The following is a 109,882-nucleotide window of genomic DNA, read 5'->3' as shown; positions in this document are numbered from 1 at the left end:
AATAAGCCGATATGGCCAGAAAACCCGCCTCAATCGGCCAAAATCCCACCGCACGACAGCCAGTCTGTAAAAAAATCAGACCCACAGCAAGCAACTGCGCCAACGCAGAGCGAATTTCAGCAGCCTGCTAAAGCGCGAGAAGCGAATCGAAAGATTCGCAACGCGCTTTAAACGCGTCAAATGCTTTTCTTTCGCACTTGCGAATGACTGGAAAATTATCTTTTATCGGGCTACTACTGCTGCCGGGCGATCCTTCGTCCGGCAGTATTGCTAAAAAATGCGGCAGCGCGGGGGCGAATGCCGTGCGGGGGTTTGGAGATGAATGCGGTGTTGAAGAATATTGGTATTATCGGTGCCGGCCAGATGGGCTGCGGCATCGCGCATGTTTCGGCCGCCGCAGGTTACAGGGTTCACATTTACGATCTCTCCCAGGATCGCATCGAATCCGGCCTTGCCACCGTCAACGGCAACCTTGCCCGCCTGGTGACGAACGGCAAGATGACCGAAGAGGAACGCAAGTCGACTTTGTCGCTCATCACAGGCTCGTCCGATGTCAATGATCTCGCCCCGTCCGATCTCGTCATCGAGGCCGCCACCGAGGATGAAACGGTCAAGCGCAAGATCTATGCGCAGGTTTGTCCGGTCCTGAAGCCCGAGGCGCTGCTTGCCACCAACACCTCTTCCCTTTCCATCACCCGGCTAGCTGCCGCCACTGACCGCCCCGAACGCTTCATGGGCATACATTTCATGAACCCGGTGCCGGTGATGAAGCTGGTCGAACTGGTGCGCGGCATCGCGACCGATGAAAAGACCTTCTCGGCCGCCAGGGAATTCGTCGGCACGCTGGAAAAGACCATCACCGTGGCCGAGGATTTCCCGGCCTTCATCGTCAACCGCATCCTGCTGCCGATGATCAACGAGGCGATCTATACGCTCTATGAAGGCGTCGGCACGGTCGATGCCATCGATACGGCGATGAAGCTCGGCGCCAACCATCCGATGGGGCCGCTGCAGCTTGCCGATTTCATCGGCCTCGACACCTGCCTTTCGATCATGCAGGTGCTGCACGACGGCCTGGCGGACTCGAAATACCGTCCCTGCCCGCTGCTGGTGAAATATGTCGAGGCGGGCTGGCTCGGACGCAAGTCCGGACGCGGCTTCTATGACTATCGGGGTGAAGTGCCGGTCCCGACGCGCTAGAGCTTGAAGCCGAAAAGTGTGAGCGGTTTACTTATGACATCATGCTCTAGCTCTTTAATGTAGAACGATGATTTTAGGCCGACCGGGCCTAAAATCATCCTGTTCTAAGCGGGTGTCGCCCGAAAGGGCGAATGGACGGCCCGCCCGCGAAATGCTTTCTTGCCGTGAACGGGAGGGAACGCCATGTCGACTGAAACACCAATGTTCCTGCTGCAATGCTGCGTGCTCATCGGGCTTGCGGGTGTCTTCCTCATTAAAGGAGACGGAGACTCCTGACGGGCTCCTTAATGCATGCCGCCCGGAAGTGTAAGCGATTCGCAACGACATGCATCAAAACAAAGAGCTAAAGCGCGCCGCATGAATCAAATTTGATGCGACGCGCTTTAGGATCCGATCGCGCCCTTGATCAGCGTCTTGGCATCTTCGCTGTCCCAGGCAGCCGGGCCGTTCATCGCTGAAATCAGGCAGCCCTTGTCGTCGAGCAGCAGCGTCACCGGCAGGCCGAAAGCGAGACCTTCCTTCTTTAAGCTATTGAAGACGCCGATCGTATTGTCGCGGTAAAGCTGCAGCGCATCGACGCCGATCTCGCTCAGGAAGGCCTTCGGCTTCTCGTCGTCACCGGTATCGATATTGACCGGTACGACCTGGAACTTGTCGCTCCCCATACCCTTTTCCAGCGCGTTCAGCGCCGGCATCTCCTCGCGGCAGGGCACGCACCACGTGGCCCACAGATTGAGAAGCACAGTCTTGCCAGTAAAATGATCGAGCGTCATCGCCTTGCCGTCAGGGCCGTTGAATGTAACCGCAGTCAGCTTGCGCGGTTCGTTGGCGGCGACCATGGCGGCGACCTGCCCCTTCATCAGCGGCGTCAGATTGGCAGCGCGTTCCCTAGCCAGCGCGCATTCGGCCGAAGCGGTATTGCCGATGCCATTGCCAATCCCCGTCTCCTTCACGTATACCGCTGCCGCACCGGCAACAACGCCTGCAACGGCGGCGATTGCGATCAATTTTACGGACGGCAGGCCGAAGGGTTTTCTCGTCGTCATTTCATTCTCCAGGACGGGCATCTTCCATGGCCGAGAGCAAAACCGAAACCAAATCCTCCAACCAGATGTGGGGCGGGCGCTTCGCTTCCGGCCCGGACGCGATCATGGAGGAGATAAATGCCTCGATCGGTTTCGACAAGAAGCTATTCGCGCAGGATATCCGCGGCTCGATCGCCCACGCGACCATGCTCGCCCATCAGGGGATCATTTCCGCTGACGATAAGGACAAGATCGTTCACGGGCTAAACACGATCCTGTCAGAAATCGAAAGCGGCAATTTCGAATTCTCGCGACAGCTCGAAGACATTCATATGAATGTCGAAGCGCGCCTGGCGACGCTGATCGGACCGGCAGCCGGCCGGCTGCACACCGCCCGCTCGCGCAACGATCAGGTAGCGCTCGACTTCCGCCTCTGGGTGAAGGAAGAGCTTGAGAAAACTGAACGGATGCTGACCGGCCTGATCGCCGCCTTCCTCGACCGCGCCGAGGAACATGCCGAAAGCGTCATGCCGGGCTTCACCCATCTGCAGACCGCCCAGCCCGTGACCTTCGGCCATCACTGCATGGCCTATGTCGAAATGTTCGGCCGTGACCGCTCGCGCGTGCGCCACGCCATCGAGCACCTGGACGAAAGCCCGATCGGCGCGGCAGCCCTTGCCGGCACCGGTTATCCGATCGACCGCCATATGACTGCCAAGGCGCTCGGTTTCCGCGAGCCGACCCGCAACTCCATCGATACGGTCTCCGACCGCGACTTCGCCATCGAGTTCCTGTCGATCGCCGCAATTGCTGGTATGCACCTTTCGCGTCTGGCGGAAGAGATCGTCATCTGGTCGACCCCGCAATTCGGTTTCGTCCGTCTCTCCGACGCCTTCTCGACCGGCTCCTCGATCATGCCGCAGAAGAAGAATCCGGATGCCGCCGAACTGGTGCGCGCCAAGACCGGCCGCATCAACGGCTCGCTGGTGGCCCTTCTGACGATCATGAAGGGCCTGCCTCTCGCCTATTCCAAGGACATGCAGGAAGACAAGGAACAGGTGTTCGACGCGGCCGAGAGTCTGGAACTGGCGATTGCCGCCATGACCGGTATGGTGCGCGACATGACCGTCAACACCGCGCGCATGAAGGCGGCGGCCGGTTCCGGCTACTCGACGGCGACCGATCTTGCCGACTGGCTGGTGCGCGAAGCGGGCCTCCCCTTCCGTGATGCCCATCACGTCACCGGCCGCGCCGTCGCACTTGCCGAAAGCAAGAGCTGCGACCTTGCCGAACTTCCGCTCTCCGACCTGCAGGCGATCCATCCCGACATCACCGACAAGGTCTACGACGTGCTGACCGTCGAGGCCTCGGTCGCCAGCCGCAAGAGCTTCGGCGGCACGGCGCCGTCCGAGGTACGCAGGCAGATCGCCTTCTGGCGCGCCCGTAACTGAAATGTCAGGCGGCGAAAGCCGCCGCGATCTTGCCGTCTACGCGGGAAGACCGTCCAACAATCAGGGTGCACAAGGCGGATAAACTTCGCTATGAAGATCTCCATCATCCGCCATGAATGATGCCATCAAATGCCGCCGAAGAGGATATCCATGCAGAAGAGCTTGCCGCACCTCATCCGCCTGACGGCGGTTCTCGCCGTCATCGGCCTTGCCGTTGCCGGATGCGGGCGCAAGGGCGACCTCGATCCGCCGAGTGCTGCGGCAACCAAGGAAGGTGACGTTTCCAAGCCGACGAAAAAGCCGGGAACCGTCGACAAGCCCTTCCTTCTCGATCCCCTTCTTTAAGGCACAAGCCCGTGAACCATTTCGAGTACCGAGACGGCGTCCTGCATTCCGAGAACGTCCCCGTTCCCGAGATCGCCAAGGCGGTCGGCACACCTTTTTATGTCTATTCCACCGCAACGCTAGAGCGCCATTACCGCGTCTTTTCGGAAGCATTCGCGGACATGGACTCGATGGTTTGTTATGCGATGAAGGCGAACTCTAACCAGGCGGTGCTGAAGACACTCGGCCGCCTCGGCGCCGGTATCGACGTCGTCTCCGAGGGCGAGCTGCGCCGCGCGCTCGCTGCCGACACTCCCGCCAGCCGCATCATGTTTTCGGGTGTCGGCAAGACGCCGCAGGAGATGGATTTCGCTCTCGAGGCAGGCATCTACTGTTTCAACGTCGAATCCGAGCCCGAGCTCGAAATCCTCAATCAGCGCGCCATCAAGGCCGGGACGAAAGCGCCGGTCTCCTTCCGCATCAACCCTGACGTCGATGCAAAAACCCATTCCAAGATCTCGACCGGCAAGAAGGAAAACAAATTCGGCATCTCCTGGGAGCGTGCCCGCGCCATCTATGCCCATGCCGCCAAGCTGCCGGGCATCGAGGTCACCGGCATCGACATGCATATCGGCAGCCAGATCACCGAATTGCAGCCCTTCGACGACGCCTTCAGGCTGTTGCACGATCTTGTCGCGACGCTGCGCGCCGACGGCCACACCATCGATCACGTCGATATCGGCGGCGGTCTCGGCATCCCCTATAAGGACGACAACAATCCGCCGCCGCTGCCGGATGCCTATGCGGCCATAGTCAAGAACCAGTTGCGCGGCCTCAACTGCAAGATCATCACCGAACCCGGCCGCCTGATCGTCGGCAATGCCGGTATCCTGGTGACCGAGGTTCTCTATGTGAAGGATGGCGGCGAAAAGACCTTCGTCATCGTCGATGGCGCGATGAACGATCTCATCCGCCCGACGCTCTACGAGGCCTATCACGAGATCCGCCCGGTGACGATTTCGGCGGCGAACGCCCCGCGCATCCGCGCCGACGTCGTTGGCCCCGTCTGCGAGACCGGCGATTATTTGGCACTCGACCGCGAGATGGCGATGCCGAAGCCCGGCGACTTGATGGCCGTCAGCACTGCCGGCGCTTACGGCGCGGTCCAGGCCGGCACTTATAATAGCCGGCTGCTGGTGCCCGAAGTTCTGGTCAGAGGCAGCGATTTCCATACGATTCGCCCGCGCAGAACCTATGCCGAACTGATCAGCCTCGACTCCGTTCCGGCCTGGCTCGATTAAAGCATGATGCCGAAAAGTGTATACGGTTTTCTCATGACATCGTGCTCTAACTATTTAATTTAGAACAGGATCCAGATTTTAGGCCGAGTGGGCCTATCATCACCCTGTTCTAAAGCATGTCGCGCAAGAGTGTGCAGCGCACGACTGCGTAAAACAAAGACTTAAAGCGTGGGGAGCAATCTGAAAGATCGCGACGCGCTTTAACCAGCCATCACTTTTTGGCGAATTAACGTGAAAAGCCGGTATGGCCGGCCGCTCGCCCTCGCCTTCGCCACAAAGAGTGTTATCCTTGTCAGTCATGAGCGTATTGCCCTGCAATCGCCGGAAGCGCCCTCTGTTTCAGAACGCCAGATCGCGGAGACCGGACCGATGACAAGCCCCTCAAGGCAGAGGAAAGGTGCATTTGCGCTCCGCCCCTCGCTTGCCCGGCTGGTGACGACAAAACGCCTGCTGGCGCGTGTTGTGCTGTTTTTCGAGCAGTTACTGCCACCTTTGATGCCGGTTCTGGCAGTGATCGCCTTCTATCTCTCCGTCTCCTGGTTCGGCATCTTTCGCAGCGTGCCTGACTGGCTGCGCATCCTGCTGCTGATTGCCTTTGCCGCTGCTTTTGTCGTCTCGCTCCTGCCCTTCCGCACTCTGCGCTGGCCGAAGGTCGCCGAAGCCGACCGCATGCTGGAAGAGCGCAACGGCCTGCCGCACCAGCCGGTCACCGTCCAGGAAGACGAGCCGGCCTTCGATACGCCCTTCGCCCGGGCGCTCTGGCGCGAGCACCAGACGCGCATGGCCGAAAAGATCGCTGCACTCGATGCCGGACTGCCGCGGCCTGATATCGCCGTGCATGACCGTTTCGCGCTGCGCGCCGTGCCGGCGCTGCTGCTGGTCACCGCCTTTGCCTATTCACTGTCGATCAACGGCGGCTCGATCGGTGACGCGTTGCAGGCAGCATCCGAGCACGTCACCGTCGATCCGGCCGTGCGCATCGACGCCTGGGTGACGCCGCCCTCCTACACCGGCCGCGCCCCGGTCTATCTGACCGCTGACGGCAGCGAGCAGGGGTCGATCGGCATTCCGCAGTTTTCCGGCCTCACTGTGCGCGTCAGCGGCGGCAAGACAGCCGAAAAGGTCGTATTCCGCAAGGCAAACGGCGAGGCGCAGGATATCGCCGTGCAGGCGGATACCAAGCCGCAGCAGGCGGCGGCATCCGGCAGTCAACAGCCGAATACGGTCCCAACCGGCCAGGTCCCGGCCAACCAGGCTCCCGTCGCCCAGACCCATGTGATGAAGCTCGAGGAGAATGGCGCCCTCGAAGTCAACGGTCGCCGCTGGAGCTTCGAGGTTCTCCCCGACAAGGCGCCGGAAATTGCTTTCGACGGCATGCCGAAACCCAGCGTCAACGGCGCGCTTGAAATCGGCTTTACCGTCAAGGACGACTACGGCGTCCAGGAGGCGCATGCGGAGATCGTTCCCGTCGAAACCGATCCGACGGCGACGCCGCTCTATCCCTTGCCGGAATACCGGCTGGATATTCCCCGCCGTAACGCCCGTGACGCCAAGGGCGTGACCAGCCGCAACCTGACCGAACATCCGCTTGCCGGAAAGCGCGTGCGCGTGACGCTCGTCGCCAAGGATGGCGCCGGCCAGACCGGCCGCAGCCCGCCGTATGAGATGACCTTGCCGTCGCGGCCCTTCAACGAGCCGCTTGCCGCCGCCGTCGCCGAGGAACGGCAGGTTTTCGCGCTCGACACCCGCAAGATGCCGCAGGCGATCGCACTGAACGAGGGGCTGACCATCCGTCCCGAGGAGACCATCCCCAAGCTCACCAACTATCTCCTGCTGGAATCCGCTTTGACGCGCATGAAGCTCGCAAAGGGTGAGGATGCACTCAAGGATACGGCCCAATATCTCTGGGAGATTGCACTCGGCATGGAGGACGGCGATCTTTCGCTTGCCGAGCGCAAGCTGCGCGAAGCCCAGCAGAAGCTTGCCGACGCATTGGACCGCAACGCCCCCGACGCCGAGATCAAGAAGCTGATGGATGAGCTGCGCAAGGCGATGCAGGACTATATGACCGAGCTTGCCCAACGCATGCAGAACGCGCCGATGCAGCCGAACCAGAATGCGCAGAACATCCTGCGCCAGCAGGATCTGGAACGGATGATGGACCAGATCGAGAATCTCGCCCGCTCCGGCAATCGTGACGCCGCCCAGCAGATGCTGTCGGAATTGCAGCGGATGATGAACAATCTGCAGGCCGGCCGCCCGCAGCGCGGCCAACAGAGCCAGGAAAACAGCGAGGCCCGAAAGCAGATCGACAAGCTCGGCGAGATTCTGCGCGACCAGCAGAAGTTGATGGATCAGACCTTCCGCCTCGATCAGCAGCTCAGGGACCGCATGCAACGCGGCGAACCCGATATGGGTGAAAACGATCCGCTGCTCGACGAGATGAACCCCGGAGAAAACGGCGAACCGCAGGATCAGCAGCAGGGCCAGCAAGGCAAAGACGGCCAGCAGCCCTCCGACCAGATGACCGCCGAGCAGTTGCGCGAGGCATTGAAGCAGCTGCGCGCTCAGCAGGATGCGCTCGGCAGGCAGCTCGGCGAATTGCAGAAGGGCCTCGGCGAGATGGGCATGAAGCCTGGCCCGGGCTTCGGACAGGCGCAACGCGAGATGGAAGGCGCCGGTCGCGAACTCGGCCAGGGGCATGGCCAGCCGGCCATCGAAGGCCAGGGCCGCGCGCTCGAAGCACTTCGCCAGGGCGCCCGCGACATGATGAACCAGATGATGCAGGCGCAACAGGGCCAGCAAGGGCAGGGTCCGAACGGCCAGATGAGCCAGGGCGGCGACCAAAATGGCCGCGACCCGCTCGGCCGGCCACGCCCCCCGGGACCGGATTTCGGCGACAACAGCGTGAAGGTTCCCGACGAGATCGACGTTCAGCGCGCCCGAGAAATCCTCGACGCGATCCGCGAGAAGCTCGGCAACAATCCGCCGCAGGAAATGGAACGGCGGTATCTCGAACGGTTGCTGGACATCCAGTAAGCTGACGCCACCGTGACATGACACGCGCACCGGCGCAGGGATTTTAGGCCGGATCGGCATAAAATTTGAATCCGGATCTCATCAAGAAAACGAGCGGAATACCGTCCAAAAACCGTACTCAGTTTTCACCGTCATGCTCTGATACATGTCATCACGACGTGTGCAGCTGTTCCGGGATGACGACATGCATGAAAATAGAGAGCTTTAAGCGACCAGCGCTCGGGCGACCGCTTTGCGGATATCGGGAAGCGCGAATGGTTTGGCGACGACGTCGATAATCTTTTCGGCAAGATCGTCGGCCCGTTCGCGCTGCTCGGCATAGCCGGTCATCAGCAGGATCTTCAGGCCGGGAAAGGCGTCTTTTGCCTGATGGGCGAGTTCGATGCCGTCCATCACGGGCATGCGGATATCTGAAAGCAGCAGATCGTAGACCCCTTCCCTGAGCTTCTCCAGGCCCTCGGCCCCGTCGGCCGCCTCATCGGTCTCGTGGCCATCAAGCCGCAGGGCTCGGGCTACGAAGGACCGCAGGGAGTCCTCGTCTTCCGTGATCAGAATTCTTGCCATATGTGCATTGCTCCGTGGTCAGCCCCGCGACGGAAATCACCAGGATTTCCTTTTCGATCGGTAAAGATCAGGAAGCGATGGACGAGATGGTTAACAACCCGTCTCGGGCGGCAAGGCAGCGGCGGACGTCTTTCGAACCACTTTGAAGTCGCTCAGGCGTCCCCGGTAACCACGCCGACGAAGGGCAGTTCGCGAAAGGCATAGGCGACATCCATGCCGTAACCGACGACAAAATAGTCAGGGCATTCGAAGCCGACATAATCGGCCTCCAGCTTTTCCTTGCGCTTGACGCGCTTATCGAGCAGCACGGCGATCGTGACGTTGCGCGCGCCGCGCTCGAACAGCAATTCCTTGGCAAACAGCAGCGTCCGGCCGGATTCGAGGATATCGTCGATCAACAGGACGTCGCGGCCATGGACGTCGCTGTCGATATCCTTGACGATGCGCACGCCCTGCGAGACCGTGCCGATGCCATAACTCGACAGCGTGATGAACTCGACCTCCGGTGCAAGCCCGCTATCGTGCAGGGCGCGGATCAGGTCGGCGGCGAAGATGAACGAACCCTTGAGCACGGCGATGACAAGCAGGTCCTGGGTCGGGCCATTGGCGATCTCCCGGGCCATCGAATGATTGCGCTCGGCGATCTGCTCGGCAGTAAAGAGCGGCTCGATATTTTTTCCGCGCACGACAGGCATAAGGGCTTGCTCCATGAAAAGAAGGGTAAGCCGTTAGCACATATGCGAGCGTGAAACAGCCTCACCCGCCATGAAATTAACCAGATTGGCGCGCGTTGCGGCGGGAAAATCACCCAATCCACGTTCGAGCGCTCTCTATGGCAGGAACGACAGCCGGACCTCCGGCAGTTTTCCGCCGGCATGCTGGACACGGGCCGAGAAACCCCGGCTCTGGCCGCCATAAATGACATCGGCCGGCGGATTGATGATGATGCTTGCGGTCAGTCGCTCGTCGGTCACGAGATCGGCACGGATCGGACGCACCGTCTGCGTCGTGCCGCTGTCATTTTCGAGGATGCCGTTGATGACCAGCACGCGCATGCCGTTCGCGTCGCGCGGCGCCACCGTCACATGGGTGAAATGCAGCGGCGCTCCGGAATAGGCCCGCTCGGCGGCAAGGCCGGAAAAGCCGCCCGCAAGCCCGAAGACCAGCACGGCGAGCGCCAGCACCAGCCCCGCGAAGCTCCGCATCGACGCGCGCTGCAGGAAGGCTTCCACGTCCCGCAGAACAGTTGCAGTCACTGGCGTCAGCGGCGGCTGTGCTGCGTGTGCGCCAGCAGCGCGCTTGCGGTTGTCGTTATAGGTTCTTGCGGTAAATTCCTTCGGTCGGACTTTGCCGAGCGTCACGAATTCGGCGTCGGAAATATCGGCAGGACGCGCCGCACGGTACTGGCGGGCGGCGGGTTCCGGCGGCAGGAAATCATAGGCCTGGCCCGGTGTCCGGCGACTGAAGGAGGATGCTTCCATGGTGGCTGCCTCGCAGATGTCCACATGGTTTCGCTGCCAGGGGAAATCTTGGCATTGAAACGAATCCCGCTCAGTCGTAAATTTTAATGGTTAATGCTTCGCAAAGATCGCCATCAAACGGGCGTCTTTCCGGCAAAATTTACCGGCTGTTAACGGTGTTGGTTAACAAGTCACGCGGTGAAACCCACAACAGACTGAGCTGCACGTTGATCCATTTCGAGAATGTCGGTTTGCGCTATGGCATGGGCCCGGAAATCCTCCGGGACCTGACCTTCGACATTCCGAAGAAATCCTTTCAGTTCCTGACAGGCCCATCGGGCGCAGGCAAGACGTCGCTGCTGCGGCTGCTGTTCATGTCGCTGCAGCCGACGCGCGGCCTGATCCGCATGTTCGGGCGCGACATTTCCGAAATCCCCCGCCCGGAACTGCCGTTGCTGCGCCGCCGCGTCGGCATCGTCTTCCAGGATTTCCGCCTCCTCGATCATCTGACAACCTATGAGAATGTCGCTTTGCCCTTACGCGTGCGCGGTAAGGATGAGAGCTCCTACAAGACCGACGTCCTGGAACTGTTGAAATGGGTCGGCCTCGGCGAACGCATCAACGTGCTGCCGCCCGTGCTCTCGGGCGGCGAGAAGCAGCGCGCCGCGATCGCCAGGGCGCTGATGGACCGGCCGGAGGTGCTGCTTGCCGACGAACCCACCGGCAATGTCGACCCGCCGATGGCCAAGCGCTTGCTCAATCTTTTCCTCGAGCTGAACCGCCTCGGCACCGCAGTTGTGATCGCCACGCATGACCTGGCGCTGATGGAACAGGTGGAAGCTCGCCGCATGATCCTCTCGGGGGGGCATCTCGATATCTATGACTGAGCTCCCATCCAGAAACCCGGACAAGGCGCCTGGTAAGGCTGAGCAGAAACGACCGGAAATGCGCGTGCGTCCGACCGCGCCGATCCTGCCGCCATCCAACATCCAGGGCAGCGCGTTGATGGTGGTCATCGCAATCATGGCCTTTCTCGCCTGCCTGACGCTCGGCGGCGTCAGCATGGTGCGCTCGACGGCAGCAAGCTGGGAGAGCCAGATCTCCCGAGAGATCACCATCCAGATCAAGCCGGACGACAATCTCGACATGGAAAAGGCGCTGACCCAGGCACGCGACCTGGCGCTGACCTTCGTCGGCACCAAGAGCGGCCAGATCGTCGACGAGGCGGCGACCGCCCGCCTGCTCGAACCCTGGCTCGGCCCCGGTCTCGATCTCAAGGATCTGCCCGTTCCCCGCCTCGTCATCATCACCATCGACGAGAGCAATCCACCGGATTTCGATTCGATGCGGGCGTTGCTGAAAGACAGCATCCCGCAGGCAAGCCTCGACGATCACCGCACCTGGGTCGACCGGCTGGTGTCCATGGCGCACACGACCGTCATGATCGGCACAGGCATCCTGCTGCTGGTTTTCACGGCGATGGTGCTCACCGTCGTCTTCGCCACGCGCGGCGCGCTGTCGGGCAATCGTCACGTCGTCGAAGTGCTGCATTTCGTCGGCGCCGAAAGCTCCTTCGTCGCCACCGAATTCCAGAAGCATTTCCTGAAGATCAGCCTCAAGGGCTCGGCAATCGGCAGCGCCCTTGCCGCCCTCTTCTTCGCCACCGCCGGTTTCTGGCAGAGCCGCACGCTCGCCACCCCGGAAACGGACCAGGCGACGGCGCTCTTCGGCACCTTCTCCGTCGGCGTGCTCGGTTATGCCGGCATCTTCGCAACGATGATCGTCATTGCGCTCCTGACCACTATCACCGCGCGACTGACCGTCATGCAGACGATCTACGAAATCGATACATTACGCTCGGACCCGACACGCACCGACGGCATCGCGAGTTGATCGTGACCATGCCGTTTTGCCATGAAAGCGTCTGTTCCGTGCCGCAATCAGCGTATAGTCACGATTCATGACCATGGGAGATACGACACCCAACCCGATTCATCAGGACCCCGAGCTTGACCGCCCGGCGGGTTTGCCGCCGCGGCGCGGGCTGATCCGCCGCCTGCTGCGTTGGGGCGGCTTTGCCTGCGTGGTGGCGATCGCCCTGTTGTTCGGCGGTTTCCTGCGTTTCGCCGATTCCGTGACGACGCTTAAGCCTCCGGCCGAGCCGAAGGCAGATGCGATCGTCGTGCTGACAGGGGGTTACCAGCGCATCGATCAGGCCGTGGAGCTGCTGCAGAAAGGTGCCGGCAAGCGTTTGCTCATTTCCGGCGTCCACCCGACGACCACCCCGGCGCAGATCCGCAAGATGACGCAGGGCTCGGCCGATCTCTTCTCCTGCTGTGTCGATATCGGCCACGATGCGATCGACACGATCGGCAATGCCGAGGAAGCTTCGAACTGGATCCACGCCAAGGGATACCGCAGCGTCTTGATCGTCACCAACAACTACCACATGCCGCGAAGCCTCGCGGAGCTCTCCTATGTCGATCCCGATATCGAGTTCATCGCTTATCCCGTGGTCAATTCGGATTTGAAGAGCCGCAACTGGTTCACCGACCCGAATGCGATGCGTGTCATGCTTGCCGAATATGTAAAAGTGCTGCTGACCGGCGCCCGCAACATCACCGGCTTCGGTCGCCACACCGGGCTGCGCTCGGCAAGCGCGTCGAGCGAGAACTGACGCTTTTGCTAGAGCATGATGCCGAAAAGTGTGAGCGGTTTTCTCACGACATCATGTTCCAACTCTTTAATTTAGAGCAGGATTCAGATTTTAGGCCCGGCCTAAAATCTGAATCCTGTTCTGGGACGTCATCAAACGCTTTTTATGCCGAGCAATATCGTGTAGGCCGGTCGCGTGAGCATGCCTCGGGAAAGTTTCATGATCGCCCTGCGTTCCGTCCTCTTCAACACGATCTTCTACGCCAACCTCATCATCCGGATGATCGTTCTCTCGCCATACTATTTCCTGGCGCCGCGCCTGACCGCCTATGCGATCCCGAAGAATTGGGCACGCTCCAACCACTGGCTGATGCGGGTGATCGTCGGCACCACCTTCGAGATCGAAGGCCTGGAGAACCTCCCGGACGGCAGCTACATCCTGGCGCCGAAGCACCAGTCCTTCTGGGATACCTATGCGCTGCTGCCCTGGCTGAAGGACCCGGTCTACATCCTGAAGCGCGAGCTGATGTGGATTCCGCTGTTCGGCTGGTATGCGAAGAAGCAGCGGGTGATCCCGGTTGATCGCGGCGCCCGTGGCAAGGTGATGGTGGAGGTGTTGAAGCGCACGAAACAGGAGCTTTCGACCGGCCGCCAGCTGATCATCTATCCTGAGGGCACCCGTCGCCCGCCGGGCGCCGAGCCGGTCTATAAGTATGGCATCGCCCGCATGTACCGTGATCTCGCCATCCCCGTAGTGCCGATCGTCATGCATCCCGGTCTCTTCTGGCCGCGGCGCAGCATTCGTCGTTATCCCGGCCATTTCAAGGTGAGGATCCTGCCGCCGATCATGCCGGGAATGGATCCGGACGCGTTTTTCGCCCATCTGATCGAGGTGTCGGAGCGGGCAAGCGACACGCTTCTGCTCGAAACTGTCGAGGCAAATCCGCATCTGCCGCTGCCGCCGACGGCGGTCGAAAGGCTGGCCGAGCTGCGCAGGCTCAAGACGGCGACCGCCTGAAGCATGTCGCGCAAACTGCGCAACGGTTTTTGCGATAATAATCGCGACGCGCGTGAGGATCAAGCGGCGCGCAGCCGCTCCACTTCGTCGACGACCTGCTCCAGCCAATGGTCGCGAATGCCCATCTGCTTCAGATGCATCGCGGTGTTGAAGACATAGGCATCATTCGGGCCTGACTGACCCTTGGCCTGGCTCACCACCCTCGCCGCCTCAAATGCGTCGAGCGTACCGGCATATTGCTCATGGTCGCGATCAGCAATGTAGGTGACCGCCTCCACCCTGCAGCCTCCCGCAAGCTGCAGCCGCACTCGGCGCTCCAGGTAGACATTGGTAACCAGTTCGCGGGCGCGGAGATAATCGATCACCTCATCCCATTTTTCCGGGGAAATGCGGAAAGCCATGCCGCGGCAGGCGCCGCCTCTGTCGAGGCCGAGAACCAGGCCCGGACTGTCGCGCGTACCGCGATGGACAAAGGAACGGACGCAGAGCGAACGCCTGTAGCCGTAGATCAGAGCCTCTGCCCGCTCCATGAACTCGAAGCCCGGATTCCACATCAGCGAACCGTAGCCAAATACCCAAATTTCGTCCATATCGCACGCCAGACCGGAATCACATTTGCGATTCACCATTGGAGAACATCATGGCAGCGTCAAGCCAATCCGGTAGCAGCCAATCCAGCAGCAGCAAGAAATTCTGGTTGCTGGGTGGCGGCGTCCTCCTGGTGATCGCGCTTTATACCGGCGGCTGGTTCTATGCGGCATCGACGCTGAAGACCACGGTGCTGAAGGCGATCGCGCCGCGCGACCAGGCAGGCGTCAGCGCCGAATGCTCCGATATCGAATTCCGCGGCTATCCTTTCCGTATCGGCCTGTTCTGCTCCAAGATCGATGTCGACGACCATGTCAACGGCGTCTCGGCCACCTTCGGCGCGTTGCGTTCGGCAGCGCAGGTCTACGCGCCCGGCAATATCGTCTGGGAGCTCGATTCGCCGGCCGCCATCCGCACCAGCAATGGCCTTTCGATCTCGGCCCAATGGGCAAACCTGCAAGCGAGCCTGGCGACGAGGTTGCGGGGCATTAACCGCAGCTCAACGGTCATCGAGGGCCTGAAGGCGACGGCGGTTTCCTCCTACACCGGCCAGACCATCAGCTTCGATGCCGCTCGCACCGAAATTCATCTGCGCCAGAACGGTGCCGATCTCGACGGCGCGATCTCCGTGCAGGATGCCAACACCGCGATCAAGGACTGGCCGCAAATCTTCCCGAAGCTGTCGGCCAGTATCGATCTGACCGTCGCCGGTAAAGCCGGCCTGATCGACGGCAGTGATCCGAGCGGCCTCAACGGTGCCGCCGGTGAGCTGCGCCGCATCGTCGCCGACATCGGCGACGGCAAAGTGATGACGCTGACCGGCCCCTTTTCCTTCGACGAGCAGGGTCTGCTCTCCGGAAAATTCAAGCTGGAAATCGAACAGCTCGGCCCCTGGGGCGACAGCCTGAAACAGGCCTTTCCGGATATCGCCTCGACCGTCAAAACGGCGACCAAGCTCTTGAAATCGCTTGCCGGCGGCAAAGACAAAGTCTCCGTCGATCTTGTCGTCGATCACGGCAACGCCACCGTCAGCGGCTTCATCCCGCTCGGCCGGATACCGCCGATCTGACCTATGGCGCCTCTCAGCTTATCCGCTTGACGAAGAAGACCTCCGCCACCGACTGCAACCCAGGCAGCTCGATCGCGCCGGTTTCGGTAAATCCGTTGCGGCGATGCCAGTCCTGAGGTCGGCTTTCGTCGCATTCGCTCGAGGTCATCAGCACGCGGGCGCCGTCGCCGCGCATCGCCCCTTCCCAGGCAACAAACAGCGCCGTTCCGACGCCTGAACGGCGGTGGCCGGGAAGGACGCGGATCATCTCCATGTAGGGAATTCTGCCCCAGAAGCGGGAGAAGCGCAGGAAACCGACGATCTCGCCGACTTTCCTGGCAACGAGATATTCGCCAAGCGCCACGCATCGCGACACCCAGGCTTCACCAGCGCTGGCATCCTCGCGAACGAGCCAATCGATATCCGCCTGGCTGGCGCGCGCCACCTCAACCATCGCGGATGGCTACTTCTTGTTATCCAGCGCGTGGCGGCCGAAATCAGGCGCGTCGACATCCTGGCCGGCCTGGACGATCGAGCGGCGGATGGCGCGCGTGCGGGTGAAAAGTTCGAAGATCTTGTCGCCCTCGCCCCAGCGGATCGCGCGCTGCAGAGAGGCGAGGTCCTCCGAGAAGCGCGCCAGCATTTCGAGGATCGCATCACGATTGTGCAGGCAGACGTCGCGCCACATCGTCGGGTCGGAAGCCGCAAGTCGGGTGAAATCGCGAAAGCCCGAGGCGGAGTATTTGATGACTTCCGACTCGGTCACCGTCTCCAGATCGTCGGCGGTGCCGACGATGTTGTAGGCGATGATATGCGGCAGGTGCGAGACGATCGCCAGCACCTTGTCGTGATGCTCCGCATCCATTTCGTCGACCTTCGAACCAAGCGTTTCCCAGAAGCTGCGCAGACGCTTCAGCGCCGTCTCGTCGGTACCGGCGACCGGCGTGAAGATGCACCAACGGCCTTCGAAGAGGCCCGGGAAACCGGCATCGGGGCCGGATTTTTCGGTGCCGGCCAGTGGATGGCCGGGGATGAAATGCACATTATCAGGCATATGCGGCAGCATCTGCGCGATGACCGAGGCCTTGGTGGAGCCGACATCGGTGACAACAGCCCCGGACTTCAGGCTAGCCGCTATCTCCTTCGCCACGCTTTCCGAAGCGCCGACCGGCACCGAGACGATTACCAGATCGGCATCCCTGACGGCATCGGCCGAAGACGTCGTGTAGCGGTCGCCGAGACCGAGCTCCTCGGCACGCTTCAGCGTATCGGCGCTACGCGTCGCGACGACGATCTCCCGTGCAAGACCAAGCCGCCTGATGTCGTAGGCGAGTGAAGAGCCGATCAGGCCGATACCGATCAGCGCGATACGATCGAACTGGACGTTCATGCCTTGCGTCCCATGAATTCGGTGAGCGCGGCGATGACGCCACGGTTGGCCTCTTCGGGGCCGATGCTCATCCGGAGCGCATTGGCAAAGCCATAGCTGCGCACGGCGCGCAGGATGTAGCCGCGGCTCGTCAGGAGATCGTCGGCATCGGCGGCGCGCTTGCCGTCGATCTCGGGGAAATGAATGAGGACGAAATTGGCGACGGACGGCGTCACCTTCAGGCCGATCGCTTCGAGCGCCTGGGTCAGCGTCTCCACCCACATCTGGTTGAAGGAGACGGCCTGCTGGATGAAGGCCTGGTCGCGGATCGCCGCGGCACCGGCGGCGATTGCCGGCGCGTTCAAATTGAAAGGCCCGCGCACGCGGTTCACAGCGTCGACGATCTCGGCCGGCGCATACATCCAGCCGACCCGCAGCGCCGCCAGTCCGTAGGCCTTCGAGAAGGTGCGGGTCATCACCACGTTGGCATTGGAAGACACGACCTCGATGCCGGCTTCATAATCGTTGCGGCGCACATATTCGGCATAGGCGGCATCGAGCACCAGCACGACATGCTTCGGTAGCCCGGCCTGCAGGCGGCGGATCTCGCTGACTGGGACATAAGTGCCGGTTGGATTGCCGGGATTGGCGATGAAAACGATCTTGGTCTTTTCCGTCACCGCGGCAAGGATCGCATCGACATCGACGGTGTGATCTTTTTCCCTGACGACGACAGGCGTGGCGCCGGCGCCCTGGATCTGGATCTTGTAGACCAGGAAGCCGTGCTCGGTGATGATGCCCTCGTCGCCGGCGCCGAGATAGACATGGCAGAGCAGGCCGAGCAGTTCGTCGGAACCGTTGCCGCAGAGAATGTTTGCCGGGTTGAGGCCGTGCACGGCAGCGATCGCCTCGCGCAATTCAACCGCCTGCCCGTCGGGGTAACGCTCCAGATTGTCGGCAACCGCCTTGAACGCATCGATCGCCTTCGGACTGGCGCCGAGTGGCGTTTCGTTGGACGAAAGCTTGTAGACGCGGGCAACACCCGGTGCATGTTCCTTGCCCGGCACATAGGATGCGATATCGAGAATACCGGGACGCGGAACAGGCTTGCTCATCTCAACGCTCATGGATCGACCTTGGAACTGCCGGAAATTACCAGTCGCATTAAAGCGGAATGCGGTTCTTGTCGAGAGCCGGGCGGCGTCACCGGCTGCGTGTGGTCGGCACGCCATGGGGTGCCAGAACCGGCACGAAGACGCGGCGGGAGGCTCGCGCCGCAACCGGCAGCCCCTGATAGAGCCGCTTCTGCGCCTCGACGATGATGACGCCTGAGAAAGCCGGCCACAACGTCCGCCCGATCCGCTCGAAGGCGCGGCGAAGGCGCAGGATGGTCCTGAGCTTCGAGGGCGGGAAGAACAGCGCTTCGGCCGTCGCGCCCGGGGTGAAATTCGTTTCGCGCAGCAGATGCGTCAGCTGACCGCGGGAATAGGGCCGGCCCGAGCCGAACGGCGTGTGTTCCATCCGCGCCCAGACGCCGCGTCGGTTCGGCACGACGATGACAAGCCGTCCGCCTGGCGCCAGCACCCGCCAGAGTTCCTTCAGCGTCTCGCGCGGGCTTTCGGCGAATTCCAGCGAATGCACCATCAGCACCCGGTCGATCGAGGAATCCGGCAGCGGCAGTTCCTCGTCGAAAATCAGCGCCGTCGACGAGAGCGATCCCATCGGCCAGTTCACCGCGCCCTGCCCGGCCGGCATGAAGGCGAAGGTGCGCTCGGTATCGGCCTGGAAGCGGTCGAGGAAGGGCACGGCATAGCCGAGACCGACCAGACGCTCCTGCGGCAGCCGCACCCAGAGCGAAGACAGCGCCATGGCGATCGACTGCTCGGCAAGGCGCCCAAGCTCGGAGTGGTAGAACTGGCGTAGGTCGACGATATCGGCGTGCATTGCGATAAATGTTATCAGCGGGCGGTTGGACTTCAAGGCCGGAACCTCTACATTTCCGCGAGACTCGCATGACAAGGGATTATTGAACGATGAAACCTTTGGAATTAGACGTTTTTCTCTGCCGCACCGACAATTTCGGCGTTCTCGTCCACGATCCGGAGACAGGCTTTACCGCGGCGATCGACGCGCCGGAAGAGGCGCCGATCCTGCAGGCGGCGACGCGCCGCGGCTGGAAAATCACCCATATCTTCACCACCCATCATCACACCGACCATGTCACCGGCAACCTGGCGCTGAAGGAGCAGTTCGGCTGCGAGATCATCGGCCCGATCAACGAGGCGATCGCCATTCCCGGCCTCGACCGGACGATGGCCGATGGCGACAGCTTCCTTTTCGGCGATCACACGGTCAACGTCATCGAGACGCCCGGCCACACCGCCGGCCATATCTGCTATCACTTCGTCGACGACAAGCTGCTCTTTGCCGCCGATACGCTGTTTGCGCTCGGCTGCGGCCGGCTGTTCGAACGCCCGGCCGCCGACATGTGGCATTCGCTGCAAAAACTGGCCGTGCTGCCCGATGAGACCGCCGTCTATTTCGGCCACGAATACACCCTGTCCAATGCCCGCTTCGCACTGACGGTCGATCCCGACAACGAACGCCTGAAGAGCCGCGCCGCCGAGATCGAGGCCTTGCGCGCCGACGGCAAATTCACCATCCCGACGACGCTGGGGCTGGAAAAGGAGACCAACCCGTTCCTGCGCGCCGCCGATCCGGCGATCCGCCGCAATCTGCTGATGGAAGGCAAGACCAACGAGGAAGTCTTTGCCGAGATCCGCAAGCGCAAGGACAATTTCTGATGTCTCCCGAAGACATCATCCGCGAACTCGCCATGCAGCCGCATCCGGAAGGCGGCTGGTACGCTGAGACGTTCCGCGATACGGCGGGCGGAGAACGCGGCCACTCGACGGCGATCTATTATCTCCTGATCAGAGGACAGCGCTCGCACTGGCATCGCGTCCATGATGCGGTGGAGGTCTGGCATTATTACGCCGGCGCGCCGCTCTCGCTGCATCGCTCTGAAGATGGAACGGCAAGCGAGGCCCTGACGCTTGGAACCGACCTGGCGGCCGGCGAGCGGCCGCAGGTGATCATTCCGGCCAATTGGTGGCAGTCGGCCGAAAGCCTCGGCGATTTCACCCTGGTCGGCTGCACTGTCTCACCGGGCTTTACGTTTTCGAGCTTCGAGATGGCGCCATCAGGCTGGACGCCCGGCGGCTGAACTCATTCCGCCGCAACCGGCGGCTGGATCTTGCGACGAAACATGTCCTGGGCGGCCAGCACCGCCCCGCCGGTGACGAGCAGGCAGGCGAGCGCGATGCGCCAGCCCGGCTCGGCAAATCCGAACAGCGTCAGGATCAGCGTCGAAAGCAGCGGTGCGGCATAACTCGCCGCGCCGAGGATCTGGATATCGCCGTTCTTGACGCCGTAGTCCCAGGCGTAAAAGGCAGCCCCCACCGGCAAGAGCCCGAGCCCGGCGACGGCGAGCCATTCGAAACCCGTTGCCGGCCAGACCGTCGTCTCCAGGCCGAGATGGCAGAACAGCGACAGGATCGAGGTCGCAAGGCAGAAGCCGGTGACGACATCGGTGGAGACGGCGTCGAAACGCCGGGTCAGTAGCGAGTAACCGGACCAGGTGAAGGCGCAGAGAAAAGCGGCCGTGTAACCGACGGCATAGGCGCCGTTAAAATCGATGCCGTTGCGGCCGACGATCAGGAAGGTGCCGCACAGCCCGGCAAGCGCACCGGCCACATGATACCAGCGCAGCCGTTCGCCCGGCAGCAGCGCCGAGCCGACGACGATCAGCAGCGGCCAGAGATAGGCGATCAGCCCCGCCTCCACCGCCGGCGCGTTTCTGAGCGCGGTGAAATAAAGGAAATGATAGCCGAACAGCCCCGAAATACCGGTCACCCAGACCTTGGCCGGCTGCTTCAGCAGCGCCAGCCGTGACGGGTTGAGGGCAAGCACGGCGAGGCCGGGAATGCTGCCGATCGCAAAGCAGACGGCCGAAAGCTGGAACGGCGGCATCTTCCCGGAGGCGGCCGTCAACAGCGCCAGGAACGACCACATCAAAATGGCGGTAAAACCGATCAACGTCGCGCGAAGCTTCACCCATCCCCCTTTGACAGAGAATGATCTCCGTCAGCTGCTGCCGTATTTGACGGCAGTGATCGTCACCATTCCATATTCGGTCGGAATGCGCACGTAGACGGGAGCGTATACATTTGCCGCGTCCGACTTGGCAAACCAGATTTCCATCCGGTCGCTCTTGCTGAGATAGACGATGTCCTTGCGGCCCTTCTTGTAGCCCGAGCGTGGCACGAAGCGCACGCTGCAGACGGTCGCCTTGCCCTTGAAGCCGTTGGTCGAGAAATCCTCGTCGCCCTTCGGCGACAGCACCAGATCCATGCGCGTCTCGCCGTCGAAGATCGGCAGCGTCTGCGAGCAGACCTTGGTGTCGCCGGTGAAGATCAGGCCGGAGATCGGATCGAGCACCGAGCGCATGTCGCGCGGCGTCACGTCGATCCAGTTCTTCGGACGCTTCGGCGGCGGTGTCGTCGTCGCCGAGACGATGTTGCCGTCGCGGTAGCTGACCTCGTAGACCCGGGCCTTCTTGCCGCTCTTGTAGTAGAGCGAATATTTCGACGCCTGCAACTTGTCGTCGCGCACGACGCCGGTGACACTTGTTTTGGCCGAAATCGTCGTGACCAGATCGGCAAGCCCGGCGGAGTTGATGCTGCCGGCGATCTTGTAGCTATGATCGTCCTCGATCTGCGTCAGGAACGCGGCGCGGGCGATCGGCAGGCCGGCAAGCGTCACCCGGTATTCCGTCCGATGCTGGATTTCGGCCGCCGCTGCCGGTATGGCAAGCAGCGCGGCGATCGCCGAAATGAAAATCCGTCTGCTCGAATGAGCCATGAATCAAGCCTTGTCTTGCCGCGCGCTGGCAGCCTTCGCTCAGCGCTCTATACTCCTGCCGCGAAGGGAAGAAAACAGCAGCTTTTTGACAGAATTGCGGGAAAGGCCAAGGTTTGGCTTGACGCGCGCAGCCTGCCTGACTATAGAACCGCAACTTTCCAATCATGCCCGTTGGATTGCGCGCCTGGTTTTGACCGGGATGGCAATTCGATGGCCCGACAAAAACAAGAATAGGTGTTCCATGTCCCGCGTGTGCGAATTGACCGGCAAGGCCGTCCTGACTGGTAACAATGTCAGCCATGCCAACAACAAGACCAAGCGCCGGTTCCTGCCGAACCTGTGCCAGGTCACGCTGATTTCCGACGCCCTCAACCAGCGTTATCGTCTTCGTGTTTCGGCTGCTGCTCTTCGCTCCGTCGAGCATCGTGGCGGCCTCGATGCCTTCCTGCTGAAGGCCAACGAAACCGAACTGTCGATGCGCGCGCGCCTGCTGCGTCGTCAGATCGTCAAGAAGACCGCCGAAGCAGCTGTTGCTGTTGCTGCGTAAGCTTCTGCCCTTCTTTCATACGGCTTTAAAGGCTTGAACGGATGATACCGGACAAGCCTTTTGCTTTGCCGGATCGTCGCTCCAACTGGTGGCATCACCCAGGATAAAAAAATGCCGAAGACCCGCTATACCATCGCCTATGTCGCGCTGATGACACTCGTCGTCGTCGCTTCCAACTTCCTCGTCCAGTTTCCGCTGAACGCCGAAGTCGCCGGCATCAACCTTGCCGACATCCTGACCTGGGGCGCCTTCTCCTATCCGATCGCCTTCCTGATCACCGATCTGACCAACCGCCAGTTCGGCCCGCAGGCAGCCCGCAAGGTCGTCCTTGCCGGATTCGTCGTCGGCGTGACGCTCTCCTTCTTCACGTCGGCGCCGCGCATCGCCATCGCCTCCGGCTCGGCCTATCTCGCCGGCCAGCTGCTCGATATCGCCGTCTTCAACCGCCTTCGCCGCCAGGCCTGGTGGCGCGCGCCGCTCGTCGGCTCGCTGATCGGCTCGGCGCTGGATACGGTGATGTTCTTCTCGCTGTCCTTCGCCGCGTTTTTCGTCTTCCTCGGCCCGAACGAGCCCTTCGCGCTGGAAGCAGCCCCCGTCCTCGGCGTCTTCGCCACCGAGGCTCCGCGCTGGATTTCCTGGGCGATCGGCGATTTCGCCGTCAAGATGATCGTCGGCCTCGTCATGCTCTTGCCCTACGGCGCGCTGATGAACGTGCTGCGGCCGATGCAGGCAGCCCGCGCCAGATAAAGCGCGTCGCGATCCTTCAAATTCGCTCTTGGCGCTTTAGCCCATTGTTTTTACGCATGTCGTTGCGGCAAAAGCGCTTCGCGCTTCGCGCTTTGAAAACCGCTGCACACTTTTGCGCGACATGCTTTCATTTAACTCATGGACGCCGCCGGACCGCACCGGCGGCGATGGCCGGATGCAGAAGGACCTCTGCAGCCAGCTCGTCGATACCAAGCGACGAACCGAGCCGCAACACCGGCGCCGTCTGCGTTTCCAGCCATTGCTCATGCGCCGCAAGGCTGCGGCGTTCGGGACCGGCTGTGTCGTAACTTGCCGCCCATTCCAGGAATTGCCCGCTTTTTACTTCCATGTCGCCGCCGGGCCCAATCCTGTTTCCATATCGGGCCACCTCCCGCGCGCGGATGCGCGCCATACGAAGCTCCGGCTCGATCCTGAGGAACACGATCAGATCGTAGAGCGGCTCCAGCGGGGTGCCCCACTTCAGCGCCGATCCGGAAAGAACCCAGCCACCAGGCCGTCGCGTCTCCTCAAGCAGCAGCCGAATGCGCTCACCGGCATCCCTCGGCGTCGTGAACGGCGGATCGGTTGGCAGCCAAAAGAAATCGTCTGTATCGAGATGGGCGATATCGAGCCTTACGGCCAACGCACCGCCGAGCGATGTCGTGCCGGAACCGGACGCACCCATGACGTGGATATGCACTATGATGTCCTCCAAAGGCTGCCGACCGATGCTGCGGCATGACCGCCGACGCGTATGACGTCAGTCTGACGCTTTGTGTGCGGTCTGTTCGGTCAGCCGGAATTCCAGCATTAGATTGCGCTGTAGGATCGAATGATTGTCGTCCGACACCAGGACGATATGGGTGGTACCGTCGGCGGCCTGGAACGTGTCCAGCCCTTCCATATTGTCGATCTGAGAATTGAAATTGCCTTCGAGCAGCAATTCGCCGTCGACGACGGCGCCGGGCCTGATATCGCCGCCCTTGATGCGCCGAATCCGCATGCCGATGCCTTCGGCCATATTGAAGCGACGTTCCAGCAGCAGCAGGTCGCCGTTCGGCAGGAAGGCGCCGTCGGTGATGTCGAAGCTGCCGTCCCGCGCCACCGAGAAACGCCCTTTCAGCGGGCCGTTCAGAATAGCCGCGACCCGGTTGCCGTCGCTATCGAGACCGCGTTCGGAGACGATAACAACGCCGCCCTTGAGCGGGCTCGATGCCGGCGCCACGGCAATGGTCTCGATGCCGCGGTTGTCGCTCAGCATCTTCCGCGGGATGAGGATGGGCAGAGTGGCGATCGCGCCGGAATCGGCAAAACCCGGATCGGGATAGATATCGACGCGGTGATCCTGCTCGAAGGAGACCAGGATCCTGTTACCATCGAGCGCCAGGCCCTCGGCATCCATATGCCCCTTGCCCTCGAAGCTGCGCCCGGCGATGTTCTTCATCGGGGTGATCTCGACATTGGAGAGACCGGAAAGCCTGCCCTTGAGGTCGCGCTCGATGCTGCCCGTCAGCCATTGACCGGTATCGAGCACGACGACGAAATGTTGCTGGTCCGGCCGGAAGCGGATGGCGGAAAGCGAGCCGAACAGGGCTCGGCTGGAAACCATCTCCAGTCCGCCGAGAAATTCCAGCGACCCGAAGTTCGTCTGCGAAGAGCCGATCCTGAAATCAGAGATTTGCCGGCTAATGACCGGCACGTCGCGCGCCGATGCGGGGCACGCGCCAGCGGCGATGCAGAGGGCAATCGACACTGCGCGGTAAAGGCGCTTACCAGCCATGCTTCCTTCCAGCCGGTCAACCGGCACGGCGTATCCGGCTGCCACGCGACGGGGCGGATTGATCTTCGAACAGCGAGGCAAGCTGCTCGGTCATCGCGCCGGCAAGCTCGTCGGCATCGACGATCGTCACGGCGCGGCGATAGTAACGTGTCACATCGTGACCGATGCCGATCGCCAGCAGTTCGACAGGCGAGCGCGTCTCGATCTGCTCGATGACGGCGCGCAGGTGCCGCTCGAGATAATTGCCTGGATTGACCGACAGCGTCGAATCGTCGACCGGCGCCCCGTCCGAAATCATCATCAGGATGCGGCGCTGCTCGCGGCGTGCGAGCAGACGATTATGCGCCCAGATCAGCGCCTCGCCGTCAATATTTTCCTTGAGCAGGCCCTCGCGCATCATCAGCCCGAGATTGGCCCGTGCCCGCCGCCACGGCGCGTCGGCCGATTTGTAGATGATATGGCGCAGGTCGTTGAGGCGACCCGGCGTCTGCGGCTTGCCGCCGGCAAGCCAGCCCTCACGTGCCTGCCCGCCTTTCCAGGCCTTGGTGGTGAAGCCGAGGATCTCGACCTTGACGCCGCAGCGCTCCAGCGTGCGGGCGAGAATATCGGCGCAGGTGGCGGCAACCGTGATCGGCCGGCCGCGCATCGAGCCGGAATTGTCGATGAGCAGGGTGACGACGGTGTCGCGGAACTGCGTGTCGCGCTCCATCTTGAAGGACAGCGCCTGCATCGGATCGATGATGATACGCTGCAGCCGGGCCGGATCGAGATAACCCTCTTCCAGATCGAAATCCCAGGAGCGGTTCTGCTGCGCCATCAGCCGGCGCTGCAGCCGGTTGGCCAGGCGGCCGACCGCGCCCTGCAGATGCGCCAGCTGCTTGTCGAGGAAGGCGCGCAGGCGCTCCAACTCGGCGGCATCGCAGAGTTCCTCGGCGGTGATGATCTCGTCAAACGCTTCGGTAAAGACGTGATAATCGACCTTTTCGTTGAAATCGGCAAAAGGCGTGTTCGGACGGCGGGTCTCGCCCGGCGTTTCCGAATCGTCCTCGCCCTCTTCCATCATGTCGTCGTCGGAAATTTCGGCGCCTTCGGTCTCGCCGTCCTCCATCTGCTCGTCGGCGACTTCACTGTCTTCGACGGGGGCGGCGTCGGTGCCGGCATCCTCGTCGACCTCGTCCTGATCCTGCTCGTCGCCGCTCGGCTGGTCTTCCTGATCCGACTGGTCGTCATTATCGGCGTCGCTGTCGTCGTCGCCGTATTCCTCGGCCATTTCCATGGCCGACAGCATGTTGCGGATGACCTTGGCGAAGGCCTGCTGGTCGTTGATCGCGCTCGACAGATTGTCGAGTTCGGACCCTGCCTTGTCCTCGATGAAGCCGCGCCAGAGGTCGAGCACCTTGCCGGCGGAGGCGGGCGGGCGCTGGCCGGTCAGCTTCTCGCGCACCATCATCGCAACGGCTTCACCGACCGGTGCGTCTTCCTGGCGTTCGATGCCGGTGAAATTCGCCTTGGAATATTTCTCTTCGGTCATGGAGCGCAGGTTCGACGCCATGCCCTCCATGCGCAGCGCGCCGATCGATTCGACGCGCGCCTGCTCGACGACATCGAAGATCGCCCGGGCGTCCGAGCCCTGCGGCGCCATCGTCGAATGCACCTTTTCGTCATGACAGGCGAGACGCAGCGCCATGGAATCGCCAAGCCCGCGGGTGACCGCCAGCTCATGCGCCGTCGGCCGCTTGGAAAGCTCCGGCAGCCGGATGCGCTCGCCGGTCATCCCCGGTCGTTCATTGGCGAAGGTCACCTCGACATCGCCGTCGCCGGCGATCGAGCGCACGCAGCCGGTTATCGCCCGGCGTAATGGCTCGACGTCGACAGGGGCGCCGGGCTTTGCTTTCGAATTGTCACCGCGAGCTGCCATGATCGGTCGGTCTCAGGCTCCGAGAACGATATTGGCGGCACTTTCCTTCAGCTCGACGCCGAAGGCCCGCTGATAATGCTCGGCGACCAGAGGGCGCTCCAGTTCGTCGCACTTGTTGAGGAAGGTGACGCGGAAGGCGAAGGCGAGATCTCCGAAGATCTCGGCATTCTCGGCCCAGGTGATGACGGTACGCGGGCTCATGACCGTGGAGAGATCACCATTCATGAAGGCAGCACGCGTCAGGTCAGCGACGCGGACCATCTTCGAAACGGTGTCGCGGCCTTCCCTGTCCTTGCCGAAGCTCTTCACCTTGGCGGCGACGATATTCACTTCGTGGTCATGCGGCAGGTAGTTCAGCGTCGTCACGATCGACCAGCGGTCCATCTGAGCCTGGTTGATCTGCTGCGTGCCGTGATAGAGGCCGGTGGTATCGCCAAGGCCGATCGTATTGGCGGTCGCAAACAGGCGGAAGGCCGGGTGCGGTCGGATGACGCGGCTCTGGTCGAGCAGCGTCAGGCGGCCGGAGGATTCGAGCACGCGCTGGATGACGAACATCACATCGGGACGGCCGGCATCATATTCGTCGAACACCAGCGCGACATTGTGCTGATAGGCCCAGGGAAGGATGCCGTCCTTGAATTCGGTGACCTGCAGCCCGTCCTTGACGACGATCGCATCCTTGCCGACAAGATCGATACGGCTGACATGGCTGTCGAGGTTGATGCGCACGCAGGGCCAGTTAAGCCGTGCGGCCACCTGCTCGATATGCGAGGACTTGCCCGTGCCGTGATAGCCGGAGATCATCACGCGGCGGTTATGGGCGAAGCCTGCGAGAATGGCGAGCGTCGTGTCGCGGTCGAACAGGTAGTCGGTGTCGAGGTCCGGCACATAGGCGTCGCCCTTGCTGTAGGCGGGAACGCGGATGTCGGAATCGATGCCGAAGGCCTCGCGGACCGAAACGGTGGTATCGGGCAGTTCTGAAATATCAAGTTCGATCTTGCTCATCATGTCTCCAAGGCGGGTGAAGCCACCCGGCCATACTGTCTCAGGCCATGTCGCAACCGTGACGCCGCGATTTTATTCCGCGCTCGTCCAGGTCGGAACGTCGGCGATGCTTCTCCGGGACTGAAACGAAACCTCGGCGGGATAATGACCGCGTGCGAGCATTCTTGAAAGAGTCCCGGACAAGAAACGCCGCGTCCGGAAGGTCGGCGGAGGCGATGTCGGGAAAACGCACAAATATGAGCCGCGTTTGCCTGCGGCCTCAGCCGATTTGGACCATACCCGATTGAAGCCTAAGAGCAAGGACGGGAACTAACAAAAACCGTTCTGCTTCAACAATTGATAGGCCTGGATGACGGCGCGGAAACGCTCTTCCGAGCCGCGGTCGCCGCCATTGGCATCCGGATGGTGCTTCTTGACCAGTTCCTTGTAGCGGCTCTTGATCTCCGCCGACGTCGCATTGGCATTGAGGCCCATCGTATCGAAGGCCTTGCTTTCCAGCGATTTCAGCTTGCGCGCCTGGGGAAAACGCGGCCCGCTGCCCTTGCCGCCTTCCTTGACGAAGCCGAAGGGATCGCGAACGCGTGTATAGGCGCCGGAGCGCACCTCCGAATGCAGCGGACTGTCCTTCGCCGCCTTGTTGACGCCGACGGTCCATGTCGGCCGGTGGCCGGTGATCGCCTCTTTCTGGTAGCGAGCGATCTCGCCGTCCGAAAGACCGGAGAAATAATTATAGCCCTTGTTGTAGTCCTTGACGTGCGCGAAGCAGAACAAAAAGAACTGGCCTTCCGCATTGCGTCCGACAGGAGCGCGATGCACGCCTTTTTTGTCGCAGCCGTCCCACTGACAGGTAGGCGGAGCCTCCTCTGCCTCAGGCTCGCGTTTGCGACTTGTTCGGATGCGATCGAAATATTTGGAATCAAGTGTCATGACGGCGCTAATTATGGGGCTGTCGCGACGCGACAACAAGAATTGACAAATGGGTTTGTTGCTGGCTTGGTGGGAACCTTTTTCGCGAAACAGCAAGATCGGATGATGACCCTGAGAACCCGCATCGAAGAAAAGCTTGTCGAAGCCTTCGCCCCCGAACGCCTGAGCGTCATCGACGAAAGCCATCTGCATGCCGGCCATCAGCCCGATATCACCGGCACCGGCGAAACCCATATGCGGGTGAGGATCGTCTCAGTCAAGTTCGCCGGCATGTCGCGGCTGGCGCGCCACCGGGCGATCACCGACCTGTTGAAACCGGAACTCGATGCCGGCCTGCATGCGCTGGCCGTCGAACCGGCAGCACCTGACGAGCCGACCCGCTGGTAGCGGCACAGCAGCTTATATGGTTACCTGTAACCGCTAAAGCGCGCCGCGATCTTTCAGATCCGCTTCTCGCGCTTTAGGTCTTTGTTTTTACGCATGTCGTTATCGCAAGACCGCGGCACACTTTTGCGCGACATGCTCTAATCCAAGCCGGATCAGGCCGGTTTCGCGCCGTCTTCCCCGGCCGGGCGAATGCGCAGCTTGGTGATGCGGTTCTTCTCCCGCTTCATGACGACGAAACGCTTGCCATAAAAGGTGAAGGCCTGGCGCTCTTCCGGGATGGTCATCGATTCATGGATGACGAGGCCTGCAATCGTCGTCGCCTCCTCGTCGGGCAGGTTCCAGTCGAGCGCGCGGTTGAGGTCGCGGATCGGTACGCCGCCGTCGACGACGACGGAACCGTCGGCCTCCTGGCGCACGCCCTGGATCTCGATATCGTGCTCGTCGGAAATATCGCCGACGATTTCCTCAAGGATATCTTCCAGCGTGACGATGCCCTGCACCTCGCCATATTCGTCGACGACGACGGCGAAATGCTGCTTGCGCCGCAGGAAGGCGTTGAGCTGATCTTCAAGATTGGTGCTGTCGGGCACGAACCACGGCTTCTGCGCGATCTTGACGATATCGAGGTTCTGCGGCTCCATGTTCGGCTCGGCAAGCGCCCGCAACAGGTCCTTGGCGTGCACGACGCCGATGATGTTGTCAATCGTGCCGCGCCACAGAGGCATGCGCGTATAGGGACTTTCGAGAATGGCGCGCACCACCGCTTCCGGCGGATCGTCGGCGTTGATCGCCCGCATCGCCGTGCGGTGGACCATGATATCGGAGAGTTCCAGCTCGCTGAGATCGAGCACGCCGCCGAGACGGTCGCGATCGGCCTTCACCACCGATCCCTCGCGGTGCAAGAGGTCGACGGCGCCGCGCAGTTCCTCATGCGCCGTCAGCATCGACGTCTCCCGCGACAGGTTGATGCCGAACAGCGCAAGGATCCGGCGGACGATCGCGTTGACGAAGGAGGAAAGCGGGCCGACGACGAGGACGAAGAGCCTGGCCGGAGCCGCAATGGCGAGTGCGAAACGGTCGGGTGTCGAAATCGCCCAGCTCTTCGGCAGCACTTCAGCGAAGATGACCAGGATGACGGTCATCGCAAGCGTCGCCAGCGCCACGCCGGAATTGCCGAACAGCCCGAGGAACAGGCTGGTGGCGATCGAGGAGGATAGGATGTTGGCGAGATTGTTGCCGATCAGCAGCGCGCCGATCAGCCGGTCGCGCCGCTCGATCAACTGCCGGACGAGGCCGGCGCGTTCGTCGCCGTTGGCTTCAAGCGTATGGATGCGGCTGCGCGAAACAGCGGTCAGCGCCGTCTCGGAGCCGGAAAAGAAGGCGGACATCAGCACGAGCGCCGTGATCGAAAGGATCTCCGGCCAATATGTTGCAAGAAATGCCAGAGCGCCTTCGACAGTTGTCACGGATGTTTTTCCCGGAGAAAGCTGATCACCTCGGAGGCCGGAACGTCGTCGGCGACGAAAGACTGGCCAATGCCGCGCGTCAAGATGAAGGTGAGCTTGCCGCTCTTGACCTTCTTGTCCTGGGCGATCGCATCCATCAGCGTTTCGGCCGGCGGTAGCTCGCCCGGAATGTCGGACATGCGGGTCGGCAGGCCGACCTCCTTGAGGTGCCGCTCGACGCGCCGCGCATCGTCGGGGCTTGCAAGGTTCATCCGTGCGGAGAATTCGTGTGCCAGCACCATGCCGATCGCAACGCCCTCGCCATGCACGAGGCGGGAGCTGTCATAGGCGGTCGCCGCCTCAAGCGCATGGCCGAAAGTGTGGCCGAGATTGAGCAGCGCCCGCGGGCCGTTCTCGCGCTCGTCGGCAACGACGACATCGGCCTTCGCCTGACAGCTGGCGGCAATCGCCTCGATGCGGGCGGAACCGCCCGTAAAGACTGACGTCCAGTTGGCTTCCAGCCAAGCGAAGAAATCCGGCTTGTCGATCAACCCGTATTTGGCGACCTCGGCGTAACCGGCGCGGAATTCGCGCTCGCTCAGCGAATTCAGCACATCGGTATCGGCCAGAACCAGATCCGGCTGATGAAAGACGCCGATCAGGTTTTTGCCGTGGCGGGAATTGATACCGGTCTTGCCGCCGACGGAGGAATCGACCTGCGACAGCAGCGAGGTCGGCACCTGCACGAAGCGCACGCCGCGGCGTACGATGCCGGCGGCAAATCCAGAAAGGTCGCCGATGACGCCGCCGCCGAGCGCGATGACGCAATCATTACGCTCGACACGGGCTTCGAGCACCTTATCGCAGACAGTCATCAGATGTTCGAAGCTTTTGGTCTTCTCGCCGGCCGGCAGGACGACCTCAGCCGAGGCAATGCCCGCTTCATCAAGACTTGCGACGAGCGCCTTCAAATAGAGCGGAGCGACATTTTCATCAGTGATGATCGCCGCCTTGCGGCCCTTGAGCCGGGAGGCGATCTCGGCGCCGGCCCGTGCGATCAGCCCCGGACCGATCAGGATGTCATAGGCGCGCTCGCCGAGCGGCACATGCACCGTCTGGACGGCGGAGGCGGAGGGTATCGCATTCATGACGCTGCACTTTCATTCTGAGCTTCGATCACGGCCGTCAGCACCTCGTCGGCCATGATTTCCTTGCGCACGTCGCGCGAGAGCACGGTGAGGTCGGCCTGCGCGTAGATCGGGTAGCGCGCATTCATCAGGCCTTCGAGCGTCTGCTTCGGATTTTCGGTCTTGAGCAGCGGCCGCGTATCACGCTTGGCGACCCTGTCCCAGAGCACGTCGAGATCGGCCTTCAGCCAGACGGACAGGCCGCCCTTCTTGATATGCCTGCGCGTCCGGTCGTTGATGAAGGCGCCGCCGCCGGTGGAGACGACCCGTGGCCCGCTCTTCAGCAGCCGTTTCATCACCCGCGTTTCCAGCGCCCGGAACTCCACTTCGCCATAGGCCGCGAATAATTCGGCGATCGTCATGCGTGACACCCGCTCGATTTCGTGATCGCTGTCGATGAAGGGAATCCCGAGCTGGGTGGCGACGATCCGGCCGACCGAGGATTTTCCAGCGCCCATCAGGCCGACAAGGATGAGATTACGTGAACCGAGCGCGGCGCGAGCTCTGTCTTTCAAGCTGTCAGCAACGGTCAGCAGTGGTTCACTCATCGGTCCATTCACACTTTGTTTGCAAACCGTATCGACAAATGCAGCTGGAGCGTCAAGTCGCGGACAAGGGAATCATGGCTTGAATACCGCTTCTTGCACTTGCAGATACGCTTCTTATAACAGAAGCAGAGCATGAAGGAGTTGCCGGATGCCGACCCTGTTCCGTTTTCTGTTCGTCTGCGCGATCCTCGCCGGGACGGTCTACGGAGCGATGTGGGCGCTTGTGACCTTCGTCGAGCCCGAGCCGCGCGACGTGACGATCCGCATTCCGTCCGAGCGGGTCAATCCGCCCGCGACGGGGGCGATCGCTCCGACCAGGAAGTGACCGAAATGGTGGATCTCGGCCGCGTCCATGTGGAATCCTTCCTGGAGATGATGAGCGCCGAGCGCGGCGCGGCCGCCAACACGCTGCAATCCTATGAGCGTGACCTCGAAGATGTCAGTTCCTTCCTGCACGAGCGTCGCATACGGCTCACCGAGGCTGCCTCCGCCGATCTCTCCGCCTATCTTTCCTCGCTTGCCCGAAAGGGTTTCAAACCCTCGTCCCAGGCGCGCCGGCTTGCCGCCATGCGGCAATTCTACAAATTCCTCTACGCCGAGGGCCTGAGAACCGACGACCCCACCGGCATTCTCGACGCGCCGAAGAAAGGCCGTCCGCTGCCGAAGACGATGGGCGTCGACGAGGTCGGCAAGCTGCTTTCACAGGCTGAGGCCGAAGCGGGGGATACGGCGCCGGGCCAGCTGCAGCGCCTGCGCATGCTGGCGCTTCTGGAGCTGCTCTATGCCACTGGCATGCGTGTCAGCGAACTGGTTACGCTTCCCGCCCGTGTGCTCGACCAGGAAGGCCGTTTCCTGATGATCCGCGGCAAGGGCAACAAGGAGCGGCTGGTGCCGCTGTCGCATTCGGCGATATCAGCGCTGAAATCCTACGGGCGCCTGCTGGCGGCGGAAAATGCCGTGGCGAAGCAGCCGCAGGAAAGCCCGTGGCTGTTTCCCGCCGCCTCGAAGGAGGGCTACCTGCCACGCCAGGTTTTCGCCCGCGACCTGAAGAACTTGGCAATCCGCGCCGGGCTGACGCCGTCGCTGATCTCGCCGCATGTCATGCGCCACGCCTTTGCCAGCCACCTGCTAGCCAATGGCGCCGATCTGCGCGTCGTGCAGGAACTCCTCGGCCATTCGGACATTTCGACCACACAGATCTACACGCATGTCCTGGAAGAGAGGCTGCAGCAGCTTGTCCAGACGCATCACCCCCTTGCCAAACAGGCGAAAAAGCACGAATAGGACCGGCGACAAGGGGCGGAGCCAGGAAAACGCCCCGGGCACAAGGAACGGAAACGCACCTCATGCACAATTATCTCGACTTCGAAAAGCCGATCTCCGACCTCGAAGGCAAGATTATCGAGCTGAAGAAGCTCGCCACGGAAGACGAGAGCATCGACACCACCGATGAAATCGGCAGGCTGGAGGTTCGCGTCCGCGAGGCGATCGTCGAAATCTATTCCAAGCTCAATCCCTGGCAGAAGACCCAGGTCGCCCGCCATCCGCAGCGGCCGCATTTCGTCGATTACGCCAAGACGCTGTTCCAGGAATTCACGCCGCTCGCCGGCGACCGCAAATTTTCCGAGGATGCCGCGATCCAGGCGGGCCTCGCCCGCTTTCGCGGCCAGCCCGTCGCCGTCATCGGCCAGGAAAAGGGCAACGACACCAAGAGCCGCCTGAAGCACAATTTCGGCAGCCCGCGGCCGGAAGGTTACCGCAAGGCGATCCGCATCCTCGAAATGGCCGATCGTTTCGGCCTGCCGGTGATTTCGCTGGTGGATACGGCTGGCGCCTATCCCGGCGTCGGAGCCGAAGAGCGCGGCCAGGCCGAGGCGATCGCCCGCTCGACGGAAAAATGTCTCGGCGTCAAGATTCCCCTCGTGTCCATCGTCATCGGCGAAGGCGGCTCGGGCGGCGCGATCGCCATCGCCACCGGCAACAAGGTCTATATGCTCGAGCATTCGATCTACAGCGTCATCTCGCCGGAAGGGGCCGCCTCCATCCTCTGGCGCGATTCGACCCGCGCCCGGGAAGCTGCGACCAACATGAAAATCACTGCCGAGGACCTGAAATCGCTCGGCATCATCGACGGCATCATTTCCGAGCCGCTGGGCGGCGCCCATCGCGATCCCGACAGCGTCATTGCCGCGACCGGCGACATGATCGCCAATGCGCTCGGCGAAATGGCGTCCCGTTCCGGCGAGCAGCTGCGCAACGAGCGACGCCAGAAATTCCTCAATATCGGCCGCAATCTCTAGAACAGGATGATTCTGGGCCCGGTTGGCCTAAAATCTGAATCCTGTTCTAAATTAGAGAGTAGAGCATGATGTCGTCCGAAAACCGCGCACACTTTTCGGCATCATGCTCTAAAACAGCCGGAAATCGCTGAGACTTTTCGGCATCATGTCCGAGACAAGTTCGGCTTTCGCCGATTGGGGCCAAATCTTGGCCACATTGATATTATCTGTAACATTCGCGCTTGCGGGGATGTTCGGGGCACGTCATAGGCTGGTAAGGTTTTATAAAGTATAAGCCGCCTATGATTCCTTCCAATGCCCGAACTCCATAGGCGGACCGGGTCGCTTTATCTTTATGGGCTAGTTTGGATGCGCATACGTCATTTTGCCTATGTTTCCCTCATGGCGCTGGCTCTTGCCGGCTGCAATGATGCGTTGGATACTGCGCAGGTCGATCTCTCCAAGGTCAAGAACAAGGTCGAGCAGCCGCTTCCCGCCCATATCCTCACCGCCATGTCCACCAAGGGCATGGACCGCAATTCGCCGATCATGATCCGCATCTTCAAGGAAGAAGGTGCCATGGAGATCTGGAAGGCGAAGACCGACAACCGTTTCGACAAGATCGCCGATTACAAGATCTGCGCCTGGTCCGGCCGTCTCGGTCCGAAGGTAAAGACCGGCGACCGGCAGGCGCCGGAAGGTTTCTACGACCTGTCGCGCGCCAACCTGAACCCCAACTCGAAATATTATCTGGCGATCAACACCGGCTTCCCGAACCGCTACGACGCGGCGAACGGCCGCAGCGGCTCCGATTTGATGATCCATGGTGCCTGCTCGTCCTCCGGCTGCTATTCGATGACCGACCAGCAGGTGCTTGAAATTTACGCCTTCGCCCGCGACGCCTTCAAGGGCGGCCAGTCGACCGTGCAGCTGCAGGCCTTCCCCTTCCGCATGACAGCGGAAAACATGGTCAAGCATCGCCTCGACTCGAGTTACGACTTCTGGAAGATGCTGAAGGTCGGCTACGACAATTTCGAAGTGACGAAGCGCCCGCCCGAGGTGAACGTCTGCGAGAAGAAATACGTCTTCAACCAGCAGTCAACCGATGGCGGCGCCTTCAATGCCGCCGGCAAATGCCCTGCTATGTCGACGCCGCCGGCGCTGACGGCCGCCCTTGCCGCCTACGGCAAGACCTATGATGCCGACTATGCCAAGGCGATGGGCAAATTCGACGGCATGGCCTGGTACGATCCGTCCGAAGCCGAGCGCAAGGCCGTGGTCGCCAAGACGCGCAGGGGCCGCGAACTCGCTTATGCCCCGACCGGCACCTCGCTGGAAGCCGGCCGCATGGTCAAGGTTGCCGAACTCGAAGACATGATGGCCAAGCGCACCGCGCAGGGCATTGCCACCAAGACCGCACCGGGCGCCACACCACTCGCCGCTGCCCAGCCGCAGCCAATGGCAGTCGCTGCCGCGACCCCCGCGGTCGTCGCGACCCCCGCGGTGGTTCCGGTGCCGGTGCCGAACCCGCTGGCCTATACGGCACCCGAACCGCAGGAAACCGCAGAAGTCGCGGCAAAGAAGCCGTTCTGGAAATTCTGGGCGCGGAACTGAACGGCTTGAACCCCGTTCTCTACGATCTTCGCGGCCTGAAATGCCCCTTCCCCGTGATCAAGACACGCAAGAAGCTTGCCGCCATGGCAAGTGGCACGCTCATTCGCGTCGACACCACCGATCCGCTGGCGGTGATCGACATGCCGCATTTCTGCAACGAGGACGGCCACGAACTGGTCGAGACCGAAAAGACCGAAAACGGCCACCGCTTCCTGATCCGCAAGCGCTAAAGCGCGTCGCATCAAACTTGATTCATGCGACGCGCTTTAGTCCTTTGTTTTTATGCATTTCGTTATCCCGGAACCGCTGCACACAGATTCGCTCTTAGCGCTTTAGCCTATTGTTTTTACGCATGTCGTTATCGCGGAACCGCTGCACACTTTTGCGCGACATGCTCTAAAATCAGCCCGAACAAGTCGCAACGCAGGTCATTTGCGGCGTTGCATCACCAGTGGATCAATTGCGATCCTGCCGCCGCCAAACACGACCAATGCCAATGCCATCGCCGCCCAGGGCAGGTGGAAATTCGCCCAGCCATCGGGAATGGTCAGTTGGATAATCGCCGTCATCAGCAGCAAGCCGAGGGCGGCAAACCGCGTCCCCAAGCCGAGGATCAACAGGACCGGCAGGACCAGTTCGCCGATCCCTGCTGCCGTCGCCATCGTCAAGGGAAACGGATAGGGAATCTCGCTGCCGAAGATATGGAGTCTGAACTCCTGTTCGAAGAGATATCTTGCCCCTTGTGAAAGCGTCAGGAATCCGTCCCATTTCGTCAGTCCCGACTTGAAAAAGGGAATTGCGAGCGCGAAGCGCAGCGCCAGCAGCGGCAGCGATGGGGGAAGGGAGGCGAGCAGGCCTTCGGTGCGTGTGACGAGAGCGGCAAGGGCAGCGCCAGCGCCGTATGAGGAGGCTGCTTCGGTCTTCATGGGACGTTTCCTTCATCCTGTTGCAGGGCGCTGAATGCACCGAGACTGGCAAGACCAATCAGCGCTGTTCCAAAATCGAATTCGGGGGCGGCGATCAATGCCGCCTCTGCTGCCGCACCCAGCGTGGCGGCCTTGAACAAGCAGGCCGCGAAAACGGAGTCCTGCGGCGGCAGGATATGAACATGGACGGTCATCTCCGGCCGCACGACCAGCACATCCTGCGCTCGCCAGTCGGCGACCGGCATAACCATGTCCTGCTGATGCGCACTCCAGATCGAGCCAACAGGATGGTCCGAACGGATCAAACCCGCTGAAGGGTGCGGCACCAGCCGCAAGTCGGCAAGCGTCTCGGGCGCCAAGGCCGAGAGGGCCGCGAGATCGAGCGGCGCGGCGTCCGCCGCCTGATAGGCCCGCGTCCAGGCCGCTTCGATCCGGGCGACGCCGGCCAGATAGGCAAGATTACTCGCCGGCCGGAAGCTTGCAATGAAATCCGGAAAGTCGCCGCCATATTCGATAATCAGCGGTGAGGTGGGTTTGTGATCCTGGGCATAGGCCCGCGCCATAGCTGTGAAGAATTGCTTTCCAACGAGCCGTTCCGTCACCGGAAAGTGCTGCGCCAATGCCCTTGTCAGCCCGACGAAGACATTGTTGCGGTAGATGGCGAACCGCGCAGCGTCGGTCGTGCCGCGCGCTGTGGTGATACCGTCCGGCACCGGCCGGTCGGCATGCAGCAATGCATCAGCAAAGGCGTTCTGGCTTGCGGCGAAATCCATTGTCATGCCGCCCGGATCCTACGCTTATTGCGGCGGAGCGTTTCGGCGGCGAGCATCGCATCCGCGCGGGCCGCCTCCGTCTGCAACGTCACGAAATCCGGGACGTCGTTGTCCCATTCGATCAGCGTCGGCAGCGGTCCGCTGCGCGCAAGCGTGTGTTCGTAGAGCGCCATCACATCGCCCTTGACCGCCGTACGATGCGTGTCGATCAGCAACCGGTCGCCGGCGTCGTCGAGGGTCTCGTCGTAGCCGGCAAGGTGGATCTCGCCGACCAACTCGACCGGGAAGCAGTCGATATAGGTGGCGGCATCGAGCCGGTGATTGACCGCCGAGACCATCACGTTGTTGACGTCGAGCAGCAGACCGCAGGCGGTCCGCTCCGCAATTGTCGCCAGAAAGTCCACCTCATCGATCGTGCTGTCGGCAAACAGCACGTAGGTCGCCGGGTTTTCGAGCAGCAGTCGTTGTCCGAGCGCCTGCTGCGTTTCGTCGACATGATCGATGACGCGCGCCAGCGTTTCCGGCGTATAGGGAAGCGGCAGCAGGTCATTGAGAAAGCCCGTGTCGTGGGTCGACCAGGCCAGATGTTCGGAGAAGCTCTGCGGCCGATAGCGATCGATCAGGCCGCGCAGCCGCTTCAGATGCGCCTTGTCAAGCTCGTGCGCTGCACCGATCGACAAGCCGACGCCATGCAGCGAAAGTGGATAGAGTGCACTCACGGCTTCCAAATAGCGATGCGGCGGCCCGCCGGCGCCCATATAGTTCTCGGCATGCACCTCGAAGAAGCCGATATCCGGCCGATTGGCCAGAATAGTCTCATAGTGCTCGGGCTTGAGACCAAGGCCGGCACGGGCGGGCAAGGCGGAAGTTGGGATTTTTGAAGCGGACATCGCGGTTCCTCCCGATTTGTCGGACAATGGCGGGGACCCGTGTAGCTGGGCCCCCGCTTGACGGTCAGCCCTTCATCGGCTCCAGCTTGCCCATGTGGCCGCCGACATTCATGCTGGTGCAGGTACCGGTCGGCACAGCTTTCCAGGAGTTGCCCTGATAGTCCATCGTCGAGGTGCCTGCGCAGGTCGTGCCGGCGCCTGCGGCGCAGTCGTTATGTCCCTTGAGCGCGATGCCATAGCACTTCTCGTTGCCGACCATTTTCTCAGCCGGCAACGGGGCGGCGAAAGCAACGGACGCAAAAGCGGTGGCGAGCGAGCCGGCGAGGGTAAGGGTGAGCGTCGAACGGTTCATGGATGATCTCCTCTTGGATGTTCCGCCGGCCGGTCATCGGCCGGGTAACTCTCCATTCGGTTCGGCAAGGCCTTCTGTTACGCATGGCAACGAACACGAATTCGTGATCGACAATATGGTTTGCTGCAATGCAGCCCAGGAGGCGCAGATCCAGGAAGCCTCCTTCGAATTCGACCGGCTGCTCGGCCGCGGCGAAGCGACGGGTAAGAGCGACTTCGCTTTCCACCGAGAAATCGCGGCTGCCACGAACAATTCATATTATGTGGAAGTTCTCGATGCGCTTGGCATGCGGGCGATCCCGTGCGACATAGCCTCGCCCTGGGGCACAGACAGCACGCTGTCGCGTGACTACCCGGAAGGCCTGCAGCGCGGCGAGCAGGCAAGATGGCTTTCAGGCAGCGGTAAACACAGAAGCTGATCGCGTAACAACAAATGTGAACGCGATCTAGATTCGCATGCCGGGAATGGCGAGCGGATTGTCGGACAGCGCGGCGCGATCGGGCATGTCGATGCGCGGCTTGCCGAGGAAGGCGTCGAACAGATCCTTCACGAAGGCTTCCGACAGATCCTTGGTGATCAGCACCATGCGCGTGCGCCGGTCGCTGGGATCCGGCCAGGCGGCAAGCCGCACCGGCGGATGGAAGATGCTTTGCACGCCATGCAGCACCAGCGGTCGGTCCGGCCGGTCGGAGACGGAAACGATCGCCTTCATCCTCAGCAGCTTCTCGCCATGGGCAGAGCGCAGCAGGTCGATAAACATGTCGAGCGCCATCGGATCGATCGGCTTTTCCTCGACGATCGAGAAAGAGCGGATCGAGGCATCGTGACGGTTGACGTCATGCGGGTCCTGATGCGCGTGATCATGGTGGTGATGGTGGCCGTGGTCCCCATCATGATCATGATTGTGATGATTGTGATGCGCCTCGTGCGCATTCTCGTCCTGCAGCCAGCGGCCGACATCGGCGATCTTCGTCGCCGGATCGTAGATGCCGTTGACGAGCACCGCGGCACTGCCTGCCTCGGTGCTGTCGGCATCCATCATCGTCGCGCGCGGATTGAGCGCCCGCAGGCGCTTTTCCAGAGCATCCACTCCAGCTGTCCCGCCGGCCATCGGTTTTTTCGAGACGATCAGCCGGTCGGCGACCGCCGCCTGCTTGCGCGCTTCCTCGTGATTGTCGAGCGTCTGCAGCCCGTTTACCGCATCGACGACGGTAACGACGCCATCGAGTTCGAAATTCGTCGCAATGACGGGATTGCCCATGATTGCCTGCATGACCGGAGCAGGATCGGCAAGACCCGTCGTTTCGATGACGACGCGCTTCACCGGCTTGACACGGCCGGTCTGCACAGCGTCCATCAGGTTTGCCAGCGTATCCACAAGCTCACCGCGCACGGTGCAGCAGAGGCAGCCGTCTGAGAGTTCGATGATCGAATCGCCGGAACTTTCGACCAGCAGATGATCGATGCCGACATCGCCGAATTCATTGATGATGACGGCTGCATCCTTCATCACCGGATCTTTGAGGATGCGGTTGAGCAGCGTCGATTTGCCGGCGCCGAGAAAGCCGGTCAGGATGGTGACCGGAATCCTGTCGTTGAGCGCGCTCATGTCGTTTTACCTTGAAAACCTATCTTAGAAAGATGTCGGGCGCGGCATCGGCACCGGCACGTTGGCGATGCCTCCCGCCGTATCGCCAGTCGCCACCTTTTCCGGCTGCTGAGCCGGCTGCGGATCCTGGCCGGGAATGAGGCCGGCAAAGACAAAGCGCGGATCGTGATCCATTTCCAGGATATAGGGCGACTGCACCCGCATACGGCCGACCTCGTCGCGCGTTTCGCTGCGCACCTTGGCGCCCTTGGCGCTGCAGATATCGGCGGTAATGTCGGAAACCTGGTCTTGTCCCGCGCCGTAAGGCTTCAGCGAACCCAGCGTATCGTTGCCGGGAAACGGCGTGGTGAAACCCTTCTGCAAAAGGTTCGCCGTCGCATCGGCGCGCGCTGCGAGACTGTCGGTGCCGAGCACGACCGAGACGAGCGTATGGCCGTTGCGCGTCGCCGAACCGATCTGGTTGAAGCCCGAGGCGCAGATGAAGCCTGTCTTCATGCCGTCGGCGCCGGCGAAGCGGCCGATCAGCATGTTGAGGCTCGGCACGTTTTGCTGGCCATTGGTGAAACCCTCAAGCGCAAAGTACCCGGCATATTGTGGAAAATCGCGGCGCAGCGCCACGGTCAGCACCGCAAGGTCGCGCGCCGTCGTATACTGCCCTTTGCCGGGCAGGCCATTCGGATTGACGAAATGCGAATCCGTCATGCCGAGCTTCAGCGCCTCGCCGTTCATCCGCGTCACGAAGGCTTCCTGGGTGCCGCCGACCGCTTCGGCGACCGCGACGGCAATGTCGTTGGCCGATTTCACCATCAGGATCTTCAGCGCGCTGTCGAGCGTCAGCTTCTGGCCCGGCTTGAAATACATCTTGGCGGCCGGCTGCGCGGCGGCGCGCTTGCTCATGACGATAGGCGTATCGAGGCTGATCTGGCCGGCGCGGATCGCGTCGAACACGGTATAGACGGTCATCAGCTTGGTCAGCGAAGCCGGATACCATTTGCGGAAGGCTTCCTCATGCTCGAGCACGCGGCCGGTCTGCACATCGACGAGAATATGCGGATTGGCCTGAGCAAGCGGAATGGAGGCAACAAAACCGGCAGTCGCAGCGATCGCAAAACTCAACGGCCGCAAAGCGGCAAACAAACGGAAGTGGCTCGTCGACACGGTTCGTCCTTCGGATATTAGGAAAATCTCGAAACCTTCACCTATTTATCCTATATGGCTATGACATGGCAAAGGTCATTGACTAAGTAATTTCCACAGCCTCACACCGCAGCCTCACACCCTGGGCTTCACACCCTTTTGATGCGATGAAAGATTGTCGGGATTTCATAACAGGAACGCGAATATGCCGATTTTGAACAGAGCCGCGGAATTGCAGGACGAAGTCGCCGAATGGCGCCGCCACATCCACGCCCGGCCCGAACTGCTTTTCGCGGTGGAAAACACGGCCGCCTTCGTCGCCGAAAAACTCAAGGAATTCGGTGTCGACGAGATCGCCACCGGCATCGGCCGCACCGGCGTCGTCGGCCTGATCAGGGGCAAGGGCGAAGGCCGCCGCACCGTCGGCCTGCGCGCCGACATGGACGCCCTGCCGCTGACCGAAATATCAGGCAAGCCCTGGGCTTCGAAGACGCCGGGCAAGATGCATGCCTGCGGCCATGACGGCCACACCGCCATGCTGCTCGGCGCCGCGAAGTACCTGGCCGAGACCCGCAATTTCAACGGGAATATCGCCGTCATCTTCCAACCCGCCGAAGAAGGCGGCGGCGGCGGCAACCTGATGGTCAAGGACGGCATGATGGAGCGCTTCGGCATCGAAGAGGTTTACGGCATGCATAATCTGCCGGGCCTGCCGGTGGGACAGTTCGCCACTCGCAAGGGCGCGATCATGGCGGCGACCGACGAATTCACCGTCACCATCAAGGGCCGCGGCGGCCACGCCGCCCAGCCGCACCGGACGATCGACCCGATCGCCATCAGCGCCCAGATCGTTGCCAACCTGCAGATGATCGCCTCGCGCACCGCCGATCCGATCAGCTCGGTCGTCGTCTCGGTCACCAAGTTCAATGCCGGTTTCGCCCATAATGTCATTCCGAACGATGCGACCTTCGCCGGCACGGTGCGCACCCTCGACGCCGAGGTGCGGACGCTCGCCGAGACGCGGTTCCGGCAGATCGTCGAGGGCGTGGCCGCGGCCCACGGCGCCGAGGCTGAGATCAGCTTCCATCGCAACTACCCCGTCACCGTCAACCATCCTGACGAGACCGAGCACGCGGTCGCCACCGCCAGCGCCATCGCCGGCGAGGGCAACGTCAATGCCGAGATCGACCCGATGATGGGCGGCGAGGATTTCTCCTACATGCTGAACGCCCGCCCCGGCGCCTTCATCTTCATCGGCAACGGCGACAGCGCCGGCCTGCATAACCCGGCCTACGACTTCAACGACGAAGCCATCGCCCACGGCATCTCCTACTGGGTCCGCCTCGCCGAACAGCGCCTCGGCGTCTGACAACAATTAAGGCTTGGCTTCCCGCCAAGCCTTTTGTATGCATGGCTTCAGTGGTCCCGTAGCTCAGCAGGATAGAGCACCAGATTCCTAATCTGGGGGTCACGCGTTCGAATCGCGTCGGGATCACCATTACTTAACTTCATTTTGGCCGTCTGTTCGTAGAGATTGGAATGCTCTGCGTTTCAGGAGATTAGCAGCTTTCCGGCGAATACTCTCCAACACTCGGTACTGAGAATTCGCAAACTCTTCGACGAACGCAGTTGGACAGGAAGAGACATATGACAGCCTGGCTGACGCTCTTGCTTGCAGTGGTTGCTGTGATTATCGCTTCTATGCAGTAGTTTGTGGCGCGACAGAAATTCGTCTTAGACCTCTTCGATCGGCGCTATAGAGCATACAATGATGTTCTTGGAGCCGTGCGACCCATCGTGGCAGCAGGGAACGCCGAACATAACCAGATTGTTGATTTGCAGGTTGCCGTCCAAAACTCGAAATTCCTTTTTGGAAGCGACGTCAACGATTACCTCCAGGAAACTTACAAAACGGTTGCCACACTCCGCTTCTGGAATAGCATTTACAACACGGAAAACCCCCAAGCGCACGAAGCTCCAGAAGGAATGTACGCCTGCAGTATGAAACTAGTGAAATTCTTTGAAGAGTATCCGGCACTTTGCCGAGCATATATGATGATGCCCGAAAAGCGTGTCCGCACACCCTTTGAGTGGTATCGTGATCGCAACGAGCTTCGCAAAAGCTACGGAAGCGAGCCTGAAAGTATCGACTCGTGAGAGGTGAAACCGCATCTGCGGGTGCAGAGCCGCCACACTGCCAATCTCAATGTTAAAGCCTCGGGAATTTTCCGGATTTCACTCAAAAAATTGGCTGCGTCCTCATCGTCGACCAAAACTCCTGTTCCAGTTCAAGTTTTGCGATTTGGCGATCGACGGCAGGTCCGAAAAGTAGTTTGATCCCTTTCGCGTGTTCGAACCGTGCCGCGACTACCGATTTTCAATGAAATCATCTCCGCGTCCCCGCGCCAAAAATGAGTTCACAGCCGCTTTGTTCACGGCACCTGGTGATCGATCTTCCGCGTCCGCACAACCCGCCGCACCCCCAATCCCAGCGCCGCCGCCACGACCCAGCCGCCGACAAAACCAATCGCACCCCAGACCAGACCTGCAAAGCTGACGGGCACACCCGGCACGAAATCCCGCCAGGTATTGGCGAAAACGACATCATCCGGCTCGCCCAACAGCACGAAGGGCTTGGCGACGGGGGCGGCGGTGCCGAGTTTCAGCTGCTGCGCCAGCAGCGTCTCGTAGCGCGTGATCGTGCTCTGCATCGAGACGCCGCGGTCGCGGAGGAAATCGTCGGAGGATTGCGCATAGGCGCTCAGCGCCTGCTGGCGATCAAGGTGGTGCTCTGCTGCCTGGGTGTTGAAATCCTCGACGATGACGCGCAATTCGTCGATCGCCCCGCCGATCCGCTGGCGGTATTGCTGGGCAAATTCCGGCGCCTGCGAAAAGACCGTGCCGCCGGCAAGCCCGGCGACGATGGCGATGATCCTTGCAGTCGCTCCCATTCTCGATGCCTCCGGCTCTCCTCAGCGCCAACGCGCGTCGCGATCTTTCAGATACGCTGGTCGCGCTTTAGTTCTTTGTTTTACGCATGTCGTTATCGCAAAACCGCGGACACTTTTGCGCGACATGCTTTAACGATCCGCGGCCGCAAAGGTTTCGCAACGACACAATCGGTAACGCTATGTGATTGAACCGACAGCGCTTCCGGCGAGTTGCTCCCGTGACCAACTGAGAAAGAGAGACTTGTCATGAAACAGATTATCCTTGCCTGCACACTCGCCGCTGCATCGATTTTTTCCGCCATGCCGTCCCAGGCGGCCAGCGTCACCATCACCACGGATGACGCACGGCCCTACTATCGCCATGCCGAACGGCCCTACTATCGCCATGCGGAACGGCCATATTATCGGGAGCACGTGAGGCCGCGCCACGTGTCCCGCGATTGCTTCACCAAGACGGAAAAAATTCGCCGTCACGGCCATACGGTCATCGAGGAAACCCGGGTCTGCCGATAGGCGATCCAAGCACGAAGCCCGGCTGATCAGCCCAGCCCCTAACGGAAATGTGGAATACTTTCTGTAGCAAATATCTGTCGCGAAACTCCAACTTTTGCGAGTGAGTTTCGCGACAAGCCATCCTCGTGGAAGGGCAACACCGGCCTACAGTGGCTTTCGGAAGAACACGACGCGCTGTGTCTCCTCAAATCCTAAAGCGGTATGGAGCGCATGGCTGGCTGAATTCTCAAGCGGCGCGTCAGAGCCAAACTCAACACACCCAAGCGGCTTCCCCCAATCGGCAACAGCATTGCACAGCAATCGTGCGATACCTTTTCGCCTGTCAACGGGCCGGACATAAATCCCTTCGAGGAATAGAACGGGCGAGCTGCTGCATCCATTCACATAATCATGTCGCAAGGTGGCTTCAGCAAACCCGACAGCTTCATTCGCAGCATTTCGAGCGATGAACGCGACGGCTTCTCCACTTTCTGAAAGAAACGCCCGGTCCAACTCAGCTCGATGATCGTCAAGCGAGTGATGCGGCCATAGTGCAACGCGAAGCTGCGCCCATGGCTCAACATCTTTTATAGTCCCAATCTCGATAGTCGATTCCATATTGCGGCTGCCTTCTTGTCGCAAAAATCCCAATTAACGCGACAGTTTGGGACAGGTGTGTGCGCAGAATGCTTCACGAAGATATTTCCAGCAAGATGAACCGCCCCAAACACCCATGCCACAGGGATTCGGCACCAGTATCTACTTGGATTCCACATTTCGGTTAGGGGCTGGGCTGATTAGCCGGGCTTTTTATTTGATCTCTTGATGCGGAACTTCGCCATATCAGCCGCGTTATTCGCCAAAAGGGAGTGAGTGTCATGCGTATCAAGATGAGTCTTTTGGCAATCGCCTATGTCGCCGTCAGCGCCGTGTTGCTTGCCATCGCCTATCACCCGCACGGGTCGGTTGCCCTGCAGAAGACCGATCGTATGGCCGGTTCGTCCTTCCTCGTCGAGCGCTTCGCCGGTTGATCGGCTGAGCGCTCATTGAGAGAGGACGCGAAAGCGCTCCCCGTCAATGCCAATCATTGATCGGAGGCCCGCCGAGCAGGATCCGGTTCTGCACCGAATGCACGCCTTCGACGGCCTTGGCGACCGCGGTCGCCCGTTCGATCTCGCCGACCGTGCCGACGGTGCCGGTCAGCACGATCTGGTCGTTCTCCATCGTCACTTCGACATCAGCCGCATCGAGGCCGCCGGCAATCGCCAGCGCATTGGCGACGGCCGCTTCGACCGATGCGCGATTGGAAATTTCCGCTTCCATCTCGGGCTCGAGACCGTGAAATGTCTGCTCCTTGAAAACCATGATCCGTTCCTCCTTAAAGCCAGGGCGTCGGATCCCGGGCGTCAAACCTGCGGAGGAAACGCCCGTCGGCCGGATTTGGTTGCAGCGCCGCTACCAGTTGAGGCGATAGCGCAGATTGACGCTGCCGGCCTCGCTCGCCGAAAACGGATTGTTGACCGAGGCATCGAGATTGAGGTTCGGCAGGATCGCCTGGTTGACGGCAACCGTGCTCGAAAAGTCGCCGCTGGCATTGCTGACGCCTGCGCCCGCCGAAAGCGACGTTCCCGTCCAGGGATGGATCAGCTTCAGCGCCTGCGACGCCGTCACCGAGGCTTGTTTGATATCGACCGCGTCATATTGGACGCTGATGGATCGGCTCGATTGCATGTCGAGCGTGTCCGACAGGATCCAGCTGCGTGAGCGGCTGAGCGTCAGCGCGCCGCTGCCGCGCAGCGTATCGACACTGATGCTTGCGCCCCGCTGTGATTGGCCTGCCGGCGTGACGCTGGTCCTGTCGATCCGGCCCCAGAGCATCGCCTGTCCGGAATCGGGCAGCGGCGCCCCGCCTTTGGTCGACGCCAGGCCAATATCGGCACCGGCGCTGGTTTCCCATTCCGCCGGCAGACGAAAACCCATCGTCGCCTTGTAGGACCGGTCGGAGAGTTTGGCTGGCGACCAGATCAGCAGATCATCCGCCCTCGCCGCGGTGGCGAGCGAGGTTACGATGGCAAAAACAATGCACGCTATTTTGAATGTCGTCATGAAGTCCGAACGTTTCACCTGACACGGCGCCGCAGCGCCGAAACCGACGCAGCAACGCGTATGAATGCGCTCGCAGCGAACGCGATGAAGGATTGCGGCCAAGCCGCCTATCCCGGTTTCATCCTCGATTTTAATGTTTGACCGGAAAGGCCAGCGGCACCTCAGTGCCTGTGCTTCTTGGGACGCCTCGGCGCCCCGAATTGACCATGCGGCCGTGAACGGCGCGACGGAATTTCGATTCCGCCAGCAACGCTACAAGGATCACACCCAGCCGCCGCTCTGTAAACCCCTTAGGGGATGAAATCTGCTGCACCGCACACTTGCCGCCCCCTCCAAAGCCTAGTAGAGCCTCAGCCTACGAGAGAAACTTTCGCGAAATTGCATATGATGACCGGCAAAACCGCGCCGCGGCGCCTCAGCATCTTCGGTTCGACCGGCTCGATCGGCCAAAACACCCTCAACGTCGTCGATCACCTGGGCGGGCGGGAGAATTTCGAAATCTCCGTACTAACAGGCAACGGCAATGTCGAATTGCTGGCCCGGCAGGCGAAATCATCCGGCGCGCTGATGGCGGTGACGGCAAACGACCGGCATTACGAATCACTGAAGAGCGCACTTTCGGGCAGCGGCATTGCCGTCGCCGCCGGAAAATCCGGCCTGATGGAAGCCGCAGACCGTGAAGCCGACTGGGTGATGGCGGCCATCGTCGGCACGGCGGGGCTGGCACCGACCCTTGCCGCCGCACGCCGCGGCGCCGATATCGCCCTTGCCAACAAGGAATGCCTGGTCTCGGCCGGCGATCTCTTCCTGGCAACGATCCGGGAAGGCGGCGGCAGGCTGCTTCCCGTCGACAGCGAGCACAATGCGATTTTCCAGGTGCTGGAAGAAAACCAGCGCCACGCCGTCGAGCGCGTCATTCTGACGGCCTCCGGCGGCCCCTTCCGCACCGCCTCGCGCCAGGAGATGGCCGGCGTGACGGTGGAAACCGCACGCGCCCACCCGAACTGGTCGATGGGATTGAAGATCTCGATCGACAGCGCCTCGATGTTCAACAAGGCGCTGGAGATGATCGAAGCCCGGCATCTCTTCAGCCTGAAGCCCGAACAGATCGAAGTCATCTTCCATCCGCAATCGATCATCCATTCGATGGTCGGTTATACCGACGGATCGGTGCTGGCCCAGCTCGGCGCCCCCGATATGCGCACGGCCATCGGTTATGCCTTGGCCTTTCCGCGCCGGCCGAACCTGCCGATCGAGCGGCTGGATTTCGCCAAGCTCGCCAGGCTGGATTTCGAGGCGCCGGATGAGCTGCGGTTTCCGGCATTGCGGCTGGCGCGCCTGGCGATGACGCGCGGCGGCGTTCAGGGCGCGGTGCTGAACGGCGCCAAGGAAGTGGCGCTCGAAGCCTTCATCGAAGGGCGGCTGTCCTTCCTTGCCATGGCCGAGATCACCGAGAGGGTGATGGACGACCTGGCCGGCCTGCTGCCGGCAGCCGATATGGACGATGTCTTCGCCGCCGACAGGCAGGCGCGGCAGCGGGCGTCGGAGCTGATGACCCTCGCGGTCGCCGGCTAAAGCGCGTCGCGATCTTTCAGATTCGCTCCTTGCGCTTTAGCTCTTTGTTTTTACGCATGTCGTTGCCGCAAAAGCGCTTCGCGCTTTGCCTGGGAAAACCGCAGCACACTTTTCGGCATCATGCTCTGTTACCGCAGCCGGTTGCCACCCTCATCGAACAATCGGCAATCCGACCGCTCGAACAGCAGGCTGACCTGCTCGCCCGCCGCAATGCTGATCGGCGAGCGATGCTCGACGGTGAGCGACTGACCATCGGCAAGCTGGCAATAGAGATATTGCGTTCCGCCGAGATACTCCGAAAAATCCACCTTGGCCGTCAGACTGCCCGCCAGGTCCGACGCCACCGTCAGATGTTCCGGCCGCAGGCCGAGCGTCACCGCCGCACCCACCGGCCTGTCTGCCGACGGCAGGCCGCTTTCGATCTGCTTGCCGGCGACTTCGACCAGGCTTCCCTCGCCCCAGCGGGCATTCAAGAGGTTCATCCGGGGCGAGCCGATGAAGCCCGCCACGAAAGTATTGGCGGGGTTCTCGTAGATTTCCCGTGGCGTTCCGGCCTGTTCGACGCGGCCGTCGCGCAGCACGACGATCTTGTCGGCGAGCGTCATCGCCTCGGTCTGGTCGTGCGTGACATAGATCATCGTATTGCCGAGCTCGCGGTGCAGGCGGGCAATCTCGATGCGCATCGAAACCCTGAGTTCCGCATCGAGATTGGACAGCGGCTCGTCGAACAGGAAGACATCGGGCTTGCGCACGATCGCCCGGCCGATCGCCACACGCTGACGCTGGCCGCCGGAAAGCTGCCCGGGCCGCCGGTCGAGAAGATGGTCGATCTTCAGGATGGCCGAGGCTGCCTTGACGCGCGTCTCGATCTCGGCCGCATTGGTACGCGCCATCTTCAGCCCGAAAGCCAGATTGTCGCGCACGCTCATATGCGGGTAGAGCGCATAGGACTGGAAGACCATGGCGATACCGCGCTCGGACGGATCGAGATCGGTGACGTTGCGTCCCTTGATCTCGACCTCGCCGTCGGTGACATCTTCCAGGCCGGCGATCATCCGAAGCAGCGTCGATTTTCCGCAGCCCGACGGGCCGACGAAGACGACGAATTCACCTTCTTCGATCGTCAGGTCGATCCCATGGACCACCGGCAGATTGCCATAGCTTTTTCGCACGTCCTGGAGCACGACGCTCTTGTTTGCCATACCGTTCGTCATCCCCAAACGACCTACTTGTCCGACTGGACCCAGACGAGCATCTCTCCCGGCCCGCGGTTGTCCCAGAGATGATAGGGCACGAAACGCGCGGTGGCGACCTGCCTTTCCGCCGGCGCCTGGCGATAGAGCGGTGTTCCCCAGTTCCGCGTCTCCTCGCGCTCGACCTTGAGATCAAGGGCGACGGCATCGTTGAGATCCCTAAGCACGACGGTTTCGGCGGCCGGGAGCTCGCGGGGCAGGATGATGGCGTTGAGGTCTTCGCCATTGTCGGTCGTTTCGACGCAATAGACCAGCGGGCCGCGCATCAAGGCGACGCGGCCGGCATCCTGGCGCACCTTCGGATTGGCATATTGCGGGCGAAGTGCCAGCGGCAGATAGAGATCGATACGATCGCCGTCGGCCCATTGGCGGTCGATCCTGGCATATCCGTCGCGGATATTGGCGTCGAGATCGAGCACTGCTCCATTGACGCTGAGAGTGGCACCCTCCGCCCAGTCCGGAATGCGCAGCGACAGCGCGAACCTTGCCGGCGTCTTGAGTCTTGTGGTAAAGGCCACCGCGCCGTCCCAGGGATAGTTGGTGGTCTGCTCAAGTTGCCCTTCAGCGCCGTTGGCAAGCTTCAGCCGTGCGGTGCTTTCGCCGTAGAGATGCACGGCAATTTCATCGTCGGCGACGGCATACATATACGAGCCGATCGAGGTCACCAGCCTGGCAATATTCGGCGGGCAGCACGGGCAATGGTGCCATTTCCAGCGATGGTGTTTGCCGGCACTTTCGAGCGGATTGTCATAGAAGAAGGTCTTGCCGTCGGTCGAAAGCCCCGGCAGCGCGCCGTTGTAAAGTGCCTGTTCCATGATATCGGCATAACGACGATCCGGGCCGCGCCCGAGCATGCGGCTTGCCCAGAACACCAGGCCAACCGAGGCGCAGGTTTCGGCGTAAGCCGTGGCGTTGGGCAGGTCATAATAATCGGTGAAGCCTTCATTGGAGGCGGCCGGGCCGATGCCGCCGGTGATGTACATCTGCTTGGTGGTCAGATCGTCCCACAGTGTTTCCAGCGCCGCCGTCAGGCTGTCGTCCTTATATTCGGTGGCGATATCGGCCATGCCGGAATAGAGGTACATGGCGCGCACGGCGTGGCCGACGACCTTGGTCTGCTCGCGCACCGGCTGGTGCGCCTGCGCATATTCATAGGTTTTCTGATGATAGTCGGACAGGCTGCGGCCGTCGCGGCTGGCTTCCGCCGTGAAGAAATGCGGCTCGGTGCCGCGCTCGTCGATGAAGAATTTCGACAGTTCGAGATATTTCTTTTCGCCGGTGACGCGGGCAAGCTTGACCAGCGCAAGCTCGACCTCTTCGTGGCCGCAATAGCCGGGGAACTGGCCTTCACCATGGCCGAATATCGTGATCATGTAATCGGCAAAGCGGCACATGATATCGAGCAGCTTGCGTTTGCCGGTTGCCTGATAATAGGCGACCGCGGCTTCCATCAGATGGCCGGCGCAATAAAGCTCGTGATGGTCGCGCAGATTGGTCCAGCGGCGGGCGGGCTCGACACGCTGGAACCAGGCGTTCAGATAACCGTCCTTGTCCTGCAGCCTTTCATACATGTCGATGATTTCGTCGGCCCGCGCTTCCAGCTTCGGGTTCGGGCGGCGATAGAGCGAATAGGCGATGGTCTCGATCGACTTGCCGAGGTCGGAATCCCAGAACATCTGCGTCGTCCCGCCCCAGGGCTGGATGGGGATGACGACGCCGGGGCTCGGCTGGGAGACATCGATCGCCGTCAGCATGCCGGCCTCGACGCAGCGGTCGAGCAGGGTCTCGGCAGTGGAATTGCAGACGGCGTCCTGCCATTTGCCCCAGAAGCCGCCGAGCTCCACATCGGGAACGGCGACGGGACGAAACTGGCGGTCGTTGCTTGATTTGGTCATGAGCTCGATTTTCCCTCAGTTATTTCACCGCGCCGGCCATCAGCCCGCGCATGTAGTAGCGTTGCAGGAGCAGGAAGACGATCAGGCAAGGGATCGTCATGACGACGACACCGGCCTGGACCGCTCCCCAGTTGATGGCGCCGAGCCGTCCGGCGCGAACCGCCGTCATCAGCACCGGCAGGGTGTATTTCTCATTGCTGGAGAGCAGCACCAGGGCTGCCAGAAACTCGTTCCAGGCATTGAGGAAGGCAAAGATCGCCACCGTCGCCACACCTGGAAGCACCAGCGGCAGCAGAACGCGGATCAAGAGCCGGAGGTCACGCGCGCCATCGATGCGTGCTGCCTCCTCGATCTCCTTCGGCACCGCATCGAAGGCGTTGCGCATCATGAAAACCGAGAAGGGCAGCTGCAGCGTCACATAGACCAGCGTCAGCCCGAGCAGCGAATTGTTGAGGCCGAGTTTTGCCAGGATGATGAAGAGCGGTGTCAGGATCGACTGGAACGGGATCATCAAAGTGGTGATGATCAGCACGAAGAGCGCATTCTTCAGCGGGAACCGATAGCGCGAGAAGCCATAGCCGGCGAGCAGGCTGACGCCGACGGTGAGCACCACGGTGGCGACCGAGACGAACAGCGAGTTGATCATATGCTGCCAGATGCCGGCGCCGAACGTATCGAGCAGCGCGTAGGAATCGATGCTGACACCGGATGTCGGCCACGGCGGCAAGGGCGGCAGGCTGGCCTCCGTGCCATGCCGGAAGGAGGACAACAGCGTGATCACGAAGGGGGCGAGAAAGAAGATCGAGATGGCGATGCCGGTGAGATGATAGGCCGACTTCACGCGGAAGGCTTTGCGCGCCCGGCGTTCCCTTGAGGTGATCATGGACGCTCCTCCCCGACGCGCAGCAGCCAGAGCTGCACGATGCTGATCGCCATCAGGATGGCGAGCAGCACGATCGACAGCGCTGCGCCATAACCGAGATTGAACGACACGAAGGACTGATTGAAGATGTAGTAGACCACCGAGATCATCTTGTTCTGCGGTCCGCCCGACGTCATGATGTAGAACTGGTCGAAGGCGAGAATCGAGCCGGTGACGGAGACGATCAGCGCCAGCGCGATCGTCTTGCGCATCAGCGGCAGCGTCAGATGCCGGAAACGCTGCCAGCGGCCGGCGCCATCAATGCGGGCGGCCTCGGTCAGCTCGGACGGAATGGCCTGCAGCCCAGTCAGAAGAATGATCATGGTGAAACCTGCGATCTTCCAGACGACCATCACCACGATCGTCAGAAAGGCGGTGTCGAAGGTCGCTAGAAGATTGGGGCTCTTTTCGACCAGGCCGAGCGCTTTCAAGGCCGGGCCGATGAAGCCGCTATCGACATTGGCAAGCCACACCCAGAGCAGCGAGGCGGTGGCGAGGCCGACGACAACCGGCAGGAAGATCACCGTGCGATAGGCGCTGACGAACTGCCGTTCCTTCTCGACGAAGATCGCCAGCGGAAAGGCGACGGCGAAGATGGCGACGGTGACGATGAGCGTATAATAGGCGGTGAAAGAGAGCGCCGTCATGAAGCGGGTGTCGTTGACCATGCGGTAATAATTGTTGAAGCCGATCCAGCGCGATGCCCCCATCAGCGGCCAGTTGTGAAGGCTCATCCATCCGGTGAACAGCACCGGCATGAGGAAGAAGACGATGACCAGCGCCATGGCCGGCGCGATATAGGCAAGGCCGCGCCAGTTCGATTGGCGTCGTCGCCTGCGCCGAGGCAATAGAATCTCTGGACCGGAACCGGTCATCGAAACGCTCCGCATCTGTCGGTTGGGATTTGGCCGGGAAGCTGCCACCGCTCCCCGGCCGCGGCCGGGAGAGAGTTATTGGCCGCTATCGATGATCGATTGCATTTCCGACTGGGCGCTCGAAAACGCGCCGTCGACATCGTCGCCGAAGATCGCGGCGTTGGTGAAGCTCGCCCACGGCCCGTTGGCGCTGTTGATCAGGTCGTTGAACTGCAGCGTATAGGGGGTCTTGGCCACACTGATCGCTTTGAGGCCGACCTGCATGCGCGGGTCGAGACCTTGCAGCACCTTGTCGGCGATATCGCCGCGTGTCGGCAGGCTGCCGTACTTTGCCATGATCTTCTGGCCGTCCTCCGAATAGACATATTCGAGGAAGCCCTTCACCGCGTCGATCTTCTTCGTGCCCTTGGTGATGACGAAATTGTCGCCGCCGGCAAAGGACGACGGCTTGCCATCGACGCCCGGAATGAGGGTCACGCCGAAATTGATATCGGGATGCTCGGTCACCAGCGTGCCGATGGCAAAGGCGCCGAGAGTCTGCTGGCCGATCTTGCCATTGGTGAAGGTCAGGAAATTGGCGCCGGTGTCGCTGGCGGCACCCGCCGGCACCAGGTCCTTCTTGATCATGTTGCGGTAGATATCGACGGCCTTACGCATCTGCGGCGTATCGAGCGTCGCCTTTTTGCTGTCGGCCGACAGGATATCGGCGCCCGCACCCCAGGTGAGCGGCGTGAAGGTGAAGATCATGCAGCCGCCGCAGCCGCCGCCGGAGAAATAGAAGCCGTAGGTATCGTCACCGAGCGCCCGGATCTTCTCGGCGTTGGCGGTGATTTCATCCCAGTTGGCCGGCGCCTTTTCCGGGTCGAGACCGGCTTTCTTGTAGAGATCCTTGTTCCAGGCAAAGACCGATGTCTCCACCGAAAGCGGCAGGCCGTAAATCTTGTCCTGATAGGTGCCGAGGCGGACATGCGACGGCGATAGCGAGTTGAAATAGGGCAGCGATTTTGCCCAGTCCGTCAGGTCCTCCAGCTGGCCGGCGGCAGCAAAGGCAGGATTATAGATCAGATCCATCGACAGCGCGTCCGGCGCCTGTCCGCCGGCAATCGCCGTCGCATATTTCTGCACCAGTTCGGAGAACGGCACCTCGGTCATCACGACCTTGTTCTCATGGCCGGAATTATAGGCTTCGACGACTTTCTTGAAGGCGTCGCCGATGCCGGATCGAACCCACATTTCGACATTTTCAGCCGCCGACGCAGCCGAAAACAGACATAGACTGGCGATGCTGGTCGCCGCCAAAAGACGCTTGATCATGACACTCCTCCCGATATGGCGCATCTCCCTGCGCCTTTGCTCATTCCCTCGAGGTCTTACCCCCGCATGACTGCCGGACGATCAGCCGGCACGGCAATTTCCGCACGCCCGGCTCGACCGGCCGTCCTTCCGCAAGCGCCAACACCGTCAATCCGGCCTGCCGCCCGAGCTCCTTCAACTCCATATCCACCGTCGTCAGCGGCGGCCGGGTCTGGGCCGCGACAATCTCCCAATTGTCGAAGCCGATCACCGAGACATCCTGCGGCACCTTGACGCCGCGCTCGCGCAGCGCATCGGCGGCACCACGGGCAATCTGGTCATTGCCGCAGAACAGTGCGTCGGGCTTTTCTCCCGGCCTCTGCCAAAGCTGCTCCACCGCCTCATGGCCCCAGCTTTCCGACCAGACGCCGTAGAGCACCGGCTCGCGGTGGCCTGCCACCGCATGGTAGGCGCCGGCCCGCTCGCGCACCGAAAAGAACTCTTCCGGCCCGGTGATATGCGCAATCCGCCGCCGCCCGACCTTGGCCAGCCATTCCACCGCCAGTCTCGCGCCCTGTTCGTCGTCCGAACGGAAGGTAACGCTGTTCTGCGTCCCCTCGGTGAAGGCGTAGACGACAGGCACATGCAAGTTCGACAGATCGACAGGCAGACGCCTGTCCAGCCGCTTTCCCGTGGCGATGATGCCATCGACCTGCTTGTCGAGCATCGCATCGACATGGATCTGGGCGAGCGCCGGATCGTCCTCGATGGCGCAGAGGAAAACCGAAACCCCATGATCGACCAGAGCGTCCGAAATACCCGCCATCACAGGCAGGGTGAAACGGCCGTAGGTGTCGTTGGTCAAGAGCCCGATAGTGAAGCTGCGTTTGCTGAGAAGCCCTCTCGCCAGCGCATTCGGCCGATAGCCGATTTCGCCGGCGATCCGCTTCACCCGCTCGCGCGTTTCCGCGCCCATCCGGCCGGTGTCATTGAGCGCCTTCGACGCCGTCGAAATGCTCACCCCGGCAGCCGAGGCCACCTCATGGATGGTGATCCTGCCTCTTTTTCCTCCCGCTATGTTCAGAGTTTCCTCCTTCTGAAGTGGCTTGAGAAAAGCTTTTACCAACTGCTGTGTCAAGTGAGAAAAGGTTTTCTCACGCAAACCGGGAGATCCGGATCAGGGAAAGACCGTGCGCGGATAAGTGCAAACGCAAAGGAGGATCCGAGCGCATCGATCGAACCGATGGTGATATATCGTGGTCTTGAGACCTAAGCAGCGCGAGTGAAATTCCAGGCGGGCGCAGGGAAGTTGCAGGGGCGCCCTTGCGGAAACAGGACGATCGCAGTCAGGACCTCCAATGGGAGGTCCTGAACTATGACGGAGCGATCATCGAAAAATCAGGCGACGTGCCTTGCCAGCGCGCAGCGCGACCAGAGCGAATGCAGCGCCTCGACCAGATGGGCGATATCGGCGTCGGAATGCAGCGGCGTCGGGGTGATGCGTAGCCGCTCGGTCTTCTTCGGCACGGTGGGATAGTTGATCGGCTGGACATAGACGCCGCAATTGTCGAGCAACAGGTCGGAGATCCACTTGCACTTGGCCGCATCGCCGACCAGCACCGGCACGATATGGCTCGGATTGGGCACATGCGGAATGCCGCGCTGATCGAGCAGCGCCCTGAGCTTGCGGACCCGGTCCTGATGGCGGGCGCGCTCGAACTGGCTGACCTTCAGGTGCTGGATCGAGGCGACCGCACCGGCGGCAAGCGCCGGCGGCAGCGCCGTGGTGAAGATGAAGCCCGAGGCAAACGAGCGGATGAAATCGCAAAGGGCTGCCGACGCGGCGATATAGCCGCCCATCACCCCGAAAGCCTTGCCGAGCGTGCCCTCGATCACCGTCAGCCGGTCCATCAGCCCCTCGCGCTCGGCTATGCCGCCGCCGCGCGGGCCGTACATGCCGACCGCATGCACTTCGTCGAGATAGGTCATCGCGCCGTATTTGTCGGCGAGGTCGCAGATTTCCTTGATCGGGGCGATATCGCCATCCATCGAATAGACGCTTTCGAAGGCAATCAGCTTCGGCGCCTTCGGATCGGCGGCCTTAAGCCTGGCTTCGAGATCGGCGACGTCATTGTGCTTCCAGATCACCTTGTCGCACTTGGCATGACGGATGCCCTCGATCATCGAGGCATGGTTCAGCGCGTCGGAGAAGATGATCAGGCCGGGAATTTTGGCGCCGAGCGTGCCGAGTGCCGCCCAGTTGGACACATAGCCCGAGGTGAAGATCAGTGCCGATTCCTTGGCGTGCAGATCGGCAAGTTCACGTTCGAGCATGACGTGATAGTGGGTGGTGCCAGAAATATTCCGGGTGCCTCCCGCACCCGCGCCACAGTGGTCGATGGCGCTTTTCATCGCCTCGATCACCTTCGGGTTCTGGCCCATGCCGAGATAATCGTTGGAGCACCAGACCGTGACTTCTTTTTCGCCATCGGCCGTATGGCGCGTCGCGCGCGGGAAATTACCGCGGTGGCGCTCGAGATCGGCAAAAACGCGGTAGCGGCCCTCGGCATGCAGCCCGTCTAGCTCGTTTTTGAAAAACGCTTCGAAATCCATCTTATGCTCCAGTATCGCGCGGCCGTTCTTGCCGACCGGACGTCCGCGCGTCAATGCTTACCCTTTGCTTTACCATCAACTGCGGCAAATGGCCCAGTTTTTTGAATGATTCCAGATAAAAAATCTGCATGTGGCGATCAATGAAATTGATCCGGCAGACCCGGCAGAGTTTGCCGATCGCCGCAAGCACGACGACGGCCGGTATCGCAAAAAAATCGGCGCGCCGGTGGACAACCCTTTCTTCCGACATAGTTTTCGGTCTAGCCTGAGAAAAATAAAAGGGACGACCTTTGCCCGTTGGGCAACAACCTCGGAGAAAAAAAGATGAAGAAAGCTGTCATACTCGCATTGGTCGGACTGTCGATCGCAAGCTGCACGCCGACCCAACAGGGCGCCGGCATCGGCGCTGCCTCAGGCGCCGTCATCGGCGGTGTAGTCACCGGTAATGTTCGTGGCGCTGCGGTCGGCGCCGCTATCGGCGGCGTATCCGGCGCGCTGATCGGCAGCGTCGCCGAACAGCCCGGCCAGTGCTACTATCGCGACCGCTACGGCCGCCGCTACATTGATAGCTGCCCGCGCTGAGAACCCCTTACAAACCGTCACATTCAGGAAATCCCGGACACACCTCCGGGATTTTTTGTACTAAATTAGAGCGCGGGCAATTTAAAATGGTACACCCCGCGCGTTTTTGTCGCTAAGCTGTTCACGGCTGGGCAACGAAGCTTCATTGTAGACGTAACCAAAAGCGGCGTATGCGGATTAGAGGGACAAGCCCGAAAACAGGTACTGCGTATCGGCGAACAGGCACCATGATGGTGGTCGCAGCGGCAGCTGCGTTCTCACCGGTCCTGATCGGCGACGCTTACGCCTTCAAGCTTTTCGGCATCACCATCTTCGGCAAGGACGAAGACGAAGGTCAACAGGTGCCCGATCCGGTGCGCTACCATGTCGACCTGAAGGCCGATACCGCCGATCCCGACCTGAAAGAAGCGCTGCAAAACAGTTCCCGTCTTGTCGGTGACCAGAAGCAGCCGGTTTCGGGCGATCTCGGCGTCGTCGTCAAGGCCCGCGACGACCGTGAGCGGCTGATCGCCACCCTGTATGAAAAAGCCCGTTATGGCGGCGTGGTGACGATCACCATCGACGGCAAGAATATCGACGACCTGCCGCCCAACCCGACATTCGACCGGTCCGCGCCGGTCCCGGTCACCGTCGACATTGCGCCCGGCCCGATCTTCAAGGTCAGGGAGGTGCAGTTCGGCGGCGATGCCGCAAACCACAATCCCGCCGATTACGATCTGGCTCCGGGCGCTCAGGCCGGCTCGCTTGCCATCATCAAGGCCGGCGACAAGATCGTCGAGCAGTTGAAGAGCGAGGGCCGGCCGTTTGCCAAGCTGACCGAACGCAAGGTCGTCGCCGATCACAACAGCGATACCGTCGATATCGTGCTTGCGGCCGAAGGTGGCCCGGTCGCCCCGATCGGCGATGTCGGCATCACCGGCGAGAAGACCGTCAAGCCAGGTTTCATCCAGCGTTATTCCCGGCTCGACAAGGGCGAAGCCTATTCCCCGGAGACGCTGAAGAAAGCCGGCGAGCGGCTTCGCGCCCTCGGCGTCTTTTCAAGCGTCACCATTCATGAAGCCGATGCGCTGGCGCCGGATGGCACCTTGCCGATGACGATCGAGGTCTCCGAAGGCAAGCGGCGCTATTTCGGCGTCGGCGCCCAATATTCGACCACCGACGGCTTCGGCGTTCAGGGCTATTGGGGCCACCGCAATCTGTTCGGCGAAGCCGAAACGCTGCGGATCGAGGGCTCGGTCTCGCGGCTTGGCGAAACCACGGATGTCGGCAACCTCGACTATTCCGCCGGTATCCTTTTCACCAAGCCCGGCGCTTTCTTCCCGGCCGCGACGCTGAAGGCCGGCATCGTTGCCAAGACCGAAAATCCGGATGCCTATAATGCAACGCTCGTCACCGCCTCGCTCGGCCTGTCTTACGAGCTGACCGACCGGGACACGATCTCGGCGAGCGGCGAGGTCAGCTGGGAACGCGACGACGACGCCTTCGGCACCAACGACTATCTGACCTTCACCCTGCCGCTGCAATATGACCGCGACGCACGCGACGACAAGTTCAACCCGACCGAGGGCTATCGCGCGACATTTTCGGCTAAGCCCGGTTACGAGATCTTCAACGCCACGCCCTATGCGGCATTCCAGGGCTCGATCTCCGGCTATCTGCCGTTCGGCGCCGAGGACGGCGTGGTGCTGGCCGGCAAGGTCGCCGCCGGTGTCCTGATCGGCGGCGGCGGCATCGAGAACATTCCCGCCACGCAGCGCTTCTTTGCCGGCGGCGGCGGCTCGGTGCGCGGATACAGCTATCAGGAAATCTCGCCCTATAACGACAATGGCGATCCGACCGGCGGCCGCTCCTATGTGACCGGTTCGCTGGAGGCCCGCATCAAGATCACCGATACGATCGGCATCGTGCCTTTCATCGATGTCGGCACGGTATCGGACAGCACCTTTCCCGGCTTTTCCGATATCCGCGCCGGCGCCGGCGCCGGGATACGATATGCGACGCCTTTCGGCCCGCTGCGGCTTGATTTTGCCATGCCGTTGAACAAGTACGAAGATGGCACAGATTATGGAATCTACGCCGGCATCGGCCAATCCTTCTAGAACAGGATGATTTTAGGCCCGGTCGGTCCAAAATCTGAATCCTGTTCTACATTAAAGAGTTAGAGCATGATGTCGTCCGAAAACCGCTCACACTTTTCGGCATCATGCTCTAGAATTGCCGATTCCGATTTGTGAGCCATCATGAAAACGGGGTAGTGTCCGCGCCGATGCAAACGCTGGCAAAAATCGTCAACTGGATCCTACGGCTCACCGCCTATGGCGTGGGCGCGTTCTTGATTCTTGCCGTCATGGCACTTGCGATCTTCGGCTTCACCGCCTTTGGCGCCCGCATCGTCACCGAAAAGATAGCCTCCACGCTTTCCAACCGGGACATGACGATTACCGTGCGTGAACCGCAAGGCCTTTTGACCGGCGGGCTTCGCGCCGCAGAGATCTCGATCTCCGACACCAGAGGCGTGTTTGCGGAAATTCATGGCATCGCGATCGACTGGAATCCGCTGGCGCTGCTGACTGGAACCTTCCATGCCAAACGTTTCGAAATCGAAACGATCGACGTGCTGCGCGAGCCGGTGCGCACCCTGCCCTCGCGGCCCGGAGCAGAAAATGCCGGCGGTTTCAGCCTCCCGATCAAGGTCGACATCGACCGCGTCGCGCTGCCCGACATCAAACTGGCCGCACCCTTTGCCGGGCGCGCTTTTGCGCTTGCTGCCGAAGGCAGTCTTTCAGCGAACGGCGATGGCGGCGAGGCGGTCGTCAATGTCAGCCGTCATGACGTCCCGGATGCGCGGCTCGCCGCCGACATCGCCTATGCGCCAGCCGAAAACCGGCTGCGGCTGAAGGCGCAGCTGTCTGAACCTAAGGGTGGGCTGCTGGCGGGCTTTCTTGGCCTGCCTGATGATCCTGCCGTCAACATCGATCTCGACGGCCAAGGACCGATATCCGACTGGAAAGGCAAATTGCAGGCGGCCCTCGACGGACAGCAGCGCGCCGCAATCGAAGGCCGGCATCAGATCAGCGCAGACGGACTGCACCATCTCGACCTCAAGGGCGGCGGCGACCTGAGCTCGCTGCTTCCCTCGGCTTTCCGGCCGCTTTTTGCCGGCCAGACCAATATCGATCTTGCCACCACCTTCGACAACCACGGCAAGATCGATATCCAGACCGGCAATATCGCCACCGGCAGCGTCGTCATCGCCGCCTCAGGCACCCTCGATCCGGCCGGCAACAACAGCCTGAACGCCAATCTGCTCGGCACGTCGGGGCCTGTCGATTTCCGCTGGCCGCTCGCCGAAGGCGAAGCGCGTTTCCTGATATCGGGCCTCAACCTGGGCCTGACCGGCGATGCGCAGGCGGCCCGGTTGAATGTCAGCGGCTCGCTCGATACCGCAACCTTGCCTCAGGCCGATATCGGCAATGTCAAGCTGACGGCAAAAAGCGACGCCTTCAATCTCGCCGCCCGTTCCGGCAGCATCCAGCTGCGCCTCGTTGCCGGCGACGCGACCTTTGCAGAGCCGAACCTCAATCGCGCCGTCCAGGGCCCGGTCACGATCGCCTCGCCTCTGCAGATAACGCCCGGCAGCATCGGCTTCAACGGCACCACCGTCGAAAGCGCCAATATCAACGGCAGCCTCAACGGCTCCTATCGGCTGACGGACCAAGTGCTGACCGGCAACGCCAAGCTCACCATCGCACCGACAGCCCTGCCGGCTGCGGTGACGGCCAGGTTCGACGGACCGATCTCGCTCGAAAGCCAGGTCGTCGGCACCATCCCGTCGAAATTCGCGTTGTCCAACCTCGTGCTCAAGTCCGGCACGCTTGAGGCCGCCGGCAGCGTGGTGCTCGACGGCTCGATGTTGAATGCCGATCTCTCCGGCCGGCTGCCTGACGTCGGCAAGCTGATCCCCGGCGCCATCGGTGGAGCGGCTTATGCGTTGAGAGTTGGCGGTGAGCTTCCCACAATCTCCGTGACGGCCAATCTCAAGGCCGCCAGCCTGCATATGGCCGACCGCACGCTCGGCAATCTCAATATCGACCTGTCGGGTGTCGCCGATCCCAAGGCGCCGCAGGGCAGGATCGCCGCCACCGGCACGATCGACGGCCAGCCGATCGGCATCAACGGCGACATCAGTTCGCAGGACGGCAGCATTATCCTTCCGGCGCTGACCGCCGATATCGGCGGCAACCGGCTGACCGGCAATGTCGAATTCTCGCCCTCCCTGGAGCCGACAGGCGCACTGACCTTCGATTTCCCCAATATCGGCCTGCTCGCCGCACTCGGCGGACAGAAGGCCGACGGCGACCTCAAGGGTTCGCTCGGCGTCACGAGCAACAGTGGCAAGATCGCGCTCAAGCTGCTGGCGACCGGCGCCTCGATCCGCCGCGATACGCTTGCTATCGTCAAGCCGGATATCGACGTCACGGTCAGCGATCTCAGCGCCCTTGCGGTAAACGGCACGGTCAAGGCCGACGAGGTGAATGCCGGGTCGAACAGGCTTGCCGGCCTTTCGCTCGGCTTTACCAAGCAGCAGAACCATACCGATTTCGATCTCAATGCCGCCTATGACGGCAATCCGGTGCTGGCGGCCGGCAATATCGAGGCGGCAGGCGGCACGATCGGCGTAAACCTCGATCGCTTCTCGGCCAGCCCGCGCAATATCCCGGTCGAACTCGCGGCACCGACACAGGTCGCAATCGTCGGCGGCACCGCCAATCTGAACGGGCTGACGCTGAAGACCGGCACCGGCTCGGTGAGCGTCACCGGTTCGGCCGGCGAGACGCTGAAGCTTGATGCCGACATCCACGAACTGCCGGCAGCGCTTGCCAACGGTTTCGTGCCGAACCTTTCGGCCGGCGGCACGATTTCCGGAACGATTGCAGTGACGGGAACGCCGGCCGCACCTGTTGCCGACTTCAAGCTCGACTGGAAGGATGCGACGACCGGCCAGACCAAGGGGGCCGGGATCGGGCCGCTCGGCATCACCGCCGGCGGAAAATTCGCCGACAACAAACTCGGTTTCGACACCGCAGTCGCGGGAGATGACGGCCTTTCGCTGAAGGCCGCCGGCAATGTCGCACTCGCCGACCCGAAGGCGCCGGTCCTGGACGTCGACGCCGATATCGTCAATCTGCCGGCCCGCATCGCCAATGGTTTCGTTCCCGATCTGGCCGCCGAAGGCACGATTACCGGAAAGGTCTCGGCCGCCGGCCTCCTCAATGCGCCGACCGCCAATTTCGATCTCGATTGGAAAGATGCTGCGACCAGCCAGTCGAAACGCGCCGGTCTTGCCGATCTCGCGATGAAGGCTTCAGGAAAATTCGCCGACAACAAACTCGACTTCGACGCGGCGATATCAGGCGCCGACAAGCTGTCGGTAAACGCAACCGGCAATCTCGCCATGACAGGCACGACGATCGGCAACGTCAAGCTCGATGCCGCGCTGGCGAATGTCCCGGCAGCGATCGCCAATAGCTTCGTCGCCGATCTCGCCGCCGAAGGCATGATCTCGGGAAAGCTCTCGGCCGCAGGTTCGCTTGCCGCCCCGACCGCCAATTTCGACCTTGATTGGAAAGGTGCTGCAACGAGCCACACCAAGCGTGCCGGCATTGCGGCCCTTGGCGTCACCGCATCCGGAAAATTCGCCGACAACAAGCTGGATTTCAACGCGGCAGCAAGCGGCGCCGACAGCCTCTCGCTCAGGGCAAACGGCAATGTCGCCATCACAGGCACGACGATCGGTAACGTCAACGTCGACGCCGCACTGGCCAATGTCCCGGCCGGCATCGCCAACGGCTTCGTCGCCGATCTTGCAGCGGAAGGCGCCATTACCGGAACGGTCTCGGCCACCGGATCCCTTTCCGCTCCGGCCGCCGATTTCGACCTCAATTGGAAAAACGCCGCGACCAGCCACACGAAACACGCCGGCCTTGCCAGCCTCGACGTGACCGCATCGGGAAAATTCGCCGAAAACAAGCTGGATTTCGATACGGCAGTTAGCGGCGATAATGGCCTGTCGCTGAAGGCCGCAGGCAATGTCGCGCTTGCCGGCACGGCGATCGACAGCCTCAAGCTCGACGCCGCGATCGCCAAGGTTCCGGCCGCTCTCGCCAACGCCTTCGTTCCGGATCTCGAAGCAGGCGGCACGATCTCAGGCACGATATCCGCCGCCGGGACTCCTGCAGCACCGAATGCCGACTTCAAGCTCGACTGGACCGATGCCGCAACCCGGCAGACGAAGAGCGCTCATCTCTCCGGCCTGGCGCTGACCGCATCGGGACACTTTGCCGACGACAAGCTCGATTTCGATGCCGATCTCGGCGGCAAGGATGGCCTCTCGCTGAAAGCCACCGGCAATGTCGCCATGTCGGGCACGTCGATCCGCAACCTCGACGTCAAGGCCGACCTTGCCAACCTGCCGGCAGCCCTTGCCAACGACTTCGTCCCCGGTCTCGCCGCTGAGGGAACGGTGTCCGGAACGGCATCCGCCTCCGGCGCGCTGCCCAAACCCGCCGTCGATTTCAGGCTCGACTGGAAGAACGCCGCAACCGCTCAGACCAGAAGCAGCGGCCTTTCCGGCCTGAGTGCCGCGGCATCCGGAAAATACGCCAATGACAGGGTCGACTTCGATGCCAACCTCGCCGGCAAAGACGGGGTGTTGGCCAAGGCGACAGGCGGTGTCACGATCGCGGGAACAGCGATCCGGGATCTTTCGATCAATGCCGATATTCCGGCGCTGCCAGCCAATATCGCCAATGCATTCGTTCCAGGTCTCGGCGCCGATGGCACGCTTTCGGCGAGCGCCGTCACGTCGGGAACGCCGGCAAATCCGATCGTTGATTTCAAGCTCGACTGGAAGGATGCCGCGACCAGCCACACCAAGGCTGCCGGCCTTTCCCGCCTGGCGCTGACGGCAACGGGAAAATACGCCGGTGACCGGCTCGATTTCGATGCCGCCCTCAACGGCAGCGGCGGCATTGCGCTTAAGGCCGCCGGCAATCTCGCCATTGCAGGCACGACGATCCAGTCGATCGACGTCACGGCCAACGCTGCCGATCTTCCGGCTGCCATTGCCAACGGCTTTGTTCCGGGCCTTGCAGCCGAGGGCGCGGTCTCGGCGACGGTCAAGGCCACCGGCGCGCTATCGGCGCCCTCAGTCGATTTCAAGGTCGACTGGAAGAACGCCGCGACGAGCCAGACAAAAGGCGCCGGCCTTTCGCCATTCACCATCGGTGCATCCGGCAAACTTGCCGGAAACAAGCTGACGGTCGACACCAGCCTTGCCGGCGACGCCGGCATGTCGCTGAAGGGTGGCGGCAGTGTTGTGATCACAGGCAATCGCGCCATCGACATGCGCTTCAACGGCAATCTTCCTTTCGCCGTGCTCGGCGCGCCGCTGGCGCAACAGGGCCTCGTCGCCGACGGCGTCGCCACCGTCAATCTGCAGGTTGGCGGAACGGCGGCCGCACCCGTCATCAACGGCACCGTCTCGACATCAGGCGCAAAGCTCGTCGACGTCCGGCGCAATCTCGCCGTCAACAATCTGGCGGCAACCGTGAGCTTCAACGGCAGCCAGGCCGTGATCTCGCGCCTCAGCGGCAACGTTGGCGGCGGCGGCACGATTTCGGCAAGCGGCACCATCGGCATCCAGCCGGCCGGTGGCTTTCCCGCCGACATTTCGATCAAACTCGACAAGGCGGTCTATGTCGACGGAACGCTCGTCGTCTCCACGGTTAACGGCACGATCGCCCTGCGCGGGCCGATGATGAATTCGACGCTGAGCGGCAAGCTTCGTCTGGACAAGACCTCGATCACCATCCCAGAAAAATTGCCGACCTCGCTCAGTGAAATCGATATCCGGCATAAGAATGCGCCGCGGGCGGTGCTTGCGCAGCTGCGCGACGACGGCGAGCGGAAACCCGGCGAAAAATCCTCGACGATCACCCTCGATCTCGAAATCGACGCGCCCTCGCATATTTTCGTGCGCGGCCGCGGCATCGATGCCGAGCTCGGCGGCGGTGTGACGATCCGCGGAACGGCGGCAGCGCCGATCGTGACCGGCGGCTTCACCATGCGCCGCGGTCGCTTGACCATTCTCAACCGCCGCCTGGATTTCACCGACAAGAGCCGGATCACCTTTGCCGGCAACTTGACGCCGGCGCTCGATATGGAAGCAACCTCCGCTTCCGGCTCGACGACGCTGACCGTCGACGTGGCTGGCCTTGCCACCGACCCCGCGATCACCTTTTCCTCCTCGCCACAGCTGCCGCAGGACGAGGTGCTGGCGCAGCTGATCTTTGGCCAGTCGATGTCAAAGCTCTCGCCGGTGCAGATCGCCCAGCTCGCCGACGCCGTCAGCCAGCTGGCTGGCAACCGCTCCAACTCGCTTTTCGAAGGCCTGCGCAACCAGCTCGGCGTCGACGATCTCGACATCAGCACCGATTCCAAGGGCCAGACCAGCGTCAGCGTCGGCCGCTATCTCAACGACCGCACCTATTTCGAATTGCAGCAGGGCGGCTCGGCCGGCGCCAAGGCGATAATCAACCTCGATGTCGGCCGCGGCGTCAAACTGCGCGGCGCTGCCGGCGGCAATGGTGCGGGAGAAGCGGGCATCGTCTACGAACGGGAATATTGAGCCGGCTTAGAAACCCGTCTTGCTCGTCTTGAGAAGGATGTTGGTCTCGGTTGAGTTGATGCCATTGATCAGCCGGATGCGGCGCAGCGTCTCGTCGAATGAGGCAAGGTCGCGATCCTCGAGTTCGGCGACGAAATCCCATTTGCCGTTGGTGCTGTGAAGCGCGCGCACTTGCGGCACCCCCCTCAACTGATCGGCCACCCTGTCGGCGAGCTTGCCGAGCACCTCGATCATGACGATGGCGCGCACCCCGGCGGACCGGGTCTCGTGACCGGTGCGGATGGTGAAGCCGACGATGGTGCCGCCGGCGACCAGCCGGTCGATCCGGGCGGCAACCGTTGCCCGCGATGCGCCGGTCATCGCCGCAAGCGAGGAGACGGAAATCCGGGCATTGTGGCGAAGTGCACTCAGAAGCTCAGTATCGAGATCATCCACGCTAATCACTTTGTCAAAAGTGGTTTATCAATATGCGCAATCATACTCCATTTCTGACATTTTTCCATCTTTTTGCCGCCAGCCGTTTAACCCACTATCGCCTCAAACAGGCCTCAACACGGAGCCCCTTAGATGAATGCCCAATCGCAATCTGTCACCCTCATCGGCGCGCCGCTGGAAGAAGGCTCCGGCCGCAGGGGCGCTGCCATGGGGCCTGCGGCCCTGCGCATTGCCGGCGTCGACCAGACATTGATCGAGCTTGGCCATGACGTCGCCGACAGCGGCGATCTCAGGATCGTGCCGGCGATGGATCTGCCGAACCATCCGAAAGCCCATAATCTTAGGATCGTCGGCGCCTTCACGCGGGCTCTCGAAAGCAGCGTCCACGACGTGGCCGCCTCCGGCCGTTTTCCGCTGATCCTCGGCGGCGACCATAGCCTTTCCATGGGCACTGTCTCCGGCATGGCCCGTTACGCCGCCAGCAAAGGCCGGCCGCTCTTCGTGCTTTGGCTCGATGCCCACACCGATTTCAATTCCCCGGCCACCTCGCCCTCCGGTAATATTCACGGCATGCCCGTCGCCTTCTTCTGCGGCGAGGCGGAGTTTGCCCAGATCCTGCCGAAGGATCGCCCGTTCGTTGACCCGAAGAATGTCTTCCAGGTCGGCATCCGTTCGGTCGATGCGCGCGAACGCGAGGAGATCCACGAACATGGCGTCAACGTTTTTGATATGCGCGCCATCGACGAGCAGGGCATCGGCGCCATCATGCGAGAGATCGTCAGTGTCGTCGCCAAGGCGAACGGCCTGCTGCATGTCAGCCTCGACCTCGATTTCCTCGACCCCGAAATCGCCCCCGGCGTCGGCACGACAGTGCCTGGCGGCGCGACCTTTCGCGAGGCGCATCTGGTGATGGAAATGCTTTCGGACAGCGGCCTCGTTTCGTCGCTCGATCTCGTTGAACTCAATCCGTTTCTCGACGATCGCGGCAAGAGCGCCCGCATTCTGGTGGAGCTGACGGCAAGCCTCTTCGGCCGCCGCATCTTCGATCGCCCGACACGCGCTGCATAAAAAGGGGAAGAACCATGAACACCTCGGAAAAACTGATCGCCACCGAACAGCGGCTCGGCGCCAACAACTACAAGCCGCTCGACGTGGTGCTGACGCGCGGTGAAGGTGTTCATGTCTGGGATACCGACGGCAATCGTTATCTCGATTGCCTCTCGGCCTACTCCGCCGTCAACCAGGGCCATTGCCATCCGAAGATCCTCGCCGCCATGGTCGAGCAGGCGGGCAGGCTGACACTCACCTCCCGCGCCTTCCGCAACGATCAGCTCGCCTATCTCTACGAAGAACTCGCGGCCCTCACCGGCTCGCACAAGATCCTGCCGATGAATTCCGGCGCCGAGGCGGTGGAAACTGCCATCAAGGCGGTTCGCAAATGGGGATACGAGGTCAAGGGCGTACCGGAAGGCAAGGCGGAGATCATCGTCTGCGCCGATAATTTCCATGGCCGGACGCTGAGCATCATCAGCTTCTCCACGGACCCCGACGCCCGCACCGGCTTCGGCCCCTACACCGCCGGTTTCCGCATCATTCCCTTCGGCGATGCCGAGGCTTTCGCCGCCGCAATCAACGGCAATACGGTGGCCGCCCTGATCGAGCCGATCCAGGGGGAAGCCGGCGTCGTCATCCCGCCGGCCGGCTATTTCACCCGCATCCGCGAGCTCTGCACGGCAAACAACGTCACCCTCATTCTCGACGAGATTCAGACCGGCCTCGGCCGCACCGGCAAGCTGCTGGCCGAGGAACACGAAGGCATCGAGGCCGATGTGACGCTGATCGGCAAGGCGCTGTCCGGCGGCTTCTATCCCGTCTCGGCCGTGCTTTCCAATTCCGAGGTTCTGGGTGTGCTCAAGCCCGGGCAGCACGGCTCGACCTTCGGCGGCAATCCGCTCGCCTGCGCGGTGGCGCGCACCGCCCTGAAGGTACTGACGGAAGAGGGCATGATCGAGAACGCCGCTGATATGGGCGACTATTTCCTCGAAGGCCTCAAGTCGATCCGTTCGAACATCGTCAGGGACGTGCGCGGCCGCGGCCTGATGATGGCCGTCGAGCTGGAACCCGAAGCCGGCGGCGCACGGCAATATTGCCATGCGCTGAAGGAGCGCGGCCTTCTCGCCAAGGATACCCACGACCATACGATCCGCCTCGCCCCGCCCTTGATCATATCAAGGGAGCAGGTGGATTGGGCGGTCTCGCAGATTGAAAAGACGATCACCTGAGCCGGATCGTCGAGTTGTTCGGCGCCGGTCACGCATTTGCAGGCGCCGGCTTCCACCCGAGGCAGAAAACCTTTGCAATCTGGTCTGCCAATTTAGATTTGGGCAACACTCTTCCGTTACTGTCGTCAATAACCGTAACGATGCTTCGCACAAAGCAAAGTCATCGCGTGGTGTGAAGGCAAAGCTGGTCCGTGCCAATGGTGGCGCGCCTGCTTCTGCCCTGGCTTACGACAGTTGGGAAGAATTCTATGGCCACGATCAATTCCACTAGCTTCAGCGGCGATACGCTCGAGATCATTGCCTTCCGCCTGCATGATCAGGAATTCTGCGTCAAGACCACGACCATCCGCGAAATCCGTGGCTGGGCGCCGTCGACGCCGATCCCGCATGCGCCGGCCGATGTCATCGGCGTCATGAACCTGCGCGGCTCGGTGATCCCGATCATCGACCTCGCTTACAAGCTCGGCATGAAGAGCACCGTTGCCAACGAGCGTAGCGCCATTGTCGTCGCCGAAGTTCACAGCATGGTCATCGGCATGCTCGTCGACCGCGTCTCGGATATTCTCACTATCTCGTCCAGCCAGGTCCAGCCGGTACCTGAGGTGACCGCGTCCTTCGACCGCGCCTATTGTGAAGGCATCATCGCTTCGGAAAACGGCATGATCTGCTTCCTGAACCTTGCCAAGATGTTCAAGGAAAACGAAACAGACGAACTGGCCGCGTGATCCGCTCAAACTATTCAACTATTGAAAACCGCCCACTTCGGGCGGTTTTTTATTGCCGCCCCGAGCAGATTGGCTGTGTCAGCGTCGCATCATATTATTAGCAATATCTTTTATACGCAATTTTAACCACGCTCCCTCAGCATGGTGATGCATACGGATGATAAGTCTCCGGCGCAGTGGGAGTGATAACCGACTACCGGTTCGTCCCGGCTCCGCATACCTTGTCCGCCCCCTCGCTTCTCCGGCCGAAACAGCAAAAGCTGTGCATCTCAAAGGGACAGGAATGTTTGGTCTTACCTCCGATTCGAAATACATTCTTGACGCCATCTCCAAATCGCAGGCGATCATCGAATTCGATCTCAAGGGAAATATTCTCACGGCGAATGAGAATTTCTGCAACGCGCTTGGTTACCGTCTGAACGAGATCGTCGGCAAGCATCACAGCATGTTTTGCGAGCCGGCCTATACAGCGACGCCCGAATATCGCGCCTTCTGGGCGCGGCTTGGACGCGGCGAATATGACGCCGGCGCTTATAAGCGGCTCGCCAAGGGCAACAGGGAGATATGGATCCAGGCTTCCTATAACCCTGTTTCAAAGGGCGGAAAGCCATACAAGGTGGTGAAGTTTGCCGCCGATATCACCGCCGCGAAGAAGCAGGCGGTCGAAGATTCCGGCAAGCTCGAAGCGATCTCGCGCTCGCAGGCGGTGATCGAATTCACCCCGAAGGGCGAAATCCTGACCGCCAATGAAAATTTCTGTGAGGCCATGGGATATTCCCTGGCCGAAATCACCGGCAAACATCACAGCATCTTCTGCGACCCGGCATATACCCGCACCGAGGATTACAGCAGCTTCTGGCGACGTCTCGCCAATGGCGAATTCATCGCCAACGAATTCGTCCGTTTCGGCAAGGGTGGCCGCGAAATCTGGATTCAGGCCGCCTATAACCCGATCGTCGATGCCGACGGCAAGGTCTACAAGGTGGTGAAGTTCGCAACCGACGTCACCCAGCGGATGAGCGCGATATCCCTGCTCGCCGGCGCGCTGCGTCAGCTTTCCGAAGGCGATCTGACGAGGACGGTGGACACACCCTTCGTCCCCTCGATGGAGCAATTGCGCCAGGATTTCAATACCGCGGTCAGAGGTCTTGCCGAGACGATGAAGACGATCGGCGAGAATGCCAGTGCGATCGCCGCCGGCTCGAGCGAGATCGGCGGATCGGCGGATTCTTTCTCCAAGCGGACGGAACAGCAGGCCGCATCGATCGAAGAGACCGCAGCCGCGCTGGAGGAGATCACCACCACCGTCAACGATTCCAGCCGCCGCGCCGATGAGGCGGGCCGCCTCGTCGCCGTGACCAAGCAGGGCGCCGAGCAGTCGGGCGTCGTGGTCCGCAACGCCGTCGCCGCCATGGACCAGATCGAGCAGTCCTCGCGCGAAATCACCAACATCATCGGCGTCATCGACGATATCGCCTTCCAGACCAACCTCCTGGCGCTGAATGCCGGCGTCGAGGCAGCCCGCGCCGGCGAGGCCGGCAAGGGCTTCGCCGTGGTGGCCCAGGAGGTCCGCGAGCTCGCCCAGCGCTCTGCCAAAGCCGCCAAGGAGATCAAGGCGCTGATCAATACGTCGAGCGATCTCGTCAAGAACGGCGTCGGCCTCGTCGGCCAGACCGGCAAGGCGCTCGAGCAGATCGTCACACAGGTCGGCGATATCAACGGCAACGTCGTCGCCATCGTCGAAGCCTCAAAGGAACAGGCAACCGGCCTTAAGGAAATCAACCAGGCGGTCAATACGCTAGACCAGGCAACCCAGCAGAACGCCGCCATGGTCGAGGAAAGCACCGCCGCCAGCCATAACCTGGCAAAGGAAGCCGAAATGCTGCGGGTCCTGCTGGCAAGGTTCCGCCTGCCCGGTCAGACCCGGACCCCGGCCCAGCAGACTGCCGGCAGGCTAGACGCAAGACAGGCAGGCTCGCCGGCGCTGCATCTGGTTTCGCGTGTCGCAAAGGCGCACGGCGCTACTACTGCAAGCGCACAGAGCTGGGAAGAGTTTTGATGTCAGTCTTCCGGCACATCGCCATTATACGGTGCCGCCGCACGGCGGCACTTTGATCATACGGCACGGCATACGCGGTAAAGAACGCCGCAGGAGGCCGACGCGCAGGCAGGTGCCCCTGCCCCCTTCCTGCATGAGCCGATCAACACTACCGGGCCTGGTTTGCTTCCGGCGCGGGCTTTCGGATCAAGGGAGCGGCCTGCAGCACCAGTGCATCCAGGCCGTTCTCAGGGTTCTCCAGGATTTCGAACAATTGCCGCCGCATGCGCGGCTCCCAGAATTTGTTGATATGGGTGGCGACGCCCTCGACGGCTTCGCTTGCCGGCTGGCTCTTGAAAAAGGTGGCGATCTGGTTTGCCATGTAAACCAGCTTGGTCTTGGTATCATGCGACATCGGCAATGCTTCCGGGCGAGATGCGGTGCGGGTGGGTGAAAATCTCGAAATCCTCGCCGCGCACCAGGGCGACGAGCGTCATGCCGGCCTCTTCGGCCGTGCGGATGGCAAGCGCTGTCGGTGCGGATATGGCGATGAGCACGGGAGAACCAAGGATCGCCGCCTTCTGCACCATCTCGACCGAGAGCCGGCTGGTTACGGCGACGGCGCCGTTCCGGCCGTTTTCGCCGGCGTCGATGACGGCGCCGCAGAGCTTGTCGAGCGCATTGTGCCGGCCGACATCTTCCCGCACAGCAACCAATCCCTTGGCCGGGAGATAGAAGCCGGCGCCGTGTACCGCCCGGGTCTCCCGATGCAGCGGCTGTGCCTCGTTCAGCAGCGAAACGGCGCGTACGATATCGGCATGCGACAGCGTCAGCGGCGATGCCGAGACATCCGGCACCGGCCGCACCGCCTGCTCGATCGATTCGATGCCGCAGAGCCCGCAGCCGACCGGGCCGGCCATGCTGCGGCGTCGTGCTCGCAGGCGATCCGCGACGTCGTCGACAAGGCTCACCTGCACATCGATCCCCTGCTCGCCTTCGACGATCTCGATGGCCGCTATCTCGGCGCGTTCGGTGATAATCCCTTCGGTCAGACTGAAACCGACGGCGAAATCCTCGAGATCATCGGGCGTCGCCATCATCACCGCATGCGAGCTGCCGCCATAGGAAAAGGCAATCGGCACTTCTTCCGGCACGATGCGAGAGCCGGAGTGCATGAGGCCGTTGCGGCGGGCGGTTTCGGGAGCACGGGCGGTGGTTTGGAAGGTCATGATGCAAATCCCTCCTTGCCAAACCACCCCCGCATCGTCACTCCGCTGCCTCGAGCTTGCCGGCGATACGGCGCGATTGCCGCGCCTGCTCGTCATATTCGAGCTGCCATTCGCTCGGCCCGTTGGAGGGCGAGACCTGCACCGCCGTCACCTTGTACTCAGGGCAGTTCGTCGCCCAGTCGGAGAAATCGGTGGTGATGACGTTCGCCTGCGTATTGGGATGATGGAAGGTCGTATAGACGACACCCGGCGCAACACGATCGGTAATCAGGGATCTCAGCGTGGTGTCGCCGGAGCGGCTGCCGAGCTTTACCCAGTCGCCGTCGCGAATGCCGCGCTGCTCGGCATCGTGCGGATGGATCTCCAGCCGGTCTTCGGCGTGCCAGACGACATTTTCGGTCCGCCGTGTCTGCGCCCCGACATTGTACTGGCTGAGGATGCGGCCAGTGGTGAGCAGCAGCGGGAAGCGCGGGCCGGTGCGCTCGTCGGTCGCGACATATTCGGTGCGGATGAACTTGCCCTTGCCGCGCACGAAGCCGTCGACATGCATGATCGGCGAGCCGAGCGGGGTCTTCTCGTTGCAGGGCCACTGCACCGAGCCGATCTTGTCGAGATAGTCGTAGGAGACCATCGCAAAGCTTGGCGTCGTCGCGGCGATCTCGTCCATGATCTCCGACGGATGGGTGTAATTCCAGTCGAGCCCCATCGCCTGGGCAAGCTTCTGCGTCACCTCCCAGTCGCCATAACCGTTGCGCGGCGACATCACCTTGCGCACGCGGTTGATGCGGCGCTCGGCATTGGTGAAGGTGCCGTCCTTCTCGAGGAAGGTCGAGCCCGGCAGGAAGACATGGGCGTAATTGGCGGTCTCGTTGAGGAATAGGTCCTGCACGACAACGCATTCCATCGCCGCAAGCCCGGCTGCGACATGTTTGGTATCCGGATCGGACTGGAGAATGTCCTCGCCCTGAACGTAGAGGCCTTTGAAGGAGCCATCGACCGCCGCATCCAGCATGTTCGGAATGCGCAGGCCCGGCTCTTTGTCGAGCTTCACGCCCCAGAGTTTCTCGAAGATATCGCGCGTCGCATCGTCGGAAATATGCCGGTAGCCCGGCAGTTCGTGCGGGAAGGAGCCCATATCGCAGGAGCCCTGCACGTTGTTCTGGCCGCGCAGCGGGTTCACGCCGACACCGGGACGGCCGATATTGCCGGTCGCCATCGCCAGGTTGGCGATTGCGATGACCGTGGTCGAGCCCTGGCTGTGTTCGGTAACGCCGAGACCGTAGTAGATCGCGCCATTGCCGCCCTTGGCAAAGAGCCTTGCCGCGCCACGCAGATCCGCCGCCGGCACGCCGGTGAAGATCTCGGTCTGCTCGGGACTGTGTTGCGGTTCGGCGACGAAGGCGGCCCAGTCCTCGAATTCCGACCAGTCGCAGCGCTCGCGGATAAACTTCTCGTCAAAGAGCCCTTCGGCGACGATCACATGCGCCAGCGCCGTCATCACCGCAACGTTGGTGCCGGGTTTCAGCGGCAGGTGGTATGAAGCCTCGACATGCGGCGAGCGGACGATATCGGTTCGACGCGGATCGATGACGATGAGCTTGGCCCCCTGGCGGAGCCGCTTCTTCAATCGCGAGCCGAACACCGGATGCCCCTCCGTCGGATTGGCGCCGATGATGACGACGACATCAGAATGCTCGACACTGTCGAAATTCTGCGTTCCGGCCGAAGTTCCGAACGTCTGGCCGAGACCGTAGCCGGTCGGCGAATGGCAGACGCGGGCGCAGGTATCGACATTATTGTTGCCGAAGCCGGCGCGGATCAGCTTCTGCACCAGGTAGGTTTCTTCATTGGTGCAGCGCGAGGAGGTGATACCGCCGATCGCCTCGCGGCCGTATTGATACTGGATGCGGCGGAACTCCGACGCCACATGCGCGATGGCTTCGTCCCAGCTGACCTCCCGCCAGGGATCGCTGACCTTTTCGCGGAGCATCGGGTTGAGGATCCGGTCCTTGTGGGTGGAATAGCCGTAAGCGAAGCGGCCCTTGACGCAGGAATGGCCGCGATTGGCCTGGCCGTCTTTCCACGGCACCATGCGCACCAGTTCCTCGCCGCGCATTTCCGCCTTGAACGAGCAGCCGACGCCGCAATAGGCGCAGGTGGTGACGGCCGAATGTTCCGGCTGGCCGATCTCTATCACCGACTTCTCCGTCAGCGTCGCCGTCGGACAGGCCTGGACGCAGGCGCCGCAGGAGACGCATTCGGATTCCATGAAATTCTCGTGCATGCCGGGGGATACGCGCGAACCAAAACCGCGTCCCTCAATCGTCAGCGCGAAGGTGCCCTGCACTTCCTCGCAGGCGCGCACGCAGCGCGAACAGACGATGCACTTGGAGGGATCATAGGTGAAATAGGGATTGGACTCGTCCTTCGGCATCCATTTCAGATTGATGTCGCCATTGCTGCGCGCCTTGACGTGGTTGTCGCCCTCGTAGCCGTAGCGCACATCGCGCAGGCCGACGGCACCAGCCATGTCCTGCAATTCGCAATCGCCGTTGGCAGCGCAGGTCAGACAGTCGAGCGGATGGTCGGAAATATAGAGTTCCATCACGCCGCGGCGGATGTCCTTCAGCCGACCCGTCTGCGTATGCACCACCATGTTTGCCGCCACCGGGGTCGTGCAGGAGGCAGGTGTGCCGTTGCGTCCCTCGATCTCGACGAGGCAGAGCCGGCACGAGCCGAAAGCGTCGACCATATCGGTGGCACAGAGCTTCGGCACCTTGATGCCGGCCTCCATCGAGGCCCGCATGATGGAGGTACCTTCCGGCACGTTGATCTGCTGCCCGTCGATGGTGAGCGTCACCATCGCCTCAGATTTCGAAGCCGGGGTGCCGTAGTCGATTTCATGGATGAGCGACATGGTCGGCCTCTTGTACGGAAGTGGAAATGCGCGATGCAGGAAAGAGTGTGGGTGCGACGTGAGATGTCATCACTCAGCCGCCTCCACCATCGGCGCCGGCGAAAAATCCTCCGGGAAATGCGTCATCGCACTCACGACGGGATAAGGCGTGAAACCGCCGAGCGCACAGAGCGAACCGAACTTCATCGTGTTGCAGAGATCGGCAAGCAGCGCCCGGTTCTTCTCCGGCTCGATGCCTTGGGCGATCTTGTCGGCCGTCTCGACGCCGCGTGTCGAGCCGATGCGGCAGGGCGTGCACTTGCCGCAGCTTTCGATTGCGCAGAATTCCATGGCGAAACGCGCCTGCTTCAGCATATCGGCGGTGTCGTCGAAGACGACAATGCCGGCATGGCCGATCAACCCGTCCTTGGCGGCGAAGGATTCATAATCGAACGGCGTGTCGAACAGCGCCCGCGGGAAATAGGCACCAAGCGGCCCGCCGACCTGCACGGCCTTGACCGGTCGCCCCGTCGCCGTGCCGCCGCCGATCCCGTCGACGATATCTCCGAGCGAAAGACCGAAGGCCGTTTCATAAAGCCCGCCATATCTGACATTGCCGGCGATCTGCAGCGGAATGGTGCCACGCGAGCGGCCCATGCCGAAATCGCGATAGAATGCGGCACCCTTTTCCATGATCACCGGCACGGAGGCGAGCGAGATCACGTTGTTGATGACGGTAGGACAGTTAAACAGCCCCTGATGCGCCGGCAGCGGCGGCTTGGCGCGCACGACGCCGCGCTTGCCTTCGAGGCTGTTCAGCAGCGCCGTTTCCTCGCCGCAGACATAGGCGCCGGCGCCGGTGCGCACCTCGATATCGAAGGCACGGCCGGAGCCGAGCACCGATAGGCCGAGAATACCGCCCTGGCGCGCGATGCCGACAGCCTCGCTCATCACCGCGATCGCATGCGGATATTCCGACCGCGTGTAGACGTAGCCTTTCGTCGCTCCGGTGGCGAGGCCTGATATCGCCATGCCCTCGATCAGCACGAAGGGATCACCCTCCATGATCATCCGGTCGGCAAAAGTGCCGCTGTCGCCCTCATCGGCATTGCAAACGATATATTTGCGTTCGCCGGCGGCATCGAGAACGGTCTTCCACTTGATGCCTGTGGGAAAGCCGGCGCCGCCCCGTCCGCGCAGGCCGGAATCGGTGACTTCCTTGACGACCTCGGCTGGTGACATCGAAACGGCGCGGCGAAGACCGGCAAGACCGCCATGCGCCTCGTAATCGGCGAGCGAAAGCGGATCGGTGATGCCGCAGCGGGCAAAGGTCAGGCGGGTCTGTCCTTTGAGGAACGGGAGGTCTTCAACCTCCCCGAGACAGAGCGGGTGATCGCCACCATCAGCCATCCCGGCGTCGAACAGGCCAGGCACATCCTCTGCCTTCACCGGCCCGTAGCCGATCCGCTTGCCGGCAAGCTCGATCTCGACCAGCGGCTCCAGCCAGAACATTCCGCGGGAGCCGTTGCGCACGATCTCGGCATCGAGGCCGCGGGCGGCGATCTCCTGGGCAATCGCCTTTGCCACCATCTCGGCCCCGAGCGCCAGCGCTGCGGCATCGCGCGGAACATATATCCTGACCGTCATCGGCGTGCCTCCGCGACAAGTTCCGCGGCCAACTGATCGTCGATCCGGCCATAGACCTCGCCATCGAGCATCGCCGCCGGCGCGCAGGCGCAGAGCCCGAGACAGTAGACCGGCTCCAGCGTCACGGCGCCATCGAGCGTCGTCTGATGGAAATCGATGCCGAGCAGCGTCTTGAGGCGTTCGGCCAGCGCATCGCCGCCCATCGACTGACAGGCTTCGGCGCGACAGAGCTTCAGCACATGCCGCCCAGTGGGATGGTCGCGATAATCGTGATAGAAGGTCATCACGCCATGCACCTCGGCGCGGGAGAGGTTCAATTCCTCTGCAATAACAGGCAGGGCTTCCGGCGGCACATAGCCGAATTCTTCCTGAACCTGATGCAGAATGGGAAGCAGCGGCCCTTCGAGAAAGCGAAGATCGGCGATGATGGAACGGGTGCGCGTTGTGATATCGCCTTCGGCGATATGAATGGTCATAAGGTAGCTCTCCCAGCGGCTAGAGCATTTCCGTTTTTCTTCGAATCACGAAAATGCTCTATCTCTTTGTTTTTACGCAATTCCGAACGCAAAACCGCTTCACACTTTTGCTGGAATTGCTCTAGCGCGTTGCGGAATGGGCGCGCTCCCCCAGCCGAACGCTATTCCGCAAGCAACATCTCAGGGAAGCCGCCGGCAATCAATAAAGCTATCTCGTGGATCGATAGGTTTTTTCTATCAGAGTTCTTCATCCTGCACGAGCACCCGCGCTTCGTGCAGCAAGGCCGACACGAGCGGCGTAAACGGCTCGCGATACGGCGCGACAAGCCCGACCAGATGATGCGCCTCCGGCTCGACGATCGGGATCATCCGAATTTCCACTGGAAATCCAAAGGATTTCGCGACGTTGCGCGGCATGATGCTCGCCCAGCGCCCGGTCCTGACATGCGAGAACAGCACGATCATCGAGTTGGATTCGAGCGTCGGATGTACCGTGGCGCCGGCTTCCGTCAGGTGCCGGTTGATGATGCGACGGTTCTGCATGTCGGCCGTCAATAGACAAAGCCGAAGATCACCAACCTCGCGCCAGGTCACGTTGTCGCGATCAGACAAAGGGCTGCCTGCAGCCGTGATCAGATTATAGCGCTCGGCATAAAGCGGAACCGTCGTAACACGGCCGAGCGGTTCGTTTTCGAGATAGGTGATGCCGGCATCAATTTCGAGATTCTCGAGCATGCTCAGCACCTGCAGCGAATTGCGCGAGACGATCGAGAAGGTCACGCCGGGGTGCCGTTCCTGAAAAGGCGTGGTGATACGCGAAAGCATGGCAAGCGCGGTCGGAATGGCGGCGAGGCGAATGTGGCCGGAAAGGCCGCGGCGCGCGGCGCGCATCTCTTCGCGCATGGTGCGGGCATCGCCGACGATGCGCCGGGCCCATTCCAGCACGCGCTGGCCTTCCGGCGTCAGCCCCTGGAACCGCGAGCCGCGCTGCACCAGCATGACGCCCAATTGATCCTCGAGCTGCCGGATAGCCGCCGAGAGCGTCGGCTGCGAGATCCCGCACTCCTCGGCGGCACGGCCGAAGTGCTTTTCATTGGCAAGGGCGATAAAAAATTCCAGCTTGTCGATCATCCGGTCTCCCGCGACATTTCGCGTCCGGCCTCATCTTCGACATAGCAGCCGTGCTTCGCAAGGGCGGGTACTAATGCATGCCGCCAAAAGTGTGCAGCGGTTTTGGGACGACGACATGCATAAAACAAAGAATTAAAGCGCGTCGCATGAATCAAGTTTTATGCGACGCGCTTTAACAGTTTTCCGCAGCCGGAAAAAGATCGAACAGCGATTCGAGAAAACCCAGCACGTTGACATTGCCGATGCTGTAATAAACCTGCCTGCCCTGACGGCGCGTATTGACCAGGCCTTCGAGCCTCAAACGCGCAAGCTGCTGCGAGACCATCGCCTGCTGTATGCCGAGAATATTTTCGATTTCACCGACCGTTCGCTCCTCTTTCGCCAGTATGCAGAGGATCAGAAGTCGGGTGTGATGCGCCAAAGCTTTCAGCAGGTCGCTCGCTTCATGGGCTTTTCCAGCGAGTTTATGCAACTCCTGGCCGGTCATACCCGGCTCCGGTTTAGGCAACGGCATTCGATATCTCGGAAGGAGGCGGTGAGGTAGATCAGTACAATAGCATATTCGCACAAGCGAATTGGTCAATAGTGATGAAATGCCAAAAAAGGTCCAAGTAAATCAGCAGATAAGCTGTCCGCCATTGATCTCGATCACCTGGCCGGTGATGTATCCCGAGAGTGAGGGAGCTGCCAGGAACAGATAGGCGGGAGCGCAATCCTCCGCCGTGCCGAGTCGCTGCAGGGGGATGGATTTCCGGGTCTGCTCCAGCTTTTCTTTGGAGGAATAGCGCTCGTGGAAATCCGTCTCGATCGTTCCCGGCGAGACGCAGTTGACGCGGATGCCATCCGGGGCAAGCTCGCGGGCGAGCGCCTTGGAATAGGTCGCAACAAAGGCCTTCGAGGCCGAATATATCGAAGAGCCGGGGCTTCCGCCGGTCAGCGCCGAAATCGAAACAGTGTTGATGACGGCAGCGCCCTCGGCCGCCTTCAATGCCGGCAGCAATGCCCGCGTCAGCGCCACCACCGAAGTCTGGTTGAGCCGTATGACCGCCTCATATTCTGCGTCGGTCAGCGTGGCAGCGGGAAACCGGCCAAGCATGGTGCCGGCATTGTTGACGAGCACATGCACCCTGTCGAAGAAAGCGAGGACATCGTCGGCAAATTGCGCCGCCCCACCGATGGCGGAGAAATCGGCGTGCAGCAGCAGCGCCCGTCTTTCCGATTCAGCGGTCAGCAGGAAATCCGGCAGATCCCGTCCCGGCTTGCGCCCGGTATGGACAATCACCTTCGCGCCGCAGTCCAGAAACTGCCGGGCGACTTCAAGGCCGATGCCGCGGCCGGCGCCGGTCACGACGACATTGCGATTTTCGAACAATCTGGGATGAAACACGAAGCCGTCCTCCTCGCGGACAGTGCCGCCGGTTGCGTCACTCGCCCTTAACATATGAGCGCACCGACCGAAAGAAAGGCGCGCACCGATCTTTCCGGGGAAAACCAGGACTAGTTTTCGGCCTCCAGAAGCCGCGCACCCGGCCCTTCCTTGCCAAGCCGGTCGCAGGGATTACGCAGCGGACAGCTTTCGATCGACAGGCAGCCGCAACCGATGCAGCCGGTCAATCGGTCGCGCAACAGGCTGAGCCGCCTGATTCGCGCGTCGAGATCATCCTTCCAGCGCGCCGACAGCGTCTGCCAGTCGGCAACGGTCGGCGTTCGTCCCTGCGGCAGGGACTCGAACGCTGACTGGATTTCCGAAAGCGGAATGCCGACACGCTGCGCCACCTTGATGATGCCGAGACGGCGAAGCACATCGCGCCCATAGCGCCGCTGGTTGCCGCGGGAGCGGATGCTCGAGATCAACCCTTTGGTCTCGTAAAAATGCAGCGCCGAGACGGCGAGGCCGCTGCGCTCCGCCACTTCACCGACTGTCAGGAGCCTGCCGAGCGGCGTCGCAGGAATCGTATCCATCGCCTATTGACCTCAATATTAGTTGAGGTTTTATACCTGTTGCTCCTGCAATCGTAAAGTCCAATCGCAACAAGGAGCGACACATGAAAACACCCACCAGGCTGGCGGTCATCTACGGGAGCACGAGGGAAGGCCGCATCTGCGACCGGGTGGTCAAGTGGCTGACGGAGGAGCTCATCCGCTTCCCGCAATTCGATATCGACATCATCGACCCGCTGGATTTTGCGCTGCCGACCACCCGCGAATTGGCACATCCCGAAATCGCCAGGCTCGCCGAGCGGCTCGGCATGGCGGACGCGTTCATCATCGTCACGCCGGAATACAATCACAGCTTCACCGCCTCGCTGAAATTCGTCATCGATTTCTTCTTCGAGCCTTGGCAGGGCAAGCCGGTCGCCTTCGTTTCCTATGGCGGTATTTCCGGCGGCCTGCGCGCGGTAGAGCAGCTGCGCCTCGTCTTTGCCGAACTCCACGCCGTCACGATCCGCGATTCGGTCAGCTTCGCTGCGCCATGGAACCGCTTCGACGCGGAAGGCAGGCTCGACACTCCCGACGACGCGCTGCGCTTGCTCGGCCGAATGATGGCAAGGCTGGAATGGTGGACACGGGCGCTCGCCACCGCCCGTATCGATCGTCCCTATGCCGATATCGCCGCCTGAGACAGAAAGCTCCGGTTCCGTTCCCAGCAGGTACGGAACCTCTGGGAACACCCGGGCAGGACCTCGGTCCGGGTGTTGTCCGTCATATCAGGTTCATTCCGACCACGCGGACGGGTCTGCAATTTTGCGGTTGCGGGAAGAAAACCGCGATGATAGTTTCCGCCGAAATAACAGGGGAGCTCCGTATCGCCGGGGCTGAGATGCGAGGCGCAAGCCTCTGGACCCTTCAAAGCTGATCTGGGTAATGCCAGCGGAGCGAGGTTCAGATGTTCTCAGGCGCACAAGTGTCACTCTATCCGATGTCCGGCAATTTCGTCGGCATCATTCTCGATGCCGTCAAGGCGTTCGACCCCTATCGCGACCGGCTTCGCATCGAGACCGATGATATCTCCACCCTGCTGGTCGGCCCGCCTGATGTCCTCTTCGCGGCCATGCGCGATCTTTTCGTCGTCGCCGCCAATACCGGCGAGCATTGCGTGCTGTCCGCCGCGGTCTCACGCGGCTGCCCAGGTGAGCCCGACGACGCCATCTGCGGCGTCAAGCCCTCTGCCGGCCGGGCGGAGCCGCTTGCCGACCGGATTACATCAGCCCTTGCCGCCGTTGAAACCACCACGGAGACCGGACAGCCGGCAGCCGCGCAATTCTCGCTCTACGTCATGGGAACCGGCAGCCATATGGACGAGATCTATGGCTGCATCGATTTCTTGAAGCGCTCCGGCACCTTCGACCACGCCAAGAATTTCTGTACCCGGCTGGGGGGAGATGCCGGCGCCGTCTTCGCGACCATTCATGAGGCCTTCTATCGCTTCGGCGACCCGGTGGGACACGTGACGCTCGACATCACGGTCTCCGCCAATACAGCGCCGCGCGTCTTAGCAGACGCGCAAGGGACGCCGTAACACTTTAAATTGCTGCATAATTTTCCCTTAAATCGATTCCGATTTAAGGAATTATGCAGTGCCCGACGAAAGCCTGAAATCGAACGCTGATGACATCGCCACAACCATCGGATTCGCGCCTTGCCGCGCTCCGCGCCGCTCTCTACCGGGGCATACCGGCCTTTCTCGCGGGCTGCGCGTTTTTGGCGGCATGGGAACTCTATGTCGATCTTTCCGGCATCAAACCTTCCATCCTGCCGGCGCCTTCGCGCATTGTCATCCAGGGCTGGCTGAACCGTGAGGCGCTGATATCAAACACCTGGCCGACGCTGGGTGCGACACTCGGCGGTTTCGCGCTGTCGCTTGCCTTCGCCTTCGCCGCTTCGATCCTGATGGATTTCGTGTCTTTCATGCGCCGGGCATTGCTACCGATTTTCATCGCCAGCCAGACGCTGCCGCTGGTGGCGATCGCGCCCCTTGTCGTCCTCTGGTTCGGTTTCGGCCTGTTGCCGAAGATCCTGCTGGTGGCGCTCGTCACCTTCTTTCCGCTGTTGGTCGCCCTGCTGCAGGGCTATCAATCGACCGACCGCGACATCGCCGAATTGCTGAACTCGATGAAGGCGAGCCGCTGGCGGATTTTCCGCCTGGCGCGGCTTCCCTCCGCGCTGCCCTATTTCTTCGCCGGCCTCAGGATCTCGATCACCTATGCCGTCGTCGGCGCGATCTTTGCCGAATATGCCGGCGCCGCCCGCGGCCTCGGCATCTATATCCTCAACGCCAAGAACAATTTCCGCCCCGATCTCGTGCTTGCCGCCGTCGTCATCAGCGCCGCGCTCACACTCTGCCTCTTCGGGCTGACGCTATTGATCCAGCGCCTCGTCATGCCCTGGCAACGATCCCAGGAGTCGCGGCGATGAGCGATACGATGGTCGAACTGCGCAACATCTCGAAGTCCTTCGACGGCATGAAGGTGCTGGGCGATATTTCGCTCACTGTGGCAAACGGCGAGTTCGTTTCGATCGTCGGCCCGTCCGGCTCAGGAAAGTCGACGGTGCTCCGATTGCTGACACAGGCGCTTCGCCCCGATTCCGGCACCGTGCTTTTCAAGGACGCGCCGCTGGAACGGGCGCCGCATTCATTCGCCTTCATGCCGCAGCGCGATGCGCTGATGCCCTGGCGCCGGATCATCGACAATGCGGCACTTGGCCTCGAAGTGCGTGGCATGAGCCGCCGCGCTGCCCGCGCCACTGTGGCGCCACTGTTTGAGCGCTTCGGCCTTGCCGGTTTTGAACACCATTATCCATCCGAACTATCAGGCGGCATGCGCCAGCGCGCCGCCCTGCTGCGCACCGTCGTCCAGACCCAGGACATGCTGCTGCTCGACGAGCCGTTCGGCGCGCTCGACGCGCTGACGCGCACACAGATCCAGGAATGGCTGCAGAGCATGTGGACCGAACACCGCTGGACGGCGCTGCTGATCACCCACGACGTCCGCGAGGCCGTGTTCCTCTCCGACCGGATCTACGTGCTTTCGGCCCGCCCGGCGCGTATCATCCGCGAATTCCACGTTCCCCTGCCCCGTCCGAGAAGCCTTGCCGATCTCGGCTCGCCGGCGGCCCAGGCGATCGAAACCGAAATCCTGCAAACACTGCTTCATCCGCTCGAACAGGATGATTTTAGGCCGGTCGGCTTAAAATCTGAATCCTGTTCTACATTATAGAGTTAGAGCATGATGTCGTGAGAAAACCGCTCACACTTTTCGGCATCATGCTCTAGAGACCTGAGGAGGTCACCATGCTGCTTCTCACCCGTCGCCAGACGATCTTAGCCGCCATCGCCGCAAGCCTTGCCGGCCGCCCGGCCTTCGGCCAGTCAGCGCCCGCAAAGGTGCGCATGGCGCTCGATTGGACGCCCAACACCAACCATATCGGCATCTATGTCGCCAAGGCGAGGGGCTTCTATACCGCCGCCGGCCTCGACGTCGAGATCCTTCCCTATGCCGACACCAGCGCCGGAACGCTGGTGTCGAACGGCGTCGCCGATTTCGGCATCAGCAGCGAGATCGAGGCCCTCATGCAGCGCGCCGCCGGCGGCGACGTGAAGATGGTCTACGGCGTCGTCCAGACCGAAACAGCGCGCCTTATCTACAAGGGCGGACGCGACGACATCAAAAGCCCTAGAGATCTCGACGGCAAGACCTATGGCGGCTTCGGCGGAACCTGGGAGAGCGCTTTGATCTCCGCGATGATCCGCAACGATGGCGGCAAAGGCGAGGTCAAGACCGTCACGCTCGGCACTTCCGCCTACGAGGCGCTGGACAATGGCTCGATCGATTTCACACTGGAGATCTACACCTGGGAAGGCATCGCCGCCGAGCTGGAAAAACGCAAGATCGGCCGCTTCCACTATGCCGACTATGGCGTTCCCGACGAACAGACGACGGTCATCGTCTCCAGCGACGCCTATCTCTCGGCAAATCAGGAAAATGCCCGCGCTTTCATTCAGGCAACGCGAAAGGGTTATGCCTATTCCGTCGATCATCCCGACGAAGCCTGCGAGCTGCTGATATCAGGAAGCAACGGCGCGCTGATGAACACGGAACTGGTGAAAGCTTCGCAGAAGGCATTGATCGACGGACACTTCCTGAAGTCCGAGGCCGGCGTAATCGGCACCCTCGACCCGGCCAAGGCCGATGCCATCGGCGGCTTCCTGGTCGCGAACGGCATCCTGGTCGACGCGAATGGCGCCGTACTCAAGGAGAAGCCGGACTTCTCCGCCTATTATACCAACGAACTGCTGGCCTGAGCCATTCCCGCCTTGCCCATCGCGGTTTTCCGCGGAAAAGCCCTTGGGCACTGCATAATTTCTTAAATCGGAATCGATATAAGAAAAAATTATGCAGTTATTCAAAGTGTTACAGTGCCACGCGTCTGAAAGGCGCGCGGCGCTGTAAGGCGAGGGACAAGATGCGCCAACAGGAGAGACTGGCCGGAGCGGACTTTCTGCGCGCGGCAGCCTGTCTGCTGGTGTTCGCCCACCATCTCGCGCTCCGGCTGGATATGCGCAGAATTCCCGACGAACTGGGACCCACCGCAAACATCCTCCGCTTCGGCAATTTCGGCGTTGCCATCTTCTTCGTGCTTAGCGGCTTTCTTCTTGCCCATCCCTTCTGGCGCGCGATCGACGACGGCAGCACCATGCCCAGCCTCCGCCATTACACAATCCGCAGGGCGGCACGCATCGCTCCGGGCTTCTGGGTGGCCGCAACCGTCAGCTTCACCCTCAGCCTGACGCTGCTCGCTCTGCCGCTGACGGCGGAGCTCGCCTTCCGCTACGTCTCCGGGCTACTGTTCATGAGCCAGTGGCATTGGCGCACATTCTTTCCCGTCGAAGCCGACGGGCCGCTCTGGTCCATTCCCTTCGAGGTCACCAGCTATGTGCTCCTGCCTCTCTGCTTTTTCCTGCTATTTCGTTTGCCCATCCTGAGGCAGCGTCCGTTGCTTGCCCGCTTTGCCTGGCTCTGCGTCATCACAGCTGTACTCTTGGCCCATGTGCTGATCCTCACCGTCTTTCCGCTCGACGATATCGGACGCGGCTGGCAATACGGCTTCCAAGGCGGGGCAAAGGAGTGGATGCCGCGATATAATCCGATCGGCTTCTTCGCCATCTTCGCATTGGGCGCGCTTGCCGCCGGCGTCGAAGTCATGCTCCCAAGAAGGCCCTCCGCCTGGTTCGATGCCGCAGCGCTGCTGGCCCTCGCCGTTGCCGGTTACCGTCTCGTCATATCGCCCGGCGGCTCCGCCGAAGCTTACGGCTGGCTCGAAATCCCCTATGGCTTCCCGGTCTTTCCGCTGGCGATCGCAACGGCGCTCGTTTCGCTCTGCCATTCGCAACGCCTCGGCAGGCTGCTCGACAACGCGCCTGTCCGCTACATCGCGAAAATCTCATTCGGCATCTATATCTGGCAGGAAATCATCCTGATATCGATCCAAAGGCTCGACCCGGGCTCATTCGGCGTTTCCTCGGAAATTGTCGTCACCGGCTGGCTGCAGTCTTGTGGATTGGCAGCCGCGCTCGTCCTTCTGGTCGCAAGTCTCAGCTATCATATGCTGGAAAAGCCTGCGATCGATGTCGGCAATCGCCTGACATCCCGCCAATCCAATCGGGCTACTCCTTTTAAAGTATAATTCTCCAGCAAGCTCGACTACTGGCATTATCTTTAAAAGGAAATACTCCCATTTTTGGTCTCATTCGGGTTAGCAATTTCTTATTTAGACCGATGACAAACGATACGAGAGCATGTATTTGTCTCTCTTCAGTTCAGTATCGCATCTAAACTTGTGGACCTTGCGTTATGAATGCTTTTACTTCGAAGACGAATTCACGCTTCGATCCGTCTCAGCGTCAGGACAAAACCAAGACCCTGGTTATCGCCAACTCCAACATTCGCCAGCCGGATAGCTTTTCCCTTGTCGAAAGAAAGATGATCGTGCGGCTGGGCACGAAGCGGATGTTCGATATCGTCGCCTCGGTCAGCGCCCTCATCGTGCTGGCGCCGTTTTTTCTGGCAATCGCTGTCTTCATCAAACTCGACGATGGCGGTCCGGTATTTTTCCGCCAGATCCGCTGGGGGCTCCACGGCCGGAAGATCACGGTGTTCAAGTTCCGCTCGATGCGCGCCGACGCTTGTGATCCGAGCGGCATTCAGCAGACCGTCAAGGGCGACAGCCGGATGACAGCTATCGGCGCGGTGCTTCGCAGGACCAACATCGACGAGCTGCCGCAGCTTTTCAACGTCCTGTTGGGCGAGATGTCGCTGGTCGGTCCGCGCTGCCATGCTGTCAATATGCGCGCAGCCGGCAGGCTCTACGAGGAGCTGGTGCCGGACTACCACCAACGCCACATCATGCGCCCGGGCATCACCGGCCTGGCGCAGACACGCGGCTGGCGCGGCCCGACGGCACGGCCATTGCAAGCGCGCGCCCGCATCGCCTGCGATATCTACTATGTCAGGCATTTCAGCCTGCTGCTCGACTTGAAGATTCTCTTGAAGACGCTCGTCATCGAGCTGCGTGGCGGCACCGGCTACTGAGACGGCTACGTCTTCCTTTGAAGCCGCCGATGGACATTGCCTGACCATTCCGAGGTATGAACCAACAAAAAAGGCGGCTGTTGTAGCCGCCTTTGATCGTTGCAGTCGATTGCGATCAATCCTGCTGGACGACGCCGCTCAGATGCGTCAGCTCCATGATGAAATGCTCGAGCTTCGACTTGTGCTCATGCAGCTCGGTATTCTCGAGTTCCGCGCGGGCGGCCTCGATGCGACGGGTCAACTCGTCCTTGTGAAGTTCCTCGACCGGAACAGCGGATTCGGCAAGCAATGTGCAGCCGGTCGGCAGGATATCGGCAAAACCGCCGAATACGACGTAATCCTGTTTCTTGCCGGAAGCCGAACGGACGCTTACGACACCAGGCTTGACCGTCGTCATTGTCGGCGCGTGGTGCGCCATGACAGTCATCTCGCCCTCGGTTGCGGGAATGACGACCTCAGTCACCATCTCCGACAGCAGCAGACGCTCCGGCGAAACGAGCTCAAAGTTGAAATTGTCAGCCATCAGTGACTTACCTTCTCGGCTATGGCTTTCGCATCTTGCAATTGGGTCCCGCAAAACGGGCAGTGCATTATCGCTTGGTCGAGATAACCGAGGCCTTCTTCGCTCTGGACAAGGCCCACCACCATCATCAGCACACCATTATCGGCGCGATAGACGGTCGGCGCTGCCGGCTCCGGAAGATCCGCCACGACCCCTTTCAGGGAGTCGCAGCAGAATATCTCGTCTAGCGCGTCGCTCATCAAACAGCTGCGAGCTTCTTGGCCTTTTCGATCGCTTCTTCCATCGAGCCGACCATGTAGAAGGCAGCTTCCGGCAGGTGATCGTATTCACCGTTGACCAGGCCCTTGAAGCCCTTGATCGTGTCTTCAAGAGCAACCAGCTTGCCCGGCGAGCCGGTGAAGACTTCGGCGACGAAGAACGGCTGCGACAGGAAACGCTCGATCTTGCGGGCGCGAGCAACAGCGATCTTGTCCTCTTCGGACAGTTCATCCATGCCAAGGATGGCGATGATGTCCTGCAGCGCCTTGTAACGCTGCAGCGTCGACTGAACCTTACGGGCGACGTCGTAATGCTCTTCGCCGACGACCAGCGGATCGAGCATGCGCGAGGTCGAGTCGAGCGGATCGACGGCCGGGTAGATGCCCTTTTCGGCGATCGAGCGCGACAGAACCGTCGTTGCGTCAAGGTGCGCGAACGAGGTTGCCGGCGCCGGGTCGGTCAAGTCGTCGGCCGGAACGTAGATGGCCTGGACCGAAGTGATCGAGCCGGTTGTCGTCGTAGTGATGCGCTCCTGCATCTGGCCCATGTCGGTGGCAAGCGTCGGCTGATAACCGACGGCCGACGGGATGCGGCCGAGCAGAGCCGACACTTCGGAACCTGCCTGGGTGAAGCGGAAGATGTTGTCGACGAAAAACAGAACGTCCTGGCCCTGGTCGCGGAAGTGCTCGGCGACCGTCAGGCCGGTCAGAGCGACGCGGGCGCGAGCGCCCGGCGGTTCGTTCATCTGGCCGTAAACCAGCGCGGCCTTCGAGCCTTCGCCGCCGCCATGCTTGTTGACGTTCGATTCGATCATTTCATGGTAAAGGTCGTTGCCTTCGCGGGTGCGTTCACCGACGCCCGCAAAAACTGAATAACCACCATGCGCCTTGGCGACGTTGTTGATCAGTTCCATGATCAACACGGTCTTGCCGACGCCGGCGCCGCCGAAGAGGCCGATCTTGCCGCCGCGTGCATAGGGGGCGAGAAGGTCGACGACCTTGATGCCGGTGACGAGGATCTGCGCTTCCGTCGACTGCTCGACATAGGACGGTGCATCCTGGTGGATGGCGCGCTTGTGCGCGGTGACCAGCGGACCAGCCTCGTCGACCGGTTCACCGATGACGTTCATGATACGACCGAGCGTCTCGTTGCCGACCGGAACCATGATCGGAGCACCAGTATCGCTGACTACCTGGCCGCGGACGAGACCTTCGCTTGAGTCCATCGCGATGGTACGGACTTCGTTTTCGCCAAGGTGCTGTGCAACTTCGAGAACCAGACGGACGCCGTTGTTGCTGGTTTCCAGCGCGTTCAGAATCTTCGGCAGTTCGCCTTCGAAAGCAACGTCGACGACGGCGCCGATAACCTGTGTGACTCTGCCGACAGAGCCGATCTTGGGGGTAGCTGCCTCAGCCATTTTCTGACCCTCTTTTCCTAGCCTCAGAGCGCTTCCGCGCCCGAAATGATTTCAATGAGTTCCTTGGTGATCTGCGCCTGACGCTGGCGGTTGTAGCTCAGCGTCAGTTTGTTGATCATCTCACCGGCATTACGCGTCGCATTGTCCATAGCGCTCATCTTCGCACCCATCTCGCCTGCGACATTCTCAAGGAGCGCGCGGAAGATCTGAACGGAGATGTTGCGCGGGATCAGATCTTCGAGGATCGATGCCGGATCCGGCTCATATTCGTAGACGGCGCCGGCATGCTCGGCATCTTCGTTCTGCGCCGCACCGGTCGAAGCCGGAATGAGCTGCTGCGCCGTCGGGATCTGACTGATCACCGACTTGAACTCGGAATAGAACAGCGTGCAAACGTCGAATTCGCCAGCTTCGTACATCTCGATGATGCGCTTGCCGAGCTGATCCGCATTCTCGAACCCGATGCGCTTGACGTCGCGCAATTCCTTGCGCTCGATGATCAACGAAGCATATTCGCGGCGAAGGATGTCGTAACCCTTCTTGCCGACGGTGAAGATCTTGACCGTCTTGCCCTCGGCAAGCAGCCTGCGCACATGATCGCGGGCAAAGCGCGCGATCTGCGAATTGAAGCCGCCGCACAGACCGCGTTCGGCCGTGCAGACCACCAGCAGATGAACCTGGTCCTTGCCGGTGCCGGTCATCAGCGTCGGTGCGCCGTCCGCATCGGTGACGGCCTTGGCGATGTTCGCCAGAACCGCACCCATGCGCTGCGAATAGGGCCGGGCGGCCTCGGCCGCCTCCTGCGCACGCCGAAGCTTCGCCGCGGCGACCATTTTCATCGCCTTGGTGATCTTCTGCGTCGCCTTGACGGAGGCGATCCGGTTTTTCAGATCCTTAAGTGAAGGCATCCGTGATCCGTCCTAACTTAGGGCCTGATTACGCGAAAGACTTTGCGAAGCTATCGAGAGCAGCGGTGAGCTTGCCCCTGGTATCGTCGCTGATTGCCTTTTCAGTGCGGATCGCGTCGAGGATGGCGGAGCCTTCCGAACGCAGATAAGAGAGGAAGCCCTGCTCGAATTTGCCGACCGAAGCGACTGGCAGCTTGTCGAGAAAGCCGTTGACGCCGGCAAAAATCACCGCGACCTGTTCTTCCGTCTTCAGCGGCGAGAACTGCGGCTGCTTCAGGAGTTCGGTCAGGCGTGCACCGCGGTTCAACAGGCGCTGCGTCGCAGCGTCGAGGTCCGAACCGAACTGGGCAAAGGCGGCCATTTCGCGATACTGGGCGAGTTCACCCTTGATCGAACCCGCAACCTGCTTCATCGCCTTGATCTGTGCGGCGGAACCAACGCGGGAAACCGACAGACCGACGTTCACCGCCGGGCGGATACCCTGGTAGAACAGGTCGGTTTCAAGGAAGATCTGGCCGTCGGTGATCGAGATCACGTTGGTCGGAATGAAGGCCGACACGTCGTTGCCCTGCGTTTCGATGACCGGAAGAGCGGTCAGCGAACCGGCGCCCTGGTCGTCGTTCATCTTCGCAGCGCGCTCGAGCAGGCGCGAGTGCAGGTAGAAAACGTCGCCCGGATAGGCTTCGCGGCCCGGCGGGCGGCGCAGCAGCAGCGACATCTGGCGGTAGGAAACGGCCTGCTTGGACAGGTCGTCGTAACCGATCAGCGCATGCATGCCGTTGTCGCGGAAATATTCGCCCATGGCGCAGCCGGCAAACGGAGCCAGATACTGCATCGGAGCCGGATCGGAAGCAGTCGCCGCGACGATGATCGAATACTTCAGCGCGCCGCGCTCTTCGAGCACCTTGACGAACTGAGCGACGGTCGAGCGCTTCTGGCCGATGGCGACGTAGACGCAGTAAAGCTTTTCGCCTTCCGGACCGTTGTCGTGAATGGCCTTCTGGTTGAGGAAGGCGTCGAGAAGGATCGCGGTCTTGCCGGTCTGACGGTCGCCGATAACCAGCTCGCGCTGGCCGCGGCCGACCGGGATCAGCGCGTCGATAGCCTTGAGGCCGGTCGACATCGGCTCATGAACCGACTTGCGCGGAATGATGCCGGGTGCCTTGATGTCGACACGCGAACGGCGCGTCGCATTGATCGGGCCTTTGCCGTCGATCGGGTTGCCAAGCGCGTCGACGACGCGGCCGAGCAGTTCCGGACCGACGGGAACGTCGACGATGGCGCCAGTCCGCTTGACGGTGTCGCCTTCTTTGATGTCACGGTCGGAGCCGAAGATGACGACGCCGACATTGTCGGATTCGAGGTTCAGCGCCATGCCGCGGATGCCGCCGGGGAACTCGACCATTTCACCGGCCTGGACATTGTCCAGACCGTAGACGCGGGCGATACCGTCACCGACGGAGAGAACCTGGCCGACTTCCGAGACTTCTGCCTCTTTGCCGAAATTTTTGATCTGGTCTTTGAGAATTGCGGAAATTTCCGCGGCGCGGATATCCATCAGCCAACCTCTTTCAATGCGAGCTTAAGAGTGGAGAGTTTGGTACGAAGAGACGTATCAATCTGGCGGGACCCGACCTTGACGATCAGACCACCAAGAATTGACGGATCAACCGTGACGGCAATCGTCACGTCTTTGCCGGTAACGCTCTTGAGTGCCACCTTCAATTCGGTTTCCTGCGCTTGCGAAAGCGCGTGTGCCGAGGTGACCTCGGCGGAGATTTCACCGCGATGGTTCGCGGCGATGATACGGAAGGCCTTGATCATGCCCGGCAGGGCAAACAGGCGGCGGTTGCGCGCCACGACCTTCAGGAAATTGGCGAAGAAGCCGCCGATTCCGGCCTTCTCGCTGATGGCGGTGATCGCCTTCAGCTGGTCCTCGGCAGAGAAAACCGGGCTTGCGACGAAACGCTTTAGGTCGGCGCTCTCATCCAGCATCGCCTGGAAACGGTCAAGATCGGCGGTGACGCTGTCGACAGCGCCCTGCTCGAGCGCCAGATCGAAAAGCGACGACGCATAGCGCTCGGCAACACCAGATGTAAGCTGGGACGTGTCTGCCACTGGCACAAATTTCCCTGATTTCAACCCAAAATCCGGCTCTCGGCGGACGCCGAACCTATGATCTTGAATTCGTTTTGATTTCCCCCAGAAATCACAAGAGAAGCCTCTTGCTTCTTCCGAAATTCGGGGTCCGTCTAACATAGGATGTTCGGACTCGCAACACGCGTAACGCCCGAATACGCCTTTCACATGAATTTCTGTTGGCAAAATTGCGCAATGGCCTGAAAGCCGGCCGGGGAAGCCGCCGGCCGGCCGATAGATTCACGTCTGGGTGAAGCCGAAAACATAGAGCAGTGGCAGCGCCGCCAAAGCAATTTGCACAACCAGGAGTAAATAGTTGACGAGATTACTCCCCTTATCGGACAGGATCGATATGATCCGGGCAAAGGCCGCCATCGCAAAGGAGGCGCCGAGCGCCATGTAGATCCAGTTTTGGGCGAGCATGATCGCCGACAGGCCGAAGCCGAGATAAAAACCGCCCATCGAGCGTCCCTCGCCATATCCTTCCGGCCGCCCGTCCTGCGCCTGCAGGCCGAGAAGACGGAAAGTAGGGCCTGGCGCAAACATCATGATGAAGCCGGCGAGCGCCGTGAAAGCGGCTGAGCAGAACGCTAGCTGCTCGCCGAGTTCGGTCGGAAAATAGAATTCCATGCATCGCCCCAAATCACCCGGAAGAATTAGTGTTTTATGACATGGGCCGGAAAAGGAGGAAATGGCGGCGTTATGATTTATAGGAAACTTTGCGGATCAATATCGAGCTGCACCTGTACCGATCCGCGCTCCTTGGGCGATTGCGACAGCATCGCCCGCAAAAACCCCTGCATGTCCGAGTTGCGCCGGCCATGCACCAGTAGGCGGAAGCGATGGCGGCCGCGCACCAGCGCCAGCGGCGCCTCGGCCGGGCCAAGCACCGAAATGCCTGAAACCTGCGGCGCCGCATTGCGCATGCCGCGCGCGTGGTTTTCGGCATCATGGCGGGTCTCGGCCGAAACGATGATCGAGGCGAGCCTGCCGAAGGGCGGCAATATAGCGCGTTCGCGTTCGGTGATCTCGCGCTCATAGAAGGCGTCGGAATCGCCTGAGACAATCGCCTGCATGACAGGGTGCTGCGGCTGATAGGTCTGCAGCAGCCCATGGCTCTTGAGGCCGGTGCGCCCGGCCCGGCCCGTCACCTGCGACAAAAGCTGAAAGGTGCGCTCGGCGGCGCGCGGGTCGCCATTGGCCAGGCCGAGATCGGCATCGATGATGCCGACCAGCGTCATCAGCGGAAAATTATGCCCCTTGGCGACGAGCTGGGTGCCGATGACGATATCGGCCTCCCCCTTGGCGATCGCCTCCAGCTCCAGCCGCAGCCGCTTGACCCCGCCCATGATATCCGAGGAGAGGACGATCGTTCGCGCCTCCGGGAAATGCCGTTCCACCTCCTCGGCAATGCGCTCGACGCCTGGCCCGCAGGCAACAAGATGGTCGAGCGTGCCGCATTCCGGGCACGCCTCCGGCGTGCGCTCGGCATGGCCGCATTGATGGCATTGCAGCTGCTTGCGGAAGCGATGCTCGACCAGCCAGCTCGAACATTGCGGACATTGGAAGCGATGGCCGCAGACCCGGCAGAGCGTCAGCGGCGCATAACCGCGCCGGTTGAGAAAGAGCAGCGCCTGTTGGCGTTTCTCCACCGTCTTGCCGATCGCCCGGATCAGCACCGGCGACAGGAAGCCGCCGCGTTCCGGCCCGTGCCGGCGCATGTCGACCAGATGCAGGTCCGGCAGCGCCGCATCGCCGAAACGCGTCGGCAGGTGGACGGTGCTGTAGCGCCCGCTCTGCCCATTGACCTGGCTTTCGACCGACGGCGTCGCCGACACCAGAATGACGGGAAAATCGCCGATCCGGCCGCGCACCACAGCCATATCGCGGGCATTGTAGAAGACGCGGTCCTCCTGCTTGTAGGCAGGATCGTGCTCCTCGTCGACGATGATCAGGCCGAGATCCTCGAACGGCAGGAACAGCGCCGAGCGGGCGCCGGCGACGACGCGCACCTCGCCGGTCACCGCCTGGCGCCAGACCTTTTCGCGCATGCGCGGCGCAAGATCGGAATGCCATTCGGCTGGTTTCGCCCCGAAGCGATCCTGGAAACGCTCCATGAAACTTGCCGTCAGCGCGATCTCCGGCAGCAGGATCAGCACCTGCTTGCCGCGTTTCAGCGTTTCGGCAATCGCCTCGAAATAGACCTCGGTCTTGCCGGAGCCGGTCACCCCGTCGATCAGCGACACCGAGAATTCGCCCTTGCGGACGTCGGAAACGATCTCTTCGGCTGCCGCCTTCTGCGGCCCTTCGAGGCGTGCGGCGGCAAAATCCGGATCGGGCATCGCCACCACCGGCGGCGGCGGCAAAAATATCGTATCGAATATGCCAAGCGTGATTAGCCCGTCGACGACGCTGGTCGACACACCCGCCGCATGCGCAAGGCCGCTGCGGGTCCAGGACAAGCCGTCGGAGGCCGTGTCGAGCACCCGGGCGCGCGCCGGCGTCATCCGCTCCGGTTCGCCGCCGACGAGTTTCAACCCCTCCACCATCGGCTCCGGCTCGAAGGCATTTGGCGCCCTGAGCGCCATGCGGGCGACGAGGCCGGGCGGCGAGAGCGTATAGGTCGCGACCCAATCGATGAATTCCCGCATCTCCCGGGAAAGCGGCGGGCAGTCGAAGACATGGCTGATCGGCCGGAGCTTCTTCGGATCGACCCCATCCTCGCCGCCGTCCCAGACGACGCCGATGACCTGCCGCGACCCGAGCGGCACCTGCACGACCGAGCCGGGCTCGACCGCCATGCCATCAGGCACCGAATAAGAATAGGGTTTTGGCGCCGGCATCGGCACCAGCACGGGAACCGTTCGGTTCGCGGGCGGTGCCTCGAAAAGCGCGCCAAAGAGATCGGACGAATCTGTGCTCATCGGGCGAGACCATGCCCGCAAATCGATGCAATTGGAACCGCAAAGACGGGACGCACATCGGGCGCAGAATCCGGCACAGGAAGATTCCGCGCGATCGCCCGTTCCCATACGGAAAGCTTGCTGGACGAGCGATTGGCCGCATACATTGCCGAAAAGATCTTTGTTCGAAATGCCGAAGCGCTGTTCTTCGGCCGTTGAATTGGAGAGCACCAATGGCCAGACTGACCGAAGATGCCAAGGGCGTCTATGTGATCGCCGTAACCCCGTTCACCGATGACGGCGCGCTCGATCTCGCCAGTATCGACAGCATGGTCGATTTCTACGAGGGCGCCGGCGTCACCGGCCTGACGGTGCTTGGGCAACTCGGCGAGGCCCCGAAGCTGACCGCGGAGGAATCGCGGACCGTGGTCGAGCGTGTGCTGAAGCGCCTCGACGGACGTCTTCCCGTCGTCGTCGGAGTTTCGGCGCCGGGGCTTGCTCCGATGCGCGAACTTGCCGAAGCCGTCATCGGCAAGGGTGCTGCCGGCGTCATGGTCGCGCCGCCCTGGACCGTCAAGACCGACGACCAGGCTTTCGCCTTCTACCAATCGGTCGGTGAAGTCCTGGGCGATACGCCCTTCGTGCTGCAGGATTATCCGCTCACCACCAACGTGACGATCGCGCCCAAGGTTATCGAGCGCATCGTCAATGAGGTGCCGAATTGCGTCATGCTCAAGCACGAGGATTGGCCGGGCCTTTCAAAAATCACCGCGCTTCGCGCCGCCAGCGACAAGGGCACCATGCGGCGCATCTCCATCCTTTGCGGCAATGGCGGACTTTTCCTGCCCGAAGAGATGGGCCGCGGCGCCGATGGCGCGATGACCGGCTTTTGTTATCCTGAGATGATGGTTGGCGTCGTCGGGGCCTATGCGGCCGGTAACCTCGATCGTGCCCATGCGATTTTCGACGCCTATCTGCCGCTCGCCCGCTACGAACAACAGCAGGGCATCGGCCTTGCCTCGCGCAAATATGTGCTCGCCAAGCGCGGCGTGATCAAATCCGCCACCCTGCGCAAGCCGGGCGCCAAGCTCTCGGCGCTCGATGTTGCCGATGTCGAGCGGTTGCTGGCGCGTCAGGCCATCCGCCTCAAGGAGATCGGTGCGTGAGGCTTAAAACGTGAAGAATCAGCCCGAAACATCATGAGGCCGGCCGGAGGGAATGTGGGGGAGGATTTCGAGACAATGTGTATCGCCGTCCCGCTCGTAGAGGCGAAATCCAAGCGCCTGCCAAAATTTGGCCGCGTCGGCATTTCCCGCATGAACGGTGACGATACTGCAGAAGGCCCGCGCATGATCCAGCAGAGCCAGGGCCAGCATCCGCCCGATGCCATGCCGGCGTATCTCTGGACGGATGTAAAAACGTCGCATTCGCAACGCCCCGGATAGGGTGGATTCGATGGTCAGGCCTCCGATACCGGCGAGCGCCTTCCCGACATAGGCGCCGAGCAGCCTTTCGCCGTCACGCTCGAATCTGAGGTCTCCAGCCGACCATCCGGCGATAACGCGGCTGATATGGAGATGGCCCTCTTGCCGGGCCTCGCTTTCGAGGTCTGCGATCTCCCGCGGCAATCGATCGCGGATTACGCGGATATCGACCGTCATGGCAAAGCCGATGGATTTAAAGTCCTTTGTTTTATGCATGTCGTCATCCCGGAACCGCAGCACACTTCCAGACGACATGCATTAGAGTGCAGGAACGGAAAGCTTGCGAGGCATCGCCGCAGCCGGCGGGCCGACCGGCATGAAAGTCGCGTCGCCATTGGCTGCCATGTCGTGCACCGTATGCTTCTCCAGCGCCTTCGTCACGTCGTTGAGGTCGCCGTCCAGATGTTCGGCCGGAATGAGATTGCCGATGACGAAATCGAAGCGATCGCCGCGTTTGTTCAACAGTTCGTGGAACACCGTCATGTCGCGAAGCTCCGTCGACCATTTCGCCAGCCAGTAGAACAGGCCGGAATTACGCGCCGTCATATGGACGGGAAGGATCGGCAGATTGTATTTGCGCGCCAGCCCGACGGCCGAGGTTTTCCATGGACGTTCGTTGAGCCGGCCGTTCGCCCAGTAGGCGATGCGGCCTGACGGGAAGAGCACCGTCGCCTTGCCTTGCCGCACAGCGTGATTGGTCAACTGCAGCGTTTCGCGTGCCTTGAGCTTGCTCTTGTACTCCTCCCGCCATTCGACGGGGATGATCATCTCGGCAAACCGCGGATTGACGCGGATGGCATCGCGATTGGCGAAAAACATCATATCCGGCCGACGCGCTTTCAGCAGATCGAACACGGCGACACCATCGGCGATGCCTGTGGGATGGTTGCTGACGAGGATGAAGCCGCCGGTATCGGGGATGCGTTCGCCATTGGTGATGCCGATATCGAGTTTCAGCACGTCGCTCAGATATTCGAACGACTGGAAGCCCGGCATCTTGGCGACGGCATTGGCGAATTCGATCGCCTTGTTGTAGCGCAGCAGCGTGTAGAGAAACGGCCGCATAACCGGCCAGAGCGGATTCTTCACGATCCTCTGGCCGCGTTCGGCAATCAGCCTATCGACGATATGACCGGGTTTTCCCTGTGAAACGAGAGCGATCGCTTCCGCGAGCTGTCCGAAAGCCGTCATGGAATCGCGCCGTGCCATGAAAGATCCTGTCTATTGGTATAAAGCTATCGCAGTAAAATATGATCTAGGGATGACAAGGGTTTGGCCGGCATTAGCAATTCCATAACCGTTCCTGCTCCAAATTGGCGGACTTGAAGGCAAATTCAAGGCCAGCGATGTGAATGAACTGCTTGTTATCGCCGATTCGCGCCTGATGGCGGAACGGGCCGCGTGGCTCGAAAACCTCGCCAGCGAGCGCCGTCTTTCCGAGCACACGCTCGATGCCTATGCGCGCGACACCCGCCAGTTCCTGACCTTCCTGACCGGCCACCTCGCCGGCCCGGCGACGCTTGGCGATATAAGGGAATTGCGCCCCGCCGATTTCCGCGCCTTTCTCGCTGCCAGGCGCAAGCAGGGCTCCGGCGCCCGCTCGCTCGGCCGCAATCTCGCCGGCCTTCGTTCGCTGCTGCGCCACTTGGAAAAGAAGGGCCTGGTCAATGCCGCCGGCGCGGGCGCGATACGCTCGCCGAAACAGCCGAAATCGCTGCCCAAGCCGCTGTCGGACACGCAGGCGATCACCGTCGTCAGCAACGAAGCCCAACTCCATGAAGAACCCTGGATCGCCGCGCGCGACGCGGCTGTCATGACGCTGCTCTACGGCTGCGGCCTGCGCATCTCCGAAGCGCTGGGTCTCGTTCCCTCCGACCTGCAGAAGGGCGCCACAACGCTGCGCATCACCGGCAAGGGCAACAAGACGCGGCTGGTGCCGCTGCTGTCGGTGGTTTTCGACGCCGTTGAGAAATACCGCACGCTCTGCCCCTATCACCTCGAACCCGGCGAGCCGCTTTTTCGCGGCGCCCGCGGCGGCAAGCTGCAGCCGGCGATCATCCAGCGCGCAATGCAGAAGATGCGCAGTGCCTTCGGCCTGCCGGAGACCGCGACACCCCATGCGTTGCGCCATTCCTTCGCCACCCACCTGCTTGCTGGCGGCGGCGATCTGCGCACCATCCAGGAACTGCTCGGCCACGCCAGCCTTTCCACAACGCAGGTCTATACCGGCGTCGATGCGTCGCGGCTGCTCGAGGTGTATGATCGGGCGCATCCGCGCGCTTAACACCTTTTCTGGTCAGATTGAAAATTCTGACGGAGCAAGAAAGACTCTAAGCTTTCGTTAACGCATTCTCTTAAAGGAATATGCGCAAGCCGGGCGTAGAGCATGAAACCACAAGGCATGTGACCGGAACATCATCATGACGACATCGATCGGCCGCCGGACTTTTCTCGCAGCACCCGGCAATCTGCTGCTCTGGCTGATTGCCGCCTTTCACATGCTGCTTCTTGCGGCCCTGTTTGTGGCCTTTCTGGCTGCGCGACCGGCTGCGGCCGAAGAGGCGGCCTGCACCGGCCGCAATCTGATGGTCGAGCTGCAGCAGAACGACCCCGCCCGCTATGCCGAGGCGCTGAAGGAAGCCGACGCAACCCCGAACGGCAAGGGCATCTTCTGGAAGATCGAGAAGCCGGGGCTTGCGCCGTCATGGCTGCTCGGCAGCATGCATGTTACCGACCCGCGTGTTCTGGCCCTGCCGCAGCGCGCCCAGGCAGCCCACGACGCCGCCGACACGATCATCATCGAATCCGACGAGATCCTCGACGAAAGGAAGGCGACCGCCGCCCTGCTCGCAAAGCCGGAGCTGACGATGTTCACCGACGGCACGACGATCGACAAGCTGCTCTCCCCCGAGGACTACAAGCGCCTCGAAGCCGGTTTGAAGCAGCGCGGGATCCCGCTCAGTGCCGTTTCCCGCATGCGGCCTTGGATGATTTCGAGCGCCGTTGCCCTGCCGGCCTGCGAGATCGCCCGCAAGGCGAAAGGCGTGCAGTTCCTCGACCAGAAGATTGCCACCGACGCCGTTGCCGAAGGCAAGCAGGTGAAGGGGCTGGAAACCCTTGCCGAACAGATCCAAGCCATGGCCGACCTGCCGGTCGAATTCCATCTGAAGTCGCTGATCGAGACGCTGGAGCTCGGCGACAAGATGAGCGATGTCGTGGAAACAATGACCGACCTCTATTTCTCCGGCGAGATCGGCATGACCATGCCGATGCTGAAGACCGTGACGCCGGAGAAGGAAGGCGAAGATGACGACTATGCCGCCTTCGAACAGCGCGTCATCCTCGACCGCAACAAGGTGATGGCCGAGCGCGCCGCCCCGATCCTCGACGGCGGCAACGTCTTCATGGCGGTCGGCGCCCTGCATCTGCCCGGCAAGGCCGGCGTCATCGAACTGCTGCGCCGGCGGGGCTTCACGGTCAGTGCGGTGAACTGAACCAGCAATCAGCCGAACGTCATGCGGCGCAGCACATTGGTTTTCCAATAGAAATGATGGACGAGCGCGCCGGCGACATGCGCCGCGATCAGCGCCCAGAGAATGATCTTCAGGATATCCGCGTGGAGCGAACCGGCGGGATTGATGCCGAAATAGTAGGCGGCGATGCCCGTAAGCGGCATGGCGAAGATCAGGATATAGAGACCGGCATGGGCAAGCCGCGCGGCAAGACGGAAGATCGCCGGTTCCTTGGCGGCCTCGGCCGGCACGCCTTTGGTAACACGCAGCCCGAGCCGGACGATCGCAAGCAGCAGGATGGCGATGCCGACATAAGCATGGATATTCGCCGACGAAACCTGCTCCGGCGTCGGCACCTGCCCCCTGCGCATCAGCCGATGCCAGACATTCATGCCGTCGGGAAACAGCAGATTGAAGAAGATCAGCAGCGCCACCGTCCAATGAAGGAAGCGCTGGCTGAGACTGTAAGCCATGATGGACGGCTGCTGCATTTTCTCGACCTTCGTCAGATGTTGATCTCAGCGATTCTCAACAACTAGACTAGAGCATGATGCCGAAAAGTGTGCGCGGTTTTCGGACAACGTCATGCTCTAACTCTTTAATTTAGAACAGGATGATTCCAGGCCAACCGGGCCTAAAATCATCCTGTTATAGGGTAATCCATTGGCTAGGTTGTTCCCAAGCGGTTTGTCTTGCGCCACTCTTCGTACTCTCCGCGGGCATCGTCATGCAGCGGATAGTAGCGCTGCAACGACCCGCCTTCCATAAGCTTCACTCGCGAGAACTCCTCCCAATCGTGATGCTTTTGCGATTCTTCGATGACCTTCGAGGCCATTGCGACCGGAAGCATCACCACGCCGTCATCGTCGGCGACGATGATGTCTCCGGGGATTACGGTGACACCGCCGCAGGCAATCGGGACGTTGACGGCGTTGGGATAGATGCCGGTCTGCACATGATAGTTGGGTGTCCAGCCGCGCAGCCATAAAGGCAGATCCAGCTTCTCGACATTGGGCCGATCGCGCATGCAGCCATCGATCACGATGCCAGCGCCGCCTCTGCCTTTGAAATAGGTCGACATCATATCGCCGAAGACGCCAGAACTCATGTCGCCGCGCGCGTCGACGACGACCACATCGCCCTCCTGCACGTGATAAAGCACATGGCGGTGCAACTGCGTCTCCGGATCTGCATATTCTCCCTCGTTAAAAAGGTCCGGCCGCTGCGGCAGGAATTGAAGCGTCAGGGCGGGCCCGACGATCGACTTCCCGTGATTCTGCGCCACGGGACCGACCATGTGCGGATTGCGGAAGCCCATGTGGCCAAGCGTGCCGGCAACGGTCGCGGCGCCGATTTCTTTCAGTGCGTCGATCAGCTCTTTGGGCGGTCGCGTAATGTCGGGCGTATGTGTCATTTTGTGCTCCGGTGGATGAAACTACCAGTTGGTGACAGAACCGTCGCGGCGCTTCAGGTGAGGCGCTTCCCAGAAACGAAAGCTCTCCGCCTTGACCGCCTCTTCGTTGACCTCGACGCCGAGCCCCGGCAGATCGTTGACCGGATAGTCGGGACCGTCGAGCCGTGGTTGCACGGGGAAGAAGTCGGAATTATCGAAGCCCAGCTTCGCTTCGGGCGCCCTGGTCTCGAGCCAAGCGAAATTCGGTACCGCGGCGGCGAGATGGATGGTCGCGGCCGTGCAGACGGGGCCGAGGGGATTGTGCGGCATCAGGTCCACATAGTGCGCCTCGCTCCAACCAGCGACCTTCATCGCTTCGGTGAGCCCGCCAACATTGCAAACATCGAGCCGGTTGAATTGATGTATGCCACGCTCGATGTAGGGCCGGAATTGCCACTTGCTGGCAAATTCCTCGCCGATGGCGAACGGGATGTCGGTCATCGTGCGCAGGGATTCGTAGGCCTCGGGTGTCTCGTCTCGTATCGGCTCCTCGAGGAAATCAAGCACGCCACGGCCGAGCTTGTTACAGAAGCTCGCCGCTTCTGCCACCGACAGCCGATGATGGTAATCGATGCCGAGGACGACCTCGTCGCCCAGCGCCTGGCGCGCCTTGTTTAGCATAGCTGCGGTAGCGCCGATCGACTCCCGCGGCTCAAAGACGTCCTTGCTGTTTTGCCCGATGGGGAAGAAGCGGATCGCCTGCCACCCTTGTGCGCGTAGTTCGCGGGCTCGCTCGATGGCAACATCGCCCTCGGCCTCGTCACCGGTCGAGGCGAAGGTCGGAATGCGGTCGCGCTGCTTGCCGCCCAGCAATTCGTAGGCCGGCACCCCCAGCGCCTTGCCCTTGATGTCGTGAAGGGCAATGTCGATGGCTGAAATCGCCGCCTGCAGAACGCGCCCTCCTTCGAAGTATTGGCTGCGATAAACTTCTTGCCAGATCCGACCAATCTGCATCGGGTCGCGGCCGATGAGAAACTCGCGATAGTGCTCGATCGCGCCGGCCACGGCCTTCTCGCGACCGCTCAAGCCGCTCTCGCCCCAGCCGAAGATGCCGTTGTCGGTCTCGACCTTGACCAGCATCTGGTTGCGCGTTCCTACCCATACTGGATAGGGCTTGATCGCCGTGATTTTAAGCTTCGTAGTCATCAACGCCCTCGTTTCACACACATCCGCTTGGTCTCAGTTGGCCTTGAGGGCCATTTCTGTTTCGCCGTCGAACAAATGCATCCGCTCTTGATCGAACTCGAGCCAAATCTGTTCGTCGGGCGCGACGGCAATGGTCGGCGGCACGCTGACATTGACGATGGCGCCGGACAGCAACGCCTGTACGAAGGTGACGTCCCCGGTCGGCTCCACCGTGTAGGCCTTTGCCGGGATGCTTCCAGGCATCGCACTCTTGTGCAGCTTGATCGTCGAGTGACGTGCGCCGAGGACGACTTTCTTGGTGGTTGCCCTGGCGACCTTCTGGGCGTTGTTTGGCGAGAGTTCGAGGCACCAGCCCTCCGCGCTGGTCAACACGGTGTTGCCGCTTGCCGTTGATGCTTCCAGCGGAACAAGGCTCATCGCCGGGCTGCCGACGAAGCTGGCGACGAACATGTTCACCGGATGGGCAAAGACCTGCGCCGGTGAATCGTATTGCTGCAGGTAGCCGCCATTCATCACCGCCATCCTGTCGGCCATCGTGACCGCTTCGAGCTGGTCGTGCGTCACGTAGATGATCGTTGCTTTGAGGTCCTGGTGGAAACGCTTGATCTCCGACCGCATCTGCACGCGCAGCTTTGCGTCGAGGTTGGAGAGTGGTTCATCCATCAGGAATACCGCTGGATCGCGAACGAGGGCACGGCCCAGCGCCACGCGCTGCTGTTGCCCGCCCGAAAGTTCGCGTGGCTTGCGCTCGAGCAGCTGCGTCATATCGAGCACGCGCGCTGCTTCCTTGACCCTCTTGTCGATCTCGTCCCTTGGCAGTTTGCGCATCTGCAACGGGAACGCCAGATTTTTGTAGACCGATTTCTGCGGATAGAGCGCGTAGTTCTGGAACACCATTGCGATGTCCCGGTCCTTGGGGTCGAGGTCGTTGACCACCCGGTCGCCGATGACGATGTCGCCGGATGTGATGGGGATGAGCCCTGCCACAAGATTGAGTGTGGTGGTCTTGCCGCAGCCTGAAGGGCCGACGAGCGCAACGAATTCGCCGTCGTTGACCGTCAGCGAAACATTGTTGACAGCTTTGAAGCTGCCATAGGTCTTGACCAGATCTTTGAGGACCACGTGGGCCACCGGCAACTCCCCTAGTGCTTGACTGCGCCTTCCGTGAGGGCGCGTACGAAGTATCGTTGCAGGACAAGGAACAGGACCACGACGGGCACGCTCATCATGAAGCTGGCCGCCATCAGACCCGGAAAGTCCGTTGTATTTTCCGAGAAGAAGCGCTGAATGCCGACCGGCAGCGTCAACTGATCGTTCTTGGAGAGGAAGGTGTAGGCGTAGATGTACTCGTTCCACGCGCCAATGAAGGAATAGATCGCCGTGGCGATAATTCCTGGCGCCGAGAGCGGCATCACGATCAGGAAAAAGGCCTGGAACCGCGTTGCCCCGTCGATGCGCGCCGCCTGCTCGAGTTGCACCGGGATATTGTCATAGAAGCCCTTGAGGAGCCAGATTGCCAGCGGCAGGCCGAATGTGAGGTAGGTGAGGACGAGCGACCCATGCGTGTTCACCAGCCCGATCGCGCGCATCAAGATGAAGAGCGGCACGAGAAAGATCACTGCCGGGAACATGTTCCGAAGCAAGACGGCGAAGAACAGAAAGTTCCGGCCCGGGAAGGTGAAGCGTGAAAACGCGTAGGCCGCAGGAACTGCCACGATCACCGAAAGGATGGTCGTGGCGGTGGAGACGAAAAGGCTGTTCCAAAAGAAGCGCAGGAAGTCCTGGCCGACGCTGTTTTGCGGATCGAGCAGCTTTTGGTAGCTGGCGAGGGTGGGGTGGTCTGGCCACCATTGCGGCGGGAATTGCATGGCCGCGAAGCCGGACTTGATCGAGGTGATCAGCATCCAGATCATCGGTAATGCGGTGTAAAGCAACATGAACACAAGGAAGATGCGTCCGCCCCACCGCCATCCATCGATGCGCATACGGCGACGCGCCCGGCCTCGATGAGCAGTCTCGGCAATCGTGCTCATCAACTCCCGTCCTTTTGCTCGTTGCCGCTCAGCGCACGAACGTAGAAGTAGCCGAGCGACATCAGGATCAGGAACAGCAGCACCGAATAGGCCGATGCCACTCCCCAGCGCTGGCGGCCGAAGGCGAGTTCATAAATGTGGGTGATCCAGATATGCGATGCATTCGACGGCCCGCCGCCGGTCATGATCCAGGGGATGATGAAAGAATTGAAGTTGGCCACTGCCAGCAGAAGGATCGTCACAGTCGAGACGTTTCTCAAGTGCGGGAAGGTGACGTGCCAGAACCGCTGCCATGCATTGGCTCCGTCGACTTTTGCGGCGCGCAGCAACTGGTCGGGAACCGTCTGCAGGCCAGCCATCATCATGATCATGGCAAAGGGAAACTCTCGCCAGATATTGACGACGATCAGCGAGGGCAGCACCGTGCTGACGCTGTCGATGAAATTCGGCGGCCGGTCGGCCAATCCGAGGCCGACCAGCACCGCCCCAATGATCCCAAAGTCCGAATGGTAGATCCACTTCCAGATATAGGACGCGGCGACCGCGCTGATGACCCAGGGAATGATCAGGACGGCGCGCAGGATGCCACGGCCGACAAAGTCACGATGGAGCGCCAGGGCGCTGGCAAACCCCAGGACAAATGAGATGAAAGTGGATACCAGTGTCCAGATAAGAGTGTTCGAGGTGACCTTCCAGAACACCGGACTTGTGAGGATGGAGATGTAGTTGTCGAGGCCGATGAAAATCTTGTCCCGCAGCTGCAGGCCAGGCGGTGTGTTGAAGAACGACAGCTCGATCGTGTAGTAGATAGGGTAGGCTATGACGATGAGCATCACGGCGATCGCAGGAAGCACGTACGCGTAGTCAGCGCGATGCTGCCAAATCTTTCGCAGCACACCGGACCTATCGAGTTGCGGTCTTCGTCGAGCCTCGGCCTTGCCAGTCAAGATCGTCACTGTGCCGCGCCCTTATTCTTCGGAGCAAACCGGCTGCAATCGAGGCGCAGCCGGTCAGATCGTCTGGCTTGGACTAGAGTCCGCCGTCCATCAGGTCTTTTACCTTCTTGGCTGCGTCATCAGCCGCTTGGTCGACGGTCATGGCTCCGGTCAGGGCATTCTGCAGCATGTCCGGGACGATGATGTTCATGATCTCGGGGGACTGTGGCAGCGCCGGGAACGGGATGCCGTATGGCAGCATCGAGGTCGTGACATCAAGGAACTTGATACTATCAAGACGTTCCTTCATCCATTTGGTCTTGAAGCCGTTAAGGTTTCCCGGGTTCGAGCCGGCATAGGCCATCTTCAGCGACCATTCGGGGCTCGTCCACATGCAGATGATAGCCTTTGCAGCCGCTTCGTCTACCTTGCCGCCTTCGACATATTCGGGCTTCAGGATGTGAATGTTGGAGCCGCCAAACACGACGGCACGCTTGCCGTCGGGGCCAGTCGGAATCAGGCCGTAGCGCATGTTGTCGATTACGGTCTGCGCCTTGTCCTTGTCGGTATCCGTCGCCTTTTTCTGCAGGTCGAGCATGACGTTGTAGTCGGACGGGTGCGAGATCATCATGCCGAGCTGGCCAGCGAGGAAGAGCGGCTGGTTGTCGGCCTGCTGGTTGGTGAGCGCCGAAACCGGAACCGACTTGTCGCGAACATACATATCGTAGGAGGCTTGCAATGCCGCCTTGCTCTGCGGACTGTTGAGTTCGACCTCCTTATAGGTCGGGTTGGCGGTAGCTTCGTCGAAGACGCCACCACCATAGGCCCATAGCTGCGGCATGAAACGGTACGGCGTATTGCCGGCATTCTTGCGAGCCACGAGACCGTAACCGGCAATGCCGAGCTTGTCGTGGATCTGTTTGGAATCCTTGACGACGTCGTCCCAGGTTGCCGGGGCCTTATCCGGATCGAGGCCTGCACGCTTGAAGACGTCGGCGTTCCAGATGAACGCCATCGTCTCGTTGTTGGTGGGAATGCCGTAAGTCACCCCCTCCCAGGTTACAGCCTTCATTGCGCCCGGCCAGAAATCCTCGGTCGAATACCCTACATCCTCGGGTTTGAGCGGCTGCAAATAGCCCTTTGCGGCGAACTCGGTGCCGCCCAGGATTTGCAGGCGGACCGCCATGGGCGCAGCATTGCCAAGGAGCGCGGTCCGGAACTTGTCCAGCAGGTCATTATAGGTGAGGGCTTGTTCCTCAAGCTCGATGTTTGGATAGGTTTTGCGGAAGGTCTCGAAGAACTCCTTGTAATACTGGCGCAGGAGGTCGGGGTCGCCCTCGAACACACCCTGATACCAGAAAGTCAGTCGCCCCTTATAGTCGAGCGGAGTGACCTTGGCGCAATCGGCCGCCGTGTCAAAATCCTGTGTGCCAGCAATCGAACGCACATATTGCGGCGACCACTTGCTCAAGTCGACCGACGCTCCGAGCGCCGACGCGGACATCAACGACATCATCAAAGCAGTGGAAACAGTGCCGCGCAGGACGGCACCACCGAATGAAATCCTCGACATAGGTATCCTCCAGGTTCTCCCATGCCGCTCTGCATCGAGGCGAGCGGTCTTTGCTCATTGGCTGCGGGTCGTTTTCAGCTAATGTATCTCTTTGGACAGATCATACGTTTTCAGATCGAAGATTGCCTGTCAACTGGAGAAATCGTACATTGTTTAGATAATCGTCGCGTGATATCGAAGCAATATATGTATTGATGGGGACAGCTTTGGCCGAAACAAGCGATTTTAAAGCGCAGCCACCCGAGGGGATCGACGCTATCGGGGCCTCCAGCGAGGGCGCCTCGCTTTATCAGTTGATCAGGGACGACATCATTGAAGGGCGGCTCGCTGCCAACGAACGGCTTGTGGTCACCGATCTCGCCCGGCGCCACGGCACCTCGACCAACCCGGTGCGCGAGGCTCTGCAACTATTGCGCGGGGAGGGCTTCGTCACCCTCGTTCCCAACCGCGGGGCGCGCGTCCGGCCCATAGATCAGGATTTTGTTCGGGACATCTATGAGATAGGAGTCTTGATCGAGCCGGCACTGACGCGATGGTTCGTGAATATGGCCACCGTCGAGGACATTGCTGAACTCGAACGCATCCAGGGCTTGATCGAAGAGAACAACTTCGCCGACACGTTCAGGCACAGCGAGCTGGACACCGCCTTTCACACCGTAATGTACCAAAGGCACTACAACCGCCATGCCGCCGAGCTTTGGTGGAAGCATCGCGAAGTGCTTCGAGCCGTGAGCCGGCGTTTCAACTTCACGCTCGCCCGGCGTGCCGCGATCCTTAGCGAGCATCGCGAGCTCATCGCGCATGTAAAAGCGGGAAATGCGAACGAGGCAGGCGAACTCATCGCACGCCATGTCGAGGGCTCCGGC

Annotated in this window: 107 protein-coding genes, 1 tRNA gene, 1 pseudogene and 1 riboswitch (1 of these 110 only partly in view); of the genes and pseudogenes, 46 read left to right on the top strand and 63 right to left on the bottom strand. The window is 61.3% G+C overall.

Going from position 1 to position 109,882, the window contains the following annotated elements; genetic code table 11:
* Positions 1–318 precede the first annotated feature (318 nt).
* The gene (locus tag HJB82_RS13575) at positions 319–1,200 is read left to right on the top strand and encodes a 3-hydroxybutyryl-CoA dehydrogenase (protein ID WP_207581986.1); all 882 of its coding nucleotides are present in this window, start codon (positions 319–321) and stop codon (positions 1,198–1,200) included.
* A 383-nt stretch (positions 1,201–1,583) separates the two neighbouring features.
* On the opposite strand, the gene tlpA is transcribed toward HJB82_RS13575, so the two are convergent.
* On the bottom strand, positions 1,584–2,246 hold the full coding sequence (gene tlpA, locus HJB82_RS13570) for a thiol:disulfide interchange protein TlpA (protein ID WP_207581987.1): 663 nt from the start codon (positions 2,244–2,246) through the stop codon (positions 1,584–1,586).
* A gap of 26 nt (positions 2,247–2,272) precedes the next feature.
* Between tlpA and argH the strand changes: the two genes are divergently transcribed.
* The 4 genes from argH to HJB82_RS13550 all read left to right on the top strand — a co-directional run bounded on the left by argH (position 2,273) and on the right by HJB82_RS13550 (position 8,340).
* Positions 2,273–3,676 carry an argininosuccinate lyase gene (gene argH / locus HJB82_RS13565; protein WP_221115546.1) on the top strand — a complete coding sequence of 468 codons (1,404 nt, stop codon included), beginning with the start codon at positions 2,273–2,275 and terminating at the stop codon, positions 3,674–3,676.
* Positions 3,677–3,826: 150 nt separating this feature from the next.
* Positions 3,827–4,021: an LPS translocon maturation chaperone LptM gene (gene lptM / locus HJB82_RS13560; RefSeq protein WP_207581989.1), complete on the top strand. Its 195-nt coding sequence runs from the start codon at positions 3,827–3,829 to the stop codon at positions 4,019–4,021.
* A gap of 11 nt (positions 4,022–4,032) precedes the next feature.
* A complete protein-coding gene (lysA, locus tag HJB82_RS13555; protein WP_221140208.1) occupies positions 4,033–5,301 on the top strand; it encodes a diaminopimelate decarboxylase in 1,269 nt (422 codons plus the stop codon).
* Between the two features lie 369 nt (positions 5,302–5,670).
* The gene (locus HJB82_RS13550; RefSeq protein WP_221140206.1) at positions 5,671–8,340 is read left to right on the top strand and encodes a TIGR02302 family protein; all 2,670 of its coding nucleotides are present in this window, start codon (positions 5,671–5,673) and stop codon (positions 8,338–8,340) included.
* A gap of 204 nt (positions 8,341–8,544) precedes the next feature.
* On the opposite strand, the gene HJB82_RS13545 is transcribed toward HJB82_RS13550, so the two are convergent.
* The 3 genes from HJB82_RS13545 to HJB82_RS13535 all read right to left on the bottom strand — a co-directional run bounded on the left by HJB82_RS13545 (position 8,545) and on the right by HJB82_RS13535 (position 10,385).
* Positions 8,545–8,904 (bottom strand): response regulator, encoded by a 360-nt coding sequence (locus tag HJB82_RS13545; protein ID WP_003582627.1) that lies wholly within the window; start codon positions 8,902–8,904, stop codon positions 8,545–8,547.
* Between the two features lie 152 nt (positions 8,905–9,056).
* The gene (gene hpt, locus HJB82_RS13540) at positions 9,057–9,599 is read right to left on the bottom strand and encodes a hypoxanthine phosphoribosyltransferase (protein ID WP_207581992.1); all 543 of its coding nucleotides are present in this window, start codon (positions 9,597–9,599) and stop codon (positions 9,057–9,059) included.
* A 135-nt stretch (positions 9,600–9,734) separates the two neighbouring features.
* Complete coding sequence (locus HJB82_RS13535) at positions 9,735–10,385, bottom strand: hypothetical protein (RefSeq protein WP_221131702.1); 651 nt, start codon at positions 10,383–10,385, stop codon at positions 9,735–9,737.
* 206 nt (positions 10,386–10,591) lie between these two features.
* Here HJB82_RS13535 and ftsE point away from each other — a divergent pair, with 206 nt between their 5' ends.
* From ftsE to HJB82_RS13515, 4 genes are all read left to right on the top strand, one after another.
* Positions 10,592–11,251, top strand: coding sequence for a cell division ATP-binding protein FtsE (gene ftsE, locus HJB82_RS13530; RefSeq protein ID WP_003567051.1), 660 nt, complete (start codon positions 10,592–10,594; stop codon positions 11,249–11,251).
* Positions 11,244–12,257 (top strand): ABC transporter permease, encoded by a 1,014-nt coding sequence (locus tag HJB82_RS13525; RefSeq protein WP_221115544.1) that lies wholly within the window; start codon positions 11,244–11,246, stop codon positions 12,255–12,257. Before ftsE ends, HJB82_RS13525 begins: the two co-directional genes overlap by 8 nt.
* 67 nt (positions 12,258–12,324) lie before the next feature.
* Positions 12,325–13,041, top strand: coding sequence for a YdcF family protein (locus HJB82_RS13520; protein ID WP_221140204.1), 717 nt, complete (start codon positions 12,325–12,327; stop codon positions 13,039–13,041).
* 198 nt (positions 13,042–13,239) lie between these two features.
* Positions 13,240–14,037, top strand: a complete 798-nt coding sequence (locus HJB82_RS13515) for a 1-acyl-sn-glycerol-3-phosphate acyltransferase (protein ID WP_221140202.1) — start codon at positions 13,240–13,242, stop codon at positions 14,035–14,037.
* Positions 14,038–14,096: 59 nt separating this feature from the next.
* On the opposite strand, the gene HJB82_RS13510 is transcribed toward HJB82_RS13515, so the two are convergent.
* Positions 14,097–14,627 carry a gamma-glutamylcyclotransferase gene (locus HJB82_RS13510; RefSeq protein WP_207581997.1) on the bottom strand — a complete coding sequence of 177 codons (531 nt, stop codon included), beginning with the start codon at positions 14,625–14,627 and terminating at the stop codon, positions 14,097–14,099.
* Between the two features lie 50 nt (positions 14,628–14,677).
* On the opposite strand from HJB82_RS13510, the gene HJB82_RS13505 reads away from it, so the two are divergent.
* Positions 14,678–15,694: a DUF2125 domain-containing protein gene (locus HJB82_RS13505; protein WP_221140199.1), complete on the top strand. Its 1,017-nt coding sequence runs from the start codon at positions 14,678–14,680 to the stop codon at positions 15,692–15,694.
* Between the two features lie 13 nt (positions 15,695–15,707).
* Here HJB82_RS13505 and HJB82_RS13500 read toward each other — a convergent pair whose 3' ends face one another.
* The 4 genes from HJB82_RS13500 to HJB82_RS13485 form a co-directional block, all read right to left on the bottom strand.
* Complete coding sequence (locus HJB82_RS13500; protein ID WP_221140197.1) at positions 15,708–16,127, bottom strand: GNAT family N-acetyltransferase; 420 nt, start codon at positions 16,125–16,127, stop codon at positions 15,708–15,710.
* Between the two features lie 9 nt (positions 16,128–16,136).
* Entirely contained in the window at positions 16,137–17,063 is a 927-nt protein-coding gene (locus HJB82_RS13495; protein WP_207582000.1) for a prephenate/arogenate dehydrogenase family protein, read from the bottom strand.
* A complete protein-coding gene (gene hisC, locus HJB82_RS13490) occupies positions 17,060–18,157 on the bottom strand; it encodes a histidinol-phosphate transaminase (protein ID WP_207582001.1) in 1,098 nt (365 codons plus the stop codon). The genes HJB82_RS13495 and hisC overlap by 4 nt, the downstream gene beginning before the upstream one ends.
* 88 nt (positions 18,158–18,245) lie before the next feature.
* Entirely contained in the window at positions 18,246–19,022 is a 777-nt protein-coding gene (locus tag HJB82_RS13485) for a class I SAM-dependent methyltransferase (protein ID WP_207582002.1), read from the bottom strand.
* 53 nt (positions 19,023–19,075) lie between these two features.
* Between HJB82_RS13485 and gloB the strand changes: the two genes are divergently transcribed.
* Together gloB and HJB82_RS13475 are read left to right on the top strand one after the other, a co-directional pair.
* Positions 19,076–19,846, top strand: a complete 771-nt coding sequence (gene gloB, locus HJB82_RS13480; RefSeq protein WP_164007856.1) for a hydroxyacylglutathione hydrolase — start codon at positions 19,076–19,078, stop codon at positions 19,844–19,846.
* Positions 19,846–20,268: a cupin domain-containing protein gene (locus HJB82_RS13475; RefSeq protein WP_207582003.1), complete on the top strand. Its 423-nt coding sequence runs from the start codon at positions 19,846–19,848 to the stop codon at positions 20,266–20,268. The genes gloB and HJB82_RS13475 overlap by 1 nt, the downstream gene beginning before the upstream one ends.
* 2 nt (positions 20,269–20,270) lie before the next feature.
* Here HJB82_RS13475 and HJB82_RS13470 read toward each other — a convergent pair whose 3' ends face one another.
* Both HJB82_RS13470 and HJB82_RS13465 read right to left on the bottom strand, forming a co-directional pair.
* Complete coding sequence (locus HJB82_RS13470) at positions 20,271–21,158, bottom strand: DMT family transporter (protein WP_221115540.1); 888 nt, start codon at positions 21,156–21,158, stop codon at positions 20,271–20,273.
* Positions 21,159–21,188: 30 nt separating this feature from the next.
* The gene (locus HJB82_RS13465) at positions 21,189–21,965 is read right to left on the bottom strand and encodes a DUF3108 domain-containing protein (protein WP_207582005.1); all 777 of its coding nucleotides are present in this window, start codon (positions 21,963–21,965) and stop codon (positions 21,189–21,191) included.
* A 241-nt stretch (positions 21,966–22,206) separates the two neighbouring features.
* Between HJB82_RS13465 and rpmB the strand changes: the two genes are divergently transcribed.
* On the top strand, positions 22,207–22,512 hold the full coding sequence (rpmB, locus tag HJB82_RS13460) for a 50S ribosomal protein L28 (protein ID WP_007632672.1): 306 nt from the start codon (positions 22,207–22,209) through the stop codon (positions 22,510–22,512).
* Between the two features lie 111 nt (positions 22,513–22,623).
* The gene (locus HJB82_RS13455) at positions 22,624–23,259 is read left to right on the top strand and encodes a VUT family protein (RefSeq protein WP_221115539.1); all 636 of its coding nucleotides are present in this window, start codon (positions 22,624–22,626) and stop codon (positions 23,257–23,259) included.
* 136 nt (positions 23,260–23,395) lie between these two features.
* On the opposite strand, the gene HJB82_RS13450 is transcribed toward HJB82_RS13455, so the two are convergent.
* The 5 genes from HJB82_RS13450 to HJB82_RS13430 form a co-directional block, all read right to left on the bottom strand.
* Positions 23,396–23,962 (bottom strand): adenylate kinase, encoded by a 567-nt coding sequence (locus HJB82_RS13450; RefSeq protein WP_221115551.1) that lies wholly within the window; start codon positions 23,960–23,962, stop codon positions 23,396–23,398.
* A 57-nt stretch (positions 23,963–24,019) separates the two neighbouring features.
* On the bottom strand, positions 24,020–25,039 hold the full coding sequence (locus HJB82_RS13445) for an esterase-like activity of phytase family protein (protein WP_221115538.1): 1,020 nt from the start codon (positions 25,037–25,039) through the stop codon (positions 24,020–24,022).
* Positions 25,040–25,055: 16 nt separating this feature from the next.
* Positions 25,056–26,957 (bottom strand): cobaltochelatase subunit CobT, encoded by a 1,902-nt coding sequence (gene cobT, locus HJB82_RS13440; RefSeq protein ID WP_221115537.1) that lies wholly within the window; start codon positions 26,955–26,957, stop codon positions 25,056–25,058.
* Between the two features lie 12 nt (positions 26,958–26,969).
* Positions 26,970–27,962, bottom strand: coding sequence for a cobaltochelatase subunit CobS (cobS, locus tag HJB82_RS13435; protein WP_221115536.1), 993 nt, complete (start codon positions 27,960–27,962; stop codon positions 26,970–26,972).
* Between the two features lie 309 nt (positions 27,963–28,271).
* Positions 28,272–28,889 (bottom strand): J domain-containing protein, encoded by a 618-nt coding sequence (locus HJB82_RS13430; RefSeq protein WP_221115535.1) that lies wholly within the window; start codon positions 28,887–28,889, stop codon positions 28,272–28,274.
* A 102-nt stretch (positions 28,890–28,991) separates the two neighbouring features.
* Between HJB82_RS13430 and HJB82_RS13425 the strand changes: the two genes are divergently transcribed.
* A complete protein-coding gene (locus HJB82_RS13425) occupies positions 28,992–29,276 on the top strand; it encodes a BolA family transcriptional regulator (RefSeq protein ID WP_221140195.1) in 285 nt (94 codons plus the stop codon).
* A 152-nt stretch (positions 29,277–29,428) separates the two neighbouring features.
* Here HJB82_RS13425 and HJB82_RS13420 read toward each other — a convergent pair whose 3' ends face one another.
* The 3 genes from HJB82_RS13420 to HJB82_RS13410 are packed head-to-tail and all read right to left on the bottom strand — an operon-like array spanning position 29,429 to position 32,456.
* Positions 29,429–30,742 (bottom strand): HlyC/CorC family transporter, encoded by a 1,314-nt coding sequence (locus HJB82_RS13420; protein ID WP_207582013.1) that lies wholly within the window; start codon positions 30,740–30,742, stop codon positions 29,429–29,431.
* Positions 30,739–31,869 carry a 3-dehydroquinate synthase gene (gene aroB / locus HJB82_RS13415; protein WP_221140193.1) on the bottom strand — a complete coding sequence of 377 codons (1,131 nt, stop codon included), beginning with the start codon at positions 31,867–31,869 and terminating at the stop codon, positions 30,739–30,741. Before aroB ends, HJB82_RS13420 begins: the two co-directional genes overlap by 4 nt.
* On the bottom strand, positions 31,866–32,456 hold the full coding sequence (locus HJB82_RS13410) for a shikimate kinase (RefSeq protein WP_207582015.1): 591 nt from the start codon (positions 32,454–32,456) through the stop codon (positions 31,866–31,868). Before HJB82_RS13410 ends, aroB begins: the two co-directional genes overlap by 4 nt.
* Positions 32,457–32,604: 148 nt before the next feature.
* On the opposite strand from HJB82_RS13410, the gene HJB82_RS13405 reads away from it, so the two are divergent.
* The 5 genes from HJB82_RS13405 (at position 32,605) to HJB82_RS13385 (ending at position 36,579) form a co-directional block, all read left to right on the top strand.
* On the top strand, positions 32,605–32,781 hold the full coding sequence (locus tag HJB82_RS13405; RefSeq protein ID WP_204330089.1) for a hypothetical protein: 177 nt from the start codon (positions 32,605–32,607) through the stop codon (positions 32,779–32,781).
* Between the two features lie 5 nt (positions 32,782–32,786).
* A complete protein-coding gene (gene xerD, locus HJB82_RS13400; RefSeq protein ID WP_207582016.1) occupies positions 32,787–33,740 on the top strand; it encodes a site-specific tyrosine recombinase XerD in 954 nt (317 codons plus the stop codon).
* A 62-nt stretch (positions 33,741–33,802) separates the two neighbouring features.
* On the top strand, positions 33,803–34,756 hold the full coding sequence (locus tag HJB82_RS13395) for an acetyl-CoA carboxylase carboxyltransferase subunit alpha (RefSeq protein WP_207582017.1): 954 nt from the start codon (positions 33,803–33,805) through the stop codon (positions 34,754–34,756).
* 348 nt (positions 34,757–35,104) lie between these two features.
* Positions 35,105–36,349 carry a murein L,D-transpeptidase family protein gene (locus tag HJB82_RS13390; RefSeq protein ID WP_207582018.1) on the top strand — a complete coding sequence of 415 codons (1,245 nt, stop codon included), beginning with the start codon at positions 35,105–35,107 and terminating at the stop codon, positions 36,347–36,349.
* A gap of 5 nt (positions 36,350–36,354) precedes the next feature.
* Positions 36,355–36,579, top strand: a complete 225-nt coding sequence (locus tag HJB82_RS13385; protein WP_018482755.1) for a sulfurtransferase TusA family protein — start codon at positions 36,355–36,357, stop codon at positions 36,577–36,579.
* A 198-nt stretch (positions 36,580–36,777) separates the two neighbouring features.
* Here HJB82_RS13385 and HJB82_RS13380 read toward each other — a convergent pair whose 3' ends face one another.
* The 4 genes from HJB82_RS13380 to HJB82_RS13365 form a co-directional block, all read right to left on the bottom strand.
* Positions 36,778–37,275, bottom strand: a complete 498-nt coding sequence (locus tag HJB82_RS13380; RefSeq protein WP_207582019.1) for a DoxX family protein — start codon at positions 37,273–37,275, stop codon at positions 36,778–36,780.
* Entirely contained in the window at positions 37,272–38,054 is a 783-nt protein-coding gene (locus tag HJB82_RS13375; protein ID WP_207582020.1) for a DUF2063 domain-containing protein, read from the bottom strand. The genes HJB82_RS13380 and HJB82_RS13375 overlap by 4 nt, the downstream gene beginning before the upstream one ends.
* Positions 38,051–38,938, bottom strand: coding sequence for a DUF692 family multinuclear iron-containing protein (locus HJB82_RS13370; protein WP_207582021.1), 888 nt, complete (start codon positions 38,936–38,938; stop codon positions 38,051–38,053). The genes HJB82_RS13375 and HJB82_RS13370 overlap by 4 nt, the downstream gene beginning before the upstream one ends.
* A 64-nt stretch (positions 38,939–39,002) precedes the next feature.
* Positions 39,003–39,290, bottom strand: a complete 288-nt coding sequence (locus HJB82_RS13365; protein ID WP_207582022.1) for a DUF2282 domain-containing protein — start codon at positions 39,288–39,290, stop codon at positions 39,003–39,005.
* A gap of 127 nt (positions 39,291–39,417) precedes the next feature.
* On the opposite strand from HJB82_RS13365, the pseudogene HJB82_RS13360 reads away from it, so the two are divergent.
* Positions 39,418–39,660 (top strand): annotated as a pseudogene (locus tag HJB82_RS13360) (FadR family transcriptional regulator); the annotation flags it as partial.
* A gap of 75 nt (positions 39,661–39,735) precedes the next feature.
* Here HJB82_RS13360 and HJB82_RS13355 read toward each other — a convergent pair.
* Both HJB82_RS13355 and HJB82_RS13350 read right to left on the bottom strand, forming a co-directional pair.
* Complete coding sequence (locus HJB82_RS13355) at positions 39,736–40,899, bottom strand: GTP-binding protein (RefSeq protein WP_207582023.1); 1,164 nt, start codon at positions 40,897–40,899, stop codon at positions 39,736–39,738.
* 24 nt (positions 40,900–40,923) lie between these two features.
* Complete coding sequence (locus HJB82_RS13350) at positions 40,924–42,057, bottom strand: D-alanyl-D-alanine carboxypeptidase family protein (protein ID WP_207582024.1); 1,134 nt, start codon at positions 42,055–42,057, stop codon at positions 40,924–40,926.
* A 184-nt stretch (positions 42,058–42,241) separates the two neighbouring features.
* Between HJB82_RS13350 and HJB82_RS13345 the strand changes: the two genes are divergently transcribed.
* The 3 genes from HJB82_RS13345 (at position 42,242) to HJB82_RS13335 (ending at position 44,193) form a co-directional block, all read left to right on the top strand.
* Positions 42,242–43,405 (top strand): M20 aminoacylase family protein, encoded by a 1,164-nt coding sequence (locus tag HJB82_RS13345; RefSeq protein WP_221140191.1) that lies wholly within the window; start codon positions 42,242–42,244, stop codon positions 43,403–43,405.
* A gap of 52 nt (positions 43,406–43,457) precedes the next feature.
* Positions 43,458–43,534, top strand: a tRNA-Arg gene (locus HJB82_RS13340).
* A 299-nt stretch (positions 43,535–43,833) separates the two neighbouring features.
* Positions 43,834–44,193 carry a hypothetical protein gene (locus HJB82_RS13335; RefSeq protein ID WP_221140190.1) on the top strand — a complete coding sequence of 120 codons (360 nt, stop codon included), beginning with the start codon at positions 43,834–43,836 and terminating at the stop codon, positions 44,191–44,193.
* Between the two features lie 275 nt (positions 44,194–44,468).
* On the opposite strand, the gene HJB82_RS13330 is transcribed toward HJB82_RS13335, so the two are convergent.
* On the bottom strand, positions 44,469–44,987 hold the full coding sequence (locus tag HJB82_RS13330) for a DUF2937 family protein (protein ID WP_221140188.1): 519 nt from the start codon (positions 44,985–44,987) through the stop codon (positions 44,469–44,471).
* Positions 44,988–45,233: 246 nt separating this feature from the next.
* Here HJB82_RS13330 and HJB82_RS13325 point away from each other — a divergent pair, with 246 nt between their 5' ends.
* Entirely contained in the window at positions 45,234–45,500 is a 267-nt protein-coding gene (locus tag HJB82_RS13325) for a hypothetical protein (RefSeq protein ID WP_207582035.1), read from the top strand.
* 144 nt (positions 45,501–45,644) lie between these two features.
* On the opposite strand, the gene aac(6') is transcribed toward HJB82_RS13325, so the two are convergent.
* Positions 45,645–46,097 (bottom strand): aminoglycoside 6'-N-acetyltransferase, encoded by a 453-nt coding sequence (gene aac(6') / locus HJB82_RS13320; protein ID WP_207582036.1) that lies wholly within the window; start codon positions 46,095–46,097, stop codon positions 45,645–45,647.
* A 260-nt stretch (positions 46,098–46,357) separates the two neighbouring features.
* Here aac(6') and HJB82_RS13315 point away from each other — a divergent pair, with 260 nt between their 5' ends.
* Positions 46,358–46,510, top strand: a complete 153-nt coding sequence (locus tag HJB82_RS13315) for a hypothetical protein (RefSeq protein ID WP_207582037.1) — start codon at positions 46,358–46,360, stop codon at positions 46,508–46,510.
* Between the two features lie 43 nt (positions 46,511–46,553).
* Here the strand turns inward: HJB82_RS13315 and HJB82_RS13310 are convergent, their stop codons facing one another.
* A complete protein-coding gene (locus HJB82_RS13310) occupies positions 46,554–46,844 on the bottom strand; it encodes a BON domain-containing protein (protein ID WP_221140187.1) in 291 nt (96 codons plus the stop codon).
* Positions 46,845–46,934: 90 nt separating this feature from the next.
* Entirely contained in the window at positions 46,935–47,585 is a 651-nt protein-coding gene (locus tag HJB82_RS13305) for a hypothetical protein (RefSeq protein ID WP_207582039.1), read from the bottom strand.
* Between the two features lie 384 nt (positions 47,586–47,969).
* Here HJB82_RS13305 and dxr point away from each other — a divergent pair, with 384 nt between their 5' ends.
* Positions 47,970–49,160, top strand: a complete 1,191-nt coding sequence (gene dxr, locus HJB82_RS13300) for a 1-deoxy-D-xylulose-5-phosphate reductoisomerase (protein WP_207582040.1) — start codon at positions 47,970–47,972, stop codon at positions 49,158–49,160.
* Positions 49,161–49,288: 128 nt separating this feature from the next.
* Here dxr and HJB82_RS13295 read toward each other — a convergent pair whose 3' ends face one another.
* The 7 genes from HJB82_RS13295 to hemA form a co-directional block, all read right to left on the bottom strand.
* Positions 49,289–50,374 (bottom strand): ABC transporter ATP-binding protein, encoded by a 1,086-nt coding sequence (locus HJB82_RS13295; RefSeq protein ID WP_207582041.1) that lies wholly within the window; start codon positions 50,372–50,374, stop codon positions 49,289–49,291.
* An 11-nt stretch (positions 50,375–50,385) separates the two neighbouring features.
* Positions 50,386–52,308, bottom strand: coding sequence for a glycoside hydrolase family 127 protein (locus tag HJB82_RS13290; RefSeq protein ID WP_207582042.1), 1,923 nt, complete (start codon positions 52,306–52,308; stop codon positions 50,386–50,388).
* Positions 52,309–52,327: 19 nt separating this feature from the next.
* Positions 52,328–53,191 carry a carbohydrate ABC transporter permease gene (locus HJB82_RS13285; RefSeq protein ID WP_207582043.1) on the bottom strand — a complete coding sequence of 288 codons (864 nt, stop codon included), beginning with the start codon at positions 53,189–53,191 and terminating at the stop codon, positions 52,328–52,330.
* Positions 53,188–54,105 carry a carbohydrate ABC transporter permease gene (locus HJB82_RS13280; protein WP_207582044.1) on the bottom strand — a complete coding sequence of 306 codons (918 nt, stop codon included), beginning with the start codon at positions 54,103–54,105 and terminating at the stop codon, positions 53,188–53,190. The genes HJB82_RS13285 and HJB82_RS13280 overlap by 4 nt, the downstream gene beginning before the upstream one ends.
* 75 nt (positions 54,106–54,180) lie before the next feature.
* Positions 54,181–55,419 carry a sugar ABC transporter substrate-binding protein gene (locus tag HJB82_RS13275; RefSeq protein WP_207582045.1) on the bottom strand — a complete coding sequence of 413 codons (1,239 nt, stop codon included), beginning with the start codon at positions 55,417–55,419 and terminating at the stop codon, positions 54,181–54,183.
* A gap of 40 nt (positions 55,420–55,459) precedes the next feature.
* Positions 55,460–56,437, bottom strand: a complete 978-nt coding sequence (locus HJB82_RS13270; protein ID WP_207584390.1) for a LacI family DNA-binding transcriptional regulator — start codon at positions 56,435–56,437, stop codon at positions 55,460–55,462.
* Between the two features lie 359 nt (positions 56,438–56,796).
* Positions 56,797–58,011 carry a 5-aminolevulinate synthase gene (gene hemA / locus HJB82_RS13265; protein ID WP_207584391.1) on the bottom strand — a complete coding sequence of 405 codons (1,215 nt, stop codon included), beginning with the start codon at positions 58,009–58,011 and terminating at the stop codon, positions 56,797–56,799.
* A gap of 130 nt (positions 58,012–58,141) precedes the next feature.
* Here hemA and HJB82_RS13260 point away from each other — a divergent pair, with 130 nt between their 5' ends.
* The 4 genes from HJB82_RS13260 (at position 58,142) to HJB82_RS13245 (ending at position 67,282) form a co-directional block, all read left to right on the top strand.
* Complete coding sequence (locus HJB82_RS13260; protein ID WP_221131686.1) at positions 58,142–58,339, top strand: hypothetical protein; 198 nt, start codon at positions 58,142–58,144, stop codon at positions 58,337–58,339.
* A complete protein-coding gene (locus HJB82_RS13255) occupies positions 58,336–58,593 on the top strand; it encodes a YMGG-like glycine zipper-containing protein (RefSeq protein WP_007632613.1) in 258 nt (85 codons plus the stop codon). The genes HJB82_RS13260 and HJB82_RS13255 overlap by 4 nt, the downstream gene beginning before the upstream one ends.
* Before the next feature lie 170 nt (positions 58,594–58,763).
* Positions 58,764–60,692 carry an autotransporter assembly complex family protein gene (locus HJB82_RS13250; protein ID WP_221140185.1) on the top strand — a complete coding sequence of 643 codons (1,929 nt, stop codon included), beginning with the start codon at positions 58,764–58,766 and terminating at the stop codon, positions 60,690–60,692.
* Between the two features lie 167 nt (positions 60,693–60,859).
* Positions 60,860–67,282, top strand: a complete 6,423-nt coding sequence (locus HJB82_RS13245; protein ID WP_221140219.1) for a translocation/assembly module TamB domain-containing protein — start codon at positions 60,860–60,862, stop codon at positions 67,280–67,282.
* 6 nt (positions 67,283–67,288) lie between these two features.
* Here the strand turns inward: HJB82_RS13245 and HJB82_RS13240 are convergent, their stop codons facing one another.
* Positions 67,289–67,726, bottom strand: a complete 438-nt coding sequence (locus tag HJB82_RS13240) for an Lrp/AsnC family transcriptional regulator (protein WP_207582048.1) — start codon at positions 67,724–67,726, stop codon at positions 67,289–67,291.
* Between the two features lie 123 nt (positions 67,727–67,849).
* On the opposite strand from HJB82_RS13240, the gene rocF reads away from it, so the two are divergent.
* From rocF to HJB82_RS13220, 4 genes are all read left to right on the top strand, one after another.
* Positions 67,850–68,785, top strand: coding sequence for an arginase (gene rocF / locus HJB82_RS13235; RefSeq protein WP_221140183.1), 936 nt, complete (start codon positions 67,850–67,852; stop codon positions 68,783–68,785).
* Between the two features lie 14 nt (positions 68,786–68,799).
* Entirely contained in the window at positions 68,800–69,999 is a 1,200-nt protein-coding gene (gene rocD / locus HJB82_RS13230) for an ornithine--oxo-acid transaminase (protein ID WP_207582050.1), read from the top strand.
* A gap of 248 nt (positions 70,000–70,247) precedes the next feature.
* A complete protein-coding gene (locus tag HJB82_RS13225) occupies positions 70,248–70,724 on the top strand; it encodes a chemotaxis protein CheW (protein WP_007632607.1) in 477 nt (158 codons plus the stop codon).
* Positions 70,725–71,007: 283 nt separating this feature from the next.
* Positions 71,008–72,783 (top strand): PAS domain-containing methyl-accepting chemotaxis protein, encoded by a 1,776-nt coding sequence (locus tag HJB82_RS13220; protein ID WP_221140181.1) that lies wholly within the window; start codon positions 71,008–71,010, stop codon positions 72,781–72,783.
* 148 nt (positions 72,784–72,931) lie between these two features.
* Here HJB82_RS13220 and HJB82_RS13215 read toward each other — a convergent pair whose 3' ends face one another.
* From HJB82_RS13215 to soxR, 9 genes are all read right to left on the bottom strand, one after another.
* A complete protein-coding gene (locus HJB82_RS13215) occupies positions 72,932–73,177 on the bottom strand; it encodes a formate dehydrogenase subunit delta (RefSeq protein ID WP_164007762.1) in 246 nt (81 codons plus the stop codon).
* Positions 73,167–73,991 carry a formate dehydrogenase accessory sulfurtransferase FdhD gene (fdhD, locus tag HJB82_RS13210; protein ID WP_164007760.1) on the bottom strand — a complete coding sequence of 275 codons (825 nt, stop codon included), beginning with the start codon at positions 73,989–73,991 and terminating at the stop codon, positions 73,167–73,169. Before fdhD ends, HJB82_RS13215 begins: the two co-directional genes overlap by 11 nt.
* Positions 73,992–74,028: 37 nt before the next feature.
* Complete coding sequence (fdhF, locus tag HJB82_RS13205; protein WP_221140179.1) at positions 74,029–76,908, bottom strand: formate dehydrogenase subunit alpha; 2,880 nt, start codon at positions 76,906–76,908, stop codon at positions 74,029–74,031.
* Between the two features lie 69 nt (positions 76,909–76,977).
* Positions 76,978–78,534 carry an NADH-quinone oxidoreductase subunit NuoF gene (locus tag HJB82_RS13200; RefSeq protein WP_221140177.1) on the bottom strand — a complete coding sequence of 519 codons (1,557 nt, stop codon included), beginning with the start codon at positions 78,532–78,534 and terminating at the stop codon, positions 76,978–76,980.
* Positions 78,531–79,010, bottom strand: coding sequence for a formate dehydrogenase subunit gamma (locus tag HJB82_RS13195; protein ID WP_207582056.1), 480 nt, complete (start codon positions 79,008–79,010; stop codon positions 78,531–78,533). The genes HJB82_RS13200 and HJB82_RS13195 overlap by 4 nt, the downstream gene beginning before the upstream one ends.
* Positions 79,011–79,247: 237 nt before the next feature.
* Entirely contained in the window at positions 79,248–80,141 is an 894-nt protein-coding gene (locus HJB82_RS13190; protein ID WP_007632598.1) for a LysR family transcriptional regulator, read from the bottom strand.
* A gap of 172 nt (positions 80,142–80,313) precedes the next feature.
* Entirely contained in the window at positions 80,314–80,655 is a 342-nt protein-coding gene (locus HJB82_RS13185) for a helix-turn-helix transcriptional regulator (RefSeq protein ID WP_221115509.1), read from the bottom strand.
* Between the two features lie 102 nt (positions 80,656–80,757).
* Positions 80,758–81,528, bottom strand: coding sequence for an SDR family NAD(P)-dependent oxidoreductase (locus HJB82_RS13180; RefSeq protein ID WP_207582058.1), 771 nt, complete (start codon positions 81,526–81,528; stop codon positions 80,758–80,760).
* 110 nt (positions 81,529–81,638) lie between these two features.
* Entirely contained in the window at positions 81,639–82,103 is a 465-nt protein-coding gene (gene soxR, locus HJB82_RS13175; RefSeq protein WP_207582059.1) for a redox-sensitive transcriptional activator SoxR, read from the bottom strand.
* An 83-nt stretch (positions 82,104–82,186) separates the two neighbouring features.
* Between soxR and HJB82_RS13170 the strand changes: the two genes are divergently transcribed.
* From HJB82_RS13170 to HJB82_RS13140, 7 genes are all read left to right on the top strand, one after another.
* Complete coding sequence (locus tag HJB82_RS13170; RefSeq protein ID WP_207582060.1) at positions 82,187–82,762, top strand: NADPH-dependent FMN reductase; 576 nt, start codon at positions 82,187–82,189, stop codon at positions 82,760–82,762.
* Positions 82,763–82,924: 162 nt separating this feature from the next.
* Positions 82,925–83,038: riboswitch (TPP riboswitch) on the top strand.
* Positions 83,029–83,661 (top strand): YkoF family thiamine/hydroxymethylpyrimidine-binding protein, encoded by a 633-nt coding sequence (locus tag HJB82_RS13165; RefSeq protein WP_207582061.1) that lies wholly within the window; start codon positions 83,029–83,031, stop codon positions 83,659–83,661. It overlaps the preceding riboswitch by 10 nt.
* 89 nt (positions 83,662–83,750) lie before the next feature.
* The gene (locus HJB82_RS13160; RefSeq protein WP_207582062.1) at positions 83,751–84,557 is read left to right on the top strand and encodes an ABC transporter permease; all 807 of its coding nucleotides are present in this window, start codon (positions 83,751–83,753) and stop codon (positions 84,555–84,557) included.
* On the top strand, positions 84,554–85,360 hold the full coding sequence (locus tag HJB82_RS13155) for an ABC transporter ATP-binding protein (RefSeq protein ID WP_207582063.1): 807 nt from the start codon (positions 84,554–84,556) through the stop codon (positions 85,358–85,360). The genes HJB82_RS13160 and HJB82_RS13155 overlap by 4 nt, the downstream gene beginning before the upstream one ends.
* 74 nt (positions 85,361–85,434) lie before the next feature.
* Positions 85,435–86,445: an ABC transporter substrate-binding protein gene (locus tag HJB82_RS13150; protein ID WP_207582064.1), complete on the top strand. Its 1,011-nt coding sequence runs from the start codon at positions 85,435–85,437 to the stop codon at positions 86,443–86,445.
* A 161-nt stretch (positions 86,446–86,606) separates the two neighbouring features.
* On the top strand, positions 86,607–87,827 hold the full coding sequence (locus HJB82_RS13145; protein ID WP_207582065.1) for an acyltransferase: 1,221 nt from the start codon (positions 86,607–86,609) through the stop codon (positions 87,825–87,827).
* A 167-nt stretch (positions 87,828–87,994) separates the two neighbouring features.
* Positions 87,995–88,732 carry a sugar transferase gene (locus HJB82_RS13140; protein ID WP_207582066.1) on the top strand — a complete coding sequence of 246 codons (738 nt, stop codon included), beginning with the start codon at positions 87,995–87,997 and terminating at the stop codon, positions 88,730–88,732.
* Positions 88,733–88,847: 115 nt separating this feature from the next.
* On the opposite strand, the gene HJB82_RS13135 is transcribed toward HJB82_RS13140, so the two are convergent.
* The 8 genes from HJB82_RS13135 to HJB82_RS13100 all read right to left on the bottom strand — a co-directional run bounded on the left by HJB82_RS13135 (position 88,848) and on the right by HJB82_RS13100 (position 96,901).
* Entirely contained in the window at positions 88,848–89,255 is a 408-nt protein-coding gene (locus HJB82_RS13135) for a F0F1 ATP synthase subunit epsilon (protein ID WP_207582067.1), read from the bottom strand.
* Positions 89,255–89,494: a hypothetical protein gene (locus HJB82_RS13130; protein WP_207582068.1), complete on the bottom strand. Its 240-nt coding sequence runs from the start codon at positions 89,492–89,494 to the stop codon at positions 89,255–89,257. The genes HJB82_RS13135 and HJB82_RS13130 overlap by 1 nt, the downstream gene beginning before the upstream one ends.
* On the bottom strand, positions 89,494–90,930 hold the full coding sequence (gene atpD / locus HJB82_RS13125) for a F0F1 ATP synthase subunit beta (protein ID WP_207582069.1): 1,437 nt from the start codon (positions 90,928–90,930) through the stop codon (positions 89,494–89,496). The genes HJB82_RS13130 and atpD overlap by 1 nt, the downstream gene beginning before the upstream one ends.
* A gap of 23 nt (positions 90,931–90,953) precedes the next feature.
* Positions 90,954–91,838, bottom strand: coding sequence for a F0F1 ATP synthase subunit gamma (locus HJB82_RS13120; protein ID WP_207582070.1), 885 nt, complete (start codon positions 91,836–91,838; stop codon positions 90,954–90,956).
* Between the two features lie 28 nt (positions 91,839–91,866).
* Complete coding sequence (atpA, locus tag HJB82_RS13115) at positions 91,867–93,396, bottom strand: F0F1 ATP synthase subunit alpha (RefSeq protein WP_207582071.1); 1,530 nt, start codon at positions 93,394–93,396, stop codon at positions 91,867–91,869.
* Positions 93,396–93,962, bottom strand: a complete 567-nt coding sequence (locus HJB82_RS13110) for a F0F1 ATP synthase subunit delta (protein ID WP_207584393.1) — start codon at positions 93,960–93,962, stop codon at positions 93,396–93,398. The genes atpA and HJB82_RS13110 overlap by 1 nt, the downstream gene beginning before the upstream one ends.
* A 255-nt stretch (positions 93,963–94,217) precedes the next feature.
* The gene (locus HJB82_RS13105; RefSeq protein WP_207582072.1) at positions 94,218–94,607 is read right to left on the bottom strand and encodes a DUF4345 family protein; all 390 of its coding nucleotides are present in this window, start codon (positions 94,605–94,607) and stop codon (positions 94,218–94,220) included.
* A gap of 77 nt (positions 94,608–94,684) precedes the next feature.
* Positions 94,685–96,901: a primosomal protein N' gene (locus tag HJB82_RS13100; RefSeq protein WP_207582073.1), complete on the bottom strand. Its 2,217-nt coding sequence runs from the start codon at positions 96,899–96,901 to the stop codon at positions 94,685–94,687.
* Positions 96,902–97,113: 212 nt separating this feature from the next.
* Here HJB82_RS13100 and HJB82_RS13095 point away from each other — a divergent pair, with 212 nt between their 5' ends.
* Positions 97,114–98,046: a dihydrodipicolinate synthase family protein gene (locus HJB82_RS13095; RefSeq protein WP_221115505.1), complete on the top strand. Its 933-nt coding sequence runs from the start codon at positions 97,114–97,116 to the stop codon at positions 98,044–98,046.
* 18 nt (positions 98,047–98,064) lie between these two features.
* Here HJB82_RS13095 and HJB82_RS13090 read toward each other — a convergent pair whose 3' ends face one another.
* Both HJB82_RS13090 and HJB82_RS13085 read right to left on the bottom strand, forming a co-directional pair.
* The gene (locus HJB82_RS13090; RefSeq protein WP_221140175.1) at positions 98,065–98,541 is read right to left on the bottom strand and encodes a GNAT family N-acetyltransferase; all 477 of its coding nucleotides are present in this window, start codon (positions 98,539–98,541) and stop codon (positions 98,065–98,067) included.
* A gap of 81 nt (positions 98,542–98,622) precedes the next feature.
* Positions 98,623–99,573 (bottom strand): GNAT family N-acetyltransferase, encoded by a 951-nt coding sequence (locus HJB82_RS13085; protein WP_221131679.1) that lies wholly within the window; start codon positions 99,571–99,573, stop codon positions 98,623–98,625.
* A 139-nt stretch (positions 99,574–99,712) separates the two neighbouring features.
* On the opposite strand from HJB82_RS13085, the gene HJB82_RS13080 reads away from it, so the two are divergent.
* The gene (locus HJB82_RS13080; protein WP_221140173.1) at positions 99,713–100,648 is read left to right on the top strand and encodes a tyrosine recombinase XerC; all 936 of its coding nucleotides are present in this window, start codon (positions 99,713–99,715) and stop codon (positions 100,646–100,648) included.
* 136 nt (positions 100,649–100,784) lie between these two features.
* Positions 100,785–101,858 carry a TraB/GumN family protein gene (locus HJB82_RS13075; RefSeq protein ID WP_221140171.1) on the top strand — a complete coding sequence of 358 codons (1,074 nt, stop codon included), beginning with the start codon at positions 100,785–100,787 and terminating at the stop codon, positions 101,856–101,858.
* A gap of 8 nt (positions 101,859–101,866) precedes the next feature.
* Here HJB82_RS13075 and HJB82_RS13070 read toward each other — a convergent pair whose 3' ends face one another.
* The 7 genes from HJB82_RS13070 to HJB82_RS13040 form a co-directional block, all read right to left on the bottom strand.
* Positions 101,867–102,367: a cytochrome b gene (locus HJB82_RS13070; protein ID WP_207582078.1), complete on the bottom strand. Its 501-nt coding sequence runs from the start codon at positions 102,365–102,367 to the stop codon at positions 101,867–101,869.
* A 176-nt stretch (positions 102,368–102,543) separates the two neighbouring features.
* Positions 102,544–103,290 (bottom strand): ribonuclease activity regulator RraA, encoded by a 747-nt coding sequence (locus tag HJB82_RS13065; protein WP_221140169.1) that lies wholly within the window; start codon positions 103,288–103,290, stop codon positions 102,544–102,546.
* Between the two features lie 21 nt (positions 103,291–103,311).
* A complete protein-coding gene (locus HJB82_RS13060; RefSeq protein WP_221140167.1) occupies positions 103,312–104,475 on the bottom strand; it encodes a mandelate racemase/muconate lactonizing enzyme family protein in 1,164 nt (387 codons plus the stop codon).
* 33 nt (positions 104,476–104,508) lie between these two features.
* Positions 104,509–105,606: an ABC transporter ATP-binding protein gene (locus HJB82_RS13055; RefSeq protein ID WP_207582081.1), complete on the bottom strand. Its 1,098-nt coding sequence runs from the start codon at positions 105,604–105,606 to the stop codon at positions 104,509–104,511.
* Between the two features lie 11 nt (positions 105,607–105,617).
* Entirely contained in the window at positions 105,618–106,508 is an 891-nt protein-coding gene (locus HJB82_RS13050) for a carbohydrate ABC transporter permease (RefSeq protein ID WP_207582082.1), read from the bottom strand.
* Positions 106,508–107,464 (bottom strand): carbohydrate ABC transporter permease, encoded by a 957-nt coding sequence (locus HJB82_RS13045; RefSeq protein WP_221140165.1) that lies wholly within the window; start codon positions 107,462–107,464, stop codon positions 106,508–106,510. Before HJB82_RS13045 ends, HJB82_RS13050 begins: the two co-directional genes overlap by 1 nt.
* A gap of 73 nt (positions 107,465–107,537) precedes the next feature.
* Entirely contained in the window at positions 107,538–109,016 is a 1,479-nt protein-coding gene (locus tag HJB82_RS13040; protein WP_221140163.1) for a sugar ABC transporter substrate-binding protein, read from the bottom strand.
* Between the two features lie 206 nt (positions 109,017–109,222).
* Between HJB82_RS13040 and HJB82_RS13035 the strand changes: the two genes are divergently transcribed.
* Positions 109,223–109,882: the 5' portion of a GntR family transcriptional regulator gene (locus HJB82_RS13035; protein ID WP_207582085.1), read on the top strand. It continues 51 nt past the right edge of the window; 660 of the gene's 711 nt are visible here — the first part of the coding sequence; it begins with the start codon at positions 109,223–109,225; its stop codon lies beyond the right edge, outside the window.

The sequence above is a fragment of the Rhizobium sp. NZLR10 genome (assembly GCF_019685125.1).
GTDB lineage: Bacteria > Pseudomonadota > Alphaproteobacteria > Rhizobiales > Rhizobiaceae > Rhizobium.
Note: the sequence above shows the minus strand (reverse complement) of the source record. Positions and strands in the feature narration are given on the sequence as shown.

Bases quoted from the DNA above. Each gene is read 5' to 3' on its own strand.
- HJB82_RS13575 (WP_207581986.1), top strand. From the start codon at position 319: ATGAATGCGGTGTTGAAGAATATTGGTATTATCGGTGCCGGCCAGATG.
- tlpA (WP_207581987.1), bottom strand. From the start codon at position 2,246: ATGACGACGAGAAAACCCTTCGGCCTGCCGTCCGTAAAATTGATCGCA.
- argH (WP_221115546.1), top strand. From the start codon at position 2,273: ATGGCCGAGAGCAAAACCGAAACCAAATCCTCCAACCAGATGTGGGGC.
- lptM (WP_207581989.1), top strand. From the start codon at position 3,827: ATGCAGAAGAGCTTGCCGCACCTCATCCGCCTGACGGCGGTTCTCGCC.
- HJB82_RS13550 (WP_221140206.1), top strand. From the start codon at position 5,671: ATGACAAGCCCCTCAAGGCAGAGGAAAGGTGCATTTGCGCTCCGCCCC.
- HJB82_RS13545 (WP_003582627.1), bottom strand. From the start codon at position 8,904: ATGGCAAGAATTCTGATCACGGAAGACGAGGACTCCCTGCGGTCCTTC.
- hpt (WP_207581992.1), bottom strand. From the start codon at position 9,599: ATGCCTGTCGTGCGCGGAAAAAATATCGAGCCGCTCTTTACTGCCGAG.
- HJB82_RS13535 (WP_221131702.1), bottom strand. From the start codon at position 10,385: ATGGAAGCATCCTCCTTCAGTCGCCGGACACCGGGCCAGGCCTATGAT.
- HJB82_RS13525 (WP_221115544.1), top strand. From the start codon at position 11,244: ATGACTGAGCTCCCATCCAGAAACCCGGACAAGGCGCCTGGTAAGGCT.
- HJB82_RS13520 (WP_221140204.1), top strand. From the start codon at position 12,325: ATGACCATGGGAGATACGACACCCAACCCGATTCATCAGGACCCCGAG.
- HJB82_RS13515 (WP_221140202.1), top strand. From the start codon at position 13,240: ATGATCGCCCTGCGTTCCGTCCTCTTCAACACGATCTTCTACGCCAAC.
- HJB82_RS13510 (WP_207581997.1), bottom strand. From the start codon at position 14,627: ATGGACGAAATTTGGGTATTTGGCTACGGTTCGCTGATGTGGAATCCG.
- HJB82_RS13505 (WP_221140199.1), top strand. From the start codon at position 14,678: ATGGCAGCGTCAAGCCAATCCGGTAGCAGCCAATCCAGCAGCAGCAAG.
- HJB82_RS13500 (WP_221140197.1), bottom strand. From the start codon at position 16,127: ATGGTTGAGGTGGCGCGCGCCAGCCAGGCGGATATCGATTGGCTCGTT.
- HJB82_RS13495 (WP_207582000.1), bottom strand. From the start codon at position 17,063: ATGAACGTCCAGTTCGATCGTATCGCGCTGATCGGTATCGGCCTGATC.
- hisC (WP_207582001.1), bottom strand. From the start codon at position 18,157: ATGAGCAAGCCTGTTCCGCGTCCCGGTATTCTCGATATCGCATCCTAT.
- gloB (WP_164007856.1), top strand. From the start codon at position 19,076: ATGAAACCTTTGGAATTAGACGTTTTTCTCTGCCGCACCGACAATTTC.
- HJB82_RS13475 (WP_207582003.1), top strand. From the start codon at position 19,846: ATGTCTCCCGAAGACATCATCCGCGAACTCGCCATGCAGCCGCATCCG.
- HJB82_RS13465 (WP_207582005.1), bottom strand. From the start codon at position 21,965: ATGGCTCATTCGAGCAGACGGATTTTCATTTCGGCGATCGCCGCGCTG.
- rpmB (WP_007632672.1), top strand. From the start codon at position 22,207: ATGTCCCGCGTGTGCGAATTGACCGGCAAGGCCGTCCTGACTGGTAAC.
- HJB82_RS13455 (WP_221115539.1), top strand. From the start codon at position 22,624: ATGCCGAAGACCCGCTATACCATCGCCTATGTCGCGCTGATGACACTC.
- HJB82_RS13445 (WP_221115538.1), bottom strand. From the start codon at position 25,039: ATGGCTGGTAAGCGCCTTTACCGCGCAGTGTCGATTGCCCTCTGCATC.
- cobT (WP_221115537.1), bottom strand. From the start codon at position 26,957: ATGGCAGCTCGCGGTGACAATTCGAAAGCAAAGCCCGGCGCCCCTGTC.
- cobS (WP_221115536.1), bottom strand. From the start codon at position 27,962: ATGAGCAAGATCGAACTTGATATTTCAGAACTGCCCGATACCACCGTT.
- HJB82_RS13430 (WP_221115535.1), bottom strand. From the start codon at position 28,889: ATGACACTTGATTCCAAATATTTCGATCGCATCCGAACAAGTCGCAAA.
- HJB82_RS13425 (WP_221140195.1), top strand. From the start codon at position 28,992: ATGATGACCCTGAGAACCCGCATCGAAGAAAAGCTTGTCGAAGCCTTC.
- aroB (WP_221140193.1), bottom strand. From the start codon at position 31,869: ATGAATGCGATACCCTCCGCCTCCGCCGTCCAGACGGTGCATGTGCCG.
- HJB82_RS13410 (WP_207582015.1), bottom strand. From the start codon at position 32,456: ATGAGTGAACCACTGCTGACCGTTGCTGACAGCTTGAAAGACAGAGCT.
- HJB82_RS13405 (WP_204330089.1), top strand. From the start codon at position 32,605: ATGCCGACCCTGTTCCGTTTTCTGTTCGTCTGCGCGATCCTCGCCGGG.
- xerD (WP_207582016.1), top strand. From the start codon at position 32,787: ATGGTGGATCTCGGCCGCGTCCATGTGGAATCCTTCCTGGAGATGATG.
- HJB82_RS13395 (WP_207582017.1), top strand. From the start codon at position 33,803: ATGCACAATTATCTCGACTTCGAAAAGCCGATCTCCGACCTCGAAGGC.
- HJB82_RS13390 (WP_207582018.1), top strand. From the start codon at position 35,105: ATGCGCATACGTCATTTTGCCTATGTTTCCCTCATGGCGCTGGCTCTT.
- HJB82_RS13380 (WP_207582019.1), bottom strand. From the start codon at position 37,275: ATGAAGACCGAAGCAGCCTCCTCATACGGCGCTGGCGCTGCCCTTGCC.
- HJB82_RS13375 (WP_207582020.1), bottom strand. From the start codon at position 38,054: ATGACAATGGATTTCGCCGCAAGCCAGAACGCCTTTGCTGATGCATTG.
- HJB82_RS13370 (WP_207582021.1), bottom strand. From the start codon at position 38,938: ATGTCCGCTTCAAAAATCCCAACTTCCGCCTTGCCCGCCCGTGCCGGC.
- HJB82_RS13365 (WP_207582022.1), bottom strand. From the start codon at position 39,290: ATGAACCGTTCGACGCTCACCCTTACCCTCGCCGGCTCGCTCGCCACC.
- HJB82_RS13355 (WP_207582023.1), bottom strand. From the start codon at position 40,899: ATGAGCGCGCTCAACGACAGGATTCCGGTCACCATCCTGACCGGCTTT.
- HJB82_RS13345 (WP_221140191.1), top strand. From the start codon at position 42,242: ATGCCGATTTTGAACAGAGCCGCGGAATTGCAGGACGAAGTCGCCGAA.
- HJB82_RS13330 (WP_221140188.1), bottom strand. From the start codon at position 44,987: ATGGGAGCGACTGCAAGGATCATCGCCATCGTCGCCGGGCTTGCCGGC.
- HJB82_RS13325 (WP_207582035.1), top strand. From the start codon at position 45,234: ATGAAACAGATTATCCTTGCCTGCACACTCGCCGCTGCATCGATTTTT.
- HJB82_RS13315 (WP_207582037.1), top strand. From the start codon at position 46,358: ATGCGTATCAAGATGAGTCTTTTGGCAATCGCCTATGTCGCCGTCAGC.
- HJB82_RS13310 (WP_221140187.1), bottom strand. From the start codon at position 46,844: ATGGTTTTCAAGGAGCAGACATTTCACGGTCTCGAGCCCGAGATGGAA.
- HJB82_RS13305 (WP_207582039.1), bottom strand. From the start codon at position 47,585: ATGACGACATTCAAAATAGCGTGCATTGTTTTTGCCATCGTAACCTCG.
- dxr (WP_207582040.1), top strand. From the start codon at position 47,970: ATGATGACCGGCAAAACCGCGCCGCGGCGCCTCAGCATCTTCGGTTCG.
- HJB82_RS13295 (WP_207582041.1), bottom strand. From the start codon at position 50,374: ATGACGAACGGTATGGCAAACAAGAGCGTCGTGCTCCAGGACGTGCGA.
- HJB82_RS13290 (WP_207582042.1), bottom strand. From the start codon at position 52,308: ATGACCAAATCAAGCAACGACCGCCAGTTTCGTCCCGTCGCCGTTCCC.
- HJB82_RS13285 (WP_207582043.1), bottom strand. From the start codon at position 53,191: ATGATCACCTCAAGGGAACGCCGGGCGCGCAAAGCCTTCCGCGTGAAG.
- HJB82_RS13280 (WP_207582044.1), bottom strand. From the start codon at position 54,105: ATGACCGGTTCCGGTCCAGAGATTCTATTGCCTCGGCGCAGGCGACGA.
- HJB82_RS13275 (WP_207582045.1), bottom strand. From the start codon at position 55,419: ATGATCAAGCGTCTTTTGGCGGCGACCAGCATCGCCAGTCTATGTCTG.
- hemA (WP_207584391.1), bottom strand. From the start codon at position 58,011: ATGGATTTCGAAGCGTTTTTCAAAAACGAGCTAGACGGGCTGCATGCC.
- HJB82_RS13255 (WP_007632613.1), top strand. From the start codon at position 58,336: ATGAAGAAAGCTGTCATACTCGCATTGGTCGGACTGTCGATCGCAAGC.
- HJB82_RS13250 (WP_221140185.1), top strand. From the start codon at position 58,764: ATGCGGATTAGAGGGACAAGCCCGAAAACAGGTACTGCGTATCGGCGA.
- HJB82_RS13245 (WP_221140219.1), top strand. From the start codon at position 60,860: ATGCAAACGCTGGCAAAAATCGTCAACTGGATCCTACGGCTCACCGCC.
- rocF (WP_221140183.1), top strand. From the start codon at position 67,850: ATGAATGCCCAATCGCAATCTGTCACCCTCATCGGCGCGCCGCTGGAA.
- rocD (WP_207582050.1), top strand. From the start codon at position 68,800: ATGAACACCTCGGAAAAACTGATCGCCACCGAACAGCGGCTCGGCGCC.
- HJB82_RS13225 (WP_007632607.1), top strand. From the start codon at position 70,248: ATGGCCACGATCAATTCCACTAGCTTCAGCGGCGATACGCTCGAGATC.
- HJB82_RS13220 (WP_221140181.1), top strand. From the start codon at position 71,008: ATGTTTGGTCTTACCTCCGATTCGAAATACATTCTTGACGCCATCTCC.
- HJB82_RS13215 (WP_164007762.1), bottom strand. From the start codon at position 73,177: ATGTCGCATGATACCAAGACCAAGCTGGTTTACATGGCAAACCAGATC.
- fdhD (WP_164007760.1), bottom strand. From the start codon at position 73,991: ATGACCTTCCAAACCACCGCCCGTGCTCCCGAAACCGCCCGCCGCAAC.
- fdhF (WP_221140179.1), bottom strand. From the start codon at position 76,908: ATGTCGCTCATCCATGAAATCGACTACGGCACCCCGGCTTCGAAATCT.
- HJB82_RS13200 (WP_221140177.1), bottom strand. From the start codon at position 78,534: ATGACGGTCAGGATATATGTTCCGCGCGATGCCGCAGCGCTGGCGCTC.
- HJB82_RS13195 (WP_207582056.1), bottom strand. From the start codon at position 79,010: ATGACCATTCATATCGCCGAAGGCGATATCACAACGCGCACCCGTTCC.
- HJB82_RS13190 (WP_007632598.1), bottom strand. From the start codon at position 80,141: ATGATCGACAAGCTGGAATTTTTTATCGCCCTTGCCAATGAAAAGCAC.
- HJB82_RS13185 (WP_221115509.1), bottom strand. From the start codon at position 80,655: ATGCCGTTGCCTAAACCGGAGCCGGGTATGACCGGCCAGGAGTTGCAT.
- soxR (WP_207582059.1), bottom strand. From the start codon at position 82,103: ATGGATACGATTCCTGCGACGCCGCTCGGCAGGCTCCTGACAGTCGGT.
- HJB82_RS13170 (WP_207582060.1), top strand. From the start codon at position 82,187: ATGAAAACACCCACCAGGCTGGCGGTCATCTACGGGAGCACGAGGGAA.
- HJB82_RS13165 (WP_207582061.1), top strand. From the start codon at position 83,029: ATGTTCTCAGGCGCACAAGTGTCACTCTATCCGATGTCCGGCAATTTC.
- HJB82_RS13160 (WP_207582062.1), top strand. From the start codon at position 83,751: ATGACATCGCCACAACCATCGGATTCGCGCCTTGCCGCGCTCCGCGCC.
- HJB82_RS13155 (WP_207582063.1), top strand. From the start codon at position 84,554: ATGAGCGATACGATGGTCGAACTGCGCAACATCTCGAAGTCCTTCGAC.
- HJB82_RS13150 (WP_207582064.1), top strand. From the start codon at position 85,435: ATGCTGCTTCTCACCCGTCGCCAGACGATCTTAGCCGCCATCGCCGCA.
- HJB82_RS13145 (WP_207582065.1), top strand. From the start codon at position 86,607: ATGCGCCAACAGGAGAGACTGGCCGGAGCGGACTTTCTGCGCGCGGCA.
- HJB82_RS13140 (WP_207582066.1), top strand. From the start codon at position 87,995: ATGAATGCTTTTACTTCGAAGACGAATTCACGCTTCGATCCGTCTCAG.
- HJB82_RS13135 (WP_207582067.1), bottom strand. From the start codon at position 89,255: ATGGCTGACAATTTCAACTTTGAGCTCGTTTCGCCGGAGCGTCTGCTG.
- HJB82_RS13130 (WP_207582068.1), bottom strand. From the start codon at position 89,494: ATGAGCGACGCGCTAGACGAGATATTCTGCTGCGACTCCCTGAAAGGG.
- atpD (WP_207582069.1), bottom strand. From the start codon at position 90,930: ATGGCTGAGGCAGCTACCCCCAAGATCGGCTCTGTCGGCAGAGTCACA.
- HJB82_RS13120 (WP_207582070.1), bottom strand. From the start codon at position 91,838: ATGCCTTCACTTAAGGATCTGAAAAACCGGATCGCCTCCGTCAAGGCG.
- atpA (WP_207582071.1), bottom strand. From the start codon at position 93,396: ATGGATATCCGCGCCGCGGAAATTTCCGCAATTCTCAAAGACCAGATC.
- HJB82_RS13105 (WP_207582072.1), bottom strand. From the start codon at position 94,607: ATGGAATTCTATTTTCCGACCGAACTCGGCGAGCAGCTAGCGTTCTGC.
- HJB82_RS13100 (WP_207582073.1), bottom strand. From the start codon at position 96,901: ATGAGCACAGATTCGTCCGATCTCTTTGGCGCGCTTTTCGAGGCACCG.
- HJB82_RS13095 (WP_221115505.1), top strand. From the start codon at position 97,114: ATGGCCAGACTGACCGAAGATGCCAAGGGCGTCTATGTGATCGCCGTA.
- HJB82_RS13090 (WP_221140175.1), bottom strand. From the start codon at position 98,541: ATGACGGTCGATATCCGCGTAATCCGCGATCGATTGCCGCGGGAGATC.
- HJB82_RS13085 (WP_221131679.1), bottom strand. From the start codon at position 99,573: ATGGCACGGCGCGATTCCATGACGGCTTTCGGACAGCTCGCGGAAGCG.
- HJB82_RS13075 (WP_221140171.1), top strand. From the start codon at position 100,785: ATGACGACATCGATCGGCCGCCGGACTTTTCTCGCAGCACCCGGCAAT.
- HJB82_RS13070 (WP_207582078.1), bottom strand. From the start codon at position 102,367: ATGCAGCAGCCGTCCATCATGGCTTACAGTCTCAGCCAGCGCTTCCTT.
- HJB82_RS13065 (WP_221140169.1), bottom strand. From the start codon at position 103,290: ATGACACATACGCCCGACATTACGCGACCGCCCAAAGAGCTGATCGAC.
- HJB82_RS13060 (WP_221140167.1), bottom strand. From the start codon at position 104,475: ATGACTACGAAGCTTAAAATCACGGCGATCAAGCCCTATCCAGTATGG.
- HJB82_RS13050 (WP_207582082.1), bottom strand. From the start codon at position 106,508: ATGAGCACGATTGCCGAGACTGCTCATCGAGGCCGGGCGCGTCGCCGT.
- HJB82_RS13040 (WP_221140163.1), bottom strand. From the start codon at position 109,016: ATGTCGAGGATTTCATTCGGTGGTGCCGTCCTGCGCGGCACTGTTTCC.